Source organism: Rhodoferax sp. P2_H8_2 (assembly GCF_056403235.1).
In genome coordinates this window covers 450763-564595 of sequence record NZ_JBFUFW010000001.1, presented here as the reverse complement: position 1 = coordinate 564595, position 113833 = coordinate 450763, and the positions used below count along the sequence as shown (strand labels likewise).

Below are 113833 nucleotides of genomic sequence, written 5' to 3'. Positions count from 1 at the left end.
ATTAACCAAGCTGACAGTAGAGAACAACGCGATGGCGCATGTGCGCGGCGGAGTTGGGTATCTTGCGGGCGCAGCTGAGACCGGCGGCGCACAGGCGGTGGCGCTGATGACCCAGGGCGACAGGATTCAGTTGGAAGACGTGGAGCTATTGGGCCACCAGGACACGCTGTATGTGCGCACCAGCAGCAATGGTGATCGTGTCTACATGCACAACAGCCGAATTGCGGGCGATGTCGATTTCATCTTTGGCGCTGGCACGCTGGTGATTGATGGCTCTTTGATCCTGAGTCGCGCGGGCCGCCGCGCACCGGGCGAGGGGGGCTACATACTGGCGCCCGCCACTGCGGCTGCAACGCCATTTGGTATTTTGGTGAATAACAGCCTTCTGTTGGCTGAAGACGGATTGAAGGCCGGCACTATTGCCTTGGGCCGTGCCTGGGACCAAGGGGTTCCCAAAGGCGCCTGGCAGAGTGGCGTCTCGCCCAATGGGCAAGCACTGGTACGCAATAGCGTGCTGGGGCCACACATCGGCGTGTGGGCCACCTCCACCTCACGGCGCCCGTTCAGCGCGCAGACGAACCGACTGACAGAATTTGAGAATCGCGCGGCTGTCGCTGTTGAACTCGAGCGCGCAACCCTGGCACCGAACGATGGCTGGGCCAGCGCGGAGGGCGGAACGCAAGGTGGGGCTGCAGCCGCACCACAACATGTGTTCACCGTGCGCAACCGCAGCGAGCTGGCAGAGGCCTTGAAGCCTGGAGACTATCCGCGCATCGTGCGCGTCATCGGTCGTATCGATCTCAGCACCGATGCCAACGGCAAATCGCTGGGCTTTGAGGATTACCGCGACCCGGCATTTGATGCGGCTGCCTTTGCCGCTGCGTTTGACCCGGCGGTCTGGGGCAAGGGCCCGCCTACCGGCCCCCAAGAAGAGGCCCGCGCGCGCTCGGCGCGCAAGCAATCCGCGCAGACCGTGTTGCGCGTGCCTTCGCGAACGACGCTGGTGGGCATCGGCACCGATGCCCACATCGCCAACGGCACGCTGTTTCTGGAGAAGGTCGACAACGTCATCATCCGCAACCTGCATTTCTCCGATGCGTATGACTACTTCCCGGCCTGGGACCCGAAGGACAACGCCAATGGCGAATGGAATTCCGAGTACGACAACATCACGCTGCGTTCCGCAACGCACGTCTGGGTAGACCATTGCACCTTCAGCGACGGCGCACGCCCCGACGACTTTGAGCCTGTCGTGTTTGGACGACGCGTGCAACACCATGACGGCCTGCTGGACGTCACGCAACAATCCAATTGGGTCACGGTCTCCTGGAACCATTTCCATGACCATGACAAGACCACGCTGGTCGGCAGCAGCGATGGCCAGTTGCTGGACAAAGACAAGCTGAAGGTTACCTTCCACCACAACTGGTACCAGGCCGTCAAAGAGCGCACACCGCGCGTGCGCTACGGTCAGGTTCATGTCTACAACAACCTGTTTGACGGTCCTCAAAGCGACGGTTACCTCTATGCCTATTCCATCGGCTTGGGTGTCCAGTCTGCCATCGTGAGTGAGCACAATGTATGGCTGACGACGCCTGAGACCGGTGCCAATAAGCTGGTTCGCGCGCTCAAAGGCGAGCGATTCTCTGACCGCGGCTCTTTGCACAATGGCCGGCCTGTCGATCTGTCGGCGGTCTTGCGGGAAACCTACCCCAAGGTGCCATGGTCAGGCGAAGCCGGTTGGGCGCCGACGTTGTTTCTTCCTGTTGACAACGCCGTGACCGTTGAAGCCCGCGTGCGTAGCGGTGCGGGCGCTGGACGCGCACTTTTTTCTCGATAGCGTTGGAATGCTGCATGAGGGACACGACATGAAACATCCATTTCTTCTGGTTCCCTCGCTGTGGCTGGCCATGGGTCTTTGTGATACAGCCGCATTGGCACAAAGTGTCCCTGCACAGTCCTTGGCGTCACTGCCAGTCAGCGAGCAACTCAACCGGTTTACGTATGACATCACCGGTTGGGCGAAAGGAGTCCGAGGCGGTGCGGGTGGTCAGATCATCCGCGTCACCAATTTGAATGAATCGGGACCCGGGTCTTACCGTGCTGCGGTGGAAGCCGAGGGGCCGCGCATCGTGGTGTTTGAAGTGGGTGGCGTGATTGACATGCGGGGGAAAAACATCACGATCAGGAACCCCTTCCTCACCGTCGCGGGGCAAACGGCGCCACACCCCGGCATCACCGTGATCAAGTCGGAAAGCAATATTGCAACCCATGACGTGATCATCCAGCACATGATGTTTCGCCCCGGCGAGTTTGGTCGCGCCAAGCGCAGCGGGGCAGATCAGGATGCCATTTCCACCCAGGGCGCGGCACACCGCGTGATCGTGGACCACTGCTCGTTTTCCTGGGCCACCGATGAAAACCTGTCGGTCGGCGGGCCGCGATTCAACGGCGCACAACCCTCCGACTGGCGCGAGAACACGTCGCACAACGTCACCTACAGCTACAACCTGATTTACGAGGGCCTGGCGAACTCCGTCCACACCAAGGGCGAGCACTCCAAGGGCACGCTGGTGCACGACAACGCCAGTGGCATATTGCTGTACGGCAATATCTATGCTTCCAACCGCGAGCGCAACGCCTTGTTCAAAGGCGGTGTCCAGGCCGCGATGGTCAATAACCTGATCTTCAACCCCGGCGCCAAGGCCGTGCATTACAACCTGGTCGCCCATGAATGGGAGGGACATGCTTACCAAACGGGCAAAGTGACATTGGTGGCCAATGTGTACCGACAGGGGCCAGACACCAAGGCCAACACGCCTTTGTTTGCGCTGGGTGGGCACGGTGATGTCGAGCTCTTCCTGACAGACAACATTGCCGTCGATGACGTGGGTCAACCCGTAGCGCTTGCTGGGGTGTACACGGCGAGCCAGGCCCGCATTCTGCCAGCGCCGCAGGCCTATTTGCCGAGCGATGTGCGCGTATACCCGGCGCGTCAGTTGGAGCGTGATCTGCCGCTGGCTGCAGGCGCGCGGCCTTGGGACAGAGACGCAATTGATTTCAAGCTGTTGTCGGATGTGGCGGAGAGCCGGGGGCTGATCATCGATTCTGAAATTCAAAACGCGCAGGGTTACCCCACCTACACAGCAACACGCAGCAAATTTGATCCGCAGGAATGGAATTTGGGCGATATGAGTCCCAAGGCCGGTTGGGCCAATCGCTTCCCCACACGGATGCATTAGCCGTGCTACATCTGCGTCGCTTTTTGACGGTGCTTTCATTGCAGCTTGTGCTGGTGTTGGCAAGCCCGTTCGCGGCGGCAGAGTCACCTTGTGCGATGCAGCCAGGCAATGCCTATGTGCGGCCCTGCCAAGCCTGGGCTGAAGGGGTAGAGGGGCAGCGCAAGGCAGACCTGGGCGATGGCCGTTACCTCAACCCCATTCTGGCGGGTGACCACCCCGACCCCAGCATCCTGAAAGATGGCAACGATTACTACATGACATTCTCGTCGTTTGAGGCCTATCCGGGCGTGACCATCTGGCATTCCCGCGACTTGGTGAACTGGACGCCCATCGGCCCGGTGCTGACGCAATACATCGGCAGCGTCTGGGCCCCCGAGCTCACCAAACACGGCGACACCTATTACGTCTATGTCCCGGTCAAGCACCCTGGCGGTAACAACATCTACGTGGTGCAGGCGAAGAACATTCGTGGCCCCTGGTCGGCTCCGGTGGCGCTGAATAACGAGCGCATTGATCCCGGTCATATCGTGGGCGAAGACGGCAAGCGCTACCTGTTCCTTTCGCACGGCGACCGGGTGCAGTTGTCGGATGACGGCCTGCGCATTGCGGGGTCCATGACCCATGTGTACGACGGCTGGAAGTACCCTGAGGAATGGGATGTAGAAAGCTACTCTCAAGAAGGCCCCAAGATGCTGCGCAGGGGCGAGTACTTCTACATGACGCTGGCGTTGGGCGGAACGGCGGGGCCACCCACCGGGCACATGGTGGTGTCGGCGCGCTCCAGGTCTATCCACGGGCCGTGGGAAAACTCACCCTACAACCCGATTCTGCGCACCCAGTCGGCCGCAGAAAAATGGTGGTCCAAAGGACATGCCACGCTGGTGGAAGGCCCCAACGGGAAAGACTGGTACATGCTGTACCACGGCTACGAAAACGGCTTCCACACGCTGGGCCGCCAAACGCTGATGGGTGCGGTGGAATGGACGCCCGACGGCTGGTTCAAAGCCAAAGACATTGACGAAGGCGTGCCGCTGCCCAAGCCCCAAGGCGGTAGCGCCGTGCCCCATGGCCTGCGCCTGTCGGACGACTTCTCCAGCAACAAGTTTGGCTTGCAGTGGAGTTTCTTCAAAGGTGGCGCGGACGAGATGGCGCGGGTGCATTACCTGGATTCAACACGGGGTAAGACACTGGAACTGAAGGCTAAAGGCAATTCGCCCTCCAACAGTTCACCGATGACATTTTTGGCGGGCGACCAGTCTTACCAGTTCGAGGTGGATGTGGACCTGGATGCCGAGGCCCAAGCCGGTGTCCTGCTGTTCTACAACGACAAGCTGTACGCAGGGCTGGGCGTGAACGCCAAGAGCCTGTTGCTGCACCGCTACGGTATGGATCAGCGCAGCAGCGCCAAGCCAGTGGGCATGGGCAACCAGCTGCGCATGCGTGTGACCAACAACCGCCACGTCATGACCATCCACACCTCCACCGATCAGGGAAAGACCTGGCAGAAATACGGCGTGCAAATGGATGTGACGGGCTACCACCATAACGTGGCTTACGGATTTATGAGCCTGCGCCCTGCGCTGTATGCCGCGGGCAAAGGCGCCGTGCGGTTTGGCAATTTGACCTACCGCGCGTTGCCTTGATTTGATACTTACAACACACGAGGAGACAAACATGATGACTTTCCGCAAGACGTGCATCCGACGGCTGATCGCAGTGGCGTCTCTGATGGCCGTGGCCAGTGCCTGGGCCACCGAATTCCGGTCTGCCGACATTCACCCGGACGATTACCCCACGGTACTGGCTGTGCGCCACATGGGCGAGCTGCTCAACAAGTCGAGCCAGGGCAAACACAGCATCAAGGTGTATTCCAAAACCGCCTTGGGCAGCGAAAAAGACACCATCGAGCAGACCAAGCTCGGCGCCATTGCGATGGCCCGCGTCAACGTGGCGCCGATGAACAACATTTGCCCCGCCACCATGGTGCCAACCATGCCATTTTTGTTCCGCTCCACCGAGCATCTGCGCAAGGTGCTGGATGGCGCCATCGGCGAAGAAATCCTGAAAGACTGCGAAGCCCAAGGCTTCATTGGTTTGGCGTTTTACGACTCGGGTGCCCGCTCCATTTACACCGTCAAAAAGCCCATCAAAACATTGGTGGATGCCAAGGGTTTGAAAGTGCGCGTGCCACAAAGTGATTTGTGGGTGTCGGTTCTGGAGGCCATGGGTGCAAATGCCACCCCCATGCCTTTTGGCGAGGTCTACACCGCGCTGAAAACCGGCCTGGTAGATGGGGCTGAGAACAACTACCCGAGCTACGAGAGTTCGCGTCACTTTGAGGTGGCCCGCTTCTACAACAAGACAGAGCATTCGATGGCGCCCGAGATTCTGCTGTTCTCCAAGAAAGTCTGGGACACCCTGTCGGTCGACGAGCAAAAGCAAATTCGCGCAGCTGCCAAGGAGTCGGTGATCTATATGCGCAAGCTCTGGGATGAGCGGGAAGAGAAATCGCTGGCTGTGGTGAAAGCCGCCGGCGTGCAACTGGTCGACGTGGACAAGGCCAGCTTTCAGGTTGCGATGAAGCCGGTGTATGACAAGTTCCTGAAAGACCCCAAGCTGCAGGACATGGTCAAACGCATCAACGCTGTGAAGTAAAGCCCATGTACACACGCCTTTGCGCGGCCATAGCGCGCCTGTGTCTGCAGATCGGAGTGGTCGGCCTGGTGCTGTTGATTGCCGCTGTGCTCTACCAGGTCATAGGCCGCTACATCTTCAATGACACGCCCACCTGGGCCGAGAGTGGCTCGGTCTTGTTGGTGCTGTACGTCACGATGATGGGCATGGCGGTGGGCGTGCGCGACGCTGGGCACATTGGCCTGGAGTCGTTGCTGGTGTTGGCGCCCGATGCCATTCGCCTGAAGATGGAGTTGCTGATCCACGCGCTGGTGTTGGTGTTTGGTGGGGTGATGGCGTACTACTGCGCGGTGCTGGCCCAAAGCGTGTGGGAGTACAAGATCCCGACCCTGGGTGTGTCTGAAGCCCTGAAGTACCTGCCTCCGGCGGGCGCTGGCTTGCTGATCGCGATGTTCTCCATCGAACACATCATTGCCTTGCTGCAAGGCAAAGAAGTGGAGCCCGCATGGCACTGACCATCCTGTGCCTGAGCTTCACGCTATTGCTGCTGCTGGGTGTGCCGGTGGCGTTCTCCATCGGTATCTCATCGTTGCTGACTTTGCTCTACGAGGGGTTGCCGCTGGCCGTCGGGTTCCAGCAAATGATTTCCGGCATGAGCCCGTTCTCGTTTCTGGCGATTCCCTTCTTTATTTTTGCTGGCGAAATCATGATGTATGGCGGCATTGCCGACCGCATCGTGGACTTTGCCAAGTCGATGGCGGGGCACGTGCGCGGTGGCCTGGGTATGAGCAATGTGCTGGCTTGCACCCTGTTTGGCGGCGTGTCGGGCTCGCCGGTGGCAGACGTGTCGGCCATGGGCTCGGTGTTGATTCCGCAGATGGTGAAAGAAGGCTACGACGCAGACTACGCCGTCAATGTGACGACGCACGCTTCCCTTGTGGGGGCGCTGATGCCGACCAGCCACAACCTGATCATCTTCACGCTGGCCGCCAGTGGCAAAGCCAGCATCGCCACGCTGATTCTGGCGGGCATCATTCCTGCCGTGCTGCTGACTATTTGCAATCTGGTGGCGGCGTATGCGGTGGCGGTACACAGGGGTTATCCGGCGGGCACCTTCCCTGGCTGGGCCGTTGTGGGGCGCTCGTTTGCGCAATCGCTACCGGGCCTGCTGGTGGTGGTCATCATCGTCGCGGGAATTTTGTCGGGCGCGTTTACGGCTACCGAGTCGGCGTCGGTGGCGGTGGTGTGGGCGCTGTTTTTGGCGGCGGTGGTCTACCGCCGCTTGACCCGCGAGCAGTTTCTAAAGGCCGCTGCCAAGGCCGTCAAGAGCACTGGCACCGTGCTGCTGCTGATCGGCATCAGCTCCATGTTCGGCTATTTGATAGGCCTGTATGGCGTGGCTGAACTCACGGGCATGGCGCTGTCGGGCTTCAGCACCAAGCCTTGGGTAATTTTCTTGTGCGTCAACATCATCCTGTTTGTGTTGGGCACGTTTCTCGACATGGCCGCCACCATCCTGATCTGCACGCCCATCTTCTTGCCCATCTGCCAGCAAATGGGCATGAGCACCGAGCAGTTTGGCATTGTCATGTTGATCAACTGCGCGCTGGGTTTGAACACGCCCCCGGTGGGAACGACGCAGTTTGTGGGCTGCACGATTGGTGGCGTGTCGGTGGGCACGGTGATGAAAACCATCTGGCCGTTTTACGGTGGCCTGATCGTTGCTTTGATGCTGGTCACCTATGTGCCGGCATTCACGATGTGGTTGCCGCAATTGCTATTGCAATGAACCGCCAATTTTGAAACTATTGGTCCATAATTCAAATTGAAACATGCTTTCAGAGAAAACAAAACAAAATGGATGATGATTCTTCCGACTCCAAATCGCCCGAATCGGTAGCTGCCGTACTGAAGGTGTTTGGCTTGCTGCAAACACTGGCCGACCGCAATGAAACCGGCATCTCCGATTTGTCCGTGCGCCTGGCAATGCCCAAGGCCACGGTCTACCGTTTTCTGCAAACCATGATGACGCTGGGCTACGTGCGCCAGGAAGCCGACAGCGAGCGTTACGGTCTGACGATGAAGGTTTTCGAGCTGGGTACCAAGGCCCTGCAATACCCCGAGCTGATCGATCTGGCCAAACACCACATGCAGATGCTGGCCGACAAGACCGGCGAAACGGTGCACTTGGGTACGCTGATCGACAGCGAAATCATTTATGTGCACAAGGTTGATTCACGCCACATGCTGGGCATGTACTCCAAGGTCGGCCGACGGGCACCTTTGCACTGCACTGCGATTGGTAAAGTGCTGATGGCCTGGGAGCAGCCGGAGCGGCGTGCGCTGATTTTGCAGGGTGCCGAGTTCACCAAGTACCGCGACAAAACCATCGTCGAGCCTGCTGCGTTCGCGCAAGAGCTGGCCCGTGTCAAGACCCAGGGCTTTGGCGAGGACCGCGAAGAGTTTGACGACCACATCCGCTGTCTGGGCGTACCGATCTTTGACCGACTGAACCGCCCGGTGGCGGGCATGAGCATCTCGTTCCCGACCTTCCGCTACGACCCGGCGCGTGAGGACGAAGTAGTGGCCATGCTGCGCGACGCCAGCCGCGATATTTCGCAGCGGCTGGGTTGCACGCAGTTTCCGCTGGACAATCCCGCTAAGCCAACCTAAGCGCAATAAGGGTTCATTCCGAAAGCTGCAGCTGCAACGCTTTCGCTTCATTGGTGCGGTAGTGCGGAGATTTGCGAGTCTCTCCAATGAGGGTCCAGATGGATTCAATCCGCTTGGGGTCCTTCGCATAGACGGATTTGGCTACCAGAAGGTACATCGGCCGCACTGCGTAGGGAATCGGCGACAGCGTGATCTTCTCCGCCAGTGCGTTGTCTGTGCGCAGGAGTTTGGCGGCCTCCGGGCCTTGGACAACGGCAATGTCAAACATCCCCGCAGCCAGCTGACGCAGGGCATCGGGCGCGGAATTGGTGGACTCCTTTGCATCGAACCCACGCTCGCGCAAATCGCCTGCAATCATGTAGCCCCGCTGGGTGAGCACACCTTTTGCGGTGGGCAATAGGGTCTTGCCATCCCATGACGCAGCGCTGCCTTTGCGCAGAAAAACCTGGAAACGATCTTCATGAAGGGCCCGTGCCGGGTCTATTGCGCCACCAGGCAGGCTGGGAAATACACCAAAAGTACGCCGCTCCTCAGACTCGCCGGCGGCAAAGATCCCATCGAAATCACCCTTGCGCATTTCCTCAATGCAGCGCTTCCAGGGCCGTGCCACGTAGACAAAGCGTTCGTGAAGGTTTTTCTCGGCTGCTTTGAGCAGTTCCAGGTTGAGGCCGGTTCCGTCCGGCCTCGTCCACGGCAGGGCGGACGCATCTTCATAACACCAGCGCAGGGCATGGCGATCTGCTGCTTGCGCCGCCATGGCAAACGACAGCATCAGTGCGGAGATGACAATACGTAAGGTCATGACGTGCTCCTAGCGTGCAAACCGTTTTCGCGTCAGCGCCAGTGCGACCCAGAACGACACGACGGTAAACGCGATCAGCACCAACCCATGGCGCAGAGCATCAGGCGGCCACTGGTCCATGAACAGCGGTCGCACCAGCGCCACCGCGCTGGATAGCGGCAACCAGTCGGCCACGATGCGCACGGCGTAAGGCAGTTGCTCTAGTGGAAAGAAGATGCCGGAGAGAAACATCATCGGTGTCAGGAACAGCGTGAAGTAATAGGTGAAGAAATCGTAGCCTTTGGCCAGCGCGTTGAACACCAGCGCCATGCAACTGAAGGTAATGCCTACGCCCAGCAAGATGGGCCACGCCACCAGCAGTTTGGGAGAGTGGCTGATCTGCAGCGCCAGCATCACGCCCAGAATCGCCGTCACCGTGAACAGCGACTTGAACGCCGCCCACAGCATCTCGGCCAGCACGATATCGTCCAGCCCGACCGGCGCATTCATGATGCCGTCCCAGGTCTTTTGCACATGCATGCGCGAGAACGCGGAGTACAGCGCCTCGAACGACGCCGCGTTCATTGCGCTCATGCAGATCGACCCGCTGGCCAGGAACAGGATGTAGGGCACCTGCGTGCCATCCACGCTGACCTTGCCCACCAGCGCGCCCATGCCGTAGCCAAACGCGACCAACCACATCAGCGGCTCGGCGATGTTGCCGACCAGGCTGGGAATCGCCAACTTGCGCCAGACCAGCAGGTTGCGCAGGAACACCGGCCAGAAGCGCATGGAGAGTTGTGGGGCTCGCCATACAGAGAGATTTTGGCCTGTAGTGCCCGTGGATTGTGCGTAAGCAGCTCCTGTTTTCATAGCATCTCCAATCAGGCTTCTTCGCGGATTTGCCGCCCGGTGAGTTTCAGGAACAGGTCTTCCAGGTTGGCAGGTCGGTGCAGCGTACGTAACTGGTGGTTGCCAGCAAGGGCCTGCAACAGCGTGCTGGCGTTGGCCGTGTAGAAGAACACCGTCTCGCCACTGACCTCCACGCGTGACGCATGCGCGCGCAGCGGACCGTCCACCAGCGCCAGCGCGCCCACGCCGTACACCTCCACCACATCCGGCTCCAGATGCTCGGCAATCAGATCGCGCGGCTTGCCTTCGGCAATTTTCTTGCCATGGTCCAGCACCAACAGGCGTGAACACAGGCGCTCGGCCTCGTCCATGAAGTGCGTGGTCAGCAAGATCGACTTGCCCTGTTGCAACAGCAACTGCAACCGCTCCCACATCAGGTGCCGCGCCTGCGGGTCCAGCCCGGTCGTGGGCTCGTCCAGTAGCAATAGCTTGGGGTCATTCACCAGCGCGCGGGCCAGCGACAGCCGCCGCTTCATGCCGCCTGACAATTCACCCGGTTTCGCGCTGGATTTGCTGGTCAGCGAAGCGAACTCCAGCAACTGCGGAATGCGCGCCTTGATCTCTGCGTCTTTCAGGCCGAAGTAACGGCCATAGACCAGCAGGTTCTCCGCGCAACTGAAATCCGGGTCCAGCGTATCCATCTGGCTCACCACGCCCAGCTGCGCCTTGATCGCCAGCGCGTCCTGCGGCATCTGCAGGCCTAAAGCGTGGATGCTGCCGCCATCGGGTGTGGTCAGCCCGAGCAGCATGCGTATCGTCGTGGTCTTGCCCGCGCCGTTCGGGCCAATCACGCCCAGGCATTCACCCGGCGCAATCTCGAACGACAGGTCGCTGACGACCTCGGCCTCGCCATAGCGTTTGGACAAGTGGCTGGCCCGCAGCAGGGGCTCTGAAGCAGGCAGAGAGGAGGGCTGGAGTGACATGCTGCCATTGTGGCGCAACTGCCCCGAATTACACTTGTCGCCTTTCCCATCCCCTTCATTTTTCGGACCCCGCCATGACTACCTTCGGAACCCCCAACACCCCCCAAGCCACCAAAGTCATGCTGTTGGGCAGCGGAGAACTGGGCAAGGAAGTGCTGATCGCGCTGCAGCGCCTGGGTGTGGAAACCATTGCGGTAGACCGCTACGAGAACGCACCGGGCCAGCAGGTCGCGCACCACGCGCGCACCATCACCATGAGTGACCCGGCGCAGCTCAAAGCACTGATTGAGAAAGAAAAGCCGGATTGGGTCGTGCCCGAGATTGAAGCCATTGCCACACCCATGCTGCAGGAGCTGGAAGCGGCAGGCGTTGTCAAAGTCGTCCCCACTGCCCGCGCCGCCCGCCTGACGATGGACCGCGAAGGCATCCGCCGCCTGGCCGCCGAAACCCTGAGCCTGCCCACCAGTCCGTACAAATTTTGCGATTCGCTGGCCGAGCTGCAAGCCGCGATTGATGGCGGCATTGGTTACCCCTGCATCGTCAAGCCCGTGATGAGCAGCTCTGGCAAAGGCCAGAGCAAGATCGATGGCCCAGCCGATGTGCAAAAGGCCTGGGACTACGCCATGGCCGGAGGCCGTGTGAGCCATGGCCGCGTGATCGTTGAAGATTTTATCGATTTTGATTACGAGATCACCTTGCTGACGGTGCGCGCCCGCGCGGCCGACGGCAGCATCCAGACGCATTTCTGCGACCCCGTGGGCCATGTGCAGGTCGCGGGCGACTACGTGGAAAGCTGGCAGCCACACCCCATGCACCCCAAGGCGCTGGAGCGCGCGCAACATATTGCGAAGACGGTGACCGACAACCTGGGCCAAGGGCTGGACGGCAAGCCCGCTGGCATGGGTCTGTTTGGTGTGGAGTTGTTTGTGAAGGGCGAAAACGTCTGGTTCAGCGAAGTGAGCCCGCGACCGCATGACACCGGCATGGTCACAATGATTACGCAGTGGCAAAACGAGTTTGAACTGCACGCCCGCGCGATCCTCGGCCTGCCGGTCAACACCGCATTGAAGAGCCCCGGCGCTAGCGCCGTGATCTACGGCGGCGTCGAGGCCAAGGGCATTGTGTTTGACGGTGTGGCTGAAGCCTTGCAAGTGCCCAACTCCGACATCCGTCTGTTCGGTAAGCCCGAGAGCTTCGTCAAGCGCCGCATGGGCGTGGCGCTGGTGTTTGATGCGGACGTGGAAGTGGCGCGCAAACAGGCCAAGCTGGCTGCCAGCAAAGTCAAACCGCGCGTGGCCTAGAACAGACTTTAGGGGGCCTGCAGCCCCAGAAGCAAATCCAGGGTCGGATAGCCATCGGCCGGCAGGTTGATGGAGCGCTGGTAACGCCGAATTCCTTCGCGCGTTGCCGGTCCCATGATGCCGTCCGGCGTGCCCGTCGCAAAGCCACGCGCATTCAGCGCCGTCTGCAAAGTCTGCAACTGGCTGCGCGTCAGCATCTGCAGATCGCGCGGCCATGCAGCCTGTACACCCGGTCCATTGTCCAGCAGCTGCGCCAGCAAACTGACCGCCAGCGCGTAGCTGGTCGCATTGTTGTAGCGCAGGATGGTCCGAAAGTTTGGCCCCACGACAAAGGCGGGCCCGCGTGCACCTGCGGGCAGCAGGAGGTAGGCATCACTGAGCGCTGGCAAGGGCGCACCACTCGCAGTCTGCACACCTTCCGCTGCCCATTGCGCGCTGGATTGGCGCACCGCCGGGTCCGCGCGCACTATATCGAATCCCCGCGGTAAGCGCACCTCGGTGCCCCACGGCTGACCAGGCTGCCAGCCTGAGCGCGCCAGAAAATTCGCCGTCGACGCCAGCACATCGGCCATGCTGCCCCAGATGTCGCGCCGTCCGTCGCCGTCCGCATCGATGGCGTAGGCGAGGTAGGTGGTTGGCAGGAACTGTGTCTGGCCCATGGCGCCAGCCCAGGAGCCAATCATGTGGTCACGGTCGATATCGCCGTTTTGCAAAATCTTCAGGGCCGCCAGCAACTGGCCGCGCGCCCAGCTTTCGCGCCGGCCTTCAAAGCCCAGCGTCGCCAGCGCAGCAATCGTGGAGATGTCGCCGTAGTTGCTGCCGTAATTGCTCTCCAGGCCCCAGATGGCTACGAGAATGCTGGCAGGCACGCCATAGCGCGCTGCGGCCGCATCCGCCAGTGCGCGCAACTCACTTAACTTGGTCTGGCCGCGCGTGACGCGGGTGGGTGACACCGCGCTGTCCAGGTAGTCCCACACCGCGCGGGTGAGTTCGGGCTGCGAGCGGTCCAGTTCAACGACGCGTGGCAACTCCTGGATGCCATCGAACGCGGCGCCTAAGGTTGCCTCGTTGATGCCTGCGGCGCGTGCGCTGGCGCGAAAGCTGGCAACCCAGTTGGCAAAGTCTGTTGATTTGGTTTCCGTCACGGCCTCTGGCGCAGAGGCAGGGCTCGCGACCGGCACCGCCGCGGGCTGTTGCAATGGCAGCGCCTGTGGTGGCGCAGACGGCGGAGTGATAGCCGGGGTGGAGGCACAACCCACCAGCGCCAGCGTCAGAAGCCAGCAGGGTGCAGATGAAAAACGGAAAGCAGACATGCCCTATTCTCGCCTTTACGTACCGGGCATTTTTTGCAGCGGCTAGTGCGCAGCTTCCGTGGCGACGATAGGCCTTGTCTCGATCATCACATCATCGCTATAGATGCTGAAAGTGGGTATGTAGTACACCCCGTTGCGCGGTGCAATGGCCACGTCTTTACGCTTGCCGTTCTTGGTGACAAAAACCTGATGCGTTTGCGGATTGGCATCTAGCGGCAGGTGGCAGGCGACCTTTCCGAAAATGCTTCGGCTCAGCCAGGAGAACCCCGTTGAGGCCTCCTTGAGTGCGGTGGTCATGAACGCGCAAATCAAGCGCGCGTCTCCCAGGCGTAAGCCAGCAATTTGGTCGGGGTTGGCAGGGGACACAGTGATCCGAATTGCCGGGTTGGGCCCAGCGCCGGCAATGACGACGTTGGCGGATTGTTTGGCAAGCGCATCGTCTATCGGAAACAGGAAAGACTGTCGTCCGTCTTCGGTTACAAGCAGTTCGCGTTCATCGGAGACAAGGGAAACACTGATGCGCTTGCCCGCTGTGGCCGATGACCCAGTCGCGACAACGTGGAAGCTGATGCTGGCATTCGGTGCCAACTTGGCCTGTTGGTCCCGCATCGCAATCAGCCCGGCATGGATGGCCCGGTAGCTGGTCCAGAAGTTGAACTCCTTGTCGGCAGTCACCACCACGGCTTCGGCCGTTCCTTCACCAACAGGAGGATCATCTTGCGAGGCCTGGGCCCAGGCCGCGAGCGGTAGTGTTACGAGACCGAGACTCCACACAAGCAAGACAACAAAACGATGCATCCCCAAATGTTAGCGCAGGACATCAGCCGCGCAGGGCCGCCTCAATCTTTGCGATATCGATCTTTCTCATCTCCATCATGGCCTGAAACGCACGCTTCGCGGCAGCAGGGTCCGGGTTGGAAATCGCCGCCGTCAACACGCGCGGCGTGATCTGCCAGGAAAGCCCCCATTTGTCCTTGCACCAGCCGCATTGGCTCTCCTGGCCGCCGTTGCCAACAATCGCGTTCCACAAACGGTCCGTCTCTGCCTGGTCGTCGGTCGCAACCTGGAACGAAAAGGCCTCGGAGTGTTTGAATATGGGTCCGCCATTCAGGCCTATGCATGGGATGCCCAGCACAGTGAAATCGACGGTCAGCACGTCGCCCTGTTTGCCATCTGGATAGTCGCCGGGAGCGCGATACACCGCGTTCACCTTGCTGTCTGAAAATGTTTTGGCGTAGAACTCTGCGGCTTCCAGCGCCGTGCCGTCGTACCAAAGGCAAATCGTGTTCTTGTTCATCATGGTGGACTACTTTGCTGCTGTGGGGTCTGCCGCAGGCGCCGCCAGCGGCTTGCCCTTCTCAACCACATACACGCCTACCAGCTTGACCGGCGTGGCGGTGCTGTTCATTGCGTTGTGCACGGTGCCGCCGGGCACGACGAACGACTCACCTGCCACGACCTTGCGAGGCGCTTGTCCCGCCATCAGCAGTGTGACTTCGCCTTCCAGCACATAGCTGATTTCGTCGCCGGGGTGGCTGTGCCAACCTGCCACGCCACCGGGCGCAACATCCACGCGCGCCACCACGGCTTCGCGGCCGGGGACAGAGACGTCGGCCTTGCCGACGACGGTGCGTGTCAGGCCAGAGGCTTGCGCAAATGCGCCGCCAGTCGCCACTATCAACAAGCCACCTACAAAAGCACGTTTGACGCTGAAGCGCATAGCAATCTCCTTGTTTGCGCCAATCACGGCGCGGTGAATAGGGATGGTGAGCGGTCATTACAAGCAGCGCTGCAAGGCATGTCAACAGCAGTAACCCGCGCGCGATACGCAGAGCTATTCCATGGACAATGGAGCACGTTTAGAAAATCCGGAGACCTGCCGTGCGCCGTGCTTTGCTTACCTTGTTGATTGCCCCTTCGCTGTTATGGTTTGCCGTTGCAGGCGCCCAGTCTGTACCCGACAGCACAGACACGCCGCTGACCGAATTTCCTTACACGCCAGGGCTGGATGTCTCCGCGATGGACAAGACGGCCGACCCGTGCAATGACTTTTACCAATACAGCTGCGGCGGCTGGATCAAGAACAACCCGATCCCGGCGGACCAGTCCAACTGGAGCGTGTACGGCAAGCTCTACCAGGACAACCAGCGCTTCCTGTGGGGCATTCTGGATGGCCTGTCGAAGAGGACATCCGGCAACACGGCCAACCAGCAAAAGATTGGCGACTACTACGCCGCCTGCATGAACGAGCCCCAGATTGACCAGCGCGGCGCACAGCCTATGCAGGCGCTGTTGACCCGCATTGATGCGATCAAAACCAAAGACGAGTTGCCTACTTTGCTGGCTGCTTTGCACCTGACCACTGGTGATGGTGGCTTCTACTTCAGCATGGGCGCAGAGCAGGACTACGCCGACTCATCGCAGGTCATTGCATTTGCCAGCGGCGGCGGCTTGAGCCTGCCGGAGCGCGACTATTACCTGAAGACAGACAAGCGTTCGGTCAAACTGCGTGCGCAGTACGTTGCGCATGTGGCACAGATGCTGGAGCTGCTGGGCGAAAGCACCGCGGTTGCCAAACAGAACGCGGCCGTGATTCTGAAAATCGAAACCGAACTCGCGCGCGCCTCGCTGTCGCCGGTGGACAAACGCGACCCGTACAAGCTGTTCCACAAGATGAACCTGGCGAAGCTGCAGGCGCTGACACCAGGCTTTGACTGGAAGACCTATCTGGCGGCGCTGCAGTTGAACGCGGACGCCGATGTGAACGTCACCGAACCCGCCTTCTTCAAGGCACTGGCGCGCCACTGGCAGGCAGCCAAGCTGGACGACATCAAGCTCTACCTGCGTTGGCATGCCGTGCACGCGCAGGCTTCGTCGTTGTCTGACAAGTTCGTCAACACCGACTTCGCATTCTTCGGCAACACCCTGATGGGCACGCCCAAGCTGCAGCCGCGCTGGAAGCGTTGCGTGGGCTTGGTGGATGTGCAGCTTGGCGAAGCCATGGGGCAGGAGTTTGTCGACCGCGCGTTTGGCCCGGAGCTCAAAGCCCGCACGCTAAAGATGACCGAGCAGATCGAGCAGGCCATGCACGACGACCTGGCGAGCCTCGACTGGATGAGCCCCAAGACCAAGGAAAAGGCGATCGAGAAACTCAAGACTGTCGTCAACAAGATTGGCTACCCCGACCAGTGGCGCGATTACAGCAGCGTAGTCGTTGCACGCGACGATTTTTACGGCAACGTGGAACGCGCCACCCAGTTTGAAATGCGCCGCCGCTTCAACAAGATCGGCAAGCCGCTGGACCGCGGCGAATGGGGCATGACGCCGCCTACCGTCAACGCGTATTTCAACGCGCAGATGAATGACATCAACTTCCCCGCGGGCGTGTTGCAGCCGCCGCTGTTCGACCCGAAGATGGATGACGCACCGGGCTACGGCAACACAGGCGGCACGATTGGCCACGAGCTGATCCACGGCTTTGACGACGAGGGCCGCCAGTTCGATGCCAAGGGCAATCTCAAAAACTGGTGGTCCGATGCGGACAACAAGAAGTTTCAGCAGCGCGCGCAGTGCGTGGTCAATCAGTTCGCCAAGTACACGGTGGTCGACAACATCAAGATCAACAGCAAGCTGACCTTGGGCGAAGACCTGGCCGACTTGGGCGGCATGGTGCTGGCGTGGACCGCGTGGAAGGTACAGACTGCCGGCCAGACGCTGGAAAACCGCGATGGCCTGACGCCCGATCAACGTTTCTTTGTCGGCTTTGCGCAATGGGCCTGCGAGAGCAGCCGCCCGGAGGCGCTGCGCGTACATGCGGCGACCGACCCGCACTCGCCCGGCAAGTACCGCGTCAATGGCGTGGTGGTGAACCTGCCGGAGTTCGGCAAGGCGTTTTCGTGCAAGCCCGGTTCTGCAATGACCTCTACGAAACCCTGCAAAATCTGGTGACTTAGTTGGGCTCCATTCGATCCCGCTGCGCCAGTGACGGGAACAATTTGAACCAGGCGCTGGCGATCAGAATGGTGCCCAGCCCGCCCGCCACCACCGAACCCACCGCGCCAAATGCGGCGGCGGTAGCGCCGGATTCAAATTCACCTAACTGGTTCGATGCGCCAATGAAGATGGAGTTCACCGCCGACACGCGGCCACGCATCTCATCCGGCGTTTCCAGTTGCACCAGCGTAGAGCGGGTGATCACGCTGATGCTGTCGGCCGCGCCGGTAACGACCAGCGCGATCAGTGACAGCATGAAGTGTTCCGACAGGCCGAAGACCACGGTGGCGATGCCAAACACGATGACGGCGCCTAGCAACCGGTGCCCGACATGGCGGCGCATAGGCCAGCGCATCAGCGCTGCGGACATCAACAACGCGCCCACGGCGGGCGCGCCGCGCAACACGCCCAGCCCAACTGGGCCAATGTGCAGGATGTCGCGCGCATAAATCGGCAGCAGTGCAGTAGCACCGCCCAGCAATACGGCGAACAGATCCAGCGATGTCGCGCCCAGCAGCAGCTTGTGGTTCCAGACGAAGTGAAACCCGGCCAGCACTGTCTTCCACGTCACGGCCAGCGCGGCAGGGTTGTGCAGATACCGGATGCCCAGGGCCAACGCCATAGACAGCAGCAGCGTGATGGAGCAGGTCCAATACACCGTGTTGGCGCCCGTTGTGTACAACACGCCGCCCAAGGCCGGGCCACAGATGATGGCCGCCTGCATGCCGGTGCTGCTCATCGCCACCGCGCGCTGCAACAGGGCTTGCGGCACCAGTAGCGGCGTCAAGGCTTGCTGTGCGGGCATCTGAAACGCGCGCGCAATGCCCAACAGGATTGAGATACCCAGGATCAATTCGCGCGTGACAAAGTTGTTATGGGTTGCCACCACCAGCGTGATCGCAACAACCGATTGCAGAAACAGGCAGCCAGCAAATATCCGGCCCCGGTGGTACCGGTCCGCCACGTGCCCAGCGGGCAATGTGAACACCAGTGCCGGCACAAACTGGAACAGTCCCACAAGACCCAGATCCCAGGCGCTGCCGGTGATGTCGTACATGTGCCAGGCCACCGCCACCATCAGCATCTGGCTGGCCGTCACCGCGCCCAGCCGCGCGATCCAGAAGCGCATGAAGGCGGGGTAGGCGCGCAGGGAGGGGAGGGGTGTGGCTGCAGTTTCGCTCATGTAGCCAAGTGTAGGCGGGCACAATTGAAATATGACTTCCCTGATTCGCGCGGTGGCTCTGCAAGGCTATGAAGCTGCTGCCCGTTCCGTGGGCGTGGACCCCATCGCGCAGTTGGCGCGTGTGGATCTGCCGCCCGAAACGCTGGTCGCAACCGACAATTTCATTTCCTACTTGGCCTTTATCCGTCTGCTGGAGAACACTGCGGAGGCGGGCCAATGCGCTGACCTGGGGCTGCGGCTGGCGGGCTACCAGGAGGCGTTTATCGAAGGCCCGCTCACGGTGCTGATGCGGTATGCCAATACCTTGAATGAGGCGCTGGCCATGGGCGCGCAGTACGGCTATGTGTTCAGCCCGGCGATGCGCGCCTCATTGACGCCGGTGGCGGAGCATCCGGAGCTGGTGGACCTGACGTTGATCGTCAACGCAAGCGGCCAGAAGAACTGCGTCCAAACCACCGAGTACGTGTTGTTCGCCGTGGCCCAGGTGCTGCGCTGGCTGAGCAAAGGGCAAATCCGGCCGCTGCTGATCACGGCGCCGCATGCGCGCATGAGCACGGTGGCGCACTATGCGCGCTACATGCCTTGCGAGTGCCGCTTTGACATGCCGTTTGCGGCCGTCCGCATTGCAGCCAGTGACCTGACGCTGGCGCTGCCCGAGCGCAACGCAGTGATGCTGCAAATGGCCAAGCGCTACATCGAGCAGAACTTTGGGGTGTCCGGGCAACTGATCTCCGACCGTGTGCGGGTGCTGGCGCGCCAGCTGATGGGTGTGGGTCGGGCGACGCAAGGCGGCATCGCTGCCGCTCTGGCCATGCATGCCAAGACCTTGCAGCGCAGATTGCTGGCCGAGGGCGAGCGCTTTGATCTCTTGCTGGACGCCGAGCGCCGCGACCGGTTTGTCGAGCTGCTGATGCAGCCCAGTCGCCCCAGTCTGGCGCAGATCGCGTTGATGGTGGGCTACGCAGAGCAGGCCGCGCTCACGCGCAGTTGCCACCGCTGGTTTGGCTGCAGCCCGAGCGCCTTGCGGCTGCGCCAGCAAAGCCAGGAGGCCTTGCTGGCCGAAACGGTTGAGTCTGATTTGCTATTAAATCAGTAGCTGCTCACGCACGTTCTATGCGCCTTCCGGGCCAATTTACCTCCTATTGGAAGGCAACTTCGGCAAAACTGCGCAGCTTGCGACTGTGCAGTTGATCGCCACCCTGGGCCCGCAACAGCTCCACCGCACGGATGCCGATGCGCAAATGCTGGTCGACGCGCTCGCGGTAGAAATGGTTGGCCATGCCGGGCAGCTTGATCTCGCCGTGCAGCGGCTTGTCGCTCACGCACAAGAGCGTTCCGTACGGCACGCGGAAGCGGAAACCATTGGCGGCAATCGTGGCGCTTTCCATGTCCAGCGCAACTGCGCGGCTCTGGCTGAAGCGGCGCTGCGGCGTGTTGTCGGGAAGCAGCTCCCAGTTGCGGTTATCGGTAGACGCCACGGTGCCGGTGCGCATGATGCTCTTCAGCGCTGCGCCCTTGACCTGTGTGACATCAGCCACCGCCTGCTGCAGCGCCACCTGAATTTCGGCCAGCGCCGGGATCGGTACCCACAGCGGCAGCTCTTCGTCCAGCACATGGTCTTCGCGCACATAGCCGTGGGCCAGCACGTAGTCGCCTAGTTGCTGGCTGTTGCGCAGGCCAGCGCAATGGCCCAGCATGATCCAGGCGTGGGGCCGCAGCACGGCGATGTGGTCGGTGATGGTCTTGGCGTTGGCCGGGCCCACACCGATGTTGACCATGGTGATGCCTGCGTTGTCTGCGCGCACCAGGTGGTAGGCAGGCATTTGCGGCAGGCGCGGCGGTGCCGCGCCCAGTGCATCACCAGCCTCAGCGGACAGGCCGGTGCGTCGGGTGATGACGTTGCCGGGCTCAATGAAGGCTACGTACTCGCTGTCTGCTCTGGCCATCTCGGCGTGGCCCAGGCGCACGAACTCGTCGATATAGAACTGGTAGTTGGTGAACAGCACAAAGTTCTGGAAGGCCCGCGGCGAGGTGCCGGTGTAGTGGCGCAGCCGGTGCAGCGAATAGTCCACCCGCGGCGCCGTAAACAGCGACAGCGGTTGCGGCTCGCCGGGCTTGGCTTCGTAAGTGCCGTTGGCAATGCCATCGTCCATCGCTGCCAGGTCGGGCAGGTCAAACACATCGCGCATCAGCGTGCGGCGCTGGGCGCTCATATTGCCTTCGACGTGGTCGTGCTCGGCAAACGAGAAGTGCACGGGAATAGGCTGTGCGCTGGTACCTACTTCCAACTCGACCTGGTGGTTTTGCAGCAGCAGGTTGAATTGTTCGAGGTAGTAGTTGTGGTACAGGTCGGGGCGGGTCAGCGTGGTCTCGAAGCGGCCCGGGCCTGCGACAAAGCCAAAGCTCAGACCCGCATTCTCCGGGGTGGTGCTGCGAAACACGGTGTCAGTATGGATGCGCACCAGCGGGTAACAGGCCCGCACATGGCCATCATTGATTTCTCCCGCGACGAACTTTTGCATCGCATCGCGTAGATGTGCAATGCCGGCCTCGTAAATGCGGTTGACTTGTGCCAACGCTTCTTTGGCGTCAGTGAAGCGTTGGGGTGCGATGAAAAGAGGTAGTGTTGCCATGCTCTATTGTGCCAGCGTGCGGTGACCGCTGGATGACGCCACGGCACGCAGTCGGCCGGGCTGGATTTCGATCCGAATGGATGTGGCGCTGCCCAGAAACTCACCGTCTGCGGCCAAGGGGAGCGGCTTCCTGCTACGGATCTCCAGCGCCCGGTAGGGGTAGCTGTGCACGGCGGGGTGCGACAGGTGTTTGCCCATCAGCAGACGCGGCAGCATCAACAGCGCCTGCAGCGGCGTGAACTTTCCGGCCACCAGCGCATCCAGCTGCCCGTCGTGGGCCAGCGCATGCGGCACGGCGGGCATGCCTGCGGCATAGGTGGGTGTGTTCAGTGTGGAGGCAAACAGGGTGGAGCCAGTGTGCACGGTTTTCCCATCCAGCACGACCTCCATGTCCCAGGTTTGCATCGCAGCAAGCTCACGCAGCGTGGCCAGCAGATAGCGTGGCGTGCCGCGCAACCAGCGCGGGCCCACCAGCGCCCGGTAGCACACCGCCGAGTCAAAGCCCACGGTCAGGCTGGAGGCAAACGGGTGGGCCAGCGTGTCGGTATGCAGCATGCCCACGTCCATGAAACCCGGCTCTGCGTTCAGGCCTAGCTCCAAACACTTCTCCCAACCCAAGCCGCGCAGGCCCAGGGCGCGGGCAAAGTCATTGCCGCTGCCATAGGGCACCAGGCCCAATACATGCTGGCCTTCCAGCAATGTGGCCAGCAACTGGTTCAGCGTGCCATCACCACCGACCACCACCACGCGCGATGCCGCGGGCAGGGCCCGAATGTGCGCCCGTGCCTGCGCGATATCGGGGGCGACTTCCAGTCGAGCGTGGGTCGCATGGGTTAGTAACCAGGTGCGGATCTTGGGAACCAGCCGCGCCGCGCGGCCGCCGCCTGCATGGGGATTGACGAGAACCAGGGCAGTTTGCATGGGGCCGCAGTACACCAGACTTGGCGCGGGTTTGTCAAAGACCCACGCAGCGGTACATCGAGATGCTTCGGGTAGAGTGCGACCCCATAGATCAAATGACGAAGAATGTAAATTGTTGTCTGATGTGCTGTCCGCCCTGCCAAAATAGCGTGTCCGGACAGTCGCATCGCTGATGCGCACGTCCCAAGAGCAAACAACCCAGGTACCCAATGATTGCAACCACGGAGAAAAGCCTACCCTCGAATGCACGGGAAGAACTTTTGACAAAACTGGGCGGCCGCCTGGTGGAGTCCGGGAAACTTTCTGCAAGAGATCTGGAGCGGGCTGTCTCAGCGAGTGAGGAGACCAATGGGAAATTGGGTGCCGTTCTGGTGGGTCTTGGGCTGGTTTCGGAACTGGATGTAGCGCGAACCAAAGCCGAGGTTTTGGGAATACCGTTCATCGAAAGTGGTAATTTGCCAGAGGTCATGCCGACGGTTGCCGGTCTCCATATTGATTTTTTGCGCGCGCACCACGCATTCCCCATCAGCCTGGATGGCACTGCGTTGACGGTAGCGCTGGCTGATCCCGAGGACGCTTTTTTGCTGAAGGCGATTGGCATGGCAACCGGGTGCCAGGTATCACCCTGCGTTGCGCTGGATTCCGATATTGATCGCGCGCTGAATCCGGTGGATACCGATGCCGAATCCGAAGATCTCGACAACGAGGATTCAGATGCGGACTCCGGTGAATTTGTGGAGCACCTGCGCGACCTCGCCAGTGAGGCGCCCACCATCCGCCTGGTCAGCCAGATCATCGGCCGCGTTGTCGATCTGCATGCGTCCGATATCCACCTGGAGCCTTTTGACGACGGCATGCACGTCCGCTACCGGGTGGATGGCGTACTGGACACCGCCGAGGTTCTGGCTCCGCAGCTCAGCGCAGCGATCAGTTCGCGGGTCAAATTGATGGCGCACCTCGACATTGCGGAACGTCGCTTGCCCCAGGATGGGCGCATCAAGACCCATGTGAAGGGTAGGGAGCTCGACCTGCGGGTGTCCACTGCACCGACCGTGCACGGTGAGAGCATCGTAATGCGCGTTCTGGACCGCTCCAGCGTGCGCTATAGCCTGGATACCATGGGCTTCTCGCCCGAGAATCTGGCGCGTTTCAACCAGTTGCTGGCCCGCCCGCATGGGGTGTTGCTGATGACCGGGCCGACCGGGTCCGGCAAGACGACGACCTTGTACACGGCGCTTTCCAATCTGGATGCCAATGCGTCCAAGATCATTACGGTCGAAGACCCGGTGGAGTACCAGTTAAGCGGTATCAACCAGATTCAAGTGCACCCGCAGATCGGACTGACTTTCCCTAGCGCCTTGCGCTCCATCCTGCGGCAGGACCCGGATGTCATCATGATCGGTGAAATGCGCGACGGCGAAACCGCCCAGATTGCGGTGCAGTCCGCGCTGACCGGCCATCTGGTGCTGTCCACCCTGCATACCAACACCGCCGCTGGCGCGATTGTTCGCCTGCAGGACATGGGCGTCGAACCCTACCTGATCACCTCGGCGCTCAACGGCGTGCTGTCGCAACGCCTGGTGCGTCGGCTTTGTGTGCACTGCAAGACGCCGCACGAAATTGCGCCGGCCCAGGAGCACCAGGAAGCACTGCAGCGACTGGGCTTGGGCACCGCTACTTTGTACAAGGCGGTTGGATGTCCTCAATGTCGTGGCACGGGTTACGCCGGCCGTTGCGGCATCCATGAACTCCTCATGATCGATGACGCCATCCGAAGCAGGATTCTGGCAGGCGGGGACACGGGAGCGTTGCATGCAGTCGCTGCCAATGCGGGTATGGCCACGCTGTACGAAGATGGTTTGCGCAAGGTAGCCGCCGGCCTGACCAGCCTGGAAGAACTGCTGGTAGCGACGCAGGACAGCGGCAATGCCTGAGTTCAAGTGGAAAGCCGCGCAAACGGACGCGACGATTGTTTCCGGCAGTTTGCAGGCGCCAAGCCAGGCACTGGCAATCTCCCAATTGCGCGCGCAGGGCCTGACGCTGTTGCAAATCGCACCGGCTGATGGCGAATCGGCCAGTGCAACCGATAGTGGGGCACCGCTGGTTGCCAAAGCGTCTAGACCGCGCGATTCGAGGTTAACGCAGTCGGACATTCTGGTCATGTCCACCGAACTGTCCATCATGTTGCAGGCCGGGCTTTCGCTGGATCGCAGTCTGCGCATATTGGCCGACATGAATGCCAAGCCCGCCATGGTGACGTTGATTGAGGCGATTCTTGCCGATGTGAAGAACGGTATGCCCTTGAGCCGCGCACTGGCCAAGCATCCCGGCAACTTCAGTGACTTTTACGTCAACATGATTCGCTCGGGGGAGGCCAGTGGCCAGCTGAGCGGGGTGTTGCAGCGCTTGGTCGAACATATGGAGCGGCTGCGTGCCCTACGCGAAAACGTGATCTCGGCGTTGACCTATCCGGCCATCCTGTTGGCCGTCGCGCTGCTGTCGCTGCTGGCGATGCTGGGGTTTGTGGTGCCACAGTTTGAGGCGCTTTTTTCCGGAATGGGCGACGCATTGCCCCTGCCTACGCGCGTCATCATGGTGATCGCGCATGCGTTTTCAGAATATGGGCTGTTGATTTTTATCGGCATCGTCGGCCTGGGCTGGGGGCTGCGGCGGTGGATGCAGTCACCGTCCGGCCGTTCATGGTGGCAGTCCCGCGTGCTTCGCCTGCCGTTACTGGGTCCGCTGGTTGTCAAATACAACCTGACGCTATACGCGCGCTCCCTGGGCACGCTGCTGGGCAATGGGGTGCCCCTGATCGGCTCTTTGAAAATTGCCCTTGAAACCGTCGACAACGGCCTGCTCAGAAACGCGCTCGCGGGAATCATGCCGCACGTCAAAGAGGGTGGAAAGATGGCGCAGGCCATGCAATCCTGCGGCGTCTTTGATCCCCTGGCGATGAATCTGGTCAAGGTGGGCGAGGAGACCGGCAGGCTGGGCGCCATGCTGCTGGAGTTGGCGCACATCTACAACCGGGATGTCGAACTTGGCATCAAGCGCAGTCTTTCCCTGCTCGAGCCCGCGTTGATATTGCTGCTCGGTCTGATGATCGCATCCATCATTGTTTCCATCCTTTTGGGCATCATTTCCGTCAATGACCTCGCCGTATAATCGCGCCCTTCCGACCTCCCCCAAACGGTACATCCATGCAGCCCAAGCCCCGATTTAATTCCCGAGTGTCCGGCTTTACCCTGATTGAGCTTCTGGTGGTGCTGGTCATCCTCACCATGCTGGCTGGCCTGGTCGGGCCGCGGCTGTTGAGCCAGTTGGGTGGGGCCAAATCCAAAACAGCGGCACTGCAGATCGCCGATCTTGAGAAGTCGCTGGATCTGTTCAAGCTGGATGTCGGGCGCTATCCCACAACACAGGAAGGCCTGGACGCACTGGTCACCCGGCCGCAATCTGCCAATGGCTGGAATGGCCCCTACCTCAAGGGTGGCGCGCCTATGGATCCCTGGGGCAAGCCCTATGTCTTTACCAGCCCCAATCCGACTGGCGGAGTGGACCTCCTGAGTCTGGGCGCCGATGGCGCGCAAGGTGGTGAAGGCGAGAATGCGGATATCCGCAACAAGCCTTAAGCCAGACCCATCCAGCAGGCTGGATGGTCTGCTTTGGCGCAGGCGGCAGGTCGGATTTACGCTCCTTGAGTTATTGGTCGCTTTGGCCATTGCCGGGCTGACATTGACCGTTGCCCCCAGCCTATTCAGTAAAGCCCAGGAAACGATTCAATATCGCAGCACGGTGCGCAGTGTGGTCGGCGAGCTGCGCAAGGCCCGCGTGGGCGCCTCAACCCTCGGTGTCTCCAGCTTCTTTCACGTGAACCTCCTGCAGCGCAAATTCGGCTCGGATGTGCAAAAACAGCAGTCGTTGCCAGACTCTCTTGAAATGCGCGTGATCGTGGGAGACAAGCAGTTTGCACCGGGCGGCCAGGATGCGCTGATCGAATTCCTGCCCGATGGTGGTGCTACCGGGGGCAGCATTGACATTGTTCGGCGAAGCGGTGAGGGCACGCGTGTGCGCGTGGACTGGATATCAGGCCAGATTGAGTTGGAGCCTTTGTCCAAGTGAGCGCTGTCCGTCCAAATCGTCAACGCGGTTTCTCGCTCATAGAGCTGTTGGTCGCTTTTGCCATTCTGGCTGTCTCGTTAGGCTTGCTTTACAAGTCCATGGGCAGCATGGTGCGCAGCGTGGGCGACCTCGAAAATCGCCAGCGCGCAAGCCTGGTTGCACAGGGGTTGCTGCGCTCTCGTGAATCAGTGGGCGCGAGTGGCTGGAACGAATCCGGCGTTGAAAGTGGTTTCGCCTGGCAGGTACAAAGTCGCCCCTACACAGATGCCACCAAGTTTCCCGGCGCCCCACGTCTTCATGAAGTGACCCTGGTGGTGGGCTGGGGAGAGGCCGCCCATTCGGGGCAAATTCAACTGCAGACACTGTTGCCCGAGCGCAAGCCAACAGCCAAGGAGGCAGCGTCGTGATCCGGCATCAGCGGGGGTTCACCCTGATTGAAATGCTGCTGGTGATCAGCATGAGCCTGCTGGTCATGCTGGCCATGGGATCTGCCCTTCGGACCATGGCGCAGTCGGAGGAGCGGGTGGGCCAGCGCATCCAGCGCAACGATCAGATGCGTGTAACGCTCCAGTTTCTCCAGCAGATCATGGGCCAGGCCGACGCAACTCGGGTCCCCGATCTGGAGGCGCCCGCGTCAAGGCGCCCTCAGTTCGCCATGCGCCCCGATGCCATCCAGTGGGTTGGCCTGATGCCCGCGCGCCACGGCGCTGCCGGCCGTTTTTTCTTTCGACTCGCTGTGGAGGAAAGCGCAACGGGCAGAGACTTGACTTTGCGCTTTGTCCCGGCACAAGCACAAACCGCCTTTCCGGACTTCTCGCAGAGCGAGAAACACATCCTGGGGCGTGATGTCGTTGATTTCAGCGTGGAAGCTAAAGGTGTTCCTTCAGAGCCGAGTGCGGACACGGTTGGCGATACCCTGGATTGGGCGGGTCAATGGAAGTCAAATACCGATATCCCGCAACAGGTCCGTCTTCGCTGGAGTGACAAATGGGGCGCCTGGCCGCCGCTGGTAGTCTCCATGTTTCCGACCTTGCAAAGCCAGGCTGGCCGCGGCGGGTTTGTCACCGGAGGCGCTGGAAAGTGATGCTGCGCGCCCGTCCAAAGGAGTCCCGGGGCTACGTGCTTTTGGCGGTGCTCTGGCTGATTGCCGCCTTGAGCCTTATGGTCGGAACCTTGCTACAGGAAGTCCGTCAGGAGACCCGGCAGGCAATGTTAGATAAGAGCAAATTGAGTGCGGGCGCCCTCTCCGAAGCGGCCATTCGACTTGTTTTGTGCAGCATGGTCGGGGATGCAAGTGCACTCAGCAAAGGAATTGTGCGCAAGACCGTAACCATCTTCGACGCCGCAGTGGGCCTCGAGATCGTGCCCATGAATGGCTACATTGACCTGAACAATGCGCAGCCCGCGCTTCTGGCCGATATGCTGCGGTACGCCGGGGGCATGCCTGCTGATGCTGCGACGGAGTTGGCGCAGAAAATCGTGTCTTACCGTGAAATAAGGGACACGCAAGGCCAGGCACGCAAGTTTCATGGTGTAGAAGACCTCTTGCGCGTGGAAGGGGTTGATTACGCCCTGTATGCCAGAGTCGAAAAACTGCTGACAACGCACGTCAACGGGCCAGGCCTCGTCAACCCGTTGGCGGCATCGGAAGAAGTCCTTGCCATTTTGACCAAAGGCGATGTGACGCGCGCCCATCAGCTGGCTGTTGCAAGATTGGCCAGCCCCGAGTCCGTCGATACCAGCACCTTGACCGCCAGCCAGATCGAAAACACGTCGACGACTTATTTTGAAATACGTGCGCTGGGTCCGGTAGTCGATCAGGTGGCCTACGGCGTTATATGGCAAGTTGATCTTCGAACCCCTGCCCATGGGCTACCATGGCAAACTATTTTTATGAAACCCTTTTCTATGCGCGTTGGCCCGCAATCTTCCTAGTCAATGACCCCTCCGATTTCAAAGTCAGCCTTATCCAGCCTGAACTGGCAGCGCCTTGTGAGTGATTTCACAGTTGCCTGGAAGGGTATCGCGCAATGGCCGCTACTCCGCTGGTTCACGCCAGCCTACGCCACCCGCGTCATTTTTCCGGACGGTGTTCCCCGCAACCTCGTGGATTCACCCGGCCGTCAGCGGGCCGCGTCCAGCCAGCCGCCTATGTTTGATGGATACCTGCTGCCAGAGGACTTGGTCCTGTGGCAAACGGTTGAGCTGCCAGCGCTTGGACCGCAAGAGATATCTTCTGCGCTGGCGTTTCAGGTCGGTACCCACAGTCCGTTTGCAGCAGAAGACACCGTATGGGGGCATACCAGCCCCGCTTCCGGCGCCGCTGGCAGCGTCCAGACGGAGGTCGCGATCGTTTCTCGCAAGCTCGTCGCCCTCTATTTGGCCCAACTGCAGGGTTCAAAAACCCACAAGTTTGCACCTGAATGGTGGGTCAAGGCCCCGGGCGGAGTCATGGTGGTTTTGAGCGATAGCGCCACCCAGCCACGAAATATCCTGTCCCGCAGATGGCGCAACCTTAACCTTGGGCTGTTGCTGTTGCTGTTGGTCATCCTTTGCGTAGCGGCCGTCACCCCGACGATGCAGTTGCACCTCAGGGCCATCCAGGCCGGCAACAGCTATACCGCATTGCAAGCCGCTGCGGGCGCAGCGGTCCAGCAGCGTGAGCAACTGGTGAAGTACCAACAGCAGGCGCAATTGCTCCAGTCCCAGCTCAAAGGCACAGTGCATCCGGAGGTGGCCATTCTGCGGGCAACCCAGTTGCTGCCCGATAACACCTACCTCTCATCACTGCAGGTTCAGGGCGACAAGGTCGCCATCAGTGGCCAGACACCCAATACAGCGGTGCTGATGCAGCAACTGGGAGCGCAGGCTGGCGTCAAAGCCGTGCGGTCACCCGTCGCCGCGACCAAACAGCGCGGTGCTGAGCAGGAAGCATTCACTGTCGAGTTCAGCCTGGACACGTCTGCGGGGGTTGGCGCACCATGACGAAACAACCTGTGCGCATTACCGTTTTGCAGTCTCTCATTGTGCTGGCGCTGTTGCTGCCGTTCCTGGTTCTGGCGGGGTACGTCTGGCATACGCACCAGCGGGCCCAGTCGCGTCTGGCGGAACTGGAGCCACGCCATGCGAGGCTGCAGGGAATCATTGCCCGACAGCCGGAGCTTCAGGCCGCAGCCCAGAGCGCTGCGGTGACGGTTAACCGCTATTTCTACCCCGCTTCCGTAGATGCTGCCCGGGCCGGCAATGAGGCACAGCAACTGATTCGCTCTGCCTTTGAGGTCGGTGATCTTTCCATCGTCAGCGCGCAAGTGCTGGACCCCAAAGACAGCGAAGGATTTCAGCGTATACGGCTGGTGTTCCTCGTCGAAGGGACGCAGCCTGACATACAGACTGCGTTGTTGAAGCTGAAAGCCCAAACCCCTGCTGTCCTGGTGGAGAGCGTGTCGCTGCAGGCGCAGGGGCAACCCAGGGCTTCCAGCAACGTACGCATGACGGGCAGCTTCAATTTCATCGTGTTGCGGGCCAAACCATGATCCTCACGCCTACACGTACTTTGCTTGCCCTCAATCTGCTTGCGCTGGCAGGCGTCGCAGCCCTGTGGGTTGACACCCAAGGGCAAATCCGCAATAGCCAATGGACCGCCCCTGCGCCCTTAGCGCCAGAGATTGGCCCGGCGTTGACAGTCGAGAGCGCCATGTTCAGTGGTGACCCGGCTTTCTATGCGGCTTCGCTGGAGCGGCCCCTGTTTTCCCCGAATCGCCGCGCCGCGCCCGTGGTCGCTGCAGACAAGCCAGCTGCCGCGTCCGACACACTGACCGAAGCCCGCCTGTTCGGACTGATAACAGGAGAGTCGCCCATCGTGCTGATGCGCGCAGAGGGGAAAACGCAGCGCCTGAAACTCAATGAAAGCCTGGGTGACTGGTCGCTCACGGCGGTGGGAGACCGCGAAGCCACATTTTCCCGGGGGTCGGAAACACGGGTGCTGAAGCTTGAATACGCTTCGCTCAGTGTTACCGCCCAGGCCGGTGCCGTCACTACCAGTGGGCCAGCCACCCCTGCCGGACTGGGCCCCCAGCAGGCAGAACTTGCCAAACGGCAGAGCGTTGAGTGGGCCGATACGGAAGCCCGAGTGGCTGCCATGCGCGCAAAAATGAGCCAATCCTCTTCCAAAAAGCCTTAGCATGCGTCCCAATTCAATGAAAAGTACTCTTCAAATCGCCGCGTTTGTGATGGCCATCGTATGGGCTGCAGGGTCTGCCATGGCGCAAGACATTGCAAAGCCTGCGGGGTCCGAGCCGCGCATCATCCGTGGCAACGATACCGTCATCGCGCCACCAAACCCTGTTGCCGCTATTACCGGGCCTGAGGCCGGCCTCAGGTTTGAGGAGGCGCCCCTGGCAGAAGTGGTGCACACCGTACTGCGCGAAATTGCCAAGGTCAGCTACGTCATCCATCCACCGCTGGGCGGCACGCTGACATTGTCTACACAGGGCAACGTGAGTGCCGATTACGCCATGCTGCTGCTGGAAAACGCGCTGCAGGCCAACGGCTACCAGCTCGCAGTGGATTCGCGTGGCACCTACCACATCGGCCGCCCGGAAGTCATCAAGGGAATTGTTCCCTCCATCCGCCAGGCGGTGAAGAATTCACCCCTTCCTCCGGGTAGTGGCGCCATCATTGTTCCCCTGAAATACATTGGCGCCGCCGAGATGGCGACCATCCTTCGGCCTCTGGCCTCGCCCGAAGCCATCGTGCGGGTGGATACTGTGCGCAATCTGCTGGTACTGGCGGGAACCCGCGCTCAGGCAGAGGGCTGGCTCGACATGGTGGCCACCTTTGACGTGGACTTGCTCAAGGGCATGTCGGTCGGTGTTTTCCCGCTGAAATTCATTTCAGCCAAGGACGTCGATTTTGCGCTGCGCTTGTTGAGTGGCGTGTCTTCCCCCACTCCTTCGGGCGGCCAGGCCCCCTCAGCGGCTTCCAGTGCTGCATCTGCCGCGGCCGCGTCCGCAGCCCTGCCACTGAGCGGTGCATTGCGCATATTCCCGATGGAAAACATCAACAGCGTGCTGGTGGTAACGCCGCGCGCGGCCTACCTGGATGAGGCGAAACAATGGATAGAAAAACTCGACAAACCCGGTCTCAATAGCAGCGAGCAACAGCTATTTGTTTACCAGGTCCAGAACGGCTCTGCGGCGCATCTCGCCAATGTGCTCGGCGGTTTGTATGGTGGCACTACCACTGCCGCCAGTGCCACGGGCAGCACCAAGACCGGCGTCGCGCCTGGTTTGACGCCCATGGGTGGCAGTACTGCCGCAAGCGGGACGGCGGTCGGCGCGATTTCATCCAGTGCCGGCGCCAGCACCGTGCAGGGCAGTGGCATCTCCGCAGTCACCCTGAACTCCGGGGTGCGTGTCATTGCCGATGAGATCAACAACGCCGTCCTGGTCTACAGTGGCAGTGCCGAGTTCGCCAAGGTCGAAGCGACGCTGAAACGGCTGGATGTCCCACCCACGCAGGTCCTGATCGAAGCCAGCATCATTGAGGTCACCCTGACGGATGACCTGAAATACGGGCTGCAGTGGATGTTCTCCGAAGGCAAGGGTGGTGGTGACATCGGGACCGGCATCCTTCGTAACGCAGCCGATACCGCATTGGGCGCCGCGACAGCGGGCTTTTCTTACACGCTGCGCAATGCGGGCGGCGATGTCAAGGCCGTACTCAATGCGCTGGCGGAGAAATCTTTGGTGAAAGTCATCTCCAGCCCGTCGCTGATGGTGTTGAACAACCACACCGCCAGCATCATGGTGGGCGATCAACAGCCGATACGCACGGGCGAAACCATCCTGAACGCCACCATTACCAGCAGCATTACCTACAAGGACACCGGGGTGAGCCTCACGGTAACGCCCTCTGTCAATGCTGGCAGCATGGTGACCATGCAGATCAACCAGGCCGTCAGCGACGTGGGCGCAGTAGATTCCGCGACCGGACAGCGCTCGTTCCAGCAGCGTCAGATTGGCAGCCGTGTCGCTGTGCGCTCCGGTGAAACCCTGGTGCTGGGTGGCCTGATCCGCGAAAACAAAACTGTTGGCAAAGCAGGGCTGCCCTGGTTGCAGGATTTGCCCGTTGTTGGCAAACTATTTGGGTCCAATTCAACCAATACCAACCGGACCGAACTGTTGGTGGTCATCACGCCGCAGGTGGTGCGCTCCGAGCAGGATTTGCGCAATGTGTCTGCGGGCCTGCGTGAAAAAATGAAAGGATTGGTAACAGAGTGGCCTGAGGCCATAAAACCAATGGATGATGCGGCTGTCTCGAAAGAGCGGGGCATTGAAACTACGAAATGAGAGTGGAGAAACGTAAAAACATGTCAGTCAATAGTGTCAAAACAGTGGGTATGCGCAGTGCGGTTGCCGTCGTGGCGATGGCTGCTATAAGTTTGCTAGCGGGATGCGCGTCTGGTCCTGCAGCTACGGCCCAGCCTCCTGAAGAGATAGTTCGCGCCTTGGCCGCCCAGCGTTGGCAAGCTTTGGTTGAGGGCGATCTTACAAAGGCATATACCTTTGCCACCCCTTCTTACCGCAAAATCAACTCTTTCGAAATATTTCGTGGTGGTAAGCAGAGCGCCTCTGTGAAATGGGTTGCGGCACAGGTTTTGCGTGTAGACTGCGAGCCGTCGAAATGCGCAGTGCAGATCGAGTTGGAGAGCAAGTTCGAGACACCTATCCGTATCAAGACAACTGTCAAGTCCAGTCTGGATGAGACATGGGTTCTGGAAGACGGCAAGTGGTGGATGTTTGAAAAGTTGTAAGCAAAGTTCATCTGGCGATAAAAAACTAAGGGAGGCCTCCTTATCGACTTGTTGCAAAAACTCAACATCTAGGAATTGAAAGCCCATTTTTTTATATTTTGTGGCACAAGGGCTGTGCTAGAATTTCTTAGGCGTTAACAACTTTAGAGTTGCGCTTAATATCCTTTTTTAACTGGAGTCTTCATGAAAAAAAGTACACTCGCATTGAGCGTCGCCGCCGCACTTGGTGGTTTTGGTTTTGCAACGTCGGCTTTTGCCATTTCTGATGCGGCCGTTCTTGCGCCTGTCGCAACTGCCGCTCTGGCTGGCAGCAGCTACACCGTGGCTGTTCCTGCTGCTACCGTTCTGGAGCGCAATCCCGATGGTATCGGTCATCAGCTGATCATTCCTTATTTCACCGCTCAGGGCACCAATGCAACCCTGATCGAAATCACCAACCACGACGTCAAGCGCGGCAAGCTGGTGAAGGTGCGTTTCCGTGGCGCCGCCAACTCTGACGATCTGTATGACTTCACGCTGGCCCTGTCTCCCGGTGACGTCTGGACTGCAGCCGTCTCCAAGGACGCTACTGGTGTCGCCAAGCTGGTTTCCACAGACGCATCCTGCGTTCTGCCTGCAGCTGCTAAGAACGGCTTGTTCAGCACAAACCGTGTCGACCCAACCCCTCCCACTGGCGTTGTTGTGAACAGCCAGACCCTGGAAGGCTATGTTGAAATCATCACCATGGGTGACATTCCAAAGTCCTATACTGGTGCTGCTGATGCTGGCCAGTCGGGTACTGAAGCTGCCTATGATGCCCGTACTACTGCTCAAAAGGCTGCTACGCTGTTCGGCACCATCAAGCACGCCAGCGACGTTGCAACCTGCGATGTCACAGTTCTGGACACCAAGCTGGGTACCGATGACACGACTGCCAACATGATCGCCAAGGGCCTGACACCTCCTACAGGCATGATCTCTGCTGACTGGATCATCATCAACCAAACCAACACATCCGCATGGTCTGGTGCTGCCACGGCCCTGCAGGCAAAAGACGTTGCTGGTGCTGCTGGTGTGAATGGTACGTCCTCTCTGGTGTTCTGGCCTCAGAAGTTCGGTACGCCCACCGCTGCTGGCACTGCCCGCGACGCCGTTGGTGTTGCCACTGGAACCTATTCGGCTGACCCTCTGTTGTTGGCAGGCCCCGCTGGTGCCGCTCCATCCACCGGTACGGCTGCTATTGTGACTCCTCAGTACTATGATCTGCCTGACTTGTCCACCAGCGTTGTTGCTGGCGAGCTCTCTGGAGTTCGCGCTACTGCCACAACAGCTGCTTTGTCTGTCAAGACACTGGCGCACCAGGTTGTGACCGCATCGGGCATCGCTGCTGCGACTGAAGTGGTGTTTGCTCAGCCTACACGCCGTTACCATGTGGCTGTGAACTACAAGGCCGCTGTTGCTACCAATAACGCCAACCTGACCACTGGTGTCTTGGCTGCTGCTGTGTACCAGCCTTTCGCTCCCGCAGCGACTGACGCCTACGCAACTGCTGGTACAGGCTTTGGCTCTGGCACAATGGCCCGTGAAGTTTGCGTGACCAACGTCAATGCACCAGGTGTGGTTACTTATCGCGTTGCGCCTGCCACTGCGGTTGACAATATCGCAGCTGGTTTGTTCAATCGTGAAGAAACAACTCCCGGCGTTTCTGGCACTCCTTTCGTGATCTCGCCTAACGTGCCTGGTTCTCCTACGGTTCTGGCACTGTGTGGTGAAACATCGGTGGTGTCCATCAATCAAGGTGGTATCACCAACCCTAGCACGGCTCTGACAGCATCCTTGGCTCGCACCGACGTGACCTTTGCTGCCGGTTACGATGCTTCTTGGGCTACATGGGACCTGACTTCTGCGAATGTCCGTACACTCGGTCTGCCAGTGATTGCCAATGCCTTCATCCGCGCCGTTAACGGTACGGTGAACTACGGCTTTGCTTGGCCAGCCAAGGTTGTTCGTTAATTCGTAACCTGAGGCTCCAGTGAGAGGGCGGGGGAAACCCCGCCCTTTTTTTCGTTTGAGATTGGAAGAAGCATGAAACGTGTATTGGGAATGGTATTGTTGAGTGGCTTGGTGCAAATCACATCGGCCCAGACCTTGGTGAGCGGTCGTGGGGCCGCAGTGTCGGTCGACGATCTGAATGTGGAGGTGCTGCGTGTCCCACCAGATGCGCGTGCTGTGACTTTTGAAAAAGTGGAGACGGCGCAGAACCTAGCGGCCAATCTGTATGTGCGGCGCGTGATTGCCAATGAAGCGGCCAAGGCCGGACTTGACAAACTGCCCGAAGTCAAGGCTGCGCTGCAACAGGCGCGCGATCGCATTCTTTCGGATTACCGCCTGTCGCAGGTCGACCAGGCGAATCAGCCTTCAATGCAAGCGCTGGAGGCGTATGCACTCAGCAGCTACAAGGCAGATCCCAAGAAATTTGAAACGCCTGAGCAGGTGCGGGTCAGTCACATTCTGTTCCGTGGCCCGGATACGACTATTCAGGAGCAAGCACAGCGTGCGCTAGCCGAACTGAAGGCAGGGGCTGACTTTGCGACCATGGCCAAAGAGCGCTCCAACGATCCCGGCTCGGCTGCAAAGGGCGGCGATCTGGGGTTTGCAGCGCATGGCCGCATGGTCAAGGAGTTTGAAGAAGCGGCCTTCGCCCTCAAGAACCCTGGCGACCTCAGTGGTATCGTCCAGACGCAATTTGGCCTGCATATCCTGAAGCTCGGCGAACGTAAGCCGGTCGGTGTCAAACCGTTTGAAGAGGTGAAGGAGGCGTTGATGAAAGAGGCCCAACAAACCCTGCTGACCAACGCACGTATTGCGGAGAGAGATCGTGTTTTGAAAGACGCGAAGTTTGAACCGGCCGCCATTGCAGCATTTACTAAGGCGCAAGCCGGAGCTAAGTAGCAGGTATGAAAATGGGGGGCGCCATGGCCGTGGCATGGCAGCACCGGGCCTTGCTACTGGCCCTGGTCAAGCGTGATCTGCAAAACCGCTACGCCGGCTCCGTGGCGGGCGTAGCGTGGGGGTTTTTGCACCCCCTGATCATGCTGGCCATTTATGGCATCGTATTCGAGTATGTCTTCAAGGTGCGCGTTGCTCGGGTAGCCGAGAACCAGCCCTATGTGCTGTTCGTGGCCGCCGCGCTGTGGCCCTGGCTGGCCTTCCAGGACGCTGTCAGCAGGGGTGTGGTCGCCATTCAGAACAATGCATCCATCGTCAAAAAAGTGAACTTCCCGCAGGAATTGCTGGTGCTCAGTACGGTGTTGGCCAGCTTTGTGGTGCAACTGGGGGGCTATGTCCTCGTTTTGCTGCTGCTGCGCATAAGCGGGCTGGGCGTGCATTTCGGGGATTTACCCGCCATACTGGTTTCATTGGTTTCGCTGTTTTTTACTGCGCTGACCGTGGCATTTGTGTTGGCTGCACTGCAGGTGTATATCCGCGACGTGGAGCAACTGTTATCGCAGGTCATGAGCGGCCTGTTCTATCTCACCCCCATTTTGTACACCACCGCAACCGTTCCGCATTGGATGGGTGAGGTGATGCAGTGGAACCCTCTGGTGCATATGTTGGAGCCCTTGCGGAGTGCCTTGCTGAACACTGTACCGGTGGACTGGGTGGGGCTAGGCATCACTCTTCTGGTGTGCATCCTGTCGTTTGCCATGGCCCGCAAATTCTTCAATCGCCTGGCCCAGTATTTTGAGGACATGCTGTGAGCGCAGAGCGGGCTGTTGTACTGGAGTTGCGGGGGGTTGGCAAGAGCTACCCCATGTTGCAAAGCGGCACGCGCAAATTGGGACTGGTATTTGCCCGCCTCTTTGGCCGCGAGCCGCGCCATACACGCGCGGTACTGAAGGACGTGAGCTTCCGTGTGCGCAAGGGCGAGTCGTTCGGTATCGTGGGTGTGAATGGGGCCGGAAAGTCCACCTTGCTCAAAATGATTGCGGGGGTTGTTTCCCCGACGAGCGGAACCATCCAGCGGCACGGCCGTATCGCGGCCTTGCTGGAATTGGGAGCAGGATTTCACCCTGAATACACCGGTCGGGAGAATGTTTTCCTCGCCTGTGCCCTGATGGGCTTGAGCCATGCAGACACGCTCGCGAAACTGGACGGCATCATTGATTTTGCGGACATCGGGGCTTACATCGATCAACCCATCAAGCACTACTCCTCCGGGATGGTGGTGCGCCTCGGGTTTGCCGTTGCCACCTGCGTTACGCCAGACGTTCTGATTACTGACGAGGTGCTGGCGGTAGGAGACGAGTCATTCCAGAAGAAATGTGTTGCCTGGCTCGAAAGCTACCTTGCGCAGGGTGGAACACTATTGCTGTGTTCCCACAGCATGTACCACATACAGAAGCTGTGCAAGCATGCCATCTGGATCGATTCAGGACGGGTCTTCATGCAAGGGGGCTCACAAGATGTCGCCCGTGCTTACCTGGCTTGGCATGAAGCGAAATCCCGCAAGCAGCCTTTACCCTTGGAGGTCGCTTCCAAGGACGAATCAGCGCCCACAGTACATGCCCACGGGGCTTATGAAGTGCGCGAAATGCGTTTGAATGGCCAGCCTGAGAACGACGCCGTCGTTGTCAACATGGGTGGGGTGCTACGCGTATCGGGCCGCGTCTACACACCGGATGGACGCATGCCAAACGTCGCAGTCGCGATCATTCGCGCAGACGGAACGCCCGTCTACGGCGTGGTGAGTGACATGGATAGCTACTTACTGGAGTCGGACGGCACACCAAACGGCTACCGGTTCAGTATTGAATTCGAAAACTTACCACTCCTGCCCGGCTACTACAACGCAAGATCCCATGCCATGGATCCGGAGGGCTTGCGAGTGTTCGATCAGGTGGAGTTGCCGTTTGCTGTTTCCGGGGAATCGCGGGAATTGGGCCTGTGCCGCCTGGAGCACCATTGGGTGAAAGCCTGACGGGTCTATCGATCCGGTGAGCTGAAGAAGCGTGGCACTTCACCCCAAAAGTGCCACAGGTGCGGGGCCTCAACAATGAGTCGGTCCAAATCAGAAAATACGGTATGCATGGCCTGATCAAGCGTATCGAAAGTGCCAATAGGGTTGATTCGCAAGCGCCGTGCGCCTGTCTGCATATGGATGTCCATACTAAACAGGGTAATGGGGACTTGTTGCTCCACCGCGATACCCAACAAGCCGCTGGCCACGAAGGCCTTGTTCGAAAGCAGTGCAACCGTGCTGCTGGACCGAACTGAGTCGGCAGGCACATCCAACACTGCCACGAGCTGCTCCTGTGCAGCCAATATCTCCCGGATGGGCTGACGCGCAAACAAGGGGTCAATGGTGGCGTGCCCGGTAACGTCTGCTACTCCTTTAATGCGCGCCAAAGCGCTGGCCAGTACCACTGGCTGATCGGCATATTGCTTGGGCTCAAAACGGGCCAACATCATGTGGGGCTGCAAGCCCGCGGCCCGTGCATGGCGCAAGGACCAGATGCCGGCCCCCCAATGAAAACAGCACAGAAATCCGGCCTTACCCGCTTCAGGCCAATTGCCTTCGACGTTTACATGACGCGCGAGCCATGCATTGGTTCGGGTTTTGACTAAAAATAAATCCGCCTGATCAACCAGTCTTACCAGCCGCAAATGCTGCGCCCACACCTTGCGGTCGCCTTCTATCTGCCCCAACTTTTCCGCTTGCTCAAGTCCCCGGTGTACCGGGTCACGGTATAGGAAGTCAAATCGGGTGGCGAGGCGAAAGATCCTGAAACAAAGCGGCCAGGGCATAAAAATTGCCAACCCTGGCAACAAGAACAACTCCACTAGTGCTATCAGCTGCCTTTTGCAATAGGCCCATCGCTGCCAAAGTGGTGGTGTTAACCCACCAGCCACGATTTGACTCTGCGCTGAAAGCCCGTTGGTATCAGCTTGGCGACAGGTGAAAAGATGGACGATGCCCGCAAAATGATGAGCAGGCGCAGCGCCTTGGATTTGACTTCCGACTGCTGGCTTTGCAGAAAATTACTGCTTTGCACATTCAGGCTGATCAATAGGTGCAGCTCTTGCATCTGCTCTGATGTCAGGGCCTGTGCCGCAGGGAGCTTTGACAAATAATCAGAACGGTAATCCAGCATTGGAAAGCTGATGGGGCTGGAATTTCCCTCAGCCTTGGCGGGTTCTTGCCCTGCAATGAAGTTCTTTTCGCGAACGCCATCAAAGAACTCCAGCCATTGGGTTGCGGACATATTCCAGTTGCATAGCCAAGACCAGGCGCGGCCGCTCAGTCGCTCGCTGAAGGCCCCGAGGGCAGGCGCTGCCACAGGGTATCCGCCTTCAAGGGCCGCGCTGAGTGTGTAGCTGTAGGTCTCTGGACATTGGGCCGGAAACCAGATCAGGTCTGGCTGCAACCAATGAAGCAGAGATGGTAAATCCGACTCGTCATAACTCCCATGCACTGTCAAGCGTGCCTTGGGTTGAGTGGTCAAATTTCTGTACGCATACCCAACGAGGTGAAAGTCCACGAGATTGGCTTGGCGTGCAGCCAAGCTCGCGACTTCCTCGAGAAGGTCTGCGCCTTTGACCTTGCTCAAGGCGCCAATGACAACTACCTTCAGTCGATCGGTTGGACGGAGCGCCCCTGGCTTGGGTGTGGGATGGGCAACGGCGTGTTTGTCAACGGTCGCATGCGGGGCAAGTCGAATGCGGGCAGCCGGCACGAAGCGGTGCATTCGAACTGCAACGTCTTCACTGGGCGTGATCAGATAACGCGCCCGGCTCAGAATGTGGCTGTGGCGCGAACGCCAGCTATCAATTTCCTCTCCTTCCGGGGCCGGACTGCGTTTGACGCACTGCCTGCACTGCTCTATGCCCAGCTCGCCACAGTACCGATCCGTATGGTCGGTCAAAGTGATTTGTGGGCAATAGCTGTAGTAATCGTGGGCCGTGAAGTCGTGGGATACGCCAAGCAGGGACGGCAATTGCGCAATTTCCGCTTTATGTCCAAGCAGGTGGTGGAAATGAATATGGCCAACGCGCAATAGCTTGAGTATCTTGATCAGCTGGGGCGTGTCGTTCGGGATGGAAAAGCGCAGCGAAAAGGCTTCTTGCACATTTTCAAAGGTGAGCTGTGCGCCCCCATCGATAGGGGTCAGATAGAGGAACGTGGCTTGTGTCCCGAGCTCGGCGGTCAGCTCCCGGATATGTTTAAGTGTTCCGCCTTCCCGGTTGTGCGAAACGTTGAGCACGACGGGGCGGCCGCTGTCTGTAATGCGTGCAATATCGATATTCAACCGCGCCTGGCCCGCTGGATCCACTCTTACGAAGTCATGCACCCGTCTTTCGTAAGATGGGTGAAGCCGGCGCATCGTTTCCATGGCGAGCGCTTCACGGCCCGCCTTGCTGTCTCCAAAGCTGATCCCCCCGGAATGCCAAACAAAGGTATCAAGCGCATGCAGGTTAATCCAGCCTGCATGAATAGCGCGCATGCAAAAGTCGTTTTCCTCGCCGTAGCCTTTGCCAAAGCTGTCGTAATCGAAAACGCCAATGTGTCCGAGGCATTCCCGGCGGATGTACATGCAGAATCCGACCGCCGTAGGAATTTCGACTGTTTGGCCGGCCAGTGTGCGGGCAAACAGATTGTCCAGGCGGGCGGTGTCATAGCCTTCCGGGATTTCGTTGTTTTGACAAAATCTCGGATAGCTGCAAATTGTGGCGTTATTGGAAAACGGAGTGACACTTGCGACACGTGCCCGGCTATAGGCCGCTTGTTGAAGTCGATCAAGCCAGTTGTTTGCGACCTCGGTATCGCTATTGAGCAGTAGGATGTCACTTTGCTTGCTGAATGCCATTCCGCGATTGACGGATCCTACAAACCCGAGATTGACAGGATTCTCAAGCAAAACCAGCTTGCTGTCGGCCTTGCATAGGGCGTGCAGCCACGAGACCAACTCAGGCTCAGGGCTCTGATCATTAACAATAATCAGTCGCCAGGCCGTCTTGTTGGTGGACAGCAAAACCGATTCAATGCATCGCTTTGTATCCGCAAAGCCACGGTACACCGGTACAACGATATCTACGGGCGTCGTCGGCAAAGGCGTGGCTGGAGCGGGTTGAGGTTGAAGGTGATTCATTGGACCTAAATGCTGTGCATTGCAGTCTTGCAATAGCCGGCGCGTGCTTCTGACGAAAGGCCAGCTTTTAATAAACTGAAATGTTGTGTCTTGCAAGTCGTGTAAGGACTTTTCTGCAAAACCCAATTGCTCCTTTAGATCTTGAGTTGAACTTTGCGCTTCGCGCAGTTCCCCCATAAGTGTTTGCGAGAGTTCCTGTAACGAACGCTGACTCTCAGTCAAATCACGAACCGCAAATTGTAAACGCTTGCGCTCCCCTTCCAGTTGACCTTGGTTTTGGGTTAAACGCGACACGTCCAACTGATACTGCTGGGATTCCAACTGATGCTGATGGGCTTCCAGCTGCTGCTGACGGGACGCCTCCGCATATTGCATGTGGAGATCTTTGACGGAGTTGGTGGCCTCCAGATAGTCTGCGGACATGGGCCACCCAGCGCCTACTTCCAGATATGCACCAAGCGCGCTTATCTGAGTCAGTACCTCAGGGTCAAGCGGCAATTCGAACCAGGGATCATCGCCCAACAGCAGAAGCAAGCTTCCTACGGAGCTATCGCCAGGCTGGATAGGGAAAATCTGCTGCTGTGACGGGAATTCGAGCCCTGCGTTGGTGCTGTCACTTCTCCAGACCCAGGCATTGCTCCCGTTGGGCAATACGATTCGCAGGAAGTACAGGCGTAAAAAGCCTGCCCTGTCGGCTGGGTCTAAGCGGATGGCTGTATAGGGCTCCGAACTGGCCGGGATAGCGAATTTCAGATTTTGCGAGGTCGCGCCTATGACGCCGTATTCGACCACCTTCGTGGACTCGCTGTATTGCCCATTTTGGGCGAGGTAAACAGCCGCCGAGAAGAGGGCCTGTGCTGGGCTGTCCGTGGAGTGGCTGTCATCATCGGTTGATGAATTCAAGGGCGACTCGACAAACCGGGGCTCCAAGGCAGAAATGAACTGATAACTCAGTGCATCAGGCAACGCAAGCAGATAGCGTGTTACGGCCGGGGGCAACGCGTCAAACGCCACTTTGAACTCCGATGCCGGCAACGATCTTTGAACTGTGTGCGTCGATACGCACTGCCAAAGATTGGCATCAAAGAAGCGCTTTAGCGACTTGCGTGTGTAAAACCGAAGATGCGTCTCGTCCAAAAGTCCTTCGGGGCGGTAGCGGAAGTCCCCTGCAATGAGTTCTGCAATCAAGCCGCAATATCCGGCATTCGGTATGGATGTCAGCAGTTTGCCGCCGGGCTTGAGTAGAGTTCTGCAAGAGGCGAGCAGGTGCTGGGGAGCTCTGAGGTGCTCCAGCACGTCGGCGCAGACAATGTAGTCGTAAGAGTGTGCTTCGAACAGGGTTGCAACGTCAACGTGGTCAAGGTCGGCCACGACTGCATTGCGGTACCAGGGTTGCGCAGCAACGACTTCATCCTCATTGTGGGACACGCCGTCCAGCGTGCAGTCGAAAAGGCTCTTCAGGTATTTGCCCAGAGACCCTGCACCCATTCCCAAGTCCAGAATTGTGGAGCCAGCCTGGATTTGTTCTCCAATGAGGGATAGTGAATCCTTGGCGTCTCGCGTTACCAGGCGATCATAGATATGCAATGCAGTAGACATGAGGAGTCAATTATCTCCCTCAGGCGTGCCTGAGGTCGTGCGGGTTAAAATGGGGGTTACTACTACAACCGTAGACCAGCTACGGAATTCATTGCCCATGGATTGGCTAGTGGGCATTTACGTAGTTTTCAATATGATCTTCAAGTACCCACCACTTTGTGTGGTGTTCATTTCACTGTCCTGCGGTCTTCTTCCAGCGAAGGCTGAAGTGTGGAAGTACGTGGACAAGAACGGTGTGCTCCAGTTCTCGAGCAATCGACCTGCGGTCGACGCTGCAATGATTTTTGATTCGGCACGTGCAAATTCACCGACTTCGAAAGCTTCCGAGCTCACGTATTGTTCTCATCCCTGTAAACGGCCGTCGTTGGAATGGTGGCCTGCATCCCCCAAGTATAGGTCTCTGGAGGCCCATTTGACCAAGGCTGCGCAGACCAGCGGAGTAGATTTAGCGCTGCTCAAGGCGGTTGCCGCAACCGAATCGGCATTCGACTCCAAAGTGGTGTCGCGCAAGGGTGCTGTTGGTGTCATGCAGGTCATGCCTGCCACTGCCCGCATGTACGGCGTGCGAGGCGCGCGGGAGAAGGACGTTGCCGAGGAACTGAAAAATCCAGCAACGAATATTGATGTTGCTGCGCAGCATTTGTCCCGACTTCTGAAGGTGTATGGCGGCCGACTGGATTTGGTCTTGGCCGCTTACAACGCGGGGGAATCAGCCGTCGCAAAGGCGTCTGGCCGAGTGCCAAATTATCCGGAAACCAAACAATACGTAACAAGTGTCATGTATTTGTATTCGCTGAACAAAGCGCAGGCTGTTTAGCGTCAAATTCGAAACTTTAAGGGTTAGTTGTGCACATTAGTTCACTTGAACACGTCAATCGGTTGGTAGAAAAATTTCTGCGCGAAAAAGAAGAATTGAATGTTTTGGACATCGGCAGCATGAATGTCAATGGGACGTACAGGAAATTTTTTGATCGCCCCCGATGGAGCTATGTGGGCCTTGATTTGGTGGCGGGGCCAAATGTTGATGTTGTATTGACCTCAACCTACAGGCTGCCAGTTCCAAGTTTTTCGCAGGATGTTATTGTTTGCGGGCAAGTGTTCGAGCACGTACAGTTTTTTTGGCTGACCTGGCTGGAAATGATCCGTACTTTGCGGCCGGGGGGGCTTATTTTTCTGGTTGCACCTTCGCGGGGGCCGGAGCATCGGTTTCCTCAGGACTGCTGGCGATTTTATCCGGACGGTTACCAAGCCTTGGCTCTTTATGGCGGTCTTGAACTTCTTGAGGTCTCAACCGATTGGGAGCCGAGCCCGCATGCGGATAGCGCACCATGGGGTGACACCGTTGGAGTATTCCAGCAGAGGCAGCTCTCGTGGATGCAGCGTTTACGAATGCGCGTCATGCAGCAAATCAGGTATCGGTTGCTCCCTGGATTCAGGGGCTGAGGATGCCCCGGTCTTCAGCGGACGTTGAAACTCCTAGAATAGAAGTTGCTGAAGGCATTTAAAGCGAAAAGGACACGGTGCAAGACCCTAAAGACTCTCGCTATACCGAGACCGGTTTCCCTACCCTGCAATGGGAAGAGGAAGATCTGCCGACGCGCCCCATGCCGCTGCATGAGCGGCCGCTGCAGGCGCGCATTGATCTGGAGATGGCGGTGGTTGCTGAACACCATGTCCGTATTGCGCTGGCCATCGAGAAGTTTTGGGGCCACCGTGACTGCATCGAGTACATGCAGTCGCTGATCATGAGCGGCTACAGCGAAGGGCAAAAGCGCATGGGCTTCAAATCCGAAGTCGTGTCGGCGCTGATCAATCTGGTGGCGCTGCACAAGCTGGAAGTGGAAAAACCTGCTCCCTAAGTCATCTAATGGGTTGGGATCAGCGCACATTGCTTCGCAAGTGGCCTGACCCCAAAGTCTCACATTTGCTTGAACAAATGCGAGAACGGCCGGCTAACAGCCAAGTTTTCCTTGCGCTCGCGGACCTTCACACTGGCCTGCCCGCGGAAATCCCGCGTCACCAGCTCGATCGCGCTGGCATTCACGATGGTGGAGCGGTGGATCTGCCAGAACTTGTGGGTGTCTATGGTTTCCAGAATTTCCTTGATCGGTGTGCGGATCAGCGCATCAAAGTCTTTGGTGGCCACCAGCGTGTACTTTTCATCCGACTGAAAAAACAGCACGTCTTCTATCGGAATCAGGCGCAGGTTTGCACCGTGGCTGGCCTTGATCCATTTGAGCTGTTCGCTTTGCGGCTTGAGTTGTGACGTGATGTGCGACACCAGCGCCTGCAAATCCTGTGCTGGTGCGGAGGGCACCATCTCCAGCCGCTGCTGCAAGCGGGTCACGGCGGACTGCAGACGTTCATCGCTGTAGGGTTTGAGCACGTAGTCCACCGCGTTGCTCTCAAACGCCTGCACGGCGTATTGGTCAAACGCAGTGACAAACACCACATGGCATTTGATGTCCGGGTTGGCGGCCAGGCTTTTGGCCACCTCTACTCCCGTCATCTCCGGCATCTGGATGTCCAGAAAGGCCAGATGCGGGCGGTGCTCATCAATCGCTTCCAGCGCCGCTTCGCCATCACCCACTTCGGCCACGATCTGCAGTGTGGGCCACATCTTGGCCAACTTGGCTTTGAGCTGGGCTCTCAGAATGGGTTCGTCTTCTGCGATGACTGCGGTGATATCCATGAATCCGTTGCCTTGTGTTTTAGGGATCAATTAGGTGCGTTTGCGCCACCAGAACCAGTATATGAGCAGCCAGATCAGTCCAAAGGGAAGTAGCACCGGGAACACCGAGATCAGAATCATCGCGGGTATGAATACCAGCAGGCCGGCAAACAAAAAGCCCAAGCCATAAATCACGGCAACCACGATGGCGGCAGCCAGCGTGGCCGCGCCAAACGCAATCAGCAAGCCGATCGAGCCCAGCGCCATACCTTCGACACCGTCGAGTTGCAGATCGCCGACCTGCACGGGCAACCAGCCGGTGTACAGACTCAGCAGTGCAACCACCAACAGGCCGACCAGCAAAGCCAGCATGGTCAGGAAAATGCCGGAGATCACACGCGTCCAGACGCTGTGCGTTTTGCTGGTGGCACTGCGAACGCGATTCCATGGTGTGGCGGGTGCTGCAGGCTGGTAGATGGAGGCAGGGCTTGCCGGCTGGACTGGGGTCTGGCCTGCCGGGGTTGGCGCTTCCATCGGTACGCGAATGCGGGCCACCACGCCGCTGGGCGTGTTGGATTCAATCGTAAACCCTGCGCGGCCGCCATAGATGGCTGCCAGACGTTCACGCAAATTGGTGAGACCTACGCCGCCGCCCGATTGGATAGGCGCGTCGGTCAGGCCGCGGCCTGTATCGCGAACTTCAATGCAAATCTGGTCGCCCATGGCCGTGATGACACGCGACACCTTGACATCAATACGGCCACCTTCGCGCACCGGTTCCAGGCCGTGCTTGATGGCGTTTTCCACCAGCGACGGCAACATCATCGGCGGGAACGGCATGGCCAGCATATCGTCTGGTGCTTCTACCGAGAACGCCAGGCGGTCGCCCATGCGCATCCTCAGAATGTTGAGGTAAGCGCGCACCAGTTCCAGCTCCTGGCCCACGGTCGATGTGCTGTCGCGCATCTTGGGCAATGCCGAGCGCAGGTATTGAATCAGGTGGCCGACCATCTGGTTGGCGGCAGGCGGGTCGATCTCGGTCAGCGCTTGCACATTGGCCAGCGTGTTGTACAGAAAGTGGGGCTCCACCTGGGCTTGCAGGGCTTGCAGGCGCGCTTCGGTGATCTGGCGGCTGACATCGCTGACAGCGGCTTGCTTTTCCTTCTCTTCGGCGAAGGCCAGTGCGCGGCGTGAGCGGCCGATGAAGTATTTGGCCAGCAGCAGGATGGCGAAGATCGGGATGAAGGTCAGGATCAGCACCGAGCCCACACCAATGCGCCACACATCGCCAGCCACCTTTTTGCGGATATCGCCGCGGAATTCGGGCGGCAGATGCATGCGAACCTGTTCGTCGTCCAGCCGCACCTGTATGCCTGCCAGGGAGGCGCCACTGGCGGCCTGGGCAGCGCTTGCGGCTTCTGCCGGAGTGGCAGGGGTTGCCGGTATCGCCGGGACTGCAGGGATGGCTGGTTTCGCAGGAATAGCAGGCTTGGCTGGGATGGCGGGAATGGCGGCCTTTCCGGGCGTGCCGGGCACGCCGGGAATACCAGGTATTCCAGGGACACCGGGTACTCCCGGTATACCGGGCACGCCTGGGATTCCAGGTTTGCCGGGCAGTGCGGGGAGGGCTGGCGGCGCAGGGGGCACGGGCTGGTGAGCGTCCTGCATCAGGCGGTTGATCGCGTCCAGTGCGTCGCGCGCTGTCTTTTCATTGGTGCGCGCGGCCTGGATCATTTCCTCGAAGGAGCGCTCTGCTGCGCTGGTGTCTACGCCCTTGTCACGCAGCTTGTCCATGGTCTCGTTGCGGGAGTCCTCCAGCGATTCACGGGCTTCCGTAGCAGTATCCACCGCGCTTTGTGCCGCGTTCTGTGCGCTTTCCAGCGCGTTTTGCCGCGCTTCCTGCATGGATTCGCGGGCCATTTCACCCGCTTCGTTTTGGGCGCGAGACAGTTCGTCCCGGGCGCGGGCAATTTCAGCCAGGGCCTTGTCGAATTCGCCGGTGCGGTCACGGTCGTTGCTGCGCGCCTTCATCGCGGCAACGACTTCTTCCGCCATGTTCAATGCACTGTCACCGAAGGCGATCTGGATTTCGCGCTTGATGGCACGCTGCTCTTCGGGGTTTTTGCCGCTGTCCGACAGACGCAGCACATGCAGCGGCGTTGCAAACAGGGTCAACGCAGCCAGAACGGCCAGGCCAAAGGCCACGAGGCCCCACCAAGGGGTTTTGTGAAGGAGATTTCCGAAGGCTTTAAACATGATGGAAGCGTCGTGGTGTCACCAAAAAGGTGTTTTTAGGGTTTGCTGCTGGGGCCGCTGCCCAAATGGCGGATGGAGCCCGAGCCTGCAATGGATTTGTTCACTTCCGCATCACCAAAGTAGCTGACGTCGCCGGAGCCGGCAATGCTGACCTTCAGTGTTTTCTTGGCCCAGACAGCGGCGTCGCCAGAGCCGGCGATGGTCATCTTGACCGCATTGGCAGACAGGCTTTGCGTATTGATATCGCCAGAGCCAGCAATGCTGCCGTCCAGCGTGTCGGTCTTGCCCGAGGCCAGGAAATCGCCAGAGCCAGCGATCGAGATGCGCAGCGTGGTGGCTTCGAGATCGCCAATGCGCATGTCGCCGGAGCCCGCGATACTGCATTTGAGCTTGTCGGCCTGCAGCTTGTCAGCGCTGATGTTGCCTGAGCCAGAGACGTCGAGCTGTTCAATGGCCCGAACGTTCACGGTCATTCGCAGGACTTTGGTGCTGATCGAGCCTGTCTTCTTTTGCATCCGGATGATCAACTGCCCCTTTTCGACCACGGTTTCGACCAGTGGCGCGATGTTGTCGTCGGTCTCCAGAGTCAGGCCTTCCGTGCTTCCCTGCACGACCTTGACGTCTGCGGGGATGGCCAGATCAATGCTGGTGAAACCACTGACGGGGCGCGTGGTGGTGGTGACATGGCCGGAGCCTGTGACCTTGGGGCCCCATCCCCAATCCCAGGCGTGGGCCGGTTTGGAGACGCCTGCCAGCGCGGCGCACAGCAGGAGGCCGCTGGTCAGAGCCAAGCGACGGGATGGAGCGGTGCCCTGGCGGGCAAGGGACTTAGCTGCGTGCATAAACGATCTCCACGGTAGGCAATGTGATGGTCCGGCAGCTGGCGGCGGCCTGGAGTTGTGGGGCTTCGGACACATGGTCAAAACCAACCAGCAAGCCGCCTTGCAAAGCAACGGTAGCGACCACTGCGGCCATCAGTGCCACGACCTTGTGGCTGCTCAGAACTGCGTAAGACATGTTCACTCTCCAAAAAACTCAGGCCACCGTGACCTGTTGGAGCGAATGTAGTGGGGTATGCGTAGCTTGGCTTATCCCAAGTGACGGATTGCAGAGACACGCGGTCAATTGCAGAAAAACGCGATGAATGGGGGGCAAAAAAGCCAGTTTTTGCGATTTCTTGGCGCTATTGGCTTGCACAGGCGGCGCAAATGCAGGCTTTTCCGCGTGCTTCCGGGGGTAAACGGGCCAGCAAATCTGCGCTGAAAGTTTGCGCCATGCACCAGCAAGTAGGTTGTTTTTGGCCAGTGGCGCGCTCAATTTCCATCGCACATTGGTTCGGCGCACCGCATAGCGGGCAGTGCTGCGGTTCTGGCAGTGCGGGGGCGGGGCGGGTCTGCATAGCGGTTGCAGTGTATCTGGAGCCCGTACTAGGCGAGGGCCGGCCTTTTGGGCTAATTGTGCGTGGCATACTTCTTTGCATGCCGCAACATTCGAATCTGGATGCACACATGAAAACCTCGACGCGACATGGGTGAGGGGCGCCACCCGACGGCGAAGCCCGTCATCGCGGCCACGCATGAATCGGGCACAGCTTGCCTGAACTGTGGTTGGTCCCTTATCCCCGGCGCGAACTATTGCAGCCAATGTGGCCAGGACACGGCCAATCACCCGCCGACCTTGTTCGAATTTGTGCACGAGTTTGTCAGTCATTATGTAGCGGCTGAGGGCAAGCTCTGGAAAAGTCTGTGGGCCCTGATGTGCCGACCAGGTTTCCTGACTTTGGAATACCTCGCTGGCCGTAAACAACGCTATGTCCTTCCTCTGCGCTTGCTGCTAAGCCTTGGCCTGGTCTTTTTCCTGGTGGCCAAGTACGCGCCCGTTCAATTCGTGCATATGGACGACGAGTGGGCAAAAAAGGTGCAGCAATCTGAGCGTGCAAATGCAATGGCCGACGTGGCCAGCGTACCTTCCTTGCCTGCTTCCGCGGCATTGGCACCCGAAGCAGAGGCAACGGCAAAATCCGCTTCAGTCAAAGTGGTTCCATCCGAAGCTGTGGTGAAGTTGGACGACGAGATGTTGTCCTTGCTGTCGCCGGGTCTTCGGGCGAAAGTGCAGGAAATCAATGCGCATTGGCAGGCGGATCCTATGGGCTCCGCCAAGGGCGTGGGTTCCGTGATGCTCTCGCTGGCACCCTATGCGGTATTGTGCTCGCTGCCGTTTTTTGCCGGCTTGTTGAAGCTGTTTTTTCGCAGCCAGCCCTATGGCGCCCACTTTGTTTTTGCGATGCATCTGCATGCCGCCTGGTACGGCATGCTGTTGATTGCGGTGCTACTGCCGTGGCAGCCCATCGGTCTTGGTGTGTGGGGCTGGGCCAACTTGTACCCGCTCTTCGCCCTCAAGCGCGTGCATGCGGCAAGCTGGGTTGCGACCGCTTTGCGTGCGGGGCTCTTGGCGGTGCTGCACTGGCTGGTTTTAGCCGTTGGGCTGGTGATCCTGGCACTGGCCGGAATCATGACAACAGCCTGAACGGCCGCTTCCGCCACTTTCGGCGGCACGTGGATGCGTCAACGTGCGCCGGTCGCCCGTGGATGAATCGCCAGACTGGCCGACTCCAGTGCGTAGACCAGCGCATGGCGGTGTTCAGTGCTGGTAAAGCGCTCTCCTGCGGTCAGCACGGTGTCGCGCGCGTCGTGGTCTACCGTGATCCACAGGCTGCCGCTTTGGCATTCCAGTTGTACGGCTGCCGCATCAGGCAGGTGCATCAATGCACGGTGGGGCAATTGCATGCTGGCGGCGGAGCTGAGGGTGGCGAGGGTGTCCATATCAATCCTTTGGCATTCGTAATGGGAATGAATGTAGAGCGCAGCTTGACCCTTTACAAACGATCATTTAGCATGCTTTGCATGCATCCTAGGAATGTGAAATCCTCTCGACCCTCTGTTCCCACGCCTGCGACCGGCATCTCGCGCAAACAATTGCCGCGCCTGGAATTGCTGCACAGCTTTGAGGCCGCCGCCCGTCATTTGAGTTTTACGTTGGCGGCCAAAGAGCTGTTTTTGACCCAGTCCGCCATCAGCCGGCAAATCGCCCAGATGGAAATGGATTTAGGCGTGCCGCTGTTCACCCGCCACCACCGGGCACTGGCGCTGACCGAGGCTGGCCTGATCATGCAGCGTGTGGTGACGGATTGTCTGGAGCGGCTGCGCGACGCAACCGTGCGGGTGCGCGGGGCGCCCACACTGCGCCAGGTCAGCATCACCTGCACGCCCGGCTTTGCGTCACTGTGGCTGATTCCCCGTTTGACACGCTTTACCGCCAGCCATCCGCAGGTAGACGTGCGTATGTCGGCCACGTTGGACGTGCTGGACCTGGCGCGCAGCGGTATCGACGTCGCCGTGCGTTTTTGTCCCAAGCGCGATGACGTGGGCCCGCCGTTGTTTGAGGAAACCGTGTTGCCACTGTGCGCGCCCGCGCTGTGCAGCCAGAGCGCACATCCGCTGCGTACCCCGGCCGATCTGGCGCAGCACACCTTGCTGACCGTTGACGTCCCGCAAGGCATGGCCCTCACGGTGGAGTGGGAGCCTTGGCTCAAGATCATGGGGCTGGCCGATCTGCGGCTTAAAAACACGCTGCGTTTTACCCAATACGCCGATGCTGTTTCCGCAGCGGTAGCTGGGCAGGGCGTCGTGATAGGCCGCGTACCTCTGCTCAATGGCTTGTTGCAGGAGGGCAAGCTGGTCTCGCCTTTCACGGGCTATGGGGGGCTGGGCGCTTCGTCACAGCGGGCCTATTACATCGACATGGCCGAGCATGCACAAGGGAATGCTGACGCGCAGGACTTTGTGCAATGGCTACGCGCCGAGGCAGCGGCATTTCTGCAGGAATAGCTGAAAAAGGATCACTGTTTCCTGCGCGGCAACCGTGCACAATAGGTGAACGTACGGCAACACAGCGATCACCATGAAGCAGAGCACATCGGACGTTCCAAATAAAGGCCTGTTCAAGGCGCACGGGCAAGCCGACTATGAGGTCAAAGGGCGCGTGGCGTATGTGCAGGCTGTTGGGCCGTTCAATGCTGAACTGGTACCCGTGATTTCACAAACCATTGCAAAGCTGATTGGCCCCCTGGCCCAATCAGGCAACTGGGCGCAGATCATCACGTTTCGCAAGAGCGCCATGTGCTCGCCGGCTGCTTTGCTGGAGTTTGCTGCATCACTGAAGGTGCGCTATACCAACCCCGCTACCAACCCTGTGGTGGCGCTGGTGATGGGGCCTGAGGTAGAAGGCGCGGGCATCATGCCCGCCATCATCTGCAAATGCTATGCCGATGCGGGTGTTGAATGCTGCGCCTTCAGCTCGCCTGAACAAGCGCAGCAGTGGGTGGACTCGCGATTGGGATTGGTTTAGCCAGACGCCAGGCCGTACCTGTCTCGCCTCACGGCAAGCGCTTTGCCACGCTTTCACGCGCGCCTTGTGTGAACACCATATGCGACACACTGCCGTCTGCGGCTTTTTCAAAGCGGATCACGATATCGGCGACGCGAGCAAAGTAGTTGTTCTCTGCCGTAGCGAATAGCTCGAAAGCACCTTGTCCCGTGGCCTGCGCCAGGAATTTCCCGTCTTCGCGCCGGATGGTGATCACGAAATTGGGTGCCAGCTGGTATTTGCCGACCCAAACGTCGAACAATGCAGGGTCCAGCTTGATCTCCTTGGGCGCTACGGGCAGGGGTTCGTCAGTGCGGGCAAAGCTTTGTTTGCCCTCGACCTCATGGACAGTGAGCCCGGTTACAGCGCCCTGCGCGTCGTTCTCAAATTCGACATGTTGCAGTCGGCCTTCCCGAAAGAAGCGCTTGTCGCCATACGGTGTGAGCACCATACGCAGCCCGCCCTTGCGTGACATCACCAGTGTGTTCTCCACCCGCGTCACATTGCGGCTTTCCTTTTCGTCGAGACGATAGACACCCGTGAATGCGTCCAGTGCCTTTTCACTCAGCACCACCGGTTTGAAATCAGGAAAAGGTTTGCCAATAGCCAGTGCCGCAGCGCGGTTGGCCACCATTTCCGGGCGTGCCGAGCCCCCATTGGCATTACCCAGCACCGCAACAAATACCTTCTCCTGGGGCAAGCGCACTGCGTGGGTCGAAAAGCCGTCGATGGCGCCGCCGTGGGTGATCATGGGGCTGCCCTGAAGCTGCGAGATCTCCCAGCCGTAACCGTAAGTGGTGAGTTCGCCGCTGGCCAGTCGATACGGCGTGTGGGCTTTGGTCCAGGTGGCGGGCTGCAGGAGCCGGCCTGCGGTGATGGCGGCGTCCCAACGTGCGAGGTCATCCACGGTGGAGACGAGTGCACCAGCGGCGTAGGGCAGTGTCATGCTGATGGCGTCGGCGGGCTCAAAGCCGTTCTTGCCGCGCTGGTATCCAGACGCCCGGTTGACGGGTTGGCGTTCATGGCCTTCGTAAGCGGTGTGTGCCATGCCCAGCGGCACGAAAATGCGCTTGGCCATGAAGTCGGCATAGGACATGCCAGAGGCTTTTTCAATGATGGCCCCGAGCAGGAAGTAGCCGGAGTTGCTGTAGCGCCAGCGCGTGCCTGGTTCGAATTCCAGCGAATCCACCTTGATACTGTTCACCATCTCCGATACGGTGACGTCTTTGTCTCTTGTCTGTGCAAAGCCGGGTTTGTCGGTGTAACTCCGGATGCCCGACGTGTGGGTCAACAGGTGCTCGATGGTGACCTTGTTGTCGGCGATTGGGTAGTCGGCAATAAAGCGCGTGATGGGGTCGGATAGAGCCAGCTTGCCTTCATCGGCCAGGAGCAGGATGCCCACCGCTGTGAATTGTTTGGTGATGGAACCCAGGCGCAGTTCCATCTCGGGCTGCATCGCAATTTGCGGGCTCACACTCGCCAATCCATAGCCCTTGCGCAGCAGGACTTTGCCGTCTTTCACAACGATGACCGTAGCACCGGGCTCGCCTGGTTTGTACAGAGCAGCCAGTGTCGATTCGAGGCGGGGCACAAGCGCCTGGTCGGCGGGCAGAGTGGCTTGAGGCAGGCCGTCGGCGGTGCTGGGCGCCGCATGCAGCAAGGCAATGGCCGCGATCAAGAGGCCAGGGATGAAGCGAAACATAGGGGACTTTCCTCGGATAGGTAGGGTGGGAGTGCGTGCTGTTTCAAGCAAACGGGCCACTGTATGGCCCTACCTATCGAGGTGCAATGGACGTACGACGAACTGTAGAAACGGGGGAACAGGCTTGCCCCACAGCGCGATATTCGGTTTGTCGGGGGAGACGCTGACGCACCAGCCTTGTTGCGTCAGAGTTCGCGGCTTAGGCCGCAGCCTTCACTTTCAAGCGCCACGCATGCAGCAGCGGCTCTGTGTAACCGCTGGGTTGCGACAAGCCCTTGAACACCAACTCCGTCGCAGCCTTGTAAGCGGCCGATGTCGTGAAGTTGCTCGCCATTTTTTTGTATAGCTTGTCACCTGCGTTTTGCTTGTCCACCACAGCGGCCATGCGCTCGAAGGTTTCGGTCACTTGGGCCTTGGTGACAACTCCATGGAGCAACCAGTTCGCCATGTGCTGGCTGCTGATGCGCAGCGTGGCGCGGTCTTCCATCAGGCCGACGTTGTGGATGTCGGGTACCTTGGAGCAGCCCACTCCCTGGTCGACCCAGCGCACCACGTAGCCCAGGATGCCTTGCGCGTTGTTGTCCAGTTCCTGCTGCTTTTCGGCGGCGTTCCAGTTGGGATTGGCGGTGACGGGAATGGTCAACAGGCCGTTCAGAATTTCGTCACGCACCTTCTCGTATTTGGTTTTCTCCAGGCGCTTTTGCACGTCAGACACCAGCACTTGGTGGTAGTGCAGCGCATGCAGCGTGGCGCCGGTGGGGCTGGGCACCCAGGCGGTGTTGGCGCCCGCATTCGGGTGTGCAATCTTTTGTTCCAGCATGGCCTTCATCAAATCCGGCATGGCCCACATGCCCTTGCCGATCTGCGCCTTGCCGCGCAGGCCGCAGGACAGGCCCACCAGCACATTGTTCTTCTCGTAAGCCTGAATCCAGGCGCTGGTCTTCATGTCGCCCTTGCGCAGCATCGGGCCGGCCTGCATAGCAGTGTGCATCTCGTCGCCGGTGCGGTCCAGGAAGCCGGTGTTGATGAAAGCCACGCGACTGCTGGCAGCGGCGATGCAGGCCTTCAGATTCACGCTGGTGCGGCGCTCTTCGTCCATGATGCCCAGCTTGACCGTGCTGTCCTTGAGGCCCAGCATCTTCTCGACGCGGGAGAACAGTTCAGCGGCGAATGCGACTTCCGCAGGGCCATGCATCTTGGGCTTGACGATATAGACCGAGCCTTCGCGTGAGTTGCGGATCTGGCCTTTGGGTGCGCCTTTCTTGCCGCGTTGCAGGTCGTGCAACGCAATCGTCGTGGTGACCACGGCGTCCAAGATGCCTTCGGGGATTTCGAGCGTGCTGCCGTCGGCGGCGGTGTAGGTGATGGCCGGGTTGGTCATCAAGTGGCCCACATTGCGCACAAACATCAGCGAGCGGCCATGCAGCGTGACGGTCTTTTTGCCCTTGGGCGCGGTGTAGACACGGTCGGCGTTCAGACCACGTGTGAGGGTCTTGCCACCCTTCTCAAAGCTCTCGGTCAGCGTGCCTTGCAGAATGCCCAGCCAGTTGCCGTAGGCAAGCACCTTGTCATCTGCATCAACCACCGCGACGGAATCTTCCAAATCGAGGATGGTGGACAGCGCGCTTTCGATCACCAGATCGCTCACACCCGCTGCGTCGCTCTTGCCGATGGGTGTGGCGCGGTTGATGATGATGTCCAGATGCAGGCCGTTGTGTTGCAGCAAGACAGACGAGGGGGATGTGGCATCGCCCTGGTAGCCAATAAATTGGTCCTTGTCCGCGAGCTTTGATGTGCTGCCGTCTTTCAGCGTGACGATCAAGTCGCCGCCTTTGATGGCGTAACCGGTGGAGCCCACATGTGAGCCAGTCTTCAGTGGCGCAGTGCGGTCCAGCACGTAGCGTGCGTATTCAATAACCTTGGCGCCGCGCTTTGGGTTGTAACCCTTGGGCCCTACCTTCTCCTGGCCGTTGTCCGTGGAGATCACGTCCGTGCCATACAGTGCGTCGTACAGCGAACCCCATCGTGCGTTCGCAGCGTTCAGCGCGTAGCGGGCATTGAGTACTGGCACCACCAGCTGCGGGCCAGCCTGTTTCGCCAGCTCGGCATCGACATTCTTGGTGCTGATCTTGGCCTTCTTGGGCGAAGGCACCAGGTAACCAATGCGCTCCAGAAACGCGCGGTATGCAGGCATATCGGTGATGGGGCCGGGGTGCGCTTCGTGCCAGGTGTCCAGCGCAGTTTGCAGGCGGTCGCGTTCTGACAGTAGTTCAATATTCTTGGGCGCCAAATCCGCCACGATGGCGTCAAAGCCCTTCCAGAACGCAGCGGGCGCAATGCCCGTTCCGGGCAGCACTTTGTTTTCAATGAATGTGTGCAGAACCGTCGCAATTTGCAGGCGGTGTTCGGTGGTGCGGGATGTAGACATGGAGAACCTCGAAATAAATGAAAAACCTGTGGCTTCGATGCCAATAGAAGGACTGTATTTCATCCTTTGGCGCTAACTATATGGAAGAATATCAATCTATTTGTGACATAAACATAGGTATTCTCGCCGTATGCCCTCGCCAAGCGCCGTGACCGAACCACAAGCAAAAGCCTTGCCGTTGGCGGGCATTCGGGTGGTGGAGTTCACCCATATGGTGATGGGGCCAACCTGCGGCATGGTACTCGCCGACCTGGGCGCCGAGGTCATCAAGGTGGAGCCTTTGGCGGGCGACAGTACGCGCAAGCTGTTGGGCAGCGGCGCCGGTTTCTACCCACTGTTCAATCGCAACAAGAAAAGTCTTGCCATCGATATGAAGAGCGCGAAGGGGCGCGAGGTGATCTTGAAGCTAATCGCCACCGCCGACATCGTCAGCGAGAACTTCAAAACCAAGACCATGCAGAAGCTGGGGCTGGACTACGCGACGCTAAAGCAGTTTGACGAGCGTCTGATTTACGTCAGCCACAAAGGCTTCCTGCCCGGCCCGTACGACCACCGCACCGCGCTGGACGAAGTCGTGCAGATGATGGGTGGCCTGGCCTACATGACTGGGCGGCCCGGCGATCCGTTGCGCGCGGGCTCCAGCGTCAACGACATCATGGGCGGCATGTTCGGTGCCATCGGCGCCATGGCCGCGCTGATGCAGCGCGCTACCACCGGCAAGGGTCAGGAAGTGCAGAGCGCGCTGTTCGAGAACAACATCTTTCTGGTGGCGCAGCACATGATGCAATTCGCTGTCACCGGCAAAGCCGCTGCGCCGATGCCCGAGCGGATTTCGCCTTGGGGCATTTATGACGTGTTCAGCGTCAAGGACGGCGAACAGATTTTTCTGGCGGTGGTTGGCGACGGGCAGTGGAAGACGTTTTGCGAAGCGTTTGGCTACCCAGATCTGTTTGCCGACACGCGTGTCACCACCAACAACGACCGCGTGATGGCGCGCTCTTGGCTAATCCCCGAGCTGCGCACACGGCTGGCGCAGTTCAGCCGGGCCGAGCTGTCCCAACGCTTCGAGCAAGTGGGCCTGCCGTTCGCGCCCATCACCGATCCACAGCATTTGTTTGACGACCCGCATCTACAACAAACCGGCGGCCTCGCGCCCATGGAGTTGCCTGACGGGCGCCAGACGCAGGTGCCGCTGCTGCCGCTCATGCTGGGCGGGGAACGTCTGGGCCTGCGACTTGATCCACCCAAACTGGGCGAACACACCGACGCGCTGCTGCAAAGCCTGGGATACACCGCAGCCGAGGTTGCAGGGCTTCATGCTGAGCGGATAGTGCTATGAAAAAAGTAGCGGATTACGCACGTTCCATGCGCCCTAGAGGCCAAAATTATGGATAAATTAAAACAACTGGAATCCTTTGTGTCCGTCGCTACGCGCGGCAGCCTGACTGCCGCGGCAAATGCGGAAGGCGTTGCACCTGCGATCATGGGCCGTCGTCTGGATGGGCTGGAGGAACGCTTGGGTGTGAAGCTATTGCTGCGCACCACCCGACGTATCACGCTGACCCATGAAGGCAGCGCGTTCCTCGAAGACTGCCAGCGCATCCTGGCCGATGTGTCGAATGCCGAGGCTAGCGTCAGCGCAGGCGGCGTCAAAGCTGCAGGGCATCTGCGCATCACCGCACCTGCGGGCTTTGGCCGTCGCCATGTCGCGCCGCTGGTGCCAAAGTTTCGTGCGGAGCACCCGGACGTCAGCATCTCGCTGAACCTCAGCGATCGCGTCGTCGATCTGGCGGGCGAGGGCTATGACTGCGCGGTGCGCGTGGGCGATTTGCCAGACTCGTCGCTGGTTAGCGTCCGCATGGCCGACAACCGCCGCCTGTGCGTGGCCACACCTGCATACCTGGCGCGTCGTGGCACGCCCAAGACACCATCCGACCTCTCCAAGTTCGATTGCCTCACGCTGTCCAGCGACGCGTCGCAAACCCGGGGCTGGGCGTTTCGCGAAAGTACGGCGCCCGATGCCGAGGTCACACACATTCGCCCGATCGGACCGCTGGACTGCTCCGACGGACAGGTGTTGCACGACTGGTGTCTGGCGGGCTATGGCATTGCATGGCGCAGTACCTGGGAGGTGGAAGCGGAGATTGCGGCGGGCTTGCTCGTGGCTGTGCTGGAAGATTTCGCCGCGCCGCCCAACGGCATCTACGCCGTGTTCCCGCAGCGCAAACACATGCCGTTGCGCGTGCGGCTGTGGATTGATTTTCTAAAGCACCATTACGGCACGCCGGGCTTCTGGCAATCGCGTTCAAAATAGCAGAACAAATACAAGGAGACAGGCATGCTGCCCATCGACCAGGTGCAACTGCATTTCAACCCCGCCGCCCTGATGGTGCTCAATGCCATCCTCGGTCTGGTGATGTTTGGCATCGCGCTGGACCTGAAGCTTGCAGATTTCCGACTGGCGATGAAGTCGCCCAAAGGGCTGATCCTGGCCACCGTCGGTCACCACATCATCTTCCCTGCGATGACGTATGTGCTGATCTGGATCATCCAGCCGGTGCCCAGCATCGCACTGGGCATGATTCTGGTGTCGTCATGCCCTGCAGGTCATCTGTCGAATTTTCTGACGCACCTGAGCAAAGGCAACGCGGCCCTATCTGTCAGTGCCAGCGCGGTGTCGACTGCATTGGCGATTGTGATGACGCCGCTGAATTTCAACTTCTGGGGCAACCTGCATCCGATCACCCACGACCTGATGCGCACCATCTCGCTGGACCCGTGGGTCATGCTGCGCGACATCATCATCCTGCTGGGCTTGCCGCTAGTGGCCGGCATGTGGGTATCGCACCACTATCCAGTGTTTGCGAAGCGCGCGGAGAAGCCGATGAAGCGCTTTTCGCTGGTAGTGTTCTCGCTGTTTGTCGTAGGCGCGCTGGCGGCGAACTACCAACACTTCTTGCAATACATCCAATTTGTCGTCGTCGTGGTGTTCATCCACAACGGGCTGGCGCTTGTCACGGGGTATTCGTTGTCCACGCTGCTGGGCCTCTCTGACCGGGACCGCCGTGCGGTGACGTTCGAGATGGGTATCCAGAACTCCGGGCTCGGCCTGATTCTGATCTTCAACCTGTTCAATGGCTTGGGCGGCATGGCCATCATCACCGCGTGGTGGGGCGTGTGGCACATCATCTCTGGCTTAACGCTGGCGCTGTTCTGGAGCAAGCGCGAACCAAAAAATACTGTTGCTCCGACCAGCGCGTGAGCGGCCTGCTTGTGCAGCCTTTTGACGCCGTCTGGATCGCCATCGGCGGCTTCATCTTTCTGGCGTTCACGCTGGAAGCGGTCACCGGGTTTGGCAGCATCGTCATCGCACTGGCGCTGGGCGCGCAGCTGGTGCCACTGGAGAGCCTGATGACCATCCTGGTGCCGCTGTCCGTCTGCATGAGCAGCGTGATGGTGTGGCGCCATCGCGGAAAAGTCGATCTCCAACTGCTGACGCGGCAGTTGCTGCCGGGCATGTTGGTGGGCACCGTGCTGGGTTACGTCATCAAGCCCTTTCTGGATGCCGGCCTGCTACGCCAGTTGTTCGGCCTGCTGATCATCTGGTTTGCGGCGCGGGAGCTATGGCGCATGTATCACGCTACGCCGTTTGCGATACGGCCTGTATGGCTCACGCGAAGCCTGATCGTCGTGGCAGGGGTGACGCATGGCTTGTTTGCGTCTGGCGGGCCGTTGCTGGTCTATGCCGTGTCAGGCCTGCAGATGGACAAGGCGCGTTTTCGCGCAACATTGGCGGCGGTCTGGCTGAGCCTGAACGTGGTGCTGGCGACCGCCTTTGCGCTGGACGGGCGGCTGCAACCCGCGTTGCCCTATGTCGCTGCCTATCTGCCGGTGATCTTTGCCGGGGTGTACTTCGGCGAGAAGTTGCACCACCGCGTCAGCGAGCAGCATTTTCGCGTGGTGATCTATGTCTTGTTGCTGGTCACCGGTGCATTGCTGGCTCGGCCCCGCTGAGATTGCTATATTTTTAGTAGCTGCTCACGCACGTATTTCGGGCGCTCCAGCCCGATTTGTCACTTAAAAATATCAGGTAGAGCCAAACTCATCACCCAGTTCACGCGCCCGCGCGCGGGCCGCATGCAGCGCTTGCGCAAACAACGCGCTCACGCCAGACGCGTCCATGGACGTGATGGCGGCATGGGTGGTGCCGCCCTTGGAGGTAACCCGCTGGCGCAGGACTTCCGGCGGTTCGCTGGAGGATCGCGCCAGCTCGCCCGCGCCAATGAACGTGGCGACGGCCAGTTGGTACGCCTGTTCACGGGAGAGTCCCATGTCGACACCGGCCGCGGTCATCGCCTCCATGAAATAGAACATATAGGCCGGGCCGGAGCCGGACAGCGCCGTCACAGCGTCCAGTTTCTCCTCGGCGTCCAGCCACAGGTATTCGCCCGTGGTGCCGATGACCAGTTCAGCCAGCTTGCGGTCGGCCTCGCTGACTGCGGGGCGTGGGTACATCGCAGTGATGCCCTTGCCGATCAATGCGGGGGTGTTGGGCATGGTGCGCACGATGCGCTCGTTGTCCAGCCAGCGCGCGATGCTGTCGCTGCGAATACCGGCGGCCACGCTCAGGTGCAGCGCGTTTTGGGTGTGAAGGCGCGTTTGCAGCGCAGCATCCTTGAAAGTCTGCGGCTTGACGGCCCAAATGACGATGGTGGCTTTGTTGAGAAATACGTCAGCCTGGGGCGCGGCATCGATGCCGAACTGGACCTTTAGCTTTTCGCGCGCTTCCGGGTAGGGCTCCACCACGTCGATGTTTTGCGCGCCAAAACCCTGGCTGGTCAGTCCGCTAATAATGGCGCTGGCCATGTTGCCGCCGCCGATAAATGCAATATGCTCGCTCATCGTGCCTCCCGACGAGCCGCCTCTAGGGAGGCATGCGCCCCCTCTGGGGGCAGTGAACGAATGTGAACGTGGGGGCGCATATTTATTTTCCGATTCATGGACTACATTCTCGCGCTAGATCAGGGCACTACCAGTTCACGGGCGATTCTGTTCAATCGCAAAGGTGAGATCGCGGCCACCGCGCAGCGCGAATTCCGTCAGAGCTTTCCGCAGCCCGGCTGGGTGGAGCACGACGCCAATGAGATCTGGAAAACTCAAATAACCGTTGCGCGCGAAGCATTGGCACAAGCCAAAGTCTCTGCCAAGCAGATTGCCGGTATCGGCATTACCAACCAGCGCGAAACCACCGTCTTGTGGGACCGCAAGACGGGCGAGCCCGTCGCCCCTGCCATCGTCTGGCAGGACCGCCGCACCGCCAAGCGCTGTGACGCACTGCGCGCGGCGGGCAAGGCGGCATTGATACAAAAGAAAACGGGGCTGGTGCTCGACGCCTACTTCTCCGGCACCAAGCTGGAGTGGCTGCTCAATACCGTGCCGGGAGCGCGCGCTCGGGCCGAACGCGGCGAGTTGGCATTTGGCACTATCGACAGCTGGCTGGTCTGGAAGTTGACCGACGGCGCGCTGCACGTGACCGACGCCAGTAACGCCTCGCGCACGCTGCTGTTCAACATCCATACTTTGCAATGGGACAACCAGTTGCTGGACCTGTTTCATATTCCCGCGTCGGTGCTGCCCACCGTGGTGCCCAGCAGCGCGGTGATTGGCAAGACTGCCGCCCATTGGTTGGGCGAGGCGGTTCCGCTGGCTGGCATCGCCGGTGACCAGCAGGCCGCCACTTTTGGCCAAACCTGCTTCACGCCTGGCACCGCCAAGAACACCTATGGCACGGGTTGCTTCATGCTGATGAACACCGGGCGCAATGCGATTCGCAGCGAAAACAAACTGTTGTCTACCGTCGCCTGGGTGGGCGGCGCACCGACTTCCTCCAAACTGGACGCTGCGCTGGGTTGCTATGCGCTGGAAGGCTCGGTCTTTATGGGCGGCGCCACCATCCAGTGGCTGCGCGACGGTCTGCAAATCATCCAGTCCTCCGATGAGGTGGAGGCCTTGGCCGCCAGCGTCGCAGATGTCGATGACGTTTATCTGGTGCCCGCCTTTGCGGGCCTGGGCACGCCACATTGGGATGGCCATGCGCGTGGCACGTTGGTGGGTATGACGCGTGGCACAGGCCGCGCCCACATCGCCCGCGCCGCGCTGGAAGCGATTGCGCTGCAGTCGGCCGACGTGTTTGCCGCCATGGCCAGCGACTCCGGTATCGCACTGCGTGAACTGCGCGTCGATGGTGGTGCGTGCCGCAACAACTTGCTGATGCAGATGCAGGCGGATTTCCTGGGCGTGCCGGTGGTGCGTCCGAAAGTAACCGAGACCACGGCGCTGGGCGCGGCCTATCTGGCCGGGCTGGCGACTGGTTTCTGGTCGGGCGTGGATGAGCTCACACAACAATGGGCGGTCGATCGCCGCTTTGAGCCGCGCATGTCGGCGGATGCCCGCAAGGCGAAACGCGCGCGTTGGCAGCAAGCGGTAGCGCGGTCTCGCGATTGGGCACAAGACTGATATGACGACACCCCAACAAGCCTTGCCCACGGTCCGCGCAGATTTGATGCGCCGTTTGGCGGTGGATGAGCAGTACGACATCGCCATTGTCGGTGGCGGTGCCACCGGGCTGGGCATCGCGCTGGACGCAGCGAGTCGCGGTCTGAAGGTCGTGCTGGTCGAGTCACATGACTTTGCCAAGGGCACATCCTCACGGGCCACCAAGCTGCTCCACGGTGGCGTGCGCTATCTGGCGCAAGGCAATATTGGTTTGGTACGCGAGGCTTTGCACGAGCGCACGACCGTGTTGCGCAATGCCCCGCATCTTGCGCAGCCGTTGGCTTTTGTGGTGCCTGCGCACACCTGGTGGGAAGCACCTTTCTATGGCATCGGTCTGACGATGTACGACCTGCTGGCGGGCAAGGCGGGGCTGGGCAAGACCGAGTTTCTGAACCGTGCCGAAACGCTCAAGGCGCTACCGCAAGCCAATCCTGACGCACTGAAGGGTGGCGTGAAGTACTGGGATGGCCAGTTCAACGACGCACGGCTGGCGATCACGCTGGCCAAATCGGCCGCGCTGGCCGGCGCGCTGCTGGTGAACTACTGCAAGGCCACCAATCTGACATTTGATGCCGGACGCGTCAGCGGGCTGGTGTGTGAAGACACGGAAACCGGCCAGTCCTATACCCTGCGGGCGCGATGCGTCATTAACGCGGCTGGCGTCTGGGTCGATGCGTTGCGCCAGATCGATGGCGACGCCAACGCCCATGATGGACGCCATCCGACCCGGCCTATGGTCGCGCCCAGTCAGGGCGTGCATCTGGTGGTCGACCGCAAGTTTTTGGGTTCTGACCACGCACTGATGGTTCCGAAGACCTCGGATGGCCGGGTTCTATTTGCCGTGCCATGGCTAGGCAAGGTGATATTGGGTACGACGGATACGCCCCGCCACGACCTTGCGCGCGAGCCGGATGCCTTCAAGGAAGAAGTTGACTTCATATTGCGGGAGGCTGCGCGTTACTTAAAGCCTGCGCCGACCCGGGCGGATGTCAAAAGCATCTGGGTCGGTCTGCGCCCGCTGGTCAAGCCGCCGGACGACCGAGGCGAAAATACCAAGGCACTGAGCCGCGAACACACCATCTTGGTATCACGCAGCGGACTGGTCACTGTGACAGGCGGTAAATGGACCACCTACCGCGCAATGGCCGAGGATGTGCTGCAAAAGTGCGTGGATCGCAAGCTGCTTCCTGCGCTAAAGCCGGCGCTCACTAACAATATGCGGCTTATCGGTGCTGAGTCCAGGTCTCCGGCCATGGTTTCATTGGCGCACGCTGAAGGGCCGCATTCCTATGGCCTCGAGGCGCTTCAGGTGGCGCAAATGCCGGGCACTGATCGGGAGTTGGCCCCCGGCTTGACGGAAGCCATGGTGCGCTATGCGGCGCGCCATGAATACGCCCGCACAGTGGAAGACATGCTGGCAAGGCGCAGTCGGCTATTGTTCCTGGATGCAGCTCTCGCGGCAGCAATTGCCCCGGCAGTGGCGGAAATCCTGGTCTCGGAAACCGCCCAGGATGCCCAGCTGGATGCATTTATTACCCTGACAAAGCATTATTTGGAAGTGCCAGCCTAAAAAAGTGTTGACCGAGCGTACAAACCAATGCATAATCGAGGGCTTCGCTTGTAAAAGCTGAAGTTTCTGCCCACATGGAGGCGATATGAGTGGTTCATATCGCGGACAGCGGGCCCAAGACTGATCTGGTTCTGACATTGCTACGGGGTAGCGGTTGATCCAGATGCAAGTTGGGAATATTGAAATGATCCAAACTGAATCTCGGTTAGAAGTTGCCGACAACACTGGCGCGAAATCCGTTCTCTGCATCAAGGTGCTGGGCGGTTCCAAGCGTCGTTACGCCAGTGTTGGCGACATCATCAAAGTTAGCATCAAGGAAGCTGCTCCGCGCGGACGCGTCAAAAAAGGCGAAGTCTATAGCGCTGTTGTGGTTCGTACCGCCAAGGGCATTCGCCGTGGCGACGGTTCCCTGGTGAAATTCGACGGCAATGCAGCAGTGTTGCTCAATGCCAAGTTGGAGCCTATCGGCACCCGCATCTTCGGACCCGTTACACGCGAACTGCGTACGGAAAAGTTCATGAAGATCGTGTCCCTGGCTCCTGAAGTTTTGTAAGGACCCGCCATGAACAAGATTCGCAAAGGCGACGAAGTCATCGTTATCGCAGGTCGCGATAAGGGCAAGCGCGGCAAGATCTCGCTGCGCAAAGATGACTCTCATGTCGTAGTCGACGGTATTAACCTGGTGAAGAAACACACCAAGCCAAATCCGCTCAAGGGAACAACCGGTGGCATCGTCGACAAGACCATGCCTATCCACCAGTCCAACGTAGCCATTTTCAATGCAGCTACTGGCAAGGCGGATCGTGTTGGTATCAAGGTGCTGGCGGATGGTAAGCGCGTGCGCGTTTACAAGTCCAGCGGCGAAGAAATCAAGGTGGCATAAACATGGCACGTCTACAACAACACTATCGCGAAAAAGTCGCGCCTGAGCTGACAGCCAAGTTTGGCTACAAGTCGCCCATGCAAGTGCCCCGTCTGACCAAGATCACCCTGAACATGGGTGTGAGCGAAGCGGTTGCCGACAAGAAGGTCATGGACAACGCTGTGAGCGACCTGACCAAGATCGCTGGCCAAAAGCCTGTGGTTACCAAGTCCAAGAAGGCTATCGCTGGTTTCAAGATCCGCGAAAACCAGGCTATTGGCTGCATGGTGACTCTGCGTGGCGTTCAGATGTATGAATTCCTGGATCGTTTCGTGACCGTGGCTCTGCCTCGCGTTCGTGACTTCCGTGGTATCTCTGGTCGTGCGTTCGATGGCCGTGGCAACTACAACATCGGCGTTAAAGAGCAGATCATTTTCCCTGAAATTGAATACGACAAGGTTGATGCCTTGCGTGGCCTCAATATCAGTATTACTACGACGGCCAAGACCGACGAAGAGTGCAAGGCACTGCTCGCTGGCTTCCGTTTCCCGTTCAAGAACTGAGGTCACCCATGGCAAAAATGGCTTTAATCCAGCGCGAACTGAAACGTGATCAGTTGGCTGCCAAGTACGCGAAGAAATACGCGGAATTCAAGGCAATCGCAGGTGATGCAAAGCGTTCTGATGAAGAGCGCGCAGCAGCCCGCCTGGGCCTGCAAAAGTTGCCTCGCAACGCAAACCCCACACGCCAGCGTAACCGCTGCTCCATTACGGGTCGTCCCCGTGGAACGTTCCAGCACTTCGGTCTGGCACGTGCAAAGATTCGTGAAATGGCTTTTGCCGGTGAGATCCCCGGCATCGTCAAGGCCAGCTGGTAAGCGGTAGGAGAACCAAACATGAGCATGAGTGATCCCATTGCCGACCTGTTGACACGCATCCGCAATGCGCAAATGGTTGCCAAGACTACGGTCTCGGTGCCTTCTTCCAAAGTGAAGATTGCCATTGCCCAAGTGTTAAAAGACGAAGGCTATATCGACGGTTTCAAGGTCTCCACCGAAGGTGGCAAGGCTGAATTGGAAATCGCCCTGAAATATTACGCAGGCAAGCCTGTGATCGAGCGCATTGAGCGCGTGAGCCGTCCTGGCCTGCGCGTGTACCGTGGCAGCGACGCTATCCCCCAAGTCCAAAACGGCATGGGTGTGGCTATCGTGACTACGCCTCAAGGTGTGATGACTGATCGCAAAGCGCGCGCTACCGGTGTCGGCGGCGAAGTGCTGTGCTACGTCGCTTAACCTGCATAGGAGAAATAAAAAATGTCCCGTGTAGGTAAACTCCCCGTCGCGATTCCCGCTGGCGTTGATGTGTCGATCAAGGCAGACCAGATCAGTGTCAAGGGCACTGGCGGTACGCTGAATCTGACGCTGAACAGCCTGGTCAAGGTCGCCAACGACGCTGGCAAGCTGAACTTTGTTCCAGCCAACGATTCCCGCGAAGCCAATGCCATGTCCGGCACCATGCGTCAGCTGGTGAACAACATGGTGGTCGGTGTGACCAAAGGCTTCGAGAAGAAGCTGAGCCTGATCGGTGTGGGTTACAAAGCCCAGGCCACTGGCGCCAAGCTGAACCTGGCCGTTGGTTATTCGCACCCTGTGAACATCGACATGCCTGTCGGTATCACGGTGGCGACTCCCACTCCTACGGAAATCCTGATCAAGGGCGCTGACCGTCAGCGCGTTGGCCAGATCGCCGCTGAGATTCGTTCTGTTCGTCCTCCCGAGCCTTACAAGGGCAAGGGCATCCGTTATGCGGACGAAAAGATCACGATCAAAGAAACCAAGAAGAAATAAGGAGCTGCATCATGTTGACCAAAAAAGAGCAGCGTCTTCGCCGGTCCCGTCAGACCCGCATCCGCATTGCAACGCAAGGCGTGGCGCGTTTGACCGTGAACCGTACCAATTTGCACATCTATGCCAGCGTTATCTCTGGCGACGGTGGCAAGGTCATTGCAAGCGCATCCACGGCAGAAGCCGATGTGCGCAAGACTTTGGGTGCTTCGGGCAAGGGCGGCAACGTCGCCGCAGCACAGTTGATCGGCAAGCGCGTGGCTGAAAAAGCCAAGGCTGCCGGTGTTGAAAAAGTTGCGTTTGACCGTGCAGGTTTCGCGTACCACGGCCGCATCAAGGCGTTGGCAGATGCCGCGCGTGAAGCTGGCTTGCAGTTCTAAGCAGATCGGAATTAAAGATGGCTAAAGTTCAAGCAAAAATGCAAGGTAAGGCCGAGGGTCCTGAGGACGGTCTGCGCGAGAAAATGATCGCGATCAATCGCGTGACCAAGGTTGTTAAGGGTGGCCGTATTCTCGGTTTCGCCGCTTTGACCGTGGTTGGCGATGGCGATGGTCGCATCGGCATGGGCAAGGGTAAATCCAAGGAAGTGCCGGCAGCGGTGCAAAAAGCCATGGAAGAAGCCCGTCGCAACATGCTGAAGGTTTCCCTGAAAAATGGCACGATTCATCACAAGGTGATGGGTCACCACGGTGCAGCCAGCGTCATGATGGCGCCGGCTCCCAAGGGTACTGGCATTATTGCCGGCGGCCCAATGCGCGCCGTTTTCGAAGTGGTGGGTATCACCGACATCGTGGCCAAGAGCCATGGTTCGAGCAACCCCTACAACATGGTTCGCGCCACACTGCACGCCCTGTCTGTGTCTACGACACCGTCGGAAGTTGCAGCCAAGCGCGGCAAGACCGTTGAAGAGATCTTCGCTTAATCCGGAGACTTCACTATGACAACACAACAAACAGTCAAGGTCCAATTGGTGCGTAGCCCGATTGGAACCAAAGAATCCCACCGTGCCACCGTGCGCGGCCTGGGTCTGCGCAAGCTCAACAGCACCAGCGAGTTGCAAGACACGCCGGCTGTTCGCGGCATGATCAACAAGATCGCCTATCTGGTCAAAGTGCTCTAAGAGGTAAATGATGGAACTCAATGGCATCAAGCCCGCAGAGGGTGCAAAACACGCCAAGCGTCGCGTCGGTCGCGGCATTGGCTCTGGCCTGGGCAAGACCGCAGGTCGCGGTCACAAGGGTCAAAAGTCACGTTCCGGTGGCGGTCCCGCTGTCGGCTTCGAAGGCGGCCAGATGCCTATGCATCGTCGTTTGCCTAAGCGCGGTTTCAAGTCGCATCTGCTGCAATTCAATGCAGAAGTCACCCTGACCGCTTTGGAAGCGTTGGGCTTGGCTGAAGTCGATTTGTTGTCGCTCAAGCAAGCTGGCCTCGTCGGTCAGATGATCAAAGTAGTTAAGGTCATCAAAACCGGTGCGATTGCCAAGGCAGTGAAGCTCAACGGTATCGGTGCAACGGCTGGTGCCAAGGCTGCTATTGAAGCGGCCGGCGGAAGCGTTGCCTGATAGGTATTGAAAGAGTCTTAAGTGGCAACTAACGCAGCTCAAATAGCGAAAACCGGCAAGTTCGGCGACCTGCGTCGCCGGCTGGTTTTTCTGTTGCTCGCGCTTGTGGTGTACCGCGTGGGTGCGCACATTCCGGTGCCTGGCATTGACCCAACACAGCTACAACAGCTGTTCAATGGTCAGCAAGGCGGACTGTTGAATCTGTTCAACATGTTCTCGGGTGGTGCGTTGTCCCGGTTCACCATTTTCGCTCTGGGGATCATGCCGTATATCTCGGCGTCGATCATCATGCAATTGCTGACCTATGTCTTGCCGACATTCGAGCAGTTGAAGAAAGAGGGCGAAGCTGGCCGCCGCAAGATTACGCAGTACACGCGTTATGGAACACTGGGCTTAGCCCTGTTTCAATCGCTGGGCATTGCGCTGGCTTTGGAGTCATCGGCTGGTTTGGTGATTGCGCCTGGGTTTGGTTTCCGCATGACGACCGTGGTTACGCTGACAGCGGGCACCATGTTCCTGATGTGGTTGGGTGAACAGATTACCGAGCGCGGCTTGGGTAACGGCATCTCGATCTTGATCTTTGGTGGTATTGCGGCTGGTTTGCCCAATGCGATCGGTGGCTTGCTGGAGTTGGTCCGCACTGGTGCGATGAGCATCATCGTGGCCCTGTTCATCGTAGTGATGGTGGCATTGGTAACGTTCTTCGTGGTGTTTGTGGAGCGCGGTCAACGCAAGATTCTGGTGAACTATGCACGGCGTCAAGTGGGTAACAAGGTATACGGCGGACAGTCGTCGCACCTTCCGCTGAAGCTGAATATGGCAGGTGTGATCCCTCCCATTTTTGCATCGTCGATCATCTTGTTGCCTGCGACGGTTGCGAATTGGTTCAGTTCGGGTGAGTCTATGCGTTGGCTCAAAGACATCGCCAGCACGTTGGCTCCGGGACAGCCGGTGTATGTGATGTTGTATGCCAGTGCGATTGTGTTCTTCTGTTTCTTCTATACGGCGCTGGTGTTCAACAGCCGTGAAACAGCAGACAACCTGAAGAAGAGTGGTGCGTTCATCCCGGGCATTCGTCCAGGTGAGCAGACTGCCAAGTACATTGACAAGATTTTGCTGCGTTTGACATTGGCTGGTGCGATTTACATCACCTTTGTCTGCCTGTTGCCCGAGTTTTTGATTTTGAAGTACAACGTGCCGTTTTATTTCGGTGGCACGTCGCTGTTGATTATTGTGGTGGTGACCATGGATTTCATGGCCCAGGTTCAGAACTACTTGATGTCGCAGCAGTACGAATCGCTTTTGAAGAAGGCTAATTTCAAAGCTTCGTAGGCGTCACATGTAGAGATGGCTAAAGACGATGTTATTCAGATGTCGGGCGAGATAGTTGAAAACTTGCCAAATGCGACGTTTCGAGTGAAGTTGGAAAATGGCCATGTAGTTTTGGGTCACATATCAGGAAAAATGCGGATGCACTACATTCGCATCCTTCCTGGTGACAAAGTAACGGTTGAGATGACGCCGTACGATTTAAGTCGTGCTCGCATCATCTTTAGAGCAAAGTAAATAGCGCATGTTCCGCGCGAATCAAAGTCGGAACGGGGCGAAGAGTTTTAGGAGAGAAGTATGAAAGTTTCGGCTTCGGTCAAGAAAATCTGCCGCAACTGCAAGATTATCCGTCGCAAGGGCGTGGTACGCGTGATCTGTACAGATGCGCGTCACAAGCAGCGTCAGGGTTAATTGCAAGAGTTTTAGAGGACGAAAATGGCACGTATCGCTGGCATCAACATTCCGCCGCAAAAGCATTCTGAAATTGGCTTGACTGCCATTTTTGGTATCGGTCGCACACGCGCTCGCAAAATCTGCGAAGCTTGCGGCATTGCATATTCCAAGAAGGTCAAGGATTTGACCGACAGTGATCTGGAGAAAATTCGCGACCAGATCGCTCAGTTTACAATCGAGGGTGATTTGCGTCGTGAAACGACAATGAACATCAAGCGATTGATGGACATTGGTTGCTACCGTGGATTCCGCCATCGCCGTGGTTTGCCCATGCGTGGTCAGCGTACACGTACCAATGCGCGTACTCGCAAAGGCCCGCGTAAGGCCGCCCAGTCACTGAAGAAATAAGAGACCACTATGGCAAAAGCTCCAGCCAATAACGCAGCACAACGTGTGCGCAAGAAAGTCCGCAAGAATGTTGCGGACGGTATTGCGCACGTGCACGCTTCGTTCAATAACACCATCATTACCATCACCGATCGTCAGGGCAATGCTTTGTCTTGGRCATCTTCCGGTGGTCAAGGTTTCAAGGGTTCACGTAAATCCACTCCGTTTGCTGCGCAGGTAGCTTCCGAAGTGGCAGGCCGTGCAGCTCTGGAACAGGGCATCAAGAACCTGGACGTCGAGATCAAGGGCCCCGGCCCAGGTCGCGAATCCTCCGTTCGCGCTCTGGCAGCATTGGGCATCCGCATCAACATGATTGCTGATGTGACACCCGTGCCGCATAACGGTTGCCGCCCTCAAAAGCGTCGCCGTATCTAATTCTCTTTAACAAGCCCACCGCCAGCGGCGACAGTCGCTGGCTCCCGTACCTCGCGTGCGGTAGATGACATAAAGGACGCTCACGTGGCACGCTATCTAGGCCCCAAGGCCAAACTCTCTCGCCGTGAAGGCACGGACCTGTTCCTGAAGAGCGCACGTCGCGCTATCGGTGACAAGGCCAAATTCGACTCCAAGCCTGGTCAGCACGGCCGCACCTCGGGTGCCCGCACGTCTGACTACGGTCTGCAATTGCGTGAAAAACAAAAGGTCAAGCGCATGTACGGCGTTCTGGAACGTCAGTTCCGCCGCTACTTCGAAGAAGCTGACCGTCGCAAGGGCAATACCGGCGCCAATCTGCTGTTCCTGCTGGAAAGCCGTCTGGACAACGTCGTCTATCGCATGGGTTTCGGCTCCACACGCGCTGAAGCACGTCAGTTGGTGTCCCACAAGGCGATCACCGTGAACGGTGCTTCCGTGAACATCCCTTCCTATATGGTCAAGGCTGGTGACGTGGTTGCATTGCGCGACAAGTCCAAGAAGCAAAACCGTGTGGTTGAAGCTCTGCAGTTGGCGCAGCAAGTGGGCATGCCTGCTTGGGTTGACGTGAGTATCGAAAAGGCCGAAGGAACTTTCAAGTCTGTTCCTGACCGCGACCAGTTCGGCGCCGACATCAATGAATCGCTGATCGTCGAGTTGTACTCGCGTTAAGAAAAAATAGTTTTCGTTCCTTGGTCACGGGAGACCGTGGCTGGGGTGCTTCACCAGCCTTACCGATGTAACGAGTCGGGGGTATTGAGAGGAAGAGTGCATGCAAAACAGTTTGCTGAAACCAAAATCCATCAGCGTAGAGCAGCTCGGTATTAACCGGGCAAAAGTGGCGTTGGAGCCCTTTGAGCGTGGTTACGGCCATACGCTCGGTAACGCGCTGCGCCGCGTACTGCTGTCGTCGATGCCCGGTTTCGCGGCTACGGAAGTCACCATTGCTGGCGTACTCCATGAGTACTCATCCATTGATGGTGTGCAGGAAGATGTTGTCAACATCCTGCTGAATCTGAAGGGCGTTGTGTTCAAGTTGCACAATCGCGAAGAAGTGACGTTGAGCCTGCGCAAGGACACTGAAGGTGTTGTGACTGCCGCCGACATCCAGACCCCGCACGATGTGGAAATTATCAACCCAGGTCATGTGATTGCCAATTTGTCGCACGGCGGCAAACTGGACATGCAGATCAAGGTTGAAAAGGGCCGTGGCTATGTGCCGGGCACTATGCGCCGCCATGCAGACGAGCCAAACAAGTCGATTGGCCGTATTGTCCTCGACGCGTCTTTCTCTCCGGTCAAGCGCGTGAGCTACACCGTTGAGAGCGCCCGCGTTGAACAGCGTACCGATCTGGACAAGCTGGTTGTCGAAATTGAAACCAACGGTGCCGTGACTGCAGAAGACGCAGTGCGCGCTTCGGCCAAGATTTTGGTTGAGCAGTTGGCCGTGTTTGCACAACTGGAAGGTAGCGAGTTGGCCGCGTTTGACGCACCTGCTCCTCGTGGCAATACGCAATTTGATCCAATTCTGCTACGTCCTGTGGATGAGCTGGAACTGACCGTGCGTTCTGCCAACTGCCTGAAGGCCGAAAACATCTACTACATCGGTGATCTGATTCAGCGCACCGAAAACGAGTTGCTCAAGACCCCGAATCTGGGTCGCAAGTCGCTCAACGAAATCAAGGAAGTGCTGGCTTCCCGCGGTCTGACTCTGGGCATGAAGCTCGAGTCTTGGCCACCAGCAGCGCTCGAAAAGCGTTAACCAAACTGAGAGCCCCAATGGTGGGGTTCCGTGCCACGGGCAGTACCTGATCCGGCTGCCTGTTTAATAAAGAAGGAAATCACTATGCGCCACGGACACGGACTACGTAAACTCAATCGCACCACATCGCACCGTCTGGCGATGCTTCGCAACATGATGAACTCCATCATCGAACACGAAGCCATCAAGACCACAGTGCCCAAGGCCAAGGAATTGCGCCGCGTCATCGAACCGATGATCACCTTGTCCAAGGAAGCTACCGTTGCAAACCGCCGTCTGGCATTTGACCGCCTGCGTGACCGCGATAGCGTCACCAAGCTGTTCGATGTACTCGGCCCGCGTTTCAAGGCCCGTCCAGGCGGCTACACACGTATCCTGAAAATGGGTTTCCGTGTCGGCGACAACGCGCCTATGGCTTTGGTGGAATTTGTTGACCGTGCTGTAGAAACAGAAGCAGTTGAAGATACTTCTGCGGCATAAGTAAGTTATAATTCAAGTCTTGACGCGGAGTGGAGCAGCCTGGTAGCTCGTTGGGCTCATAACCCAAAGGTCGTTAGTTCAAATCTAGCCTCCGCAACCAATACTTAGATGGCATATACCAGTATGCCAACGACAAAAAGGCTCACTTCGGTGAGCCTTTTTCGTTGCTGGTGCAGGGCTTTAATTATCCCAATCGCCTGAAGCACCGCCATCGCCAGACGATCCCGCATCGTCCCAAGACGACGCGTCGTTAATGCCAAAACCCTGCCCGCTCAGGTCTGCATTACCGCCAAAACTGTCTGGCGACGCATTTCCGTAATTTTCTGTGCTTGCCCCGTGTGCATCGCGATTTCCCATCAGGCTTCTGCCAATAGCTTCCGCTGCGACGACACCGGCACCAACTGCCAACCCGGTCGCCACTCCACCCATGATTTTTCCTCCTAGCCCGGAGCCGGGTGCTTGCCCATATGGTGGTTGTCCGTAGCCTTGCGTTCCGAACGGTTGTGGGCCGCTGAGCCCATCCGGATATGCCGGCATTTGCTGAGCGGCTGCCGGCGGCTTCCTGCGGAAGATGAAATATCCCAGGAACATTACGCCGATGGTCAAAAGCACCGGAAGCACCCACCCGCTGGAAGAGGGGGCGGGTGTTTGAGAGGTGTAAGGCGCTACTGCGGAGCCATTTGTCGACGGAGCTTTGCCTGCGAACCCGAGTTGAAGGCGTAAATGCTGCACAGCTTCTGGCTTCGCAAACGGCAGTCCAGGAGCTTCTGCTTCTCCCAAGGCGAGCGCTTCCTTGGCGCGGGTCAGATTGCCTTGGCGGACGAACAACTCGCTTTGAACGAAATGTGCTTTGGCGCTCTTGGGGTGCGAAATCAGGACCTGTTGCACCATAACCTGCGCCTGTTCAAGTTTGCCGCTTTGGGCTGCGGCATAGATTTCCGCAATCGTTGGCTCGGCCTGCGCCCACGCAAGACCGAAACTAAGGGCCATACCGACCAACATTACTTTGAACGCGAGACGTGTCATAAGCTTTACTCCATGGCGCGCCTCCAAAAACAGGAGGCTAGGGGCCTCATGTGGTGCTAATGCACAGCACTTCAAGTGACTTTTGGTTACGAACAGGGGCGCTCTGAATCGCGGGACCGGTCAGCGGAAAGCCATTTCCAGACGTTGTAGAACTAACTCTGGAGTGTTGCGCAATGCATCAAACGTGGATTCCCCGACTGGACTGGCTCATGCGTACATGCGTATGCATGCTGTTCGCAATTGCCAGCACATTGGCGTTGGCAGACCCTCCGACGCGGGCGGGCCGTATTGTCGATGTCGCAGGCACCGCATGGTCCTTCGATGCAGACCACAATGAATGGGGTCGATTGATCCGGAATCAGACGCTTTCCGAGGGTGATCGCTTGCGCGTGGACCCCAAGTCGCGCGTATCCATGCGCATCGGGTCCACCAGCCTGTGGCTGGATGGTGGCGCTGACGTAGAGGTCATCCAACTTGATGATACGGGCGTGCGGTTGCGACTCGAAAAGGGCGCACTGGGGATGGCCTTGCGCTCCTCCGAGTCGGTCAGCGAGTATCGGGTGCAAACGCGTGAAGGGCAATTGTTTCCGGACGACTTGGGTCTGTACCGCGTAGAGCAACTTCCACAAGGCACGCGGGCGCAAGCCTTGCAGGGCCGTTTACGCTTTGAATCCGACCGGTCTGGCGCTATGCAGCGCGCCTGGTTGCGTGATGGCGAACAAGCCGAGTTCTGGTGGGCCGATGGTCCGCGCACAGAGCACCAGGCGCTGGTCAAGGATGGTTTTGCCAACTGGTTGCTGGGCCAGGCCAATGCAACCGCGAATGCAGGGGCGGTTAGCGAGGAATATGTCTCGTCAGAAATGACGGGCGTGGAAGAGCTGGACCGCAATGGACGATGGGAGCAGGCACCTGAATACGGCAATGTGTGGATTCCGACGCAGGTTGCGCCTGGCTGGGAACCCTATCGCGATGGCCGCTGGGTCTGGACACGCAACTGGGGCTGGAGCTGGGTGGATGATCTGCCTTGGGGCTTTGCGCCCTTTCACTATGGTCGTTGGGTCGTATGGCGCGGCCGCTGGTGCTGGACACCGGGGCACTATGTAGCCCGTCCCGTGTATGCGCCTGCATTGGTGACCTGGAGGCAAACGCCTGGAATCACTATCGGTGTGACGATTCGTCAGCCGCCGCCGCGTGGCAGCTGGTCACCCTTGCCTCCGCGCGAGGTGTATGTGCCAACCTATCGACACAGCGACGACTATCGCAACCGCCTGAATCGGCCTTACGAGGGCCCGCGTGGCGCAGATGCACCGCGGAACCCGGTAGGACCACAGCGTGAAAATCCACGTGATAACTCGCGGGATAGCCCACGCAGCAATCAGCGTGATAACTCGCGTGACAATCCACGCAACAATCCTCAGGATGTGCGTCCTTGGAACGAGGGGCCGCGCGAGCAACCACGTCGGCCCGACTTTGGCACTCCGCCGGTCCGCAATGTGGTGACTCCACCAGCGCCAGCCCCTGTCGTGACGCCCCCCGCACAGACACAGCCTGTACCCGTGGCGTCACCTCGATCGGAGCCCCCCGATTTTCCATCGAGACAGCCACGTGGGCGCGATCGGGAGAGGGATCGCGACAACGGCCCAGATCGACGCCATGAAGGACCGCAACAGAGCTCGGTTGCCCAACCGACTCCTGCACCCGTCGCGCCTGTCATGCGGCCGGCACCAGCCCCTGCCGTGCAGGCGCCGCCACCTGTGATGGCTCCGCCAGCCGTACAACGCCCACCCCAGCAGCAACCGCAGTCTGACGCCGGAGAGAAAGAGCATCAGCGCAAACGTTATGGGCGCGATAAGAATGGACCAGACGTGTAGCGATAGGGCATCATTGCGGGTATGAGCTTTCCCGTAGATCCCGACGTTGTCTCGCACGGCATTCAATTGGCCGTAGCACCGGTTTTTTTGCTGACGGCCGTTTCCGGAATGATTGGTGTTGTCGCCAACCGACTGGCCCGCATCATTGATCGGGCGCGTTTGCTGGAAGATAGGATGCGCGTCCAGCAGTCAGAGACCAATCAGGAGAGTGATTGGCAGGAGCTGGTGGGTTTGCGCAGACGGGGGTTACTGGCCAACACCAGCATCGCACTGTTGACGCTCTGTGCGTTCATGATCGGATTAACCATCATGGTGCTGTTTTTGGGCGAAACCATCGAGATGCAATTCCTGCGACTGTCGGTGGCGGCCTTTTTGATCGGCGTTGTCTGTTTTCTGGCTGCCGTCGGCTGCTTCATGGTCGAAACATTGCTGGCGACCCGCCTTTTGAACTTCGGCAAGATCGTCAAACTCCGCAAACCCTGATCAAAGAAGCGACGATTCCCCTTGGGGCAGCGAACCGTCCAGCGGTGGGGCGGTGGGGCTATTTCTCTACTTGCACCGCGCAATCATAGAAAGTGGGGCCACGCCCCATATCGGTCAATCTCTGGCTGGTCAGTTCGTTGACATTCGTGCCATCCAACCCCAGCTTGCGCCACCAGATGCCCAGCCCGTGAACCACCCCGGGGCGGGCCCGCGGGCTCACTTCGGCCTTGCAGCGGTAGCTGCCGCGCCCGTTGAACACCTTGACCACATCACCGGTTGCAATGCCGCGTGCAGCAGCGTCATCCGCATGAATCTCCAGCAGCGGTTCGCCTTCAATATCGCGCAGGCTCTTCACATTGACGAAACTTGAATTCAGGAAATTGCGTGCCGGTGGCGAAATCATCGCTAGCGGGTACGCATCGCTGGCAATCGGACGCTCGTAATTGGGCAGGTAATCAGGCAACGGATCCTGGCCTTGCTGTGCGAGGCGCTCGCTGTGGAACTCGCATCTGCCTGATGGGGTGGGGAAGCCGCCATTGGCAAAAGGTGCTGCGGGCAATGCCAACGTGGCGTGCCCCTGTGCCAACAGCGTATCGAAATCCGCCATGCCGCGCGCCGCTGTGCGGCACATCGTCTGGTCATCGTCCTTGAAGCAGTCATCCGTCAAATGCATTGCCTGCGCCAGGTTGCGGAAGATTTCCGCATTGGAGCGTGATTCACCCATGGGCGCGATCGCGGGCCGATTCAGTAGCACATCGGTATGGCCATAGCTGGTGTGCAAGTCCCAGTGCTCGAGTTGGGTGGTCGCGGGAAGAACATAGTCCGCGTAATCGGCGGTGTCGGTGTGGAAATGTTCCAGCACCACAGTAAACAAATCAGGCCGTGCAAAGCCTTTAACTACTTTGGTCGAGTCGGGGGCGACCGCAACCGGGTTGCTGTTGTAAACCAGTAGCGCCTGTACTTTGGGGCCAAAAGATTCCGATGACTCCCTCAGCAAGTCGTCACCGATGGTGCTCATGTTAATTAGGCGCGGTAGCGCATCGGCAAACTGCGTGGGCAGCAGATCGGGGCGCTCCATCGCCTGCTTGTCCATCGCAAACGTACCAGAGCTGCTCAACAAAACGCCGCCCGACGGCTGACGCCAAGCGCCGACCAGTGCGGGAAGGCAGGCCACCGCACGTACTGCGTTACCGCCGCCATGGGTGCGCTGCATTCCGTAGTTCAGGCGGATTGCGGCACCCTCGCCGCGCCGTGCGCACTCGCCGTAGGCGCGCGCCAAATCGCGTACTTCAACGGCGGTGATGCCGCAAACCTCTGCGGCCCGTTCGGGTGTCCATTGCAGTGCGCGGTCGCGCAAACCGTCCCAACCCAGGCAATGATCGCGCAGGTAGTCGTGGTCCAGCCAGTCGTGCGTGATCAGCTCATGCATCATGCCCAGTGCCAGCGCGGCGTCAGTACCTGGCAGCGGTGCGATGTGTTGCTGGCATTTGTCGGCTGTCTCGGTACGGCGCGGGTCGATACAAATGAGTTTGGCGCCATTGCGCTTGGCTTCTTGCGCATAGCGCCAGAAGTGCAAATTACTGCCGATCGAATTGCTGCCCCAGATCAGGATCAGCTTGGCCTGGGCGAAGTTTTCCACGCGCATGCCGACCTTGCCACCCAGCGTGTACATCAGACCGTGTCCACCGGCCGATGCGCAAATGGTGCGGTCCAGACGTGATGCGCCCAGTTTGTTGAAAAAGCGCGCTGCCATGCCTTCACTCTGCACCTGGCCCATCGTGCCTGCATAGCTATAGGGCAGGATGGCTTCGGGGTTGATGTCCGCAATGGCGCGCAGCTTCTGCGCAATATCTTTGAGTGCCTCATCCCAACTGACACGTTCAAACTGTCCGGAACCTTTGGCTCCGCTGCGGCGCAATGGATACAGGATGCGCTCGGGGTGGTAGGTGCGTTCGGTGTAGCGGGATACTTTGGTGCACAGGACGCCGTTGGTCTGCGCGTGGGCGCTGTTGCCCTGCACTTTGATCGCGATGCCATCGCGCACGGTAGTGACCAGGGAGCAGGTATCGGGACAGTCGTGTGGGCAGGCGCCCAGCACACGGTTTTCGGAGTCGGGCGACGTTTCGGACGGGGAGATTTGCACTTGCATCCCTCCACTGTACCGCGCCAGGCGCTACCATGCTGCTCTTGCCCCGCATACCCAGGACACGGCCATGAAACTGATAGACAGCATTGTGCAAAACACACCAACCATTGCGGCGGTGCGTCGCGATCTGCACGCCCACCCTGAGCTGTGTTTTGAAGAGAATCGCACAGCCGACATAGTGGCCTCCAAGTTGTCCGAATGGGGCATTCCGATCCACCGCGGCTTGGGAACAACCGGTGTGGTGGGCATCCTGAACGCCGGCACCTCAGACAAAGCCATAGGCCTACGCGCCGACATGGATGCGTTGCCCATGCAGGAGGTCAATACCTTTGCCCATACAAGCCAGCATGCGGGCAAGATGCACGCCTGTGGCCACGACGGCCACACGGCCATGCTGCTCGCGGCAGCCCAGCATCTGGCCAAGCACCGCAACTTTGATGGCACGGTCTATCTGATATTCCAGCCCGCCGAAGAGGGCGGCGGTGGCGCCCGGGAAATGATCAAGGAAGGGCTGTTTGAGAAATTCCCGATGGAAGCTGTGTTTGGCATGCACAACTGGCCGGGCGCGAAAGCGGGCCAGTTTGCTGTCAGCCCCGGGCCGGTGATGGCGTCGAGCAACGAATTCAAGATCACCCTGCGCGGCAAGGGCGGCCACGCAGCCATGCCGCACAACACGGTGGACCCCATTCCAGCGGCCTGCCAGTTGGTGCTGGCGCTGCAAACCATTGTTAGCCGCAACAACAAGCCCATCGATGCTGCGGTGATCTCGGTGACGATGGTGCATGCGGGCGAGGCCACCAACGTCATTCCCAATTCGGTGGAACTTCAGGGTACGGTGCGCACGTTCAGTGTGGACGTGCTGGACATGATCGAGCGGCGCATGCGCGAGGTCAGTAGCAATACCGCTGAGGCATTTGGCGTGCAGTGTGAGTTTGAATTTGTGCGCAACTACCCGCCGACGATCAACTCTGCCAAAGAGGCGGAATTTGCGCGCAAGGTAATGGCAGGCATCGTCGGCGAGGCCAATGTTTCTACACAGGAACCAACGATGGGTGCAGAAGACTTTGCCTACATGCTGATGGCAAAGCCGGGCTGCTACGCCTTCATCGCAAATGGCGAGGGCGACCACCGTGAAGTCGGCCATGGCGGTGGCCCATGCATGCTGCACAACCCCAGCTACGACTTCAATGATGAACTAATACCGTTAGGAGCAACTTATTGGGTGCAGCTGGTGGAAAACTGGCTCACTGCATGCAAATCTTAGTATGATGAAAACCTTGTAGGCAGGGAGGCGCAATGACGGTCTGGAACGAGTTGAACGCTGTTGACAGGCCGCAAGGCCTGCCGGAAGCTATTCGCCGTCAGGTCGCCGCCGGGGTGTATCGCTACTCGTTCGTTCACGACGACTTCGAGATTGACGACCCCTCCCTCGATGCCAACGGGCGTCTGTTTGTTTCTCCCCGCGAATACGGCTTTGCGATCCGTGGTTTCCAACATGGCAAGACGGCATGGGCGCGCGACTTTGCCAATGGGACCATGCTGGTCGTCAATGCGGAAGGCCAGTCGCACGTGCTGTCCACCAAAATGCGGGCGCGCATTCTGTTCATCAGCCCCCAAGGTGCCGTGTTGCAGGATTCCGCGGCGGTGCAGCGCGAATCCCGCTCTGCGCCAGAGCTGGCCACGGTGCGATTGACGGTCAATGTGACGTTCGATCTCAATGGTGATTCGCCCGAATCAGCGCGGGCTTATCTGATCCGTAGCCTGGAAGAGACGATGGTGCGTTCCCCAGCCTTGGCTGAGACCACAGCCCGGGTTGTGGACCACAGTTTTGAACAGGTTGCCGTACTTCCCGAAGGTCGCGCTCGGTCCAGCGATACAGACTTCTCGCAGTTGCTGGATCTTTAGCTTTTAAAGCGCTGGCTTGCCATTTGCAGCAGGCCATCAAAAATCAGGTTGTCCACCAGCTCAAACGGCCGCGACATGCTGGGGGCCATTTTCCAGCCTGCACCGCCCGTCATCACGCAGTATGGCTCGGCACCGCAATGCGTCTGCACATGCTGCACCATGCGTTCCACCGCACCCGCAATCGCATAGGTGCCACCACTGGTGAGGGCGTCGCTGGTGTTTGTGGGGAATTGGCGCACTTCGCCGGTGGGCACGTGCAGGCCCGCGGTGCCGGACTCCAACGCGCGCAGCATGATGCCGTGCCCAGGAAGTATCAGGCCACCCAGGAATTTTCCAGAGGTATCCACAGCTTCTACCGTCACAGCCGTACCCACCATCACGACGACCATCGGGCGCGCAGCGCCCTGGCTCAGCATGCGGTGGTAGGCCCCCACCATCGCGACCCAGCGGTCCGCGCCCAAGCGGGCCGGGTGGTCATAACCGTTGCGCAGTCCGGCTTCGGACTCGCTGGCAACCACCCATTGCGGCACCACATCCCAGTGCTCCATTTGCTCCTGAACCCGCCGACGTATGGTGTCGCCAGCCACCACACAGCCCAGCACATGGTGCGGCACTGGCAAATCGCGCCAGGCGCCTTCGGACAATTTATCGATGTTCTCCAGGAATTCGGCGCCTTGCGACAGTATTTGCGCGCCCGGCGCTGCCGATGCGTAGTGCGCCCATTTCAGGCGGGTGTTACCAATGTCCAGAGCCAGTAATGTCATGCGTTGTTTAACCTTGTCGCCATGGCAAACCGGCAAAACGCCAGCCGCCTTGTTTGCCCCGATGTGCATGCGCATCGGGAGCACCTTCGAATCCATCCAGTATGTTGTAAGCCTGCAAGCCCAGCTCCGTCGCGCGTTTGGCCGCGGCCACTGAGCGCACGCCGCTGCGGCACAACAACAGGGCTTTTTTGCCAGGCGGTACTGCTGCGATCAGGTCTGCATCGAAGCCGGCATTCATTGCCATACCCGGCCATTGTTTCCAGGCGAGTGCAATTGCACCTGGTACAAAGCCCACCCATTCGCGCTCGGCATCGGTACGCACATCGATCAGCACCCCATCACCCGCCTGCCACCAGGCATGCGCCAACTCCGGAGAAATGTCACCGGCATAGCCTTCGGCGGCTACAAGGGTGTTGACGCCTGGGGCGCCCGCATCATGGCGTACGCCCGAGGTCAGGTTGGCGGGCACCGCTTCATCCAGCCGGCGCGGCGCTGGCAGATTCAGCGCGTTCATGATGGTGACAAATTCGTCGAGCGATTTACCCGCCACGCGCGCGTTGCCTTGCCGCTCCGCGCCAATCGTGGACTGCGTGCGGCCCAGGTAATCGTGTGCGGGCCAGACAACGGTGGCATCGGGCAGTTTGAACAGGATTTCGGTCAGGCTGTGGTACATCGCGGAGGCATCGCCGGACTGAAAATCGGTGCGACCACAGCCATCGATTAGCAGCGTGTCACCGGTGAACACGTGGTTACGCCACAAAAAGCACATGCTGCCCGCCGTATGGCCCGGCGTGTGCAGCGTCGTGAGTTGTTCACTGCCAAAGCGCAGGATGTCGCCATCGACCAGTTGCATCGCTGCGGTCGTGATGCCGCAGCCTGCGGGTGCGGCCGTCTTGGCGCCCGCATGCTCGGCCAGTTGCCCGGCACTGGTGATGTGGTCGGCATGGGCGTGGGTCTCAATCGTCCACACCAGTTTGAGCCCGTGTTGGCGCAACACGCCCAGGTCGCGTTCCAGCTGAGCATCCACCGGATCAATGATGGCCGCTTCGCGCGTAGCCTCGTCAAACAGGACGTAGGTATAGGTGCTAGACGCGGGGTCGAAAAGCTGAATCGGCTGCATTGCTTGCAGTGTAAGGGGTGGCAAAAGGGCCCCAGAAGCCAAATGGTTTACAGTTGACGTTTACGTAAACGTCAATTAGGTGCCAGCCATGACCGACCTGTCTGCAGAGTTCAAGGCGCTTGCCAACTACCGCCCCACGCACAAGGTGCGTTTTGTCACCGCCGCCAGCCTGTTCGATGGCCACGATGCGGCCATCAACATCATGCGCCGCATCCTGCAAGGCATGGGCGCCGAGGTCATTCACCTTGGCCACAACCGCAGCGTCGATGAGGTGGTGACCGCCGCGCTGCAGGAAGACGTGCAGGGCATTGCGATCAGTTCTTACCAGGGTGGGCATGTCGAGTATTTCAAGTACATGGTCGACTTGCTGAAGAGCCGGGGCGGCGCGCACATCCAGGTGTTTGGCGGCGGCGGGGGCGTGATCGTGCCGCCGGAAATTCGTGAGCTGCAGGCCTATGGCGTGTCCCGCATCTACAGCCCCGAAGACGGCCAGCGCATGGGCTTGCAAGGCATGATTGGCGAGATGGTGATGCGCAGTGACAAGGACCTCACTACGCTGGCGCCGACTGATCTGGGCACCATTCAGGGCCATACCGAGGGCAGTTGGCGCGCGTTGGCGCAATTGCTCACCGCGATTGAGGCTTCCAAGGCAAATGAGGCCCTGACCCGCGAAATACGTGCGCAAGCAGCTACCAAAAAGATAGCGGTTGTCGGCATTACCGGCACCGGTGGTGCTGGCAAATCTTCCCTGACTGACGAGTTGATACGCCGTCTGCGGCTGGACCAGAACGACAGCTTGCGCGTAGCCGTGATTTCGATTGACCCGTCGCGCCGCAAGAGCGGTGGGGCGCTCTTGGGCGACCGTATCCGCATGAACGCCATCAGTCCCTGGAAAAACGGACAGCGTGTGTTCATGCGCTCGTTGGCGACGCGCGACTTCGGCTCCGAGATCAGCGCAGCGCTGCCGGACGTGATTGCGGCTTGCAAGGTTGCTGGGTTTGATTTGATCGTCGTAGAGACCTCGGGCATTGGCCAGGGCGATGCGGCCATCGTGCCGCACGTGGATGTTCCCATGTATGTGATGACGCCCGAGTTCGGCGCCGCCAGCCAGCTCGAGAAAATCGACATGCTGGACTTCGCCGAATTCGTCGCGATCAACAAGTTCGACCGCAAGGGCGCCAACGATGCGCTGCGCGATGTGGCCAAGCAGGTGCAGCGCAACAAGGAAGCCTGGAACACGCCGACCGAACAGATGCCGGTGTTTGGCACGATGGCCGCGCGCTTCAATGACGACGGCGTTACTGCGCTGTACCAGGCGCTGCTGCCGCGTTTGAAGGCGCTGGGCGTGCCGATCAAGGACGGCAGCCTGCCACGCGTGGATGTGCGCCACAGCTCCAATCAGACGCCAGTCGTGCCTGCAGCGCGCACGCGCTACTTGGCCGAGATCAGCGACACGGTGCGCGGATACAAGAAGCGTGCGCGTGTGCAGGCCCAATTGGCGCGCGAAATCCAGCAGTTGCAGGCAGCGGCCACGATGCTGAAGGTGGACAAGCCCGAGCGCGCACCCGCCGCCGAAGCCGCGCTGGACTTGGCAGGCCAGCGCAAGGCGCGCCAGGACCGCGATGCGCGGCAATTGCTGCAGCAGTGGCCCGAGATGCAAAAGGCCTATGCCGGTGACGAATACGTGGTGAAGATCCGCGACAAGGAAATCCGTACTGCGCTGACCACCAAGTCTTTGAGTGGCACAGTGATCCGCAAGGTCGCACTACCGCAATACGAAGACCACGGCGAGATTTTGAAGTGGCTGATGCTGGACAACGTGCCCGGCAGCTACCCTTATACCGCTGGCACCTTTGCGTTCAAGCGCGAGGGCGAGGATCCGACCCGTATGTTCGCCGGCGAAGGCGACGCGTTCAAGACCAACACGCGCTTCAAGTTGCTCAGCGCAGGCATGCCCGCTAAGCGGCTTTCCACAGCGTTCGATTCGGTCACGCTGTACGGCAACGACCCCGATCCGCGCCCGGATATCTATGGCAAGGTCGGCAACTCCGGCGTGTCCATTGCCACGCTGGATGACATGAAGGTCTTGTACGGCGGCTTTGATCTGTGCAATCCGGCTACGTCGGTCAGTATGACCATCAACGGCCCGGCGCCCAGCATTCTGGCGATGTTCATGAACACCGCCATCGACCAGAACATCGACAAGTTCAAGGCCGACAACGGCCGCGAACCCACCGATACCGAAGCGCAGAAGATTCGCGAGTGGGTGCTGGCCAATGTGCGTGGCACGGTGCAGGCCGACATCCTGAAGGAAGACCAAGGTCAGAACACCTGCATCTTCTCAACCGAGTTCAGCCTCAAAGTGATGGGCGATATCGCGCAGTACTTTGTGCACCACGATGTGCGCAACTTCTACTCGGTGTCCATTTCCGGATACCACATTGCCGAAGCCGGCGCCAACCCGATCTCGCAACTGGCGTTCACGTTGTCCAATGGGTTTACGTTTGTCGAAGCGTATCTCGCGCGCGGCATGCATATCGACGACTTTGCGCCCAACCTGTCGTTCTTCTTCAGCAACGGCATGGACCCGGAATACACCGTGATGGGCCGCGTGGCGCGCCGTATCTGGGCGGTGGCAATGAAAGAGAAATACGGCGCGAATGAACGCAGCCAGAAACTGAAGTACCACATCCAGACATCGGGCCGCAGCCTGCACGCGCAGGAAATCCAGTTCAACGACATTCGCACTACGCTGCAGGCGTTGATCGCGATTTACGACAACTGCAACAGCTTGCACACCAATGCGTTTGACGAGGCGATCACGACGCCGACCGAGGACAGCGTGCGCCGCGCGATGGCGATCCAGCTGATCATCAACCGCGAGTGGGGTCTGGCGAAGAACGAAAACCCGAACCAGGGTGCCTTCATCATCGAAGAGCTGACCGAGTTGGTGGAAGAAGCGGTGCTGAAGGAGTTTGAAAGCATTGCCGACCGCGGTGGCGTGTTGGGGGCGATGGAAACCGGCTACCAGCGCGGCAAGATCCAGGACGAGAGCATGACCTACGAGATGCTCAAGCACACCGGCGAACTTCCCATCATCGGTGTCAACACCTTCCGTAATCCGCACGGCGACGCGGTGCAGGACAAGCTGGAACTGGCGCGTTCGACCGAAGACGAAAAGCAAAGCCAGCTTAAACGCCTGCACGACTTCCACACGCGCCATGCCGATACGTCACCCGCGATGCTGTTGGCTTTGCAGAAGGCGGTGATTGAGAACAGGAATGTGTTTGAGGTGTTGATGGATGCTGTACGCGTGTGCTCACTTGGCCAAATCACCAATGCTCTTTTTGAAGTTGGCGGGCAGTACCGGCGCAATATGTAGAGTGCACGCACTAGTCCCGGTTCGGTGAACTGAACCGGGGTGGTGCGGTAATTGCTTGGATGCACCCAAGAAGGTGCACACATGCTGACAAAAATCTCCCATTGGTTGGGACGCCTGAGCGTCGGGCGCAAGCTCACACTTATTTACCTGCTGGATCTTTCGGCCGTGATTTACGTGTCGGGCATCCTGATCCACGAGAAATTCCTGGCCATCGACTTCGCGCGCAAGGAAGTGGTCGGTACCACCTACACCGAGGTGGTGCGCCGCAACCTGATGGACACCTTTATCGTGCCGTCGGTGGCCCGGGCCGAGGCCCAATCCAACCAACAGAGTTTGCAGGAGGTGCGAAACCTCTACGACGCGGATCTGCACACCGAAGAGTCTGCCGAACGCTTCTCCCACCTGCTGACCGAGCCCAAGGGCCTGAACGATGTGCAAAAGGCCAAGCTTCTGGCTCAGGGACGCGATCTACTGACCACCGTAGGCAACCAGTCCAATCTGATTCTGGACCCGGATCTGGACAGCTACTATGTGATGTCGCTCACGGTACTGCGCTTTCCCGAGTTGCTGCAAGTGCTGTTTGAAACCCGCCAGTTCATGCAAGGCTGGGGCGTCAGGATTTCGGGTCGCAACCAGACGGCAGAGCTGCTAACCCTGGTGGGCCGGTTGGACGCGGTGTTGCTCGGCATGGAGTCTGACTATGGCCAGGCTTGGGCTGCAGGCTCACCCCAGCTCAAGGCCGCGCTGGGAGACTCGCGCACGACGCTTCTGCAGGCCGCGCGGCATTTCGGCAATGTGGTACAGCAGGCGGCGGGCGGCGATTTGTCACCTGCGCAGATTGCGGCGCTGGACCTGCCCTACCAAGCCGCACTGGCAACACTCAACGACGCTTGGCGGATTGGTGTGGTGGAAATGCAGGGCCTGCTGAACACTCGCATCGACAGCCTGTTCTCGCGCATGTGGCTGCATCTCGGCACGGCACTGGCACTATTGGGCTGCATCCTGAGTCTGGTGTATCTGGTGGCCAGCCAGATTGCCCGGCCACTGCAGGCGCTGGCGCGCGTTGCCGACGACGTGCGCAATTCGACCGATTACACGCACCGCGCAACCTGGCACAGCCGCGATGAAATTGGCCAGTTGTTCACCGCCTTCAACAGCATGCTGGCGCAACTGGACCGCGACCGGCTGGCCCAGCAGGAGCTGGCCGCCAGCGCGCGCGCGGCCGAAGCGCAGCGCGAGCTCGTGGAGGCTTTTCCGATTCCCATGGTGGTGACCTCGGTACCCGACCACGAGGTATTGCATGCCAATACCCCTGCGCTGCGCTGGCTGGATGGCAGTACACGCGATCCCTGGCGCACCGGCCTGGAGCCCAGCGTGCGTGGTCGGTTTTTTCAGCGCCTGGCTGACAAGGATGCGGTAGACGAATTTGAGGTGCGCTGGTTGGGCGGTGCTGCACCGACCTGGGCCGTGCTATCGGCCCGGCGCCTGCAGTTCCAGGGGCGCGACGCCGTGCTCACGGCGTTTACACCGATCAACCAGCTCAAGGTGATGGAGCAGCGGCTGGAGCTCTGGGCCAAGGTGTTTGAGGCGTCCAGCGAGAGCATCATCATCATGAATGAGGCACACCAGATTCTCAGCGTCAATCGGGCTTTTTGCCGCAGTACTTCCTATGATTTTTACGAAGTGGTGGGTCAGGATATGTCGTTCCTGGTGGACAGCAAGGAGCAGCCGGTATGGGCTGACTTGCATGACCAGGAAGCCTGGCAGGGCGAGGTCCGTATCCGCAAGCGTTCGGGCGACAGCTATCCGGCTTGGCTGATGGTATCGGCTGTACACAAGAGTGCCACCAGCGGAGAGGTGGTCAACTACATCGGCATCTCCATCGACATCACGGACCGCAAGGCCAAAGAAGAGCGCATCCAGTTCCTCGCCCAGCACGATGTGCTGACCGAGTTGCCGAACCGCGCGATGTGCCAGCAGCGTCTGGCCGAAGCGCTGGTGCAAGCCAGGGTGGACGGTGAAAAAGTGGCTGTACTTTTCATTGACCTGGACCGGTTCAAGCTGATCAACGACACGCTGGGACACCATATTGGCGATGGCCTGCTGCGTACCGTTGCGCGCCGCCTCACACAGTCCGTGCGCACGGATGACACCGTGAGCCGCTTGGGCGGCGACGAGTTCGTTGTCATCCTGCGCCACATCGAAGACCGCGAAGAGCTCGACACAATGGTCAACCAGCGCCTGATTCCCGCGATACGCCAGAGCGCGTTGGTAGAGGGCAACAACCTCACTGTGTCCTGCAGTGTGGGCGTGGCGCTGTACCCGGATGACGCCACCGACCAGGATGAGCTGATGCGCCGTGCCGACGCCGCCATGTACGAGGCCAAGGCCGCGGGCCGCGACATGGCGCGCTTTTTCTCGCCCGAGACCGATGCGCGCGTACTCGCGCGCCAGACCATAGAAGGGCAGTTGCGCCAGGCGATGGCCAACAACGAGTTCAGCCTCAGTTTTCAGCCGCGTCTGAACGCGCGCACACGCCGCGTGCAGGGTGCCGAGGCGCTCTTGCGCTGGCACAACCCACAGCTAGGCCAAGTGCCTCCCGCACATTTCATCCACCTGGCCGAGGAAACCGGTCTGATCAAACCTATTGGGCTGTGGGTGTTGCAGGCGGCGTGCGAACAGTGGATGCAATTCCAGCAACAGGGGCTGCCTGAGGGGCTGGAACTGTCGGTCAATCTGTCAGTCGCACAACTGTCGGATCCTGAGTTGGTGGGCCAGTTGCAAGAGATTCTGCGCACCACCGGCATGCCCGCCCACCTGCTGGAGCTGGAGCTGACGGAGTCGCATTTGATGGACAACCCGGCTGCTGCACAAGCCCAGGTGACGGCACTGAAGGACTTGGGCCTGCAGATCGCGATTGATGACTTTGGTACCGGCTACTCCAGCCTCGCCTATCTGAAGCGTTTTGAGATTGACAAGCTCAAGGTCGATCAATCCTTTGTGCAGGGCATGCTGGACGACAGTGCCGACGCGGCCATCGTGCACGCGGTCATCGCGCTGGGCCACACGTTGGGTCTGAAGGTGGTGGCCGAAGGCGTGGAGAACCTGCCAACAGCGCAGACGTTGGCTGCGCTGGGCTGCGATGAGTTGCAAGGCTTTTGCTTCAGCCGTGCGTTGCCCGCCAGGGAGTTTCAGGAATGGGTTCTGGCACAAGACGACAAGCCGGAGCGCCGTCGCCGTTGAGCGGCACGCAGGGAGCTGCCTCAGCCGCGTAGCGCGTCCTTGTAGCGCTGGTGCAGTATCTGCACACGCTGCACATAGACCGTGGTCTCTGCATAGGGCGGAATGCCTGCGTACTTCACCACCGCCTCCGGCCCTGCGTTATAGGCCGCCAAAGCCAGCTTTACATCTCCGCGAAAACGCAGCAATAGACTGGCCAGGTACTTGGTGCCGCCGCGGATATTGAGATCGGGCAGGGCCGGGTCGGCCACACCCATGTCGCGCGCGGTACCGGGCATCAGTTGCATCAGTCCCATCGCGCCCTTGCGAGAGCGGGCCTTGGCGTTAAAGCCCGATTCCGCATGGATCAGCGCCCGCACCAGCGCGGGCTCCACGCCATATTGCCGCACCGCGCTGTCAATTGCATACGAAAACTCATCGAGGTGCAGTCGCGTGGAATGCCAGTCGATATTGGAATTCAGATTGCAGGCGTAGCACGACGGGCTCAGGATGATGTACGCCCCCTTGGTCGGTGGCCGGTCAGAAAATGAGGTCGTGCCTTCGGTCAGGTATTTATAGACCTTGGTAGTGCCCCGGCTTTGCGGGGCGCTCGTTGCTTCGGTCGGCGCTGGCACCGTGCCCTGCGCGCAGGGCAGCATCGCCCATAGCGCACAGGTTGCCAGTGCCAGTGTGAGCGGCCTATGCCGAGGTGGTTGTCGCACTGCTGTCCGTCAGCCGGTAACGGCGGTGAGTTTTTCAGCCAGCCAGCGGCTGACTTCGCTGTCGCGCTGCTCCAGGCCATGGATTACCGTGAAGTGGTCCGCGCCAGCAATGGAACGCAATTCGGAACGGTTGCCCGCGCCATTCCAGGCAGCCTGGTAGGTCGATGATTGGCGCGCAAATTCGGTTGATTCGTTGCCGCCCCAGGTGATCCAGATCGGCGTCTTGCAGGGGCGCACGCCAAACGCTGGTGAGTTGCGCCGCACGACGCCGTCGTCGAGCTGGATCATCGGTTGCAGGTAGCTGTAGCGCAGCGGTTCGAGGTCATACAGACCAGAGAACAGCAGCGCCGCCTTGAACGGGTCTTGCGGCAGGCCGTATTCATCGGCCCAGGCGGTTTGCAGGCACATTGCGGTCAGGTGGCCGCCAGCCGAGTGGCCGCCAATGCCCACGCGCGCGGGATCGCCGCCGTACTGCGCAATGTTGCGCAAGGTCCAGGCCGCAGCGGCGCGGGTTTGGCGGGTGATCTCGTCGATGCTGACGCGCGGCGCCAATGCGTAATTGACAACCACCGTCGTGATGCCGCTGGCCTGCAACCCCAGTGCGACGCCGCTGAAATCCCGGGCAGCGAAAGAGCGCCAGTATCCGCCATGGATGAAGATAAAGACCGGTGCGTTGGGCTGATCGGCCGGGAAGATGTCCAGCGTTTCGTGCACTGTAGGGCCGTAGGGCACATCGAGCGCGCAGCGCAAATTATTGCGTGCGGCGTGCGCCTGGCGTGCGTAGTGTTCGCCCGGGTTGACCCCGGCCGCCAAGCCCAGGGAAGGGTTGTATTGCGTGTCAATCTCTGACTGGGTTTGAAAGTTGCGGTAGAGCGCTTGCATGGATGTTGGCTAAATGGGTTTACGACAGTTTAGGGTCAAGGGTAACTACTTACAAAATCCATTGCAAATTACTTTACATATTAACTATTCGGATATAAATTACATCAGGTGCGTTTGGGCTTTCAGTAAAGAGGCAATGTGATGAAGATCGTGTGCATAGGCGGAGGCCCCTCGGGCCTGTATTTCGCACTGCTGATGAAGCAGGCCAACCCGGCGCACGACATCACGGTGGTGGAGCGCAACAAGCCCTATGACACCTTTGGCTGGGGTGTGGTGTTCTCAGACGCCACGATGGACAACATGCGCATCCATGACCCCAAAACCGCGGCCGAGATCCAGCATGCGTTCAACCACTGGGATGACATCGAGCTGGAATTCAAGGGTCAACGCATACGCTCCGGGGGCCACGGTTTTGTCGGCATAGGGCGCAAAAAGCTGCTTAACATCCTGCAGGCACGCTGCGAAGAGCTGGGCGTCAAGCTCGTGTTTGAAACGGATGTAGAGAGCGACACGCAGTACCCGGATGCCGACCTGATCATCGCCAGCGATGGCATCAACTCGCGTATCCGCACCCAATACCAGGAGGTGTTCAAACCCGACATCGTGGTGCGCCCCAACCGCTTCATCTGGCTAGGTACGAACAAACTGTTTGACGCGTTTACCTTCGCTTTCGAGAAGACCGAACACGGGTGGTTCCAGGCGCACATCTATAAGTTCGACGACAAGACCACAACCTTCATCGTCGAGTGTCCCGAGCATGTCTGGCTGGCGCATGGGCTGGACAAGGCGGACCAAGAACAAAGCATCGCTTTTTGCGAAAAGATTTTTGCAGAGACGCTGAGCGGCGCCAAACTGATGACCAATGCGCGCCACCTGCGCGGCTCGGCGTGGCTGAACTTCCAGCGTGTCAAGTGCGAGCAGTGGTCGCACTTCAATGGCAACAGCCATGTGGTGTTGATGGGCGACGCCGTGCACACTGCCCACTTCGCCATCGGCTCGGGTACCAAGCTGGCGATCGAAGACGCCATCGTGCTGGCAAACCTGTTCGGTGAGAAGGGCCAGACGCGGGATGTGATTCCTGCGGTGCTTGCCCGCTACCAGGCCGAGCGCAACATCGATGTCTTGCGCTTGCAAAACGCGGCGTGGAACGCGATGGAGTGGTTTGAGGTGTGCGGTGCGCGCTACTGCGACCAGCTCGAAGGCCCGCAGTTCATGTACTCCATGTTGACGCGCAGCCAGCGCATCAGCCACGAGAACTTGCGCTTGCGCGATGCGCAATGGCTCGGTGATTTTGAGCGCTGGTTTGCCAAACAGGCTGGCATGACCGTGCCGGAAACGCTGCCGGCACCGCCGCCCATGTTCACGCCCTACAAAGTACGTGGCGTCACACTGAAGAACCGGATCGTGGTCTCGCCGATGGCGCAATACTCGGCCGTGGATGGCTTGGCTGGCGACTACCACCTGGTGCACCTGGGCGCACGTGCGATGGGTGGCGCTGGCATGGTGGTGGCCGAGATGACCTGTGTTTCTCCCGAGGGCCGTATCACCCCCGGCTGCCCCGGTATCTACACCGCAGAGCAGGAAGTCGGCTGGAAGCGCATCGTCGATTGGGTCCATGCCAACAGTGACGCCAAATTTGCGCTGCAGATTGGCCACGCCGGTGCAAAGGCCTCCACCTGCGTGCCATGGGAAGGCAAAGGCATAGACCAGCCGCTGGAGACTGGCAACTGGCCCATCATGGCAGCGTCCAGTTATCAGTACCTTGAAGGCATCAGCCAGACATCCAAGGCGATGACACGCGCAGATATGGACGCCGTGAAAGCGCAGTTTGTCGCCGCGACCCAGGCCGCCGCCGACATCGGCGTGGACTGGCTGGAGTTGCATTGCGCGCACGGCTATCTGCTGTCCAGCTTTATTTCGCCGTTGACCAACCGGCGCAATGACGAATACGGCGGCAGCCTGGAGAATCGCCTGCGCTATCCGCTGGAAGTGTTTGCAGCGGTACGTGCGGCGTGGCCTGCGGACAAACCCGTTTCGGTCCGCATCTCGGCGAATGATTGGGTCGACGGTGGCATCACACCGGCAGACGCGGTGGAGATTGCGAAAGCCTTCAAGGCCGCTGGTGCCGACATGATTGATTGTTCTTCGGGCCAGGTCAGCAAAAAAGAAAGACCGGTTTACGGCCGCATGTTCCAGACACCGTTTGCTGACCGCATCCGCCAGGAGGCCGGCATTCCCACGATCGCAGTGGGTGCGATCAGCGAGGCGGACCATGCCAACAGCATCCTGGCTGCCGGACGCGCCGACCTGTGCGCGGTAGCGCGTCCGCATCTGGCCAACCCGGCCTGGACGCTGACCGAAGCCGCCAAGATTGGCTACACGCCGCAGCCCTGGCCCAAACAGTACCGAGCGGGCAAACAACAGATGGAAGCCAACTTCCAGCGCGAAAAAGCGCAAGCCGCAATGGCAGCACAGTCACCCAACCGTGCGGCGGAGGCATGAGCATGCAAGAACAACGTCACGCACTGGTCACTGGCGGAGGCAGTGGCATTGGCGCTGCGATTGCTGTAGCGTTGGTGGAAGCCGGCATGCGCGTCACGATCATGGGGCGCCGCCTCGATGTTCTGCAGGCGCTGGCCGTGCAACATCCGGGCAAGATGCAAGCAGTGGTCGCCGATGTAGCCCATGCAGAGGCGGTGGCGCAGGCATTTGCCCAGGCGAAAACTGCATTCGGCCCAGTGCGAATTCTGGTCAACAACGCGGGTCAGGCGCACAGCGCGCCTTTCATCAAGACCGATGCCGCGCTGTGGCAGCAGATGCTGTCGGTCAACCTCACTGGCACGTTCAATTGCACGCAGGCCGCGCTGCCCGACATGCTGACCGCCAAGTGGGGCCGCATCATCAATGTGGCCAGCACGGCAGGGCTGGCGGGCTACGCCTACGTGGCCGCCTACTGCGCGGCCAAGCATGGGGTGATCGGGCTCACACGTGCGCTGGCATTGGAAGTTGCGAAGAAGGGCATCACGGTCAACGCGGTATGCCCGGGCTATACCGAGACCGACATTCTGCGCGAGAGCATCGCGAATGTAGTCGCCAAGACCGGGCGCACCGAAGAAGAGGCGCGGGCCGAGTTTGCATCGGGCAATCCGCAGGGGCGTATCGTGCAACCGGAAGAGGTGGCCGATACCGTGCGTTGGTTGTGCGGTGTTGGGGCTGCATCGGTGACGGGCCAGTCCATCGCTGTGTGCGGTGGTGAAGTAATGCAGTGAGGGTGCTATGAAAAAAGACCTGAACCTGGACCTGCTGAATGCTGCCGACGAGTTGGGCTATGAGGCGCGCAGTGCGACGGGTGACCATGCGGCGCTGAAACTCTGGCTGCGCATGCTGTCCTGCACCAACCAGATCGAAGCCGAAATCCGCCGCCGTCTGCGCGTGCAGTTTGACACCAGCCTGCCGCGCTTCGACTACATGGCGCAGCTGTACCGGGCGCCCGATGGGCTGCGCATGAAAGACCTGTCCAGCCACCTGATGGTGACAGGCGCCAATGTCACCGGCATCACCGATGAGCTGGAGCGCGATGGTCTGGTGATCCGCTCCAGTAGCCCAACCGACCGTCGTTCGTGGATCGTCAGCCTGACGCCCAAGGGTCGCAAGCTGTTCGAGACCATGGCGGCAGAGCATGAGCAATGGATTCTGGAACTGTTCTCCTGCCTCAACGCCACCGCACTGAATCAGGTCTACCAGCATTTGGGCGCATTGCGCGTGCATGTGCTGGACAAGCAATCCACAGCGATCTAGCCCACCTCCAATATTGAGAACGAGTACTTCCGCATGACCACCCACACATCAACCCACATCGACCCTGCACTGCTGGCGGGCAACCGTAAAACGCTGGCCGGCTACCAGGCGCAGCATTTCCAATGGGAATGTGAAAACGGTGTGGCCACCATCACGCTGAACCGCCCTGAGCGCAAGAACCCGCTGACGTTTGAGTCCTACGCCGAACTGCGCGACCTGTTTGGGCAGCTCAAGTACGCAACCGATGTGCACGTCATCGTGCTGCATGGTTCGGGCAACAATTTCTGTTCCGGCGGTGATGTGCATGAAATCATCGGCCCGCTGATGCAGCTGGCGATGCCGGAGCTGCTGATGTTCACCCGCATGACAGGCGATCTGGTCAAGGCCATGCGTACCTGCCCACAGCCCATCATTGCGGCCATTGACGGCATCTGCGCCGGTGCCGGTGCAATCATGGCGATGGCGTCCGATCTGCGTCTGGGAACTGCGCGCAGCAAGACCGCCTTTCTGTTCAACCGCGTGGGACTGGCTGGCTGCGACATGGGTGCCTGCGCGATGCTGCCACGCATCATCGGCCAGGGCCGCGCCAGTGATTGGCTTTACAGCGGCCGCTCCATCGGCGGTGAAGAGGCCGAGCGCAGCGGATTCCTGAATCGCCTGGTGGAGCCGGAAAAGTTGCTGAGCGACGCGCAAGCCTGGGCGCACGACCTGGCTGCTGGCCCGACATTTGCGAATGGCATGACCAAGACCATGCTACACCAGGAATGGAATATGTCTATTGACCAGGCCATTGAAGCCGAGGCGCAAACCCAGGCGCTTTGCATGATGACTGAAGACTTCAACCGGGCTTACCAGGCCTTTGTAGCCAAGCAAAAGCCCGTGTTCAAGGGAAATTGAGTCATGAGCGACACCACCTACCTGCAATGGCCTTTCTTTGAAGCGCGCCACGCTGAACTGGCGCAAACGCTGGACACTTGGGCGGCCGAGCATGTGGCCCACCACCACGGTGCCGATGTGGATGCCGAATGCCGTGCCTTGGTGCGCAAGCTGGGGCAAGGCGGTTGGCTCAAACATGCCGTCGGCGGCACGGCCCATGGCGGCGTGCTGGATGCGATTGACACGCGCTCCATTTGCCTGATCCGCGAGACCCTGGCACGCCACAACGGGCTGGCCGACTTTGCATTCGCGATGCAGGGCCTGGGTTCCGGCGCGATCAGTCTGGCTGGCACCGACGCGCAGAAGAAAGCCTACCTGCCACGCGTGGCCGCTGGTGAGGCGATTGCCGCTTTTGCGTTGTCCGAGCCTGACGCGGGTTCCGACGTCGCGGCCATGCAGTGCAGCGCACGCATCGAAGGTGATCATGTCGTGCTCAATGGCACCAAGACCTGGATATCGAACGGTGGCATTGCCGACTTCTACGTGGTGTTCGCGCGTAGTGGCGAGGCCGAGGGAGCGCGCGGCATCAGTGCTTTCATCGTGGACGCCACGACACCGGGCTTTAGCGTGCCCGAGCGCATCAACGTGATCGCGCCGCACCCATTGGGCACTTTGCGCTTTGACAACTGCCGCATTCCGCTTTCGCAGCGCATTGGTGGCGCGGGTGAGGGCTTCAAGGTGGCGATGCGCACCCTGGATGTGTTCCGTACCTCGGTGGCTGCCGCAGCGCTTGGCTTTGCCCGTTGCGCGCTGGATGAGGGCCTGCAACGCGCCACTACGCGCAAGATGTTCAAGCAGACACTGGCCGACTTTCAATTGACGCAGGCCAAGCTGGCCCAGATGGCCACCACCATCGACAGCTCGGCGCTCTTGGTCTACCGCGCGGCCTGGCAACGTGACCAGGGAAAGAATGTGACCAAAGAAGCCGCGATGGCCAAGATGGTCGCCACTGAAGGTGCGCAACAAGTCATCGATGCCGCTGTACAGATGTGGGGCGGCATGGGTGTGGTCAGTGACGTACCGGTGGAGCGCCTGTACCGCGAGATCCGCGCGCTGCGTATTTACGAAGGTGCGACCGAGGTGCAGCAGCTGATCATTGCCCGCGAACTGCTCAAGGATGTGGGGCACGGAGCCAAGCCATGACTACGGCCCATGTCGACACCTTCGCCCGCGACAACCTGCCGCCCACGGACCAGCAGCCAGACTTCCTGTTCAATCTAAAAGAGTTGCAATTCCCCGAGCAATTGAATTGCGCCGCCGAACTGCTGGACTGGCACATCGAATTTGGCGACGGCAATCGACCTTGTCTGCGCAGCCCCAAAGAGGCCTGGACTTACCGCGATCTGTGGGAGCGTGCAAACCGCATTGCGAATGTGCTGGTGCAGGACATGGGATTGGTGCCTGGCAACCGCGTGTTGCTGCACGCGACCAACACGCCGATGATGGTGGCCTGCTGGTTCGCGATTGTCAAAGCCGGTGGCATTGTGGTTGCGACCATGCCCCTGCTGCGCGCCAAGGAGCTCAAGCCCATTGTGGAAATTGCCCAGATCAGACACGCACTGTGCGATGCCAATCTGACCGAGGCGCTGCAAGGGGTCACCCAGGTCACCCAAAGCCTGCGCCAGATCCGCTACTTCAACACTACAGCAGCGGACGGCGTCGAAGCGCTGATGCAGGCGCGTCCCGCCAGCTTTGCCAACGCCCATACGGACAAAGACGACACCTGCCTGATCGCTTTCACCAGCGGTACCACCGGCGTGCCCAAGGCAACCATGCATTTCCACCGGGATGTGATGGCGATTTGCGCCTGCTGGCCGAAGTCGGTGCTGAAGGCTGACAAAGACGATGTCTTTATCGGCAGCCCGCCGCTGGCCTTCACGTTTGGTCTGGGCGGTCTGGTGCTGTTCCCGATGTCGATTGGTGCATCCACCGTGTTGCTGGAAAAAGCTGCGCCGCCGTTGTTGCTGGACGCGATACGTGACTATGGCGCGACTGTGGTCTTTACTGCTCCGACTTCGTACCGGACCCTGGCCGCGCGCGGTGCGGAAGTGCGGACTACGCGCTTGCGAAAATGCGTATCCGCCGGTGAAGCCCTGCCCGCGGCGACACGCCAGCAATGGCGCGAGGCCACCGGCATTGAATTGATCGACGGCATTGGCGCGACCGAGCTCTTGCACATCTTCATCTCCGCAGACGAGAAAGATGCGCGTGCTGGCGCGACTGGCAAGGTGGTGCCCGGCTACGAAGCCCGCATCGTCGATGACCACGGAAAGCCCGTGCCCGTCGGTACCGTGGGCCGACTTGCAGTGCGCGGGCCGACCGGTTGTCGCTATCTGAACGATGTGCGGCAAAAAGGCTATGTGCAAGACGGCTGGAACCTGACTGGCGACGCTTACTTGATGGATGCCGACGGCTACTTCCATTACCAGGCGCGTACCGACGACATGATTGTTTCCAGCGGCTACAACATCGCATCGCCCGAAGTGGAGGACGTGTTGTTGCAGCACCCGGCGGTGGCTGAATGCGCCGTCATCGGCGCCCCTGATGTCGAGCGCGGCCAGATCGTCAAGGCGTTCATCGTCTTGCGCGCAGGGCATGCGGGCGATGAGGTCTTGGTCAAGCAGTTGCAGGACTTTGTCAAGCAGAACGTCGCACCCTACAAATACCCACGCGCCGTTGTTTTTATGGATGCGCTGCCGCGTACGCAGACGGGCAAGCTGCAGCGTTTCCGTTTGCGTGACGTCTGACCCTAAGATAGTTGTTTTCCACCACGAAAGGAAGGTTCCCATGAATGCAAGCCTCCAGCGCGCTTTGCGCACCACTCTGATTGCCGGCGCGGTCTGCGCGGCGTTCGCTAGCTCTGTGCAGGCCGCAGAACCGGTGCGCGTGGGTCTATTGAGCACGCTGTCCGGTCCGGGCGCAGGCCTGGGAGTCGACATTCGCGATGGCTTCCAGCTGGCGGTCAAGCTGGCGGGTAACAAGCTGGGTGGGCGTGATGCGGAAGTGATCGTGGCGGATGACCAGGCGAGTCCCGATGTGGGCCGCCAAACTGCGGACCGGTTGGTCAAGCGCGACAAAGTCGATTTCATGACCGGCATCGTGTTCTCCAACGTGATGCTGGCCGTCGGCGCGCCGACTTTTGCGGCGCAGACCTTTTACGTCAGTGCCAATGCCGGCCCTTCGGCCTATGCCGGAGAGCAATGCAATCCGTACTTCTTCAGCGCGTCCTACCAAAATGACAATATGCACGAAGCGGCGGGCCAGGTCGTGCAGGAAAAAGGTTTCAAGCGCGTCGCAGTGATTGCACCCAATTACCCTGCGGGCAAAGACGCCATTGCCGGCTTCAAGCGTTTCTACAAGGGTGAAATTGCCTCGGAAGCATTGCCTACGCTGAACCAGCTGAACTTCGGCACCGAGATATCGCAGTTGCGTTCCTCCAAGGCCGATGCGGTTTACATCTTCCTGCCCGGTGGCATGGGCATCAACTTCATCAAGCAGTTTGTCGGCGCCGGCCTGTCCAAGGACATGACGCTGTTTGGCCCTGGCTTCTCGGGCGATGAAGACGTGATCAAGGCGGTGGGTGAGCCCATGCTGGGCATGTTCAACACCAGCCAGTGGGGCCACGACATGGACAACGCGGCGAACAAGAAATTTGTCGCTGCGTTCGAAAAGGAATACGGCCGTTTGCCTACGCTCTACGCCGCGCAAGGCTACGACGCGGCGCAGCTGATTGACGCCGCCGTGCGTGACAGCAAGGGCAAACTGGATGACAAAAAAGCGGTTCGCAAGGCATTGGAGGCGGCGAAGTTTGATTCCGTACGCGGTGCATTCAAGTTCAACACCAACCACTTCCCGATCCAGGACTACTACCTGCGCGTCGTCACCAAGGACAGCAAGGGCCGCATCACCAACCGCATGCTGGGCACGGTGCTGAAGAAGCACGCAGACGCCTACGCCGCCAACTGCAAGATGCCCGGATAAGCTGGACATTGAACTGGGCATAGACAGATGGACCCCATCCTGCTGCTGGAGCAGTCCTTCAACGGGCTGCAGTTTGGCCTGATGCTGTTTTTGCTGGCAGCCGGGCTGACGCTGGTGTTCGGCATCATGGACATGATCAACCTGGCCCACGGCTCGTTGTACATGGTGGGGGCCTATCTGATCGCCACGATTACCGCAGCAACGGGCAGCTATTGGTGGGGCCTGGTGTTTGGCGTGATGGGTGCCGCGGCATTTGGTGCGCTGTTGGAGGTGAGCGTTCTGCGCCACTTCTACCAGCGCGACCATCTCTCGCAAGTGTTGGGTACCTTTGCGATCCTGTTGATGTGCAATGAAGGCGTGCGCCTGATCTGGGGTGCGCAGCCGGTGCCGCTGAACACGCCCGATAGCCTGGCCGGTCCGGTGGAACTGCTGCCCGGCTTTTTCTACTCCTCGTTCAGCCTGTTCATCATTGGCGTGGGACTGCTGGTCGCGCTGTTGATGTATCTGCTGATCACCCGCACGCGGTTGGGCATGCAGGTGCGCGCTGGCGCAGCCAACCGCGAGATGGCGATGGCCATGGGGGTCAATGTGCCGCGCCTGTTCACGCTGATTTTTGCGGTCGGCGCCGCGCTGTGCGGAGTGGCGGGTGGCATGCTGGGACCGGTCTTGGCGGTGCAGGTGGGCATGGGCGAGAGCATCCTGATCGTCGCCTTTGTGGTCATCGTGATCGGTGGCATAGGCTCGATCCGTGGGGCCTTTTTGGGCGCGCTGATCGTCGGCGTGATCGACACCGCGGGGCGCACCTTCATCCCCATGCTGTTTGCGCGCCTGATGTCGCCCGAAGCAGCGGCCAACGCGGCGCCTGCCGTCGCGTCGATTCTGATTTACCTGTTGATGGCCACCGTGCTTTTCTTCAAGCCGCGCGGACTGTTCCCCACCCATGGTTGAATCCAAACCTTCCAGCATCCTCGATCACTCGCTGCACGGGCGCTGGGCATTGCCGCTGTTGGCACTGCTGATCGCGTTTCCATTCATCGCCAGTGCCACCGGTACAGAGTTCTACATCACGCTGGCCAGCCGCATCCTGATTTTTGCGCTGGCTGCGACCAGCCTGAATCTGATTCTTGGCTTCGGTGGCATGGTGAGCTTTGGCCATGCGGCGTTCATCGGGCTGGGCGCGTACACGGTCGCTATTGCGATGCAGGAAGGCGTGGCGAGCGCCTGGATCGCCTGGCCGCTGGCGATGGTCATCAGCGGGCTTTTCGCGCTGCTGATTGGCGCGGTCAGCCTGCGCACACAAGGCGTGTACTTCATCATGATCACGCTGGCCTTTGCGCAGATGCTGTATTTCCTGGTGGTGTCTTTGAAGGCCTATGGCGGAGATGACGGCCTGACCATGGCAACGCGATCCACCTTGACTTCCGGCGTGGACCTGTCGGTCGATCGCGACTTCTATTACCTGACGCTGGGGCTGGTGGTGTGCGCCATCGTGGGTGTGGCGCGTCTGCTCAATGCGCGTTTTGGCCATACTTTGCAAGCCATTCGCGAGAACGAAGTGCGCATGACGGCGATCGGCTTTCCGGTCTACCGCTTCAAGCTGGTCGCGTTCACGCTGGCCGGTGCGCTGGCCGGTCTGGCCGGTGCGCTGATGGCCAACCTGGGCGGCTTTGTCAGCCCGTCGCTGATGCAGTGGAGCCAGTCCGGCATGCTGATGATCATGGTCATCCTGGGTGGCGTGGGTTATCTCTATGGCGGGCTGGTCGGCGCGGTTTTCTTCCTGTTGCTCGAAGAGCTGCTGAGCCACTACACCATCCACTGGCAGCTGGGCCTGGGTGCCGTTTTGCTGTTGGTGGTGCTGGTTGCGCCGAACGGGTTGATCAGCCTGCTGACGCGCAAGAAAGCGGGGGCGGCCCATGGCTGAAGTCCTTTTGCATATCGACCAACTGGTCAAACGCTTTGGCGGCCTGGTTGCCACCAACCAGGCCAGCCTGAGCGTGGAGCGTGGCAGCATCCATGCGCTGATTGGCCCCAACGGTGCGGGTAAGACCACGCTGATCCATCAGATTTCCGGTGCGCTGCAGCCCGACGAAGGGTCTGTGCATTTCAAGGGCCAGAACGTCACGCATGTGCCCATGCACCAGCGTGCGTTGCGCGGGCTGGTGCGCTCGTACCAGATCACCAGTATTTTCAAAAAACTTTCAGTGCTGGACAACATTGCGCTGTCTGTGCAAGCGCGTAACGGAAGCAGCATGCGCTTCTGGCAAGCGGCACGCAGCGAGTCGGCGCGTTATGCCGAGGCCGCTGCCGTGGCCGACCGCATTGGCTTGGGTGCCAAGCTGCATACGTTGTCGGGCGCACTGTCGCACGGCCAGCAGCGGCAGCTGGAGCTGGGGCTGGCGTTGGCATTGAAGCCGCAACTGCTGTTGCTGGACGAGCCCATGGCCGGTATGGGGCCGGACGAATCCGAAAACATGGTCACGCTGTTGCAAGGCTTGCGTGGCGAAGTCACGATCCTGCTGGTTGAGCATGACATGGACGCGGTGTTCCGCTTGGCCGACCGCATCTCCACGCTGGTGTTTGGCAAAGTGATTGCCACAGGTACCGCCGAAGACATCAGGAACAACCCAGAGGTTAAACAGGCCTACCTGGGTGATGAGGTGCATGCATGAGCGAGTTGCTGGAAATTGAAAACCTGCAGACCGCCTACGGCAGCAGCCAGATTTTGTTTGGCGTGGGCTTTTCGATGTGTGCGGGCGAAGTCGCCACGCTGCTGGGCCGCAATGGCATGGGCAAGACCACGACCGTGCGCTCCATTCTGGGACTGACCCCAGCGACAGGCGGCAGCATCCGCTTTTTGGGCGAGCGCATTGAAGGCCTGAGCGCGGACCGCATTGCGCGCATGGGTATGGCCGTGGTGCCAGAGGGGCGCATGATTTTTGCGACGCTGTCCGTGCAAGAGAACCTGGTCGCGTTTGCGGCTAACCGCTGCCAGAGCAAAGAACCCTGGACGCTGGAGCGCGTGTACCACCTGTTCCCGCGGCTTAAGGAGCGTGCGCGCAATATGGGCAACCAGCTCTCGGGTGGCGAGCAGCAGATGCTGGCGATCGGCCGCGCGCTAATGACCAACCCGCATCTGTTGATCCTGGATGAAGCCACCGAGGGCCTGGCCCCGCTGATTCGCGAAGACATCTGGCGTTGCCTGGCCACGCTCAAAGCGGCCGGGCAAAGCATTCTGGTGATCGACAAGTACGTGCAACGTCTGGTTGGACTCGCGGACCGCCACACCATCATCGAACGCGGCGCTGTCGTCTGGAAGGGCGACTCGCCAGAGCTTGCGGCCCGGCCGGATGTCTGGCATCGCTACATCGGAGTCTGAGATGCAAGACCCGCCCAACGACACGACAGCGCAAGCCGTATTCACCGTGCAACGGCTGGTGCGCTTTTCCGATTGCGACCCGGCAGGCATGGTGTTCTACCCGCAGTATTTCGTGATGTTCAACGGCCTTGTCGAAGACTGGTTCACACAAGCTCTGCAGGTGGACTACGCAACGCTTTTGGGTGCGCGCAAGATCGGATTGCCGATGGCTTCGTTGCAATGTGACTTCAAGGCGCCCAGCCGCATGGGCGAAACCATTGCGCTGCACTTGCGCCTTGCACGCCAGGGCAAGCGTTCCTTGACGTTGGCGGTGCAATGTACCGGGCGGGACGACACGCTGCGCTGGACTGCGCAGGCCGTGATCGTCACGACCTCTTTGGAGCACGACGGCTCCATTTCCATACCGCCGGATATCGTGCAAGGCATCGCGCGCTGGCAAACCCTTTCAGGAGAAACCACATGACCCAAGTTCTGCAACCTTCTCATTGGGCTCGTCCCCGTGGCTATTCCAATGGTGTGATGGCGCGGGGTCAGATGGTGTTTGTGGCCGGCATGATCGGCTGGGATGCCCAATGCGTTTTCCATACCGATGACCTTGCAGGCCAGGTGCGCCAGGCGCTGACCAATGTGGTGGAGGTGCTGCGTGAAGCGGGGGCCAAGCCGGAACACATTACCCGGATGACCTGGTATGTGCTGGACAAACGCGAGTACGTTGCGGCCTATCCGGAAATCGGCAAAGCATTTCGCGAGCTCATCGGCAGCTTCAATGCAGCGATGACGGCGGTACAGGTGAGTGCGCTGATCGAGGACCGCGCCAAAGTGGAGATTGAAGTGACGGCGGTGATCCCAGACTAGGGAAAACCAGCCGTTCAGTTCAAAAGGTAAGCGTCCGCCACGTCTTCAAAGTCTTCAGCATCAATCGCGGCGTCGTAGGCGGCGCGTTGGGCCAGGGCTTCTTTGGTGTACGGAATCAGCGGCTTGTCCAGCGGGCGCAGTTTGTGGCGGCGCAGGCCGCGCAGCTGCTGCGAGCGCTCCATGGTTTGCAATACCAGCTCCGGCTCCATCATCAGGCTGAAGGGGTTGAGTGCAAGGGACGTGTCTTTCATGGCGGTTCTCCAGTTGGGGCCAGCACCAGAGGGCACTTTGGCGCTTGAACCAACTGTAGCCACGCACCCCAGAAACTGGAGTCAGCATCGCGCTGGAACGCGTGTAGGAAGAATTCCTACAAGCACGTGGCCCCCACGCTCCGCCGCTGAAATCCGTTCACATCAGGCGTACCCTGACGCTCTTGCCCTTGACCTTGCCAAAGTTCAGCTTCTCGCAAGCCGCCTGCGCCACGCTGCGCTCCACGGCCACAAAGGTGCAGAACTCGGTCACCTGAATCTTGCCAATCTGCTCGCGGGTGTAGGCCACACCGCCTTCGGTGCTGGTCAGCGCGCCCAGCACGTCGCCTGGGCGAATCTTTTCCTTGCGACCGCCCAGAATCTGCAGCGTCACCATCGGTGGCAGCAGGCGACCAGTGCCTTGGGGCGTCAGCTCTTCGCGTTTGAACCACACAGACGGTGCGTTCTGGTATTGCTCGATTTTGCCGACCGAACCCATCTCGTTCATCGACGCCAGGCTCAGTGCCAGACCGGACTCGCCCGCGCGTCCCGTGCGGCCAATGCGGTGCACGTGCACTTCGGGGTCGGGCGTGATGTCCACATTGATCACGGCTTCAAGCTGCGTGATGTCCAGCCCGCGCGATGCCACGTCGGTGGCTACCAATACCGAGCAACTGCGGTTGGCAAACTGCGCCAGCACCTGGTCGCGTTCGCGCTGCTCCAGGTCGCCATGCAGCACCTGCGCGCTAAAGCCTTGGGCTTGCAATAGCGCGACCAGATCGTTGCACTGCGCGCGGGTGTTGCAAAACGCAATCGTGCTGATCGGGCGGAAGTGGTTCAGCAGCAGAGCCACCGTCTCCAGCCGGTTGGCGCGATCCACTTCGTAGAAGCGCTGCTCAATCGTGTTCTCGGCCTTGGGCGCGGCGATCTTGATCTGCTGCGGGTCGCGCATGAACTGCTTGGCCAGTTTCTCTATGCCTTCGGGGTAGGTCGCCGAGAACAGCAGCGTTTGGCGCTCTTTGGGCGCCTGTTTGACCACGGTGGCAATGTCGTCAAAGAAACCCATGTCCAGCATGCGGTCCGCTTCGTCCAGCACCAGCGTGTTCAGCCCTTCCAGGTTCAGGTACTCGCGCTCCAGCAGGTCCATCACGCGGCCCGGCGTACCCACCACGATGTGCGCGCCATTCTCCAGCGAGGCCCGCTGACCGCGCACCGGCACGCCGCCACACACGGTGACGACCTTGATGTTTTCTTCGGCGCGCGCCAGGCGGCGAATCTCGACCGTCACTTGATCGGCCAGCTCGCGCGTAGGGCACAACACCAGCGATTGCACCGCAAACCAGCGCGGATTCAGCTTGGCGAGAAGTGCCAACGCAAAGGCGGCGGTCTTGCCGCTGCCGGTCTTGGCCTGGGCAATCAAGTCTTTGCCAGCGAGAGCCACTGGCAGGCTGGATGCCTGTATGGGCGTCATCGTGGCGTACCCCAACTGCTCCAGGTTGGCCAGCATGGCGGGAGAGAGGGGGAGGGTAGAGAAAGAAGTCATGCCCCGATTATCGGGCTCAGGGGCTGGAAATGGTTGGCTTGCCGCTCTAGTTGCTATTATTTTAGTAGCTGCTTACGCATGTTTTATGCGCTCTAGAGGGCGTTTTTCTTGTTTTTTAGGGCGCAATGCCCGTCTTGTCCAGAATGTCGCGCACCAGCTCCAGCCGAACCAGCGGGTTCTCCAGCGCCATCAGCCGCTGTTTGAGTTCGAGCGGCAATTGCAGTAGTTCGCACCAGCGGTTTGCAACCCAGCCGCAGTCGTCCAGTCGATAGGGGCTGCCAAACGGTAGTTGATCGCGCTCAACGCCCTGTGTTTGCAAGTTGTGGATGATCTGTCCCAGGCCCCTGGCCGTGGTTTGCAGGTCTGGCGGAATGTCAACGGGCGTGTCTGGGGCCAGCAAGTCGACATCCGCGACCCACAAGCCATGTTTGAGTTTTTCGCGCCGTGTGATGCGAATGCGTTGTGTGCCCAGGCACTGCGCCATGATCAAGCCCGCTTGTGGCCGTGACAGCGCTGTGATGGTGGCCAGCGTGCCGACATCGTTGAAGGCTTCATCTGCGAAGGCGTCTCCCGAGGGCAAACCTTCTGACGTGCTGCGCGCGCCAGCGTCTGCATTGATCTGCCGCACTTCCGAGCCTTTGGTCAATGCGACTACGCCAAAGGGCGTTTCGTTCTTGTGGCACTTGCCAATCATGTCCAGGTAGCGGACTTCGAAGATGCGCAAAGGCAGCAGGCCGTCTGGATACAGGACCGTCCCCAGTGGAAACAGCGGGAGCGATTTGAGTTGCAGTGGCACTGGCATGGTGTCCATCGTAGCCAAGCGGGAAATACTTTGGCTAGGTCCGCGCTGGCGCAGCGGCACGGCGTTCGCGCTTGACTTCGTACATGGCTTTGTCTGCCAGTTTCAGAGCTTCTTCGGCATTCGTTGAGCTCGGGTCTATGGCCACAACGCCCACGCTGGCACCTGCGTAGTCAATCGTTTGCTTGCGCAAAACCAACTTTGCGATGGTCGAACGGCTGGCGCGTTGGGCAAAGGCCTGGGCGGCCGCCTCCGTGGCATCGACCACTGCGGGGCCGGGGCCGATCAACACGAATTCGTCTCCACCCAGGCGCGCCAGAATGTCCTCGCCGCGCAGAGCGCCAGAAATCTGGCGTGCCATCGCGGTGAGAAATTCGTCCCCGGTCTCATGGCCATGCGTGTCGTTGATGGCCTTGAAGCCATCCAGATCCAGAAACCCCACCAGCACGGTCTTGCTTTCGCGGCGCGCCTGTGCAAAGGCGCGCTCGAGCGCCGCCATCAGTGCGCGTCGGTTGGGCAAGCCGGTCAGTGCGTCAGTAGAGGCGTGGGCATGGAGGTCGGAGTTGGCCTTTTGCAATTGCGCCAGCAGGGCCTCGCGCTGCACGCTCTGCCCAATCAGCCTGGCAAACAGACCCAGCACGTCGCTGGCGTTGTCGGGCATTGGTTTTTTGGATGCGCTGGCTGCGCACAGCGTGCCGTACAGAGCGCCGTCTTCCGTGTGTACGGGCACGCTGGCATAGGTGTGAATCCCCATCTGCGCACCCGCGCTGCCGGCCCAGTGGCCTTGAACGTCATCGGTGTATTGCAAGTCTTCGTCTAACGCCCGCTTGCACAAGGTGTCTTGCCACGGTACGTCTATGCCCTCGGGGATTTGCAGCGCCTGCGTATTGCGCGCGTAGAGCACATGTTGCAGCCCGCGGTCCAGGTCCACCGTGGTCAGGTAGGTGGACTCCATGCCAGTGGTCGCTTCCAGCAGCTCCAGCAGGGGCCGTGTCAATTCTTCGACTGTGCGGGCCGAGGATACGGATTGGCTCAAGCGCGCGAGTAATGTGTCCATAAACGGTGATGTCTCCAACGACGGTGCTTTCCACAAAGCATACCCTTTCACATCCCTAAAATGTGTTTCCGTAAGTATCCGTCCACCATGATGCAAAAAATCACCAGACTCGCTTTCCTGGTCCTCCTGCTCGCAGGCTGTGGCACCACCGTGGTCAACCCGGTCACCGGCGAGTCCGAGCGCAGCGCCATGAGCGAAGAGGCCGAGATTGCCGAGGGGGCCAAGGGCCACCAGCAGGTGCTGCAGCAATACGGCGTCTACAAGAACGATGCGCTACAGGCCTATGTCAACACGCTGGGGCAGAAGCTGGCGGCGCAATCGCACCGAAGCAACCTGCAATGGCATTTCACGGTGCTGGATAGCCCGGAGATCAATGCCTTCGCGCTGCCCGGCGGCTATGTGTACGTGACGCGCGGCATCATGGCCTATATGGAGAGCGAGGCCGATCTGGCGGGCGTGATCGGTCACGAGATCGGCCACGTCACCGCGCGCCACGGTGCGCAGCGAGCGACCAGCCAGCAGAAGGCAGGTATCGGCGTGTTTGCAGCCAGCGTGCTGGGCGTATTGCTGGAAAGTCAGGGCTATTCGGGTGCGGGCCAAGTGGCCGGTGATTTGTCGCAAACGGTGGCGGCGGGCTTTATTGCATCGTACGGCCGCGAGCAGGAGCTGCAGGCAGACCAATTGGGTGCCGAATACCTTTCGCGCAGCCACTACGATCCGCACAACATGGTGGATGTCATCACCGTGCTGAAAAACCAGGAGCGCTTTGCGGCCGATCAGGCCAAGGCCGAAGGGCGTGCTGCGCCCAGCGGAGGAGACTGGCTGGCTTCGCACCCCAGCAACGACCAGCGCCTGCAGAACATTACCACGCTAGCGAGCCAGTACAAAGGCAGCTACGACGACGAAGGTCGCGCCCGCTACCTCAAGGCGATTGCGGGCGTGGAGTTTGGTGACAGTCCGGATCAGGGCCTGGTGCGCGGTCGCAATTTCTATCACGCGGCGCTGGGCTTTGCGCTGACGGCGCCCACGGGCTGGCAGGTGGTCAATGGCAGCGAGCAGCTCATGTTGGTGAACGCTGCACGCGACGCGGCGATGGTGCTGCGCCCAGTGCCTCCTGCTGCGGGCAAAAGCCACGCGGAGATTCTGCGCAATGTGTTCAAGCCCACCCAGGGCAATACCGAAGCCACGCAGGTCAATGGCCTCCAGGCCACACGTTTTACCGGCCAGCGTCAGAACGCCCAGGGCCAGCAGGTAGCCGTGCAGGCGACGGTGATCAGCGGCCCGGGAAACGCCACCTATTTGCTGCAACCCAATGCCAAGGACGGCCAGGCCATGCAGCGCGCAAGCAGCAGCCTGCGTGAAATCGAAGGCAGCTTCCGTGCGCTGACCGCGCAGGACCGTGCCGCCGCCAAGCCCTGGGTCATCAAGACGGTGGCATACCCCAAGGGCGGATTTGCCGAGCTGGCAAAAAATTCCCCGCTGGCCAACGCGCAGCAGCAGTTGCGCCTGATCAACGGCAATTACGCTGGCGGCGAGCCCAAGGCGGGGCAATTGGTGAAGGTGGTAGAGACGCTCTAGCCGCCATTATTTGGGTAGCTGCTCACGCACGTTCTATGCGCTCTAGAGGCCAATTTGATGGTGAATTCTGCCCGAGGGGCAGCGGGTCAACTCAAGCGAAGGCGTTGAGCCGGGTGCCCAGGTTTCCGCTGGTAGCCAGGGCGGGCGCCGCGGGCAGGGTTTGCAACAAGGTGGCTGCCGACACGGCCTGCATGTCCAGTGCTTTGCGCAGCACCATCAGGTTCAGGAGGTCCGCGCTGGCGCCTTGGGTGGCCGAGGTGGCAGCCTGAACGGAAGGGGTGTTGGCGATGTTCACGGGTGTTGCGATTGGGTGCTTCTCTGCAATATCGACTGTTTTGCGTAGAAGTTGAGGGCGCTCCTACAATGACTCTGCCACCCCGTACTTTGCGACTCAAACCATGACCACACTCCACATTTCCACCCAGTTTGACTCCGGTGCCATTGAGGTCGTGAGTCTGCAGGACCACCGCAACATCGAACTCAATATCCGCAAGGACACGGCGGCCGAGTTTGCACAGTGGTTCCACTTCGCCTTGCATGGCGCGGCGGGCTTGCCGGTGACGTTGAAGTTTCTGAACGCTGGGGCATGCGCCTACCCGGAAGGCTGGAAGGGCTACCGCGTGGTGGCGAGCCATGACCGGCAGCACTGGTTTCGCGTCGATACGCAGTACGACGGCAAAGTGATGACGGCGCGCGTAACGCCCGAAATAAATTGCATTTACTTCGCGTACTTCGAGCCCTATTCCTGGGAGCAGCATCTCGACCTGATTGGCTCCGCCGCCGCTTCGCCGCATGTGACGCTGGAGCGGCTGGGCAGCACGGTGCAGGGACGTGATATGACGATGCTGCGTATCACGCATGGTGACAGCGCCACGCCGGATGAGCAGAAAAAGAAGGTCTGGCTGATTGCGCGCCAGCACCCGGGCGAGACCATGGCTGAATGGTTTGTCGAAGGCTTTTTGGAGCGGCTGCTGGATGCAGACGACTCGGTCAGTCGCGCGCTGCTGGAGCGCTGCGTGTTCCATGTGGTTCCGCACATGAACCCGGACGGCGCGGTGCTGGGCAACCTGCGCACCAATGCCGTGGGCGCCAATTTGAATCGGGAGTGGCTTGAGCCCACTGTGGAGCGTTCACCCGAGGTGTTCTGGGTGCGGCAGAAAATGATGCAAGTGGGCGTGGACCTGTGTTTGGACGCGCATGGCGACGAAGGACTGCCGTACAACTTTGTCGTGGGCTCAGAGGGCAACGAAAATTACTCACCCCGCCAAGCGGAGCTGGAGGTGATGTTCAAGAATGCCTGGCTGGATGGTTGCCCGGATTTTCAGGACGAACACAACTACGGCCTGACGGAGCGCGGCAAAGCGAACCCAACGCTCGCCACCAACTGGATTGCCAAGCATTTCGAGTGTTTGGCGTTCACGATTGAAATGCCGTTCAAGGACAACGCCAATTTGCCCGACGCTAACGTTGGGTGGAATGGCGAGCGGTCGAAGCGGTTGGGGGCTAGTGTGTTGCAGCCTTTGCTTGCTGTGCTCTGACTCTTCTTGTAGTTCTTTTTTTGGTTCGGATGCTTGCCGGGTCTCGCCCCGGCGGGCGAGTAACTTTCATTTGTCTTGCCAAATAAAAGTCACCAAAGCAAAGGCGCTTGAACAGCCGATTTGATTTTGTCGCGCCGTAAAACGGAATTACTGCAGTGAGGTTGCCGCCACCACTCTGTGCCTGCATTGGTGATCGCTGCGGTTCTAGTGAACGGCTGAAAGCCGGAGCCGGCGGCGGGTCGTTGCGCCTTCGGCGACTACGACCGGCGATGCACTACTCTTCGAGTGAAACAGCAGTGGCAGCGTATCGCCAGTAATTCCGTAGCCGGCGCGAAGAAACAAAATCGGCTGTTAAGGCTCCCTTTCTACCCCGCGGGGGTAGAAAGGGCGGGGGGATAGTGGGGGAGCCGCCCGCAGGGCCAAACCAAGTCGCCCCGCAGGGAAAAAAACTAACGAACCGGGTTGATCGCAATCAACTCAACGTCAAACACCAGCGTCGCATTCGGCGGAATCTCACCGTCGCCAACACCCTTTTCGCCATAAGCGGTCGCAGACGGGCAGGTCAGCTTGGCTTTGCCGCCGACCTTCATCCGTTGCAGGCCCGTGGTCCAGCACTTGATGACGCGCCTTAGCGGGAAGTCGGCGGGTTCGTTGCGCGCGTAGGAGCTGTCGAACTCCTTGCCATCAGGAAATGTACCGCGGTAATGCACGCGCACGCGGTCCAGCGCGCTGGGGCTGGGGCCTGTGCCTTCCACGATGGAGCGGTAGACGATGCCGGAGGCAGTGACTTCCGCGCCGGGTTCTTTGGCTGCGGCGTCCAGCACCGCGTTTTGTGCAAAGGCGGAGCTGGCCAGCACAGCCAGCGTTGCGCCGGTAGCCAGGGTACGTAGTGTTTTCAGCATGGCGTTTTCGGGGTTCAAGCCTGAATCAGACGTGGATGCAGGCGACTTCGGTGGCTGGGCCTTCTGAGTGCAGTGGCGGAATCACGCCAGCGCAATCGTCTTGCGCCTTGGGGCAACGGGTGCGGAACACGCAGCCCGTGGGTGGATTCAACGGCGACGGCAAGTCACCGCTCAGCAATTGCACCTTCTTGTTGCGCTCCAGTTCCGGGTTGGGAATCGGGATCGCGGACAACAGGGCTTGTGTATAGGGGTGGCGCGGCGCGGCATACAGCGCACTCTTTTGTGCCAGTTCCATCGCATGGCCCAAGTACATCACCATGATGCGGTGGCTGATGTGTTTGACCACCGCCAGATCATGCGCAATGAAGATCAGGGCCAGGCCCATCTCTTGTTGCAGCTCTTTGAGCAGGTTGATGATCTGCGCCTGGATGGATACGTCCAACGCCGATACTGGCTCGTCGCAGACGATCAGCTTGGGCTCCAGAATCAGCGCGCGGGCGATACCTATGCGCTGGCACTGGCCACCAGAAAACTCGTGCGGGTAGCGGTTGATCTGTTGGTCGGTCAGGCCCACGCGGGCCATGATCGCGCGGACCTTTTGCATCACGTCTTCCGAAGACATTTCCGGGTGATGCGTGCGCAGCGGCTCACCAATGATTTGCGCCACGGTCATGCGCGGGTTCAGACACGCCAGCGGATCCTGGAAGATCATCTGGATGTCTTTGCGCACCGACAGCCATTGCGCGTCGCTGGCGCCGACCATTTCCTGGCCCATCCAGCGGATGCTGCCTGCGGTGGTCGGGTTCAGGTTCAGCACGGCGCGGGCCAGTGTGGATTTGCCGCAACCGGATTCACCGACCACGCCCAGTGTTTCGCCGGCATAGAGGTCAAACGAAATGCCGTCGACGGCTTTCAGCGCGCGGGTTGGCGTCCAGGGCCAGCCTTTGGGGTCCTTGATCGCAAAGTGCACTTTGAGGTCGCGCACCGAGAGGATGGGCGTACGCGTTGTGTTGGGTGTATCAGCCATGGACGGCTCCCTTGGCAATACGTTCTTTCACGAATGCAACTTCCTTGTGGCAGGCGCGCAGACTCATGCGTTCGCCCTGTATGGTTTTCAGCGCCGGCATGTCTTCGGCGCAGTGGGTATCGGCCAGCGTGCAGCGCTCGCTGAACGGGCAGCCCTTGGGCATGCGCGCCATGTTGGGCGGGGCGCCGGGAATAGCGATCAAGTCCTGGTCGTCGGCGTCCATGCGCGGAATCGCATTGAGCAAGCCCAGTGTGTAGGGGTGCGAGGCGTCGTGGAAGATGTGCTGCGCGTTGCCTTGCTCCATCACACGTCCGCCGTACAGCACCATCACTTCATCGCACAGGCCGGCGACAACGCCCAGGTCGTGCGTGATCATCACAATCGCGGTGCCAAAGTCACGCTGCAGATCGCGCAATAGCGCCAGAATTTGCGCCTGCACGGTCACGTCCAATGCCGTGGTGGGTTCGTCAGCGATCAGCACTTCGGGTTCGCACAGGAGCGCCATCGCAATCATCACGCGCTGGCGCATGCCGCCGGAAAATTCGTGCGGGTACATGCCGACGCGGTTCTTCGCGTCTGGGATCTTTACGGCATCGAGCAGGCGCACAGCCTGCACGCGCGCTTCTGCGCGGCTCATGCCCTTGTGCAGCTCCAGTACTTCCGTCATCTGGCGCTCTACCGTCAGGTACGGGTTCAGCGACGTCATCGGGTCCTGAAAGATCATCGCCATGCGGTTGCCACGGATCTTGTTGAGATCGGCCGCTTTCATGGAGAGCAGGTCCTGGCCCTGGTACAGCACCTGG

111 protein-coding genes, 1 tRNA gene and 4 pseudogenes (2 of these 116 running past the window's edge) are annotated in these 113833 nt (G+C 59.6%); 80 read left to right on the top strand and 36 right to left on the bottom strand.

The window, feature by feature from the left end; translation table 11 throughout:
• The 7 genes from AC1DV6_RS02740 to kdgR form a co-directional block, all read left to right on the top strand.
• Positions 1–1840, top strand: the 3' portion of a protein-coding gene (locus AC1DV6_RS02740; RefSeq protein WP_477974863.1) for a pectinesterase family protein. It extends 512 nt beyond the left edge of the window; only the last 1840 of its 2352 coding nucleotides appear in the window; its start codon lies off the left edge, out of view; its stop codon occupies positions 1838–1840.
• A 28-nt stretch (positions 1841–1868) separates the two neighbouring features.
• Entirely contained in the window at positions 1869–3242 is a 1374-nt protein-coding gene (locus AC1DV6_RS02735; RefSeq protein WP_477974862.1) for a pectate lyase family protein, read from the top strand.
• Positions 3243–3244: 2 nt separating this feature from the next.
• Positions 3245–4885, top strand: a complete 1641-nt coding sequence (locus tag AC1DV6_RS02730; RefSeq protein WP_477974861.1) for a family 43 glycosylhydrolase — start codon at positions 3245–3247, stop codon at positions 4883–4885.
• A 34-nt stretch (positions 4886–4919) separates the two neighbouring features.
• Positions 4920–5897, top strand: a complete 978-nt coding sequence (locus AC1DV6_RS02725; RefSeq protein ID WP_477974949.1) for a TRAP transporter substrate-binding protein — start codon at positions 4920–4922, stop codon at positions 5895–5897.
• A 5-nt stretch (positions 5898–5902) separates the two neighbouring features.
• Complete coding sequence (locus AC1DV6_RS02720; protein ID WP_477974860.1) at positions 5903–6391, top strand: TRAP transporter small permease; 489 nt, start codon at positions 5903–5905, stop codon at positions 6389–6391.
• Positions 6382–7665, top strand: coding sequence for a TRAP transporter large permease (locus AC1DV6_RS02715; RefSeq protein ID WP_477974858.1), 1284 nt, complete (start codon positions 6382–6384; stop codon positions 7663–7665). The genes AC1DV6_RS02720 and AC1DV6_RS02715 overlap by 10 nt, the downstream gene beginning before the upstream one ends.
• Positions 7666–7733: 68 nt before the next feature.
• Entirely contained in the window at positions 7734–8549 is an 816-nt protein-coding gene (gene kdgR, locus AC1DV6_RS02710; RefSeq protein WP_477974856.1) for a DNA-binding transcriptional regulator KdgR, read from the top strand.
• 13 nt (positions 8550–8562) lie between these two features.
• Here the strand turns inward: kdgR and AC1DV6_RS02705 are convergent, their stop codons facing one another.
• The 3 genes and pseudogenes from AC1DV6_RS02705 to AC1DV6_RS02695 all read right to left on the bottom strand — a co-directional run.
• On the bottom strand, positions 8563–9351 hold the full coding sequence (locus tag AC1DV6_RS02705; protein WP_477974855.1) for a substrate-binding periplasmic protein: 789 nt from the start codon (positions 9349–9351) through the stop codon (positions 8563–8565).
• A 9-nt stretch (positions 9352–9360) separates the two neighbouring features.
• Positions 9361–10203, bottom strand: coding sequence for an ABC transporter permease (locus tag AC1DV6_RS02700; protein ID WP_477974853.1), 843 nt, complete (start codon positions 10201–10203; stop codon positions 9361–9363).
• 11 nt (positions 10204–10214) lie between these two features.
• Positions 10215–11066 (bottom strand): annotated as a pseudogene (locus AC1DV6_RS02695) (ATP-binding cassette domain-containing protein); the annotation flags it as partial.
• Positions 11067–11239: 173 nt separating this feature from the next.
• Here AC1DV6_RS02695 and purT point away from each other — a divergent pair.
• Positions 11240–12466: a formate-dependent phosphoribosylglycinamide formyltransferase gene (gene purT, locus AC1DV6_RS02690; RefSeq protein WP_477974851.1), complete on the top strand. Its 1227-nt coding sequence runs from the start codon at positions 11240–11242 to the stop codon at positions 12464–12466.
• Between the two features lie 8 nt (positions 12467–12474).
• Here the strand turns inward: purT and AC1DV6_RS02685 are convergent, their stop codons facing one another.
• From AC1DV6_RS02685 to AC1DV6_RS02670, 4 genes are read right to left on the bottom strand one after another with little or no spacing between them, the layout of a single operon-like run.
• Positions 12475–13779 carry a lytic murein transglycosylase gene (locus AC1DV6_RS02685; protein ID WP_477974849.1) on the bottom strand — a complete coding sequence of 435 codons (1305 nt, stop codon included), beginning with the start codon at positions 13777–13779 and terminating at the stop codon, positions 12475–12477.
• Positions 13780–13821: 42 nt separating this feature from the next.
• Entirely contained in the window at positions 13822–14577 is a 756-nt protein-coding gene (locus tag AC1DV6_RS02680; RefSeq protein ID WP_477974847.1) for a hypothetical protein, read from the bottom strand.
• A gap of 22 nt (positions 14578–14599) precedes the next feature.
• Entirely contained in the window at positions 14600–15079 is a 480-nt protein-coding gene (locus AC1DV6_RS02675) for a VOC family protein (RefSeq protein ID WP_477974845.1), read from the bottom strand.
• A 6-nt stretch (positions 15080–15085) separates the two neighbouring features.
• Positions 15086–15499, bottom strand: coding sequence for a cupin domain-containing protein (locus tag AC1DV6_RS02670; RefSeq protein WP_477974843.1), 414 nt, complete (start codon positions 15497–15499; stop codon positions 15086–15088).
• A gap of 161 nt (positions 15500–15660) precedes the next feature.
• On the opposite strand from AC1DV6_RS02670, the gene AC1DV6_RS02665 reads away from it, so the two are divergent.
• The gene (locus AC1DV6_RS02665; RefSeq protein WP_477974841.1) at positions 15661–17727 is read left to right on the top strand and encodes a M13 family metallopeptidase; all 2067 of its coding nucleotides are present in this window, start codon (positions 15661–15663) and stop codon (positions 17725–17727) included.
• A gap of 1 nt (position 17728) precedes the next feature.
• Here AC1DV6_RS02665 and AC1DV6_RS02660 read toward each other — a convergent pair whose 3' ends face one another.
• A complete protein-coding gene (locus AC1DV6_RS02660; protein ID WP_477974839.1) occupies positions 17729–18955 on the bottom strand; it encodes an MFS transporter in 1227 nt (408 codons plus the stop codon).
• A gap of 31 nt (positions 18956–18986) precedes the next feature.
• Here AC1DV6_RS02660 and AC1DV6_RS02655 point away from each other — a divergent pair, with 31 nt between their 5' ends.
• Complete coding sequence (locus AC1DV6_RS02655) at positions 18987–20051, top strand: AraC family transcriptional regulator (RefSeq protein ID WP_477974837.1); 1065 nt, start codon at positions 18987–18989, stop codon at positions 20049–20051.
• 43 nt (positions 20052–20094) lie between these two features.
• Here the strand turns inward: AC1DV6_RS02655 and AC1DV6_RS02650 are convergent, their stop codons facing one another.
• On the bottom strand, positions 20095–21588 hold the full coding sequence (locus AC1DV6_RS02650) for an AMP nucleosidase (protein ID WP_477974835.1): 1494 nt from the start codon (positions 21586–21588) through the stop codon (positions 20095–20097).
• 3 nt (positions 21589–21591) lie between these two features.
• Complete coding sequence (locus tag AC1DV6_RS02645) at positions 21592–22509, bottom strand: diacylglycerol/lipid kinase family protein (protein WP_477974833.1); 918 nt, start codon at positions 22507–22509, stop codon at positions 21592–21594.
• 209 nt (positions 22510–22718) lie between these two features.
• Between AC1DV6_RS02645 and AC1DV6_RS02640 the strand changes: the two genes are divergently transcribed.
• From AC1DV6_RS02640 to AC1DV6_RS02565, 16 genes are all read left to right on the top strand, one after another.
• The gene (locus AC1DV6_RS02640) at positions 22719–24443 is read left to right on the top strand and encodes a GspE/PulE family protein (protein ID WP_477974831.1); all 1725 of its coding nucleotides are present in this window, start codon (positions 22719–22721) and stop codon (positions 24441–24443) included.
• Positions 24436–25677 (top strand): type II secretion system F family protein, encoded by a 1242-nt coding sequence (locus AC1DV6_RS02635; protein ID WP_477974829.1) that lies wholly within the window; start codon positions 24436–24438, stop codon positions 25675–25677. Before AC1DV6_RS02640 ends, AC1DV6_RS02635 begins: the two co-directional genes overlap by 8 nt.
• Positions 25678–25712: 35 nt before the next feature.
• Complete coding sequence (gspG, locus tag AC1DV6_RS02630; RefSeq protein ID WP_477974827.1) at positions 25713–26144, top strand: type II secretion system major pseudopilin GspG; 432 nt, start codon at positions 25713–25715, stop codon at positions 26142–26144.
• On the top strand, positions 26119–26634 hold the full coding sequence (locus tag AC1DV6_RS02625; RefSeq protein WP_477974826.1) for a prepilin-type N-terminal cleavage/methylation domain-containing protein: 516 nt from the start codon (positions 26119–26121) through the stop codon (positions 26632–26634). The genes gspG and AC1DV6_RS02625 overlap by 26 nt, the downstream gene beginning before the upstream one ends.
• Positions 26631–27041, top strand: a complete 411-nt coding sequence (locus tag AC1DV6_RS02620) for a type II secretion system protein (RefSeq protein ID WP_477974824.1) — start codon at positions 26631–26633, stop codon at positions 27039–27041. Before AC1DV6_RS02625 ends, AC1DV6_RS02620 begins: the two co-directional genes overlap by 4 nt.
• A complete protein-coding gene (locus AC1DV6_RS02615; RefSeq protein ID WP_477974822.1) occupies positions 27038–27718 on the top strand; it encodes a prepilin-type N-terminal cleavage/methylation domain-containing protein in 681 nt (226 codons plus the stop codon). The genes AC1DV6_RS02620 and AC1DV6_RS02615 overlap by 4 nt, the downstream gene beginning before the upstream one ends.
• Positions 27718–28569, top strand: coding sequence for a type II secretion system protein GspK (locus AC1DV6_RS02610; protein ID WP_477974820.1), 852 nt, complete (start codon positions 27718–27720; stop codon positions 28567–28569). The genes AC1DV6_RS02615 and AC1DV6_RS02610 overlap by 1 nt, the downstream gene beginning before the upstream one ends.
• A gap of 57 nt (positions 28570–28626) precedes the next feature.
• Positions 28627–29619: a PilN domain-containing protein gene (locus AC1DV6_RS02605; RefSeq protein WP_477974818.1), complete on the top strand. Its 993-nt coding sequence runs from the start codon at positions 28627–28629 to the stop codon at positions 29617–29619.
• Complete coding sequence (gene gspM, locus AC1DV6_RS02600) at positions 29616–30167, top strand: type II secretion system protein GspM (RefSeq protein WP_477974816.1); 552 nt, start codon at positions 29616–29618, stop codon at positions 30165–30167. The genes AC1DV6_RS02605 and gspM overlap by 4 nt, the downstream gene beginning before the upstream one ends.
• The gene (locus tag AC1DV6_RS02595) at positions 30164–30814 is read left to right on the top strand and encodes a hypothetical protein (protein WP_477974814.1); all 651 of its coding nucleotides are present in this window, start codon (positions 30164–30166) and stop codon (positions 30812–30814) included. The genes gspM and AC1DV6_RS02595 overlap by 4 nt, the downstream gene beginning before the upstream one ends.
• A 16-nt stretch (positions 30815–30830) precedes the next feature.
• On the top strand, positions 30831–32984 hold the full coding sequence (gspD, locus tag AC1DV6_RS02590; protein ID WP_477974813.1) for a type II secretion system secretin GspD: 2154 nt from the start codon (positions 30831–30833) through the stop codon (positions 32982–32984).
• Positions 32981–33448, top strand: a complete 468-nt coding sequence (locus AC1DV6_RS02585; RefSeq protein ID WP_477974811.1) for a hypothetical protein — start codon at positions 32981–32983, stop codon at positions 33446–33448. The genes gspD and AC1DV6_RS02585 overlap by 4 nt, the downstream gene beginning before the upstream one ends.
• Positions 33449–33631: 183 nt before the next feature.
• Positions 33632–35440 carry a hypothetical protein gene (locus AC1DV6_RS02580; RefSeq protein ID WP_477974809.1) on the top strand — a complete coding sequence of 603 codons (1809 nt, stop codon included), beginning with the start codon at positions 33632–33634 and terminating at the stop codon, positions 35438–35440.
• A 72-nt stretch (positions 35441–35512) separates the two neighbouring features.
• Positions 35513–36379, top strand: coding sequence for a peptidylprolyl isomerase (locus AC1DV6_RS02575; RefSeq protein ID WP_477974807.1), 867 nt, complete (start codon positions 35513–35515; stop codon positions 36377–36379).
• 23 nt (positions 36380–36402) lie between these two features.
• Complete coding sequence (locus AC1DV6_RS02570) at positions 36403–37188, top strand: ABC transporter permease (RefSeq protein WP_477974805.1); 786 nt, start codon at positions 36403–36405, stop codon at positions 37186–37188.
• Between the two features lie 53 nt (positions 37189–37241).
• Positions 37242–38408: an ABC transporter ATP-binding protein gene (locus AC1DV6_RS02565; protein ID WP_477974804.1), complete on the top strand. Its 1167-nt coding sequence runs from the start codon at positions 37242–37244 to the stop codon at positions 38406–38408.
• Between the two features lie 5 nt (positions 38409–38413).
• Here the strand turns inward: AC1DV6_RS02565 and AC1DV6_RS02560 are convergent, their stop codons facing one another.
• Together AC1DV6_RS02560 and AC1DV6_RS02555 are read right to left on the bottom strand one after the other, a co-directional pair.
• Positions 38414–39259, bottom strand: a complete 846-nt coding sequence (locus AC1DV6_RS02560) for a hypothetical protein (RefSeq protein ID WP_477974802.1) — start codon at positions 39257–39259, stop codon at positions 38414–38416.
• 65 nt (positions 39260–39324) lie between these two features.
• The gene (locus AC1DV6_RS02555; RefSeq protein ID WP_477974800.1) at positions 39325–43176 is read right to left on the bottom strand and encodes a methyltransferase domain-containing protein; all 3852 of its coding nucleotides are present in this window, start codon (positions 43174–43176) and stop codon (positions 39325–39327) included.
• On the opposite strand from AC1DV6_RS02555, the pseudogene AC1DV6_RS02550 reads away from it, so the two are divergent.
• The 4 genes and pseudogenes from AC1DV6_RS02550 to AC1DV6_RS02535 all read left to right on the top strand — a co-directional run.
• Positions 43175–43486, top strand: a pseudogene (locus AC1DV6_RS02550) (DUF4124 domain-containing protein); the annotation flags it as partial. The gene AC1DV6_RS02555 and the pseudogene AC1DV6_RS02550 sit on opposite strands and share 2 nt — an antisense overlap.
• Before the next feature lie 102 nt (positions 43487–43588).
• Entirely contained in the window at positions 43589–43993 is a 405-nt protein-coding gene (locus AC1DV6_RS02545) for a lytic transglycosylase domain-containing protein (RefSeq protein ID WP_477974947.1), read from the top strand.
• A gap of 29 nt (positions 43994–44022) precedes the next feature.
• Positions 44023–44619 carry a class I SAM-dependent methyltransferase gene (locus AC1DV6_RS02540; protein ID WP_477974798.1) on the top strand — a complete coding sequence of 199 codons (597 nt, stop codon included), beginning with the start codon at positions 44023–44025 and terminating at the stop codon, positions 44617–44619.
• 77 nt (positions 44620–44696) lie between these two features.
• Positions 44697–45035: a hypothetical protein gene (locus AC1DV6_RS02535; protein ID WP_477974797.1), complete on the top strand. Its 339-nt coding sequence runs from the start codon at positions 44697–44699 to the stop codon at positions 45033–45035.
• 59 nt (positions 45036–45094) lie between these two features.
• Here AC1DV6_RS02535 and AC1DV6_RS02530 read toward each other — a convergent pair whose 3' ends face one another.
• From AC1DV6_RS02530 to AC1DV6_RS02510, 5 genes are all read right to left on the bottom strand, one after another.
• The gene (locus tag AC1DV6_RS02530; protein ID WP_477974795.1) at positions 45095–45868 is read right to left on the bottom strand and encodes a LytR/AlgR family response regulator transcription factor; all 774 of its coding nucleotides are present in this window, start codon (positions 45866–45868) and stop codon (positions 45095–45097) included.
• Positions 45869–45898: 30 nt separating this feature from the next.
• On the bottom strand, positions 45899–48103 hold the full coding sequence (locus tag AC1DV6_RS02525) for a histidine kinase (protein WP_477974793.1): 2205 nt from the start codon (positions 48101–48103) through the stop codon (positions 45899–45901).
• Positions 48104–48138: 35 nt separating this feature from the next.
• The gene (locus AC1DV6_RS02520) at positions 48139–48945 is read right to left on the bottom strand and encodes a head GIN domain-containing protein (RefSeq protein ID WP_477974792.1); all 807 of its coding nucleotides are present in this window, start codon (positions 48943–48945) and stop codon (positions 48139–48141) included.
• Positions 48932–49120 carry a hypothetical protein gene (locus tag AC1DV6_RS02515; RefSeq protein WP_477974788.1) on the bottom strand — a complete coding sequence of 63 codons (189 nt, stop codon included), beginning with the start codon at positions 49118–49120 and terminating at the stop codon, positions 48932–48934. Before AC1DV6_RS02515 ends, AC1DV6_RS02520 begins: the two co-directional genes overlap by 14 nt.
• A 166-nt stretch (positions 49121–49286) precedes the next feature.
• The gene (locus tag AC1DV6_RS02510; protein ID WP_477974785.1) at positions 49287–49502 is read right to left on the bottom strand and encodes a cysteine-rich CWC family protein; all 216 of its coding nucleotides are present in this window, start codon (positions 49500–49502) and stop codon (positions 49287–49289) included.
• Between the two features lie 128 nt (positions 49503–49630).
• Between AC1DV6_RS02510 and AC1DV6_RS02505 the strand changes: the two are divergent.
• Positions 49631–49948 (top strand): annotated as a pseudogene (locus AC1DV6_RS02505) (DUF3667 domain-containing protein); the annotation flags it as partial.
• Between the two features lie 48 nt (positions 49949–49996).
• Positions 49997–50629: a hypothetical protein gene (locus tag AC1DV6_RS02500; protein ID WP_477974951.1), complete on the top strand. Its 633-nt coding sequence runs from the start codon at positions 49997–49999 to the stop codon at positions 50627–50629.
• A 38-nt stretch (positions 50630–50667) separates the two neighbouring features.
• Here the strand turns inward: AC1DV6_RS02500 and AC1DV6_RS02495 are convergent, their stop codons facing one another.
• Positions 50668–50925, bottom strand: coding sequence for a DUF2917 domain-containing protein (locus AC1DV6_RS02495; protein ID WP_477974784.1), 258 nt, complete (start codon positions 50923–50925; stop codon positions 50668–50670).
• A gap of 96 nt (positions 50926–51021) precedes the next feature.
• On the opposite strand from AC1DV6_RS02495, the gene AC1DV6_RS02490 reads away from it, so the two are divergent.
• Positions 51022–51990: a LysR substrate-binding domain-containing protein gene (locus tag AC1DV6_RS02490; protein ID WP_477974782.1), complete on the top strand. Its 969-nt coding sequence runs from the start codon at positions 51022–51024 to the stop codon at positions 51988–51990.
• A 73-nt stretch (positions 51991–52063) separates the two neighbouring features.
• A complete protein-coding gene (locus AC1DV6_RS02485; protein WP_477974781.1) occupies positions 52064–52510 on the top strand; it encodes a hypothetical protein in 447 nt (148 codons plus the stop codon).
• Between the two features lie 28 nt (positions 52511–52538).
• On the opposite strand, the gene AC1DV6_RS02480 is transcribed toward AC1DV6_RS02485, so the two are convergent.
• Together AC1DV6_RS02480 and AC1DV6_RS02475 are read right to left on the bottom strand one after the other, a co-directional pair.
• Positions 52539–54230: a serine hydrolase gene (locus AC1DV6_RS02480; protein ID WP_477974779.1), complete on the bottom strand. Its 1692-nt coding sequence runs from the start codon at positions 54228–54230 to the stop codon at positions 52539–52541.
• 199 nt (positions 54231–54429) lie between these two features.
• Positions 54430–56658, bottom strand: coding sequence for a malate synthase G (locus AC1DV6_RS02475; protein ID WP_477974778.1), 2229 nt, complete (start codon positions 56656–56658; stop codon positions 54430–54432).
• Positions 56659–56788: 130 nt separating this feature from the next.
• Here AC1DV6_RS02475 and AC1DV6_RS02470 point away from each other — a divergent pair, with 130 nt between their 5' ends.
• The 4 genes from AC1DV6_RS02470 to AC1DV6_RS02455 are packed head-to-tail and all read left to right on the top strand — an operon-like array spanning position 56789 to position 60672.
• Entirely contained in the window at positions 56789–57997 is a 1209-nt protein-coding gene (locus AC1DV6_RS02470) for a CaiB/BaiF CoA transferase family protein (RefSeq protein WP_477974776.1), read from the top strand.
• A 48-nt stretch (positions 57998–58045) separates the two neighbouring features.
• The gene (locus tag AC1DV6_RS02465; RefSeq protein ID WP_477974774.1) at positions 58046–58972 is read left to right on the top strand and encodes a LysR family transcriptional regulator; all 927 of its coding nucleotides are present in this window, start codon (positions 58046–58048) and stop codon (positions 58970–58972) included.
• A gap of 24 nt (positions 58973–58996) precedes the next feature.
• Entirely contained in the window at positions 58997–59920 is a 924-nt protein-coding gene (locus tag AC1DV6_RS02460; RefSeq protein WP_477974772.1) for a bile acid:sodium symporter family protein, read from the top strand.
• Positions 59917–60672, top strand: coding sequence for a sulfite exporter TauE/SafE family protein (locus tag AC1DV6_RS02455; RefSeq protein WP_477974770.1), 756 nt, complete (start codon positions 59917–59919; stop codon positions 60670–60672). Before AC1DV6_RS02460 ends, AC1DV6_RS02455 begins: the two co-directional genes overlap by 4 nt.
• 72 nt (positions 60673–60744) lie before the next feature.
• On the opposite strand, the gene proC is transcribed toward AC1DV6_RS02455, so the two are convergent.
• Positions 60745–61560 (bottom strand): pyrroline-5-carboxylate reductase, encoded by an 816-nt coding sequence (proC, locus tag AC1DV6_RS02450; protein ID WP_477974768.1) that lies wholly within the window; start codon positions 61558–61560, stop codon positions 60745–60747.
• Positions 61561–61656: 96 nt separating this feature from the next.
• On the opposite strand from proC, the gene glpK reads away from it, so the two are divergent.
• From glpK to AC1DV6_RS02345, 21 genes are all read left to right on the top strand, one after another.
• Positions 61657–63174, top strand: a complete 1518-nt coding sequence (glpK, locus tag AC1DV6_RS02445; RefSeq protein WP_477974767.1) for a glycerol kinase GlpK — start codon at positions 61657–61659, stop codon at positions 63172–63174.
• Between the two features lies 1 nt (position 63175).
• On the top strand, positions 63176–64783 hold the full coding sequence (locus tag AC1DV6_RS02440; protein ID WP_477974766.1) for a glycerol-3-phosphate dehydrogenase/oxidase: 1608 nt from the start codon (positions 63176–63178) through the stop codon (positions 64781–64783).
• Positions 64784–64967: 184 nt separating this feature from the next.
• Entirely contained in the window at positions 64968–65336 is a 369-nt protein-coding gene (rplN, locus tag AC1DV6_RS02435; protein ID WP_007861702.1) for a 50S ribosomal protein L14, read from the top strand.
• A gap of 9 nt (positions 65337–65345) precedes the next feature.
• Positions 65346–65666, top strand: coding sequence for a 50S ribosomal protein L24 (rplX, locus tag AC1DV6_RS02430; RefSeq protein ID WP_477974765.1), 321 nt, complete (start codon positions 65346–65348; stop codon positions 65664–65666).
• A gap of 2 nt (positions 65667–65668) precedes the next feature.
• Positions 65669–66208 carry a 50S ribosomal protein L5 gene (gene rplE / locus AC1DV6_RS02425; RefSeq protein ID WP_477974764.1) on the top strand — a complete coding sequence of 180 codons (540 nt, stop codon included), beginning with the start codon at positions 65669–65671 and terminating at the stop codon, positions 66206–66208.
• An 8-nt stretch (positions 66209–66216) separates the two neighbouring features.
• Positions 66217–66522 (top strand): 30S ribosomal protein S14, encoded by a 306-nt coding sequence (gene rpsN, locus AC1DV6_RS02420; protein ID WP_105259344.1) that lies wholly within the window; start codon positions 66217–66219, stop codon positions 66520–66522.
• Between the two features lie 18 nt (positions 66523–66540).
• The gene (gene rpsH / locus AC1DV6_RS02415; protein WP_477974763.1) at positions 66541–66936 is read left to right on the top strand and encodes a 30S ribosomal protein S8; all 396 of its coding nucleotides are present in this window, start codon (positions 66541–66543) and stop codon (positions 66934–66936) included.
• A 21-nt stretch (positions 66937–66957) separates the two neighbouring features.
• Positions 66958–67491, top strand: a complete 534-nt coding sequence (gene rplF / locus AC1DV6_RS02410; RefSeq protein ID WP_477974761.1) for a 50S ribosomal protein L6 — start codon at positions 66958–66960, stop codon at positions 67489–67491.
• Positions 67492–67502: 11 nt separating this feature from the next.
• Positions 67503–67868, top strand: coding sequence for a 50S ribosomal protein L18 (gene rplR, locus AC1DV6_RS02405; RefSeq protein WP_477974759.1), 366 nt, complete (start codon positions 67503–67505; stop codon positions 67866–67868).
• A 17-nt stretch (positions 67869–67885) separates the two neighbouring features.
• On the top strand, positions 67886–68410 hold the full coding sequence (rpsE, locus tag AC1DV6_RS02400; protein ID WP_037246775.1) for a 30S ribosomal protein S5: 525 nt from the start codon (positions 67886–67888) through the stop codon (positions 68408–68410).
• Positions 68411–68425: 15 nt separating this feature from the next.
• Positions 68426–68608 carry a 50S ribosomal protein L30 gene (gene rpmD / locus AC1DV6_RS02395; RefSeq protein ID WP_477974757.1) on the top strand — a complete coding sequence of 61 codons (183 nt, stop codon included), beginning with the start codon at positions 68426–68428 and terminating at the stop codon, positions 68606–68608.
• A 10-nt stretch (positions 68609–68618) separates the two neighbouring features.
• On the top strand, positions 68619–69050 hold the full coding sequence (rplO, locus tag AC1DV6_RS02390) for a 50S ribosomal protein L15 (RefSeq protein ID WP_477974945.1): 432 nt from the start codon (positions 68619–68621) through the stop codon (positions 69048–69050).
• A 21-nt stretch (positions 69051–69071) separates the two neighbouring features.
• Entirely contained in the window at positions 69072–70382 is a 1311-nt protein-coding gene (gene secY / locus AC1DV6_RS02385; RefSeq protein WP_477974755.1) for a preprotein translocase subunit SecY, read from the top strand.
• Between the two features lie 15 nt (positions 70383–70397).
• Complete coding sequence (infA, locus tag AC1DV6_RS02380; protein WP_477974753.1) at positions 70398–70616, top strand: translation initiation factor IF-1; 219 nt, start codon at positions 70398–70400, stop codon at positions 70614–70616.
• 60 nt (positions 70617–70676) lie between these two features.
• Positions 70677–70790: a 50S ribosomal protein L36 gene (gene rpmJ, locus AC1DV6_RS02375; protein ID WP_477974751.1), complete on the top strand. Its 114-nt coding sequence runs from the start codon at positions 70677–70679 to the stop codon at positions 70788–70790.
• 24 nt (positions 70791–70814) lie between these two features.
• The gene (rpsM, locus tag AC1DV6_RS02370; protein ID WP_477974749.1) at positions 70815–71180 is read left to right on the top strand and encodes a 30S ribosomal protein S13; all 366 of its coding nucleotides are present in this window, start codon (positions 70815–70817) and stop codon (positions 71178–71180) included.
• Positions 71181–71189: 9 nt separating this feature from the next.
• Positions 71190–71594, top strand: a complete 405-nt coding sequence (gene rpsK / locus AC1DV6_RS02365; protein WP_477974747.1) for a 30S ribosomal protein S11 — start codon at positions 71190–71192, stop codon at positions 71592–71594.
• Positions 71595–71678: 84 nt separating this feature from the next.
• Positions 71679–72302, top strand: coding sequence for a 30S ribosomal protein S4 (gene rpsD, locus AC1DV6_RS02360; protein ID WP_477974745.1), 624 nt, complete (start codon positions 71679–71681; stop codon positions 72300–72302).
• A 100-nt stretch (positions 72303–72402) separates the two neighbouring features.
• The gene (locus AC1DV6_RS02355) at positions 72403–73392 is read left to right on the top strand and encodes a DNA-directed RNA polymerase subunit alpha (RefSeq protein ID WP_477974743.1); all 990 of its coding nucleotides are present in this window, start codon (positions 72403–72405) and stop codon (positions 73390–73392) included.
• Positions 73393–73476: 84 nt separating this feature from the next.
• On the top strand, positions 73477–73872 hold the full coding sequence (gene rplQ / locus AC1DV6_RS02350) for a 50S ribosomal protein L17 (RefSeq protein WP_477974741.1): 396 nt from the start codon (positions 73477–73479) through the stop codon (positions 73870–73872).
• Positions 73873–73895: 23 nt separating this feature from the next.
• Positions 73896–73972 (top strand) — tRNA-Met (locus AC1DV6_RS02345).
• A gap of 80 nt (positions 73973–74052) precedes the next feature.
• Here AC1DV6_RS02345 and AC1DV6_RS02340 read toward each other — a convergent pair.
• Positions 74053–74898, bottom strand: coding sequence for a tetratricopeptide repeat protein (locus AC1DV6_RS02340; protein ID WP_477974739.1), 846 nt, complete (start codon positions 74896–74898; stop codon positions 74053–74055).
• 227 nt (positions 74899–75125) lie between these two features.
• Between AC1DV6_RS02340 and AC1DV6_RS02335 the strand changes: the two genes are divergently transcribed.
• Together AC1DV6_RS02335 and AC1DV6_RS02330 are read left to right on the top strand one after the other, a co-directional pair.
• The gene (locus AC1DV6_RS02335) at positions 75126–76769 is read left to right on the top strand and encodes a DUF6600 domain-containing protein (protein WP_477974737.1); all 1644 of its coding nucleotides are present in this window, start codon (positions 75126–75128) and stop codon (positions 76767–76769) included.
• A 21-nt stretch (positions 76770–76790) separates the two neighbouring features.
• Entirely contained in the window at positions 76791–77252 is a 462-nt protein-coding gene (locus AC1DV6_RS02330) for a DUF2721 domain-containing protein (protein WP_477974735.1), read from the top strand.
• Positions 77253–77310: 58 nt separating this feature from the next.
• On the opposite strand, the gene AC1DV6_RS02325 is transcribed toward AC1DV6_RS02330, so the two are convergent.
• Positions 77311–79395, bottom strand: coding sequence for a molybdopterin-containing oxidoreductase family protein (locus AC1DV6_RS02325; RefSeq protein ID WP_477974733.1), 2085 nt, complete (start codon positions 79393–79395; stop codon positions 77311–77313).
• A 70-nt stretch (positions 79396–79465) separates the two neighbouring features.
• Between AC1DV6_RS02325 and AC1DV6_RS02320 the strand changes: the two genes are divergently transcribed.
• Together AC1DV6_RS02320 and AC1DV6_RS02315 are read left to right on the top strand one after the other, a co-directional pair.
• Complete coding sequence (locus AC1DV6_RS02320) at positions 79466–80662, top strand: M20 aminoacylase family protein (protein WP_477974731.1); 1197 nt, start codon at positions 79466–79468, stop codon at positions 80660–80662.
• A gap of 32 nt (positions 80663–80694) precedes the next feature.
• A complete protein-coding gene (locus tag AC1DV6_RS02315; RefSeq protein ID WP_477974729.1) occupies positions 80695–81303 on the top strand; it encodes a hypothetical protein in 609 nt (202 codons plus the stop codon).
• Here the strand turns inward: AC1DV6_RS02315 and AC1DV6_RS02310 are convergent.
• The 3 genes and pseudogenes from AC1DV6_RS02310 to AC1DV6_RS02300 all read right to left on the bottom strand — a co-directional run.
• Positions 81300–82067, bottom strand: a complete 768-nt coding sequence (locus AC1DV6_RS02310) for a type III pantothenate kinase (RefSeq protein ID WP_477974728.1) — start codon at positions 82065–82067, stop codon at positions 81300–81302. The genes AC1DV6_RS02315 and AC1DV6_RS02310 overlap by 4 nt on opposite strands.
• A gap of 7 nt (positions 82068–82074) precedes the next feature.
• Positions 82075–82524 (bottom strand): rhodanese-like domain-containing protein, encoded by a 450-nt coding sequence (locus AC1DV6_RS02305; protein ID WP_477974943.1) that lies wholly within the window; start codon positions 82522–82524, stop codon positions 82075–82077.
• A gap of 162 nt (positions 82525–82686) precedes the next feature.
• Positions 82687–83187 (bottom strand): annotated as a pseudogene (locus tag AC1DV6_RS02300) (MBL fold metallo-hydrolase); the annotation flags it as partial.
• 88 nt (positions 83188–83275) lie between these two features.
• Between AC1DV6_RS02300 and icmF the strand changes: the two are divergent.
• Both icmF and AC1DV6_RS02290 read left to right on the top strand, forming a co-directional pair.
• Positions 83276–86569 (top strand): fused isobutyryl-CoA mutase/GTPase IcmF, encoded by a 3294-nt coding sequence (gene icmF, locus AC1DV6_RS02295; protein ID WP_477974727.1) that lies wholly within the window; start codon positions 83276–83278, stop codon positions 86567–86569.
• 81 nt (positions 86570–86650) lie between these two features.
• On the top strand, positions 86651–89812 hold the full coding sequence (locus AC1DV6_RS02290; protein ID WP_477974725.1) for an EAL domain-containing protein: 3162 nt from the start codon (positions 86651–86653) through the stop codon (positions 89810–89812).
• Between the two features lie 20 nt (positions 89813–89832).
• On the opposite strand, the gene AC1DV6_RS02285 is transcribed toward AC1DV6_RS02290, so the two are convergent.
• Together AC1DV6_RS02285 and AC1DV6_RS02280 are read right to left on the bottom strand one after the other, a co-directional pair.
• A complete protein-coding gene (locus AC1DV6_RS02285) occupies positions 89833–90510 on the bottom strand; it encodes a lytic transglycosylase domain-containing protein (protein WP_477974723.1) in 678 nt (225 codons plus the stop codon).
• Positions 90511–90519: 9 nt separating this feature from the next.
• Complete coding sequence (locus AC1DV6_RS02280; RefSeq protein WP_477974721.1) at positions 90520–91392, bottom strand: alpha/beta hydrolase; 873 nt, start codon at positions 91390–91392, stop codon at positions 90520–90522.
• Positions 91393–91533: 141 nt separating this feature from the next.
• Here AC1DV6_RS02280 and AC1DV6_RS02275 point away from each other — a divergent pair, with 141 nt between their 5' ends.
• Genes AC1DV6_RS02275 through AC1DV6_RS02215 form a run of 13 tightly spaced genes read left to right on the top strand, consistent with a single transcriptional unit; the run spans position 91534 to position 104338 of the window.
• Positions 91534–93894, top strand: a complete 2361-nt coding sequence (locus tag AC1DV6_RS02275; RefSeq protein ID WP_477974719.1) for a bifunctional salicylyl-CoA 5-hydroxylase/oxidoreductase — start codon at positions 91534–91536, stop codon at positions 93892–93894.
• Positions 93895–93896: 2 nt separating this feature from the next.
• Positions 93897–94661 (top strand): SDR family NAD(P)-dependent oxidoreductase, encoded by a 765-nt coding sequence (locus AC1DV6_RS02270; RefSeq protein ID WP_477974717.1) that lies wholly within the window; start codon positions 93897–93899, stop codon positions 94659–94661.
• A 7-nt stretch (positions 94662–94668) separates the two neighbouring features.
• A complete protein-coding gene (locus AC1DV6_RS02265; RefSeq protein WP_477974715.1) occupies positions 94669–95190 on the top strand; it encodes a MarR family winged helix-turn-helix transcriptional regulator in 522 nt (173 codons plus the stop codon).
• Positions 95191–95223: 33 nt separating this feature from the next.
• The gene (locus AC1DV6_RS02260) at positions 95224–96087 is read left to right on the top strand and encodes an enoyl-CoA hydratase family protein (RefSeq protein WP_477974713.1); all 864 of its coding nucleotides are present in this window, start codon (positions 95224–95226) and stop codon (positions 96085–96087) included.
• 3 nt (positions 96088–96090) lie between these two features.
• A complete protein-coding gene (locus AC1DV6_RS02255) occupies positions 96091–97269 on the top strand; it encodes an acyl-CoA dehydrogenase family protein (protein WP_477974711.1) in 1179 nt (392 codons plus the stop codon).
• Positions 97266–98873: an AMP-binding protein gene (locus tag AC1DV6_RS02250; RefSeq protein WP_477974709.1), complete on the top strand. Its 1608-nt coding sequence runs from the start codon at positions 97266–97268 to the stop codon at positions 98871–98873. The genes AC1DV6_RS02255 and AC1DV6_RS02250 overlap by 4 nt, the downstream gene beginning before the upstream one ends.
• A 40-nt stretch (positions 98874–98913) precedes the next feature.
• Positions 98914–100107 (top strand): ABC transporter substrate-binding protein, encoded by a 1194-nt coding sequence (locus tag AC1DV6_RS02245; RefSeq protein ID WP_477974708.1) that lies wholly within the window; start codon positions 98914–98916, stop codon positions 100105–100107.
• 27 nt (positions 100108–100134) lie between these two features.
• Positions 100135–101055: a branched-chain amino acid ABC transporter permease gene (locus AC1DV6_RS02240; RefSeq protein WP_477974706.1), complete on the top strand. Its 921-nt coding sequence runs from the start codon at positions 100135–100137 to the stop codon at positions 101053–101055.
• Positions 101048–102028, top strand: a complete 981-nt coding sequence (locus tag AC1DV6_RS02235; protein WP_477974704.1) for a branched-chain amino acid ABC transporter permease — start codon at positions 101048–101050, stop codon at positions 102026–102028. The genes AC1DV6_RS02240 and AC1DV6_RS02235 overlap by 8 nt, the downstream gene beginning before the upstream one ends.
• A complete protein-coding gene (locus tag AC1DV6_RS02230; protein WP_477974702.1) occupies positions 102021–102776 on the top strand; it encodes an ABC transporter ATP-binding protein in 756 nt (251 codons plus the stop codon). The genes AC1DV6_RS02235 and AC1DV6_RS02230 overlap by 8 nt, the downstream gene beginning before the upstream one ends.
• Positions 102773–103483 (top strand): ABC transporter ATP-binding protein, encoded by a 711-nt coding sequence (locus tag AC1DV6_RS02225; RefSeq protein WP_477974700.1) that lies wholly within the window; start codon positions 102773–102775, stop codon positions 103481–103483. Before AC1DV6_RS02230 ends, AC1DV6_RS02225 begins: the two co-directional genes overlap by 4 nt.
• 1 nt (position 103484) lies before the next feature.
• Positions 103485–103946 (top strand): acyl-CoA thioesterase, encoded by a 462-nt coding sequence (locus AC1DV6_RS02220; protein ID WP_477974698.1) that lies wholly within the window; start codon positions 103485–103487, stop codon positions 103944–103946.
• A complete protein-coding gene (locus AC1DV6_RS02215) occupies positions 103943–104338 on the top strand; it encodes a RidA family protein (protein WP_477974696.1) in 396 nt (131 codons plus the stop codon). Before AC1DV6_RS02220 ends, AC1DV6_RS02215 begins: the two co-directional genes overlap by 4 nt.
• Before the next feature lie 14 nt (positions 104339–104352).
• Here the strand turns inward: AC1DV6_RS02215 and AC1DV6_RS02210 are convergent, their stop codons facing one another.
• The 4 genes from AC1DV6_RS02210 to AC1DV6_RS02195 form a co-directional block, all read right to left on the bottom strand.
• On the bottom strand, positions 104353–104589 hold the full coding sequence (locus AC1DV6_RS02210) for a hypothetical protein (protein WP_477974694.1): 237 nt from the start codon (positions 104587–104589) through the stop codon (positions 104353–104355).
• A 157-nt stretch (positions 104590–104746) separates the two neighbouring features.
• Positions 104747–106129, bottom strand: a complete 1383-nt coding sequence (gene dbpA, locus AC1DV6_RS02205) for an ATP-dependent RNA helicase DbpA (protein WP_477974692.1) — start codon at positions 106127–106129, stop codon at positions 104747–104749.
• Between the two features lie 115 nt (positions 106130–106244).
• On the bottom strand, positions 106245–106931 hold the full coding sequence (locus AC1DV6_RS02200) for an LON peptidase substrate-binding domain-containing protein (RefSeq protein ID WP_477974690.1): 687 nt from the start codon (positions 106929–106931) through the stop codon (positions 106245–106247).
• Positions 106932–106965: 34 nt separating this feature from the next.
• Positions 106966–107985 carry a sensor domain-containing diguanylate cyclase gene (locus tag AC1DV6_RS02195; protein ID WP_477974688.1) on the bottom strand — a complete coding sequence of 340 codons (1020 nt, stop codon included), beginning with the start codon at positions 107983–107985 and terminating at the stop codon, positions 106966–106968.
• 60 nt (positions 107986–108045) lie between these two features.
• Here AC1DV6_RS02195 and AC1DV6_RS02190 point away from each other — a divergent pair, with 60 nt between their 5' ends.
• Positions 108046–109563, top strand: a complete 1518-nt coding sequence (locus AC1DV6_RS02190) for a M48 family metalloprotease (protein WP_477974686.1) — start codon at positions 108046–108048, stop codon at positions 109561–109563.
• Positions 109564–109654: 91 nt separating this feature from the next.
• Here AC1DV6_RS02190 and AC1DV6_RS02185 read toward each other — a convergent pair whose 3' ends face one another.
• Positions 109655–109858: a putative motility protein gene (locus AC1DV6_RS02185; RefSeq protein WP_477974684.1), complete on the bottom strand. Its 204-nt coding sequence runs from the start codon at positions 109856–109858 to the stop codon at positions 109655–109657.
• Between the two features lie 103 nt (positions 109859–109961).
• Between AC1DV6_RS02185 and AC1DV6_RS02180 the strand changes: the two genes are divergently transcribed.
• Positions 109962–111101: a M14 family metallopeptidase gene (locus tag AC1DV6_RS02180; RefSeq protein ID WP_477974682.1), complete on the top strand. Its 1140-nt coding sequence runs from the start codon at positions 109962–109964 to the stop codon at positions 111099–111101.
• Between the two features lie 449 nt (positions 111102–111550).
• Here AC1DV6_RS02180 and AC1DV6_RS02175 read toward each other — a convergent pair whose 3' ends face one another.
• The 3 genes in view from AC1DV6_RS02175 to AC1DV6_RS02165 are tightly spaced (at most 25 nt apart) and all read right to left on the bottom strand, a layout consistent with a single transcriptional unit that may run on beyond the window.
• The gene (locus tag AC1DV6_RS02175) at positions 111551–112003 is read right to left on the bottom strand and encodes an FKBP-type peptidyl-prolyl cis-trans isomerase (protein WP_477974680.1); all 453 of its coding nucleotides are present in this window, start codon (positions 112001–112003) and stop codon (positions 111551–111553) included.
• A 25-nt stretch (positions 112004–112028) separates the two neighbouring features.
• A complete protein-coding gene (gene oppF, locus AC1DV6_RS02170) occupies positions 112029–113030 on the bottom strand; it encodes a murein tripeptide/oligopeptide ABC transporter ATP binding protein OppF (RefSeq protein WP_477974678.1) in 1002 nt (333 codons plus the stop codon).
• Positions 113023–113833 carry the 3' portion of an oligopeptide/dipeptide ABC transporter ATP-binding protein gene (locus tag AC1DV6_RS02165; RefSeq protein WP_477974676.1) on the bottom strand. It continues 206 nt past the right edge of the window, so 811 of the gene's 1017 nt are visible here — the last part of the coding sequence; the start codon falls outside the window, past its right edge; it ends in the stop codon at positions 113023–113025. Before AC1DV6_RS02165 ends, oppF begins: the two co-directional genes overlap by 8 nt.

Coding starts and splice junctions, on each gene's coding strand:
- AC1DV6_RS02735 (WP_477974862.1), top strand. CDS start 1,869: ATGAAACATCCATTTCTTCTGGTTCCCTCGCTGTGGCTGGCCATGGGT.
- AC1DV6_RS02725 (WP_477974949.1), top strand. CDS start 4,920: ATGACTTTCCGCAAGACGTGCATCCGACGGCTGATCGCAGTGGCGTCT.
- AC1DV6_RS02720 (WP_477974860.1), top strand. CDS start 5,903: ATGTACACACGCCTTTGCGCGGCCATAGCGCGCCTGTGTCTGCAGATC.
- AC1DV6_RS02715 (WP_477974858.1), top strand. CDS start 6,382: ATGGCACTGACCATCCTGTGCCTGAGCTTCACGCTATTGCTGCTGCTG.
- kdgR (WP_477974856.1), top strand. CDS start 7,734: ATGGATGATGATTCTTCCGACTCCAAATCGCCCGAATCGGTAGCTGCC.
- AC1DV6_RS02705 (WP_477974855.1), bottom strand. CDS start 9,351: ATGACCTTACGTATTGTCATCTCCGCACTGATGCTGTCGTTTGCCATG.
- AC1DV6_RS02700 (WP_477974853.1), bottom strand. CDS start 10,203: ATGAAAACAGGAGCTGCTTACGCACAATCCACGGGCACTACAGGCCAA.
- purT (WP_477974851.1), top strand. CDS start 11,240: ATGACTACCTTCGGAACCCCCAACACCCCCCAAGCCACCAAAGTCATG.
- AC1DV6_RS02685 (WP_477974849.1), bottom strand. CDS start 13,779: ATGTCTGCTTTCCGTTTTTCATCTGCACCCTGCTGGCTTCTGACGCTG.
- AC1DV6_RS02680 (WP_477974847.1), bottom strand. CDS start 14,577: ATGCATCGTTTTGTTGTCTTGCTTGTGTGGAGTCTCGGTCTCGTAACA.
- AC1DV6_RS02675 (WP_477974845.1), bottom strand. CDS start 15,079: ATGATGAACAAGAACACGATTTGCCTTTGGTACGACGGCACGGCGCTG.
- AC1DV6_RS02670 (WP_477974843.1), bottom strand. CDS start 15,499: ATGCGCTTCAGCGTCAAACGTGCTTTTGTAGGTGGCTTGTTGATAGTG.
- AC1DV6_RS02660 (WP_477974839.1), bottom strand. CDS start 18,955: ATGAGCGAAACTGCAGCCACACCCCTCCCCTCCCTGCGCGCCTACCCC.
- AC1DV6_RS02655 (WP_477974837.1), top strand. CDS start 18,987: ATGACTTCCCTGATTCGCGCGGTGGCTCTGCAAGGCTATGAAGCTGCT.
- AC1DV6_RS02650 (WP_477974835.1), bottom strand. CDS start 21,588: ATGGCAACACTACCTCTTTTCATCGCACCCCAACGCTTCACTGACGCC.
- AC1DV6_RS02645 (WP_477974833.1), bottom strand. CDS start 22,509: ATGCAAACTGCCCTGGTTCTCGTCAATCCCCATGCAGGCGGCGGCCGC.
- AC1DV6_RS02640 (WP_477974831.1), top strand. CDS start 22,719: ATGATTGCAACCACGGAGAAAAGCCTACCCTCGAATGCACGGGAAGAA.
- AC1DV6_RS02635 (WP_477974829.1), top strand. CDS start 24,436: ATGCCTGAGTTCAAGTGGAAAGCCGCGCAAACGGACGCGACGATTGTT.
- gspG (WP_477974827.1), top strand. CDS start 25,713: ATGCAGCCCAAGCCCCGATTTAATTCCCGAGTGTCCGGCTTTACCCTG.
- AC1DV6_RS02625 (WP_477974826.1), top strand. CDS start 26,119: ATGCGGATATCCGCAACAAGCCTTAAGCCAGACCCATCCAGCAGGCTG.
- AC1DV6_RS02610 (WP_477974820.1), top strand. CDS start 27,718: ATGCTGCGCGCCCGTCCAAAGGAGTCCCGGGGCTACGTGCTTTTGGCG.
- gspM (WP_477974816.1), top strand. CDS start 29,616: ATGACGAAACAACCTGTGCGCATTACCGTTTTGCAGTCTCTCATTGTG.
- AC1DV6_RS02595 (WP_477974814.1), top strand. CDS start 30,164: ATGATCCTCACGCCTACACGTACTTTGCTTGCCCTCAATCTGCTTGCG.
- gspD (WP_477974813.1), top strand. CDS start 30,831: ATGAAAAGTACTCTTCAAATCGCCGCGTTTGTGATGGCCATCGTATGG.
- AC1DV6_RS02585 (WP_477974811.1), top strand. CDS start 32,981: ATGAGAGTGGAGAAACGTAAAAACATGTCAGTCAATAGTGTCAAAACA.
- AC1DV6_RS02580 (WP_477974809.1), top strand. CDS start 33,632: ATGAAAAAAAGTACACTCGCATTGAGCGTCGCCGCCGCACTTGGTGGT.
- AC1DV6_RS02575 (WP_477974807.1), top strand. CDS start 35,513: ATGAAACGTGTATTGGGAATGGTATTGTTGAGTGGCTTGGTGCAAATC.
- AC1DV6_RS02570 (WP_477974805.1), top strand. CDS start 36,403: ATGGCCGTGGCATGGCAGCACCGGGCCTTGCTACTGGCCCTGGTCAAG.
- AC1DV6_RS02565 (WP_477974804.1), top strand. CDS start 37,242: ATGTTGCAAAGCGGCACGCGCAAATTGGGACTGGTATTTGCCCGCCTC.
- AC1DV6_RS02555 (WP_477974800.1), bottom strand. CDS start 43,176: ATGTCTACTGCATTGCATATCTATGATCGCCTGGTAACGCGAGACGCC.
- AC1DV6_RS02530 (WP_477974795.1), bottom strand. CDS start 45,868: ATGGATATCACCGCAGTCATCGCAGAAGACGAACCCATTCTGAGAGCC.
- AC1DV6_RS02525 (WP_477974793.1), bottom strand. CDS start 48,103: ATGTTTAAAGCCTTCGGAAATCTCCTTCACAAAACCCCTTGGTGGGGC.
- AC1DV6_RS02520 (WP_477974792.1), bottom strand. CDS start 48,945: ATGCACGCAGCTAAGTCCCTTGCCCGCCAGGGCACCGCTCCATCCCGT.
- AC1DV6_RS02515 (WP_477974788.1), bottom strand. CDS start 49,120: ATGTCTTACGCAGTTCTGAGCAGCCACAAGGTCGTGGCACTGATGGCC.
- AC1DV6_RS02510 (WP_477974785.1), bottom strand. CDS start 49,502: ATGCAGACCCGCCCCGCCCCCGCACTGCCAGAACCGCAGCACTGCCCG.
- AC1DV6_RS02500 (WP_477974951.1), top strand. CDS start 49,997: ATGGACGACGAGTGGGCAAAAAAGGTGCAGCAATCTGAGCGTGCAAAT.
- AC1DV6_RS02495 (WP_477974784.1), bottom strand. CDS start 50,925: ATGGACACCCTCGCCACCCTCAGCTCCGCCGCCAGCATGCAATTGCCC.
- AC1DV6_RS02485 (WP_477974781.1), top strand. CDS start 52,064: ATGAAGCAGAGCACATCGGACGTTCCAAATAAAGGCCTGTTCAAGGCG.
- AC1DV6_RS02480 (WP_477974779.1), bottom strand. CDS start 54,230: ATGTTTCGCTTCATCCCTGGCCTCTTGATCGCGGCCATTGCCTTGCTG.
- AC1DV6_RS02475 (WP_477974778.1), bottom strand. CDS start 56,658: ATGTCTACATCCCGCACCACCGAACACCGCCTGCAAATTGCGACGGTT.
- AC1DV6_RS02470 (WP_477974776.1), top strand. CDS start 56,789: ATGCCCTCGCCAAGCGCCGTGACCGAACCACAAGCAAAAGCCTTGCCG.
- AC1DV6_RS02465 (WP_477974774.1), top strand. CDS start 58,046: ATGGATAAATTAAAACAACTGGAATCCTTTGTGTCCGTCGCTACGCGC.
- AC1DV6_RS02460 (WP_477974772.1), top strand. CDS start 58,997: ATGCTGCCCATCGACCAGGTGCAACTGCATTTCAACCCCGCCGCCCTG.
- proC (WP_477974768.1), bottom strand. CDS start 61,560: ATGAGCGAGCATATTGCATTTATCGGCGGCGGCAACATGGCCAGCGCC.
- glpK (WP_477974767.1), top strand. CDS start 61,657: ATGGACTACATTCTCGCGCTAGATCAGGGCACTACCAGTTCACGGGCG.
- AC1DV6_RS02440 (WP_477974766.1), top strand. CDS start 63,176: ATGACGACACCCCAACAAGCCTTGCCCACGGTCCGCGCAGATTTGATG.
- rplN (WP_007861702.1), top strand. CDS start 64,968: ATGATCCAAACTGAATCTCGGTTAGAAGTTGCCGACAACACTGGCGCG.
- rplX (WP_477974765.1), top strand. CDS start 65,346: ATGAACAAGATTCGCAAAGGCGACGAAGTCATCGTTATCGCAGGTCGC.
- rplE (WP_477974764.1), top strand. CDS start 65,669: ATGGCACGTCTACAACAACACTATCGCGAAAAAGTCGCGCCTGAGCTG.
- rpsN (WP_105259344.1), top strand. CDS start 66,217: ATGGCAAAAATGGCTTTAATCCAGCGCGAACTGAAACGTGATCAGTTG.
- rpsH (WP_477974763.1), top strand. CDS start 66,541: ATGAGCATGAGTGATCCCATTGCCGACCTGTTGACACGCATCCGCAAT.
- rplF (WP_477974761.1), top strand. CDS start 66,958: ATGTCCCGTGTAGGTAAACTCCCCGTCGCGATTCCCGCTGGCGTTGAT.
- rplR (WP_477974759.1), top strand. CDS start 67,503: ATGTTGACCAAAAAAGAGCAGCGTCTTCGCCGGTCCCGTCAGACCCGC.
- rpsE (WP_037246775.1), top strand. CDS start 67,886: ATGGCTAAAGTTCAAGCAAAAATGCAAGGTAAGGCCGAGGGTCCTGAG.
- rpmD (WP_477974757.1), top strand. CDS start 68,426: ATGACAACACAACAAACAGTCAAGGTCCAATTGGTGCGTAGCCCGATT.
- rplO (WP_477974945.1), top strand. CDS start 68,619: ATGGAACTCAATGGCATCAAGCCCGCAGAGGGTGCAAAACACGCCAAG.
- infA (WP_477974753.1), top strand. CDS start 70,398: ATGGCTAAAGACGATGTTATTCAGATGTCGGGCGAGATAGTTGAAAAC.
- rpmJ (WP_477974751.1), top strand. CDS start 70,677: ATGAAAGTTTCGGCTTCGGTCAAGAAAATCTGCCGCAACTGCAAGATT.
- rpsM (WP_477974749.1), top strand. CDS start 70,815: ATGGCACGTATCGCTGGCATCAACATTCCGCCGCAAAAGCATTCTGAA.
- AC1DV6_RS02355 (WP_477974743.1), top strand. CDS start 72,403: ATGCAAAACAGTTTGCTGAAACCAAAATCCATCAGCGTAGAGCAGCTC.
- rplQ (WP_477974741.1), top strand. CDS start 73,477: ATGCGCCACGGACACGGACTACGTAAACTCAATCGCACCACATCGCAC.
- AC1DV6_RS02340 (WP_477974739.1), bottom strand. CDS start 74,898: ATGACACGTCTCGCGTTCAAAGTAATGTTGGTCGGTATGGCCCTTAGT.
- AC1DV6_RS02335 (WP_477974737.1), top strand. CDS start 75,126: ATGCTGTTCGCAATTGCCAGCACATTGGCGTTGGCAGACCCTCCGACG.
- AC1DV6_RS02330 (WP_477974735.1), top strand. CDS start 76,791: ATGAGCTTTCCCGTAGATCCCGACGTTGTCTCGCACGGCATTCAATTG.
- AC1DV6_RS02320 (WP_477974731.1), top strand. CDS start 79,466: ATGAAACTGATAGACAGCATTGTGCAAAACACACCAACCATTGCGGCG.
- AC1DV6_RS02315 (WP_477974729.1), top strand. CDS start 80,695: ATGACGGTCTGGAACGAGTTGAACGCTGTTGACAGGCCGCAAGGCCTG.
- AC1DV6_RS02310 (WP_477974728.1), bottom strand. CDS start 82,067: ATGACATTACTGGCTCTGGACATTGGTAACACCCGCCTGAAATGGGCG.
- icmF (WP_477974727.1), top strand. CDS start 83,276: ATGACCGACCTGTCTGCAGAGTTCAAGGCGCTTGCCAACTACCGCCCC.
- AC1DV6_RS02290 (WP_477974725.1), top strand. CDS start 86,651: ATGCTGACAAAAATCTCCCATTGGTTGGGACGCCTGAGCGTCGGGCGC.
- AC1DV6_RS02280 (WP_477974721.1), bottom strand. CDS start 91,392: ATGCAAGCGCTCTACCGCAACTTTCAAACCCAGTCAGAGATTGACACG.
- AC1DV6_RS02275 (WP_477974719.1), top strand. CDS start 91,534: ATGAAGATCGTGTGCATAGGCGGAGGCCCCTCGGGCCTGTATTTCGCA.
- AC1DV6_RS02270 (WP_477974717.1), top strand. CDS start 93,897: ATGCAAGAACAACGTCACGCACTGGTCACTGGCGGAGGCAGTGGCATT.
- AC1DV6_RS02265 (WP_477974715.1), top strand. CDS start 94,669: ATGAAAAAAGACCTGAACCTGGACCTGCTGAATGCTGCCGACGAGTTG.
- AC1DV6_RS02260 (WP_477974713.1), top strand. CDS start 95,224: ATGACCACCCACACATCAACCCACATCGACCCTGCACTGCTGGCGGGC.
- AC1DV6_RS02255 (WP_477974711.1), top strand. CDS start 96,091: ATGAGCGACACCACCTACCTGCAATGGCCTTTCTTTGAAGCGCGCCAC.
- AC1DV6_RS02250 (WP_477974709.1), top strand. CDS start 97,266: ATGACTACGGCCCATGTCGACACCTTCGCCCGCGACAACCTGCCGCCC.
- AC1DV6_RS02245 (WP_477974708.1), top strand. CDS start 98,914: ATGAATGCAAGCCTCCAGCGCGCTTTGCGCACCACTCTGATTGCCGGC.
- AC1DV6_RS02240 (WP_477974706.1), top strand. CDS start 100,135: ATGGACCCCATCCTGCTGCTGGAGCAGTCCTTCAACGGGCTGCAGTTT.
- AC1DV6_RS02235 (WP_477974704.1), top strand. CDS start 101,048: ATGGTTGAATCCAAACCTTCCAGCATCCTCGATCACTCGCTGCACGGG.
- AC1DV6_RS02230 (WP_477974702.1), top strand. CDS start 102,021: ATGGCTGAAGTCCTTTTGCATATCGACCAACTGGTCAAACGCTTTGGC.
- AC1DV6_RS02225 (WP_477974700.1), top strand. CDS start 102,773: ATGAGCGAGTTGCTGGAAATTGAAAACCTGCAGACCGCCTACGGCAGC.
- AC1DV6_RS02220 (WP_477974698.1), top strand. CDS start 103,485: ATGCAAGACCCGCCCAACGACACGACAGCGCAAGCCGTATTCACCGTG.
- AC1DV6_RS02215 (WP_477974696.1), top strand. CDS start 103,943: ATGACCCAAGTTCTGCAACCTTCTCATTGGGCTCGTCCCCGTGGCTAT.
- AC1DV6_RS02210 (WP_477974694.1), bottom strand. CDS start 104,589: ATGAAAGACACGTCCCTTGCACTCAACCCCTTCAGCCTGATGATGGAG.
- dbpA (WP_477974692.1), bottom strand. CDS start 106,129: ATGACTTCTTTCTCTACCCTCCCCCTCTCTCCCGCCATGCTGGCCAAC.
- AC1DV6_RS02200 (WP_477974690.1), bottom strand. CDS start 106,931: ATGCCAGTGCCACTGCAACTCAAATCGCTCCCGCTGTTTCCACTGGGG.
- AC1DV6_RS02195 (WP_477974688.1), bottom strand. CDS start 107,985: ATGGACACATTACTCGCGCGCTTGAGCCAATCCGTATCCTCGGCCCGC.
- AC1DV6_RS02190 (WP_477974686.1), top strand. CDS start 108,046: ATGTGTTTCCGTAAGTATCCGTCCACCATGATGCAAAAAATCACCAGA.
- AC1DV6_RS02180 (WP_477974682.1), top strand. CDS start 109,962: ATGACCACACTCCACATTTCCACCCAGTTTGACTCCGGTGCCATTGAG.
- AC1DV6_RS02175 (WP_477974680.1), bottom strand. CDS start 112,003: ATGCTGAAAACACTACGTACCCTGGCTACCGGCGCAACGCTGGCTGTG.
- oppF (WP_477974678.1), bottom strand. CDS start 113,030: ATGGCTGATACACCCAACACAACGCGTACGCCCATCCTCTCGGTGCGC.